The sequence below is a fragment of the Cupriavidus sp. OTU4054 genome (assembly GCF_038440175.1).
GTDB lineage: Bacteria > Pseudomonadota > Gammaproteobacteria > Burkholderiales > Burkholderiaceae > Cupriavidus > Cupriavidus pauculus_D.
In genome coordinates this window covers 1-111,731 of record NZ_JASATF010000001.1, presented here as the reverse complement: position 1 = coordinate 111,731, position 111,731 = coordinate 1, and the positions used below count along the sequence as shown (strand labels likewise).

The following is a 111,731-nucleotide window of genomic DNA, read 5'->3' as shown; positions in this document are numbered from 1 at the left end:
CGCTGGCCGTGATCTCCGCATTGCGAAATATGCGTCCGCGCCCGGTTTCGACATTGGTGGCCGTGACGAACAGGCGAACGGGTGCGTTCGCGAGCGTGTCGAAATCGATCGTATCGCGCAGGATTTCGGCCAGCGGATTGCTGCCGGCCTTGTTGAGGTCGTAGGGCGACCAGATGCGCGCGGCGAGGTCGGCCGCGACGAACAGCGGCGAGTTGTCGAGCGTCCAGCGGCCGAGGATCACATCGAGCGGGCTGCGCCGGAAGGGACTGAAGCGCGCGGCGTCGGCCACGCGGTGCCAGAAGTCGTCGAGCGCCTGGCGCGCGCCTTCGGCGCCGCCGCGCGCATGGCCGTGGACGAGCACGGCCGCGTTCATGGCGCCCGCCGATGTGCCCGAGATGCCGTCGATGCGCAGCCACGGTACTTCGAGCAGGCGGTCCAGCACGCCCCAGGTGAAGGCGCCGTGCGCGCCGCCGCCCTGCAGGGCCAGATCCACCGCCAGTGGCGCCCGCGCGTTGTTGGCGGCATCGGCGGCATCGGCGGCTTCGGCAGCGTCTACGCTTTCAACCTGTCCTTTCTGCACATCTCCTTGCTGGACCATGCGATCCTCCCTTGGGAATGCCCGTGGGGCACGCTCCATTATTTGTTGTGCGGTGCAACTTAAGCAAGGGAGGCAAAGAGGGGGATGGCGGTCAGCGGTCGAGCCGCCCCAGCCGGACCACGGTGACGCCGGGCCGCAGCTGCCGCAGCGAAGGCATGACCAGCACGCAGTGGTCATAGGGCGTGACCACGGGCTGGCCGTCGCGCCAGGCGATGACGGCGCCGGCTTCGGCAAACGTCTCGAGACCGGTGTACGGGCCGGCAAAACGGAAATCCATGGTCGATGCGACCACGGGCTCCGTCACGCGGATCACGCGCTGGGCGGCCGGATCCGGGCGCAGCCAGCCGTCGGGCAGGTCCGCCGCCTCGACGATGCCGGACTGCAGCAGGAAGCGCGCGGTGCTGTCGCGCGCCACGTCCACGGCGCGCGTTTCCCAGTGCTGGCCGCATTCGACGAGTATCGCGTTGCGCGGGCTGGCGGGGTCGCCGAAGTCAGCGTAGTCGCGCATGCGGCGGCCTTCCGGGTGGCCTTCATCGACGATGATGTCGGCCGGCGCGCCGACCGCGCGGGCCAGGGCGATGCCCTTGTCGAGCGGGCCGGAGACGATCAGCGGCCGGCTTTTTTCGTGCATCGAATGCAGGTCCAGCAGCAGATCGACGGTATCGATCACGGGGCGCATGGCGCGCGCGCGGCGCAGTTCGGAGGAGTCGCGCGAGGTGTCGTCGAGCACGGCCGCGGTCCAGACGCGGTTGAAATCCTGATCGACGTAGCGCGACGCATCGGGGCGCGCGGCGTCGAAGCGCGCATAGGCATCGACGTTCGCGAACGAGAGGGTCAGGCGCCCGCGGCGCGGACGCAGGCCATGCGCGAGCAGACCCGCCACGGTAATGGCGCCGCAGACCTCGTTGCCGTGCGTCAGCGCGTTGACCATCACGTGGGGGCCGGGCGTGCCGCTGTCGAACGTGTGTACGTAGGGCACGCCGGTGTTGCCCGTCGCGTAGGGCCGGATGTCGGGGAATTCGACCTCTACGGGGTAGGCATCGAAGGGTTGTTGTTGCGTCATGGGAATCCTGTCTGTTATTCGCGGATATTGGCCGCCTGCACGATCGTGCGATAGCGGCCCGTCTCGCGTCGGACGAACCCGGCGAATTCCGTCGGCGAGCCGGGCTTGACCTCGACGCCGGCTTCCGCGAGCTTGCGGCGGACGTCGGGCATCGCGAGCACGGCCTGCATATCGGTGTTGAGGCGATCGATCACGGGCTTCGGCGTGCTGGCCGGCGCCATCAGGCCGAACCATACGCCCATGTCCACGCCCTTGAGCGCGGGTGTCTCGGCCAGTGCCGGCACGTTCGGGGCCACCGCCGAGCGTTTGGCTTCGGTCAGCCCATAGGCGCGCACGCGGCCGGCCTGGATATGCGGCAGCGCGGACGACAGCACCATCACCGCAAGGTCGATCTGGCCGCCGAGCAGGTCCGTCGACATCGCCGAGGCGCCCTTGTAAGGAACGTGCGTGATATTCACGCCGCCTTGCTGCTTGATCAGTTCGCCGGCCAGATTCAGCGGTGTGCCGATGCCCGACGAGGCGTACGACAGTTGACCGGGCTGCTTCTGCGCCAGCGAAATCAGCTCCGTCGCATCCTTGGCGGGCAGTTGCAGCTTGCCGACGAGCACCATCGGCTGCGTGCCGACGAATGTGATGGGCGCCAGGTCCTTCTCGCCGTCGTACCGCACGGCGGGGTTGGTCAGCCGCGCGATGGAGACTTCGCTGCCGGAGCCGAGCAGCAGGGTGTAACCGTCGGCTTCCGCCTTGACCACCTTCTGTGCGCCGATGGTGCCGCCGGCACCACCGAGGTTTTCGATCACCACGCTCTGGCCGAGGCGCTTGCCGAGCTCGGGTGCAATGGAGCGCGCCACGAGGTCGACGCTGCCGCCGGCGGTGTAGCCGACCACGAGCGTGATGGGCTTGGTGGGATAGGCGCCGGCCGCGCTGGCGGCGAGCGCGGCGCCGCTCAGCGTCGCGAAGAGGGAGGCGTGCAGGGCCTTGCGTAGCAGGGTCTTCATGATTTCTCCGGCAGGGATGTCGTGGTCGATGCACGGCGATGGTAGTGAGCATCGCGGCTTTTGGCGTGCGGCTTTGGCAACGGCACTTGCCGTTTCGGCAATGAGACGGAATGGTGCATGGCGATGCCCGGGACTCTCATGGCGCGATGGCGGCGCGCCAGAAGGTCTCGGCCAGCGGGCGCATGGCCGCGCGCGGGCGATAAAGACGGATATCGAGCGCGAGATCGGCCGAGTTGCCCCCGTGGCTGTCGGCGCGCACGAGGCGTCCCGCGTGGAGGTCGTCGGCGATCAGCCGGGCCGGCAGCCACGCGAGGCCCATGTGCTGGCGCACCATCTCGTGCACCGATTCGGCGAAATCGCTGATGGCCACCGTTTCCAGCTGGGTCGCGAGTTTGCGGCGTGCAATCTCCTGATTGACCATGCGGCCCATGGTCAGCGTTTCCGCATAGGCGATGAACGGCACCGTTGCCGTCCTGGTTTTTCCGCCGCGGATCTGGAATGCCGCGCGCCCATTGGCATCGGCGGCCGCCACGCAGACCAGCCGTTCCACGCCCACCGCGTGGAACATATAGCTCGCGTCGTCGAGCATCACGGGCAGGTCGTGCGGGCTGTAGCACAGCAGGAAATCCGCATGCCCTTCGGTAAAGCGTTCGAGCGCGTCGTGCGTGGCATGGGTGGAAAGGCGCGTACGGAAGCCGTCGCCCACGGGATCGTCGCGCAGGGCATTGCGCAGGCCGGCGAGCCATGCCGGCACCATCGACCGCGCAAGCGTCTTGCCCGTGGCGATGGTCAGCGTGGTGGCGTCCGCGCGGTGCGCGGCGCGCAGGGCCAGACGGGTCTCGTCGAGCGTGCGCAGCGCGGATTCGGCGGCCTCGAGGAACTGCCGGCCCTCCGCGGTCAGCCGCACGGGATACGCGCTGCGGTCGATCAGCGGCGCGCCGGCCCACATTTCGAGCGCCTGGATGCGCCGGCCGAACGCGGGTGGCGTCACATTGCGCAACTCTGCCGCGCGCGCGAGGCTGCCGGCCTGCGCGAGGCAAATAAAGTCTTCCAGCCAGCGGATATGCATCGGAGATCGCGATCGGCATCGATGAGGTCAGATCGCGATCATAGACCGAACGTCGAGCGGGACGGTCAAACTTTTGTCAGATCGGCAATGGCCTTCGAACCCTGCATGGTCGTGTTGGCGAGTTGCTGGGCCTGCTGGATCAGCGTGCTCTGGAGCTGTACGTGGGCGATCGAATGCATGCCTTCCGCGCCGGGGGGCGGCGCCGACGGGGCGGGCGTTACGTCGCTTTGGGCGAGCGTGTCAGGGGACTGGCGGCGCGCCGCCTCGTCCTGCTCGCGACGCGCCGCGATCACGGACACCGGCGCAGCCGCCTCGAAATGGCCGCCCATATCGACGACGATCACGTCGCGCCGATGCGCGTGATCGGGCCCCGTGGTCTCGATATGAATGGCGCCGGCGGCGTCGGAGACCGTGATCATGCGCAGCGGCCGTTCGAGCCCGAGGCTGTTGTTGATCAGCGAGACGATGGCCTTCGCGGTATCGCCATGCGCGGGCAGCTTGTCGCCGGACTTGATGCCCAGCGACGGATCCTGCTCGATGATCTCGCGGAACTGGTTGACGAGCGGGGCGTGGTCGCTGTCGTAGTCGCCCGTGGCATGCTGCATCAGCGAGATCAGCAGGCAATTGTTCGTTGCCCATTTCTCGTCCGCCGGCGGCGCGCCGTCGCGCGGCATCGGCTGGGTCTTGCCGCCATTCGGTATCAGCGTCATGTCGTGGGCGGCCAGCACATTGGCGATGCGATCGGTGCGCGTTGCGCCGGCCGACAGCTCCTCGAGGTACGCCGTCTCGTTATCGTCATAGACCGCGGTGCGGATGTCCGGATCGAGGTCTTGCCATGGCGTGATCTCGGTCTCGAGCGAAGGGATGTCGCGCAGGCCCTTGAGCGCGTACGCGACCGAGCGCTGTTCTTCGTGGACCCGGGCGGGGTCGATGCCGCGCAGGCCCGGCGTGGCGTCCTGCATGCTGAGCGCGATGGCGTGATCGATGGCGCGCTGCTCGCGCGGGTCCAGCGCGTGGGCGGGGCCAGCGGGGTGCGCTTCGGGCTCGTGGCTCGCCGCCTGCATGCTGGCCGCGATCTGGTTGAGCCGCGCGTGCAGCTCCATGCCGATGGGGTCGTCATACGGCGGGGGCTGCAGATGCCACGGGATGTCGGCTTGCGGCGGGGCGGGCCGCTGGAACGTGGACTGGGGCCGGGATGGGTGCGCGAAGCCCGGTGGCGGATGATCGGGCGGCGCGTAGGACGGCGCGTGGGGGGGCGCGTGTGGGGGCGCGTGTGGGGGCGAGTACGGCGGCGGCGGGTCGTACTGTTCGTGGGGCGCCGCATCGGGCCGATAAGGGGGCGGCGGCTCCTCGTACCGCTGGAAGCCCGACATGCCCTGCGCATACGGATTGAAGCCCGCGCCGTGGGCCTGCGGCGGCGGGCCGTGCGGGCGCCGGACCGGCTGCGGCACCTGCGCCTGCACCGCGGTAAATGCGGACAGGCCGGCGTCGGCATACACACGCTTAGCGTAGTGCTTGGCGAGCCCCCGTACCAGTGGCTGGACGATTCTCGGGACCTGGCTCGCGACCTGATCGGCGGCGGCGTCCGCGAGCGTGTACGGTCTGACGCGAAAGGTATTGGGGGGCATGTACGAGCCTCGCTGTCCGGGGACGCCCAAATGGGCAATGGGCGCCACGGCGTCCGCCGCACCATGCCTTGGACGCTCTGCCAGCGTAATGGCGCGGGGCCTCTGGCGCGCGCCCGCGCTTCGTTCATGGCGCGGCGTCTTCGTATTTCTTCGTATGCCGGCCGGACAGGTGCCCGCCGCGGGAAAATCCCGCATACTCCCAGCGAGTTGCGGCGCTCCGTTCAGCGCTCAGTTCTGATCCCCCCGCTTCCCATGAACCCATGAACACCCGCTTTCTCGAAACGCTGCTCTCGCTGGCGCGCTCGGGAAGCATTCGCGCCACCGCGCGCGAACTGCATGCCACGCCCGCCGCCATTTCCTCGCGCATCAAGGCGCTCGAAGCCGAACTCGGCGTCTCGCTCGTCGATCGCGGCAGCAGCCAGTTCCGGCTCAGCGACGATGGCGAGCGGCTGCTCAATCATGCGCGAGAGGTCGTGCACGCCGCGCGTACGCTGCAGCTGGCCGCGCAACGGGGCCAGCAGATCTCGGGGCGGCTGCGGCTCGGCGTCGTCGAGACCGTGGTGCATAGCTGGCTGCCGAACTTCGTGCGCGCGCTGGAAACCGACTATCCGGAGCTCGTCGTGGACCTGACCGTCGACGCCACCGCTGTGCTCGGCCCGCGCCTGCTCGCGGGCGAGCTCGACCTGGTGGCGCAGGTGGAGAGCGCGATCGATCCCTCCATCGTCGCGCAGCCGCTCGCGCGCTACCCGGTGCGCTGGATCGCGCGGCGCGACATGCTCGCCGAGGCGGACGGCACGGACCAGATGGACGATCGCGTGCGGGCGATGCTGCGGCATCCCGTGCTGACATTCGGCCGCGGTACGCTGCCCCAACTCGCCGTCGATGCGATGGTCAGCGGCCTCGCCAGCGAGCACGGCGTGCCGCTCTCGCAAACGCGCGTCACCTGCATGCCGTCGGTGGCCGCGATGATCCATCTGCTGCGCGATGGCTACGGTGTGGCCGCGGTGCCGAGCCTGCTCGTCGCGGAGTACCTGGACACCGGCGAGCTCGTCGAGCTGCCGATGCTGCCGTCGCCGCCACCGATCGTGATCGCACTCTATCGGCGCGACGATGCGCGCGTGGCCGTGCACGCGGCGGCGGCAGTGGCGCGCGAGGTATGCAGCCAGTATTGCGACGCCTTGCCCGCGGCATTGATCGAGGCGTCATGAGGGCGCCTTCGGCGCGGGCGGTATCGTTTCGCATTGCGCCGTCGCGCGGAGACTGCGCTCCCTACCATTGCCGGTAGCACTCAAGGCTAGCGGCATTGGAACGCTGGCCCGTGATGAGTTGCCGGAAATTTGCGGAGCACGCGATGGTCAGGAGCGCAACGGATAACCCAGGACACGTTCAATTGCATCTGGTGGGCAACCAGCCCGACGCGCCGGATATCACGCCGGGAACGCGGCCGCCATTACCGACGCGCAAGGAACCGTCGGCGGTGCTGCGGTGCCTGCAGCCGCGGGTGGGGCCGGTCAACACGGCCAGCGTGCACGCGCGCACGTCGCTCAAGGCGACCACGGCCCAGGCGCGCGCGGCGAGTGCCAACCCTTTCGCCGATGAAAATGCCACCGCGCCCGTGCTCACCGGCCCCTTCCGGCGCGGCACGCTGAAGGCGGCGAACGGTATGCTGACCGAGGGCCAGAGGCCGGCAGCGGAGCACGATGTCACCGCGCTGTTCGATCTGCACGCGTTCTTTCCGGATGCGCAAGCCACCCAGCCCCCGCAACCCTCGCAGGTCGCATCGTCGTCCGCCACCCCGCGTGAGCAACTGCAGCGCACGCTCGGCACATACTGTCCCGGCGATAGCGGCCGCATCGCGGGCATGGCGCTCGCTGCCGTCTGCGATGGCGATGCCCCGCGCGCGCTCAGGGCGCTGAACGTCCTGCGCCACGGCGAGACGAGCACCACCGACGAAGGCGCGCGCGCCGATGCGTTTGCCGCGGCCTGCCATCTCAGTACGACGGGGGCGGGCCTCGATATCCTGCGCGCGCTCTCGGGTACGGGCGGATCTGGCGAACTGTCGGCGCGCGAGCACGCGATTCAGGAGCAGGCCGAAATGACCGCCCATCAGGCGGCGGAGCGATTGCTGGCCGCGTGGCCGCGCGGCGTGTCGCGGCCGAACTCGCTGCGCGAGCTCGCGCATGTATGCAACCTGCTGACGAATGCGGGGTGTGGCGAGCATCTGGAAGGCGATCTGCGGCCCGACTTCGAGCGTCAGTCGGAGACGCACGAGAGCGCTTCCCTGCTCAGCAACACGGACCGGACGGAACTCGTGCCCGAACTGACCGGAAGTCCGCTGGCGCGCGAGGGCAATGCGGCGCGCGCGCTCCTGGCCGCCGTCATGCTGCGCGAGAACCCGGGGCTGGACCTTCATGCACGACATCCGGACCTCGCGCTGCCGTACCTCGCGGGACGCAATCGGATCTATGACCAGGAAGCGATCGACGAGATCGGCGACCGTCTGTTCAAGATGCTAACCTACGCCGACCGCGCGGCGGAGGGGGCGGTGCCGAATCCCGCGCGCGCGCTCCTTGGCAAGGACAAGAACCCGCTGCATGCGCTGCAGAACGGTACCGGCGGCCAGCTGATGCGCGAGCCCGAGGCCGACTTCGCCGACGTGGCGGCTGCCGTGCAGCGCGTCGCCAACGCCCTCGACGGCACGCTCGCCAACGGCAAGGGCGGTCCGAACGTCTCTGACGCGCATTTCAATGCCGCGCTGCGCTCGGCGATCCTCGATCAGTGGGTCGCGCAGATCGGCGAGAACGGATGGCAGGATCGCACGCCCATTCCGCTGACCGCGGACTCGCCCGTCATGGCACGGGTCATGGAGGTCCTGCATCTGGACGCGCGCCAGTTGTCGGCATGCTGCGCGCGGCAGACGATGGGCTGGGTGAACGAAGGCTTTGTCATGACATCCGCGCGACTGCGGCAGTGGGCCGACGACGTGCGGCCCCCCGAGGGAGACCCGGCGCGCGCGGAGATGGATGCGGGCCTCGCGCATGTGGACCACATGAACAACCGCGGCGACATTTTCCCCGCGCATGGCGCAACGTCCGACGACTACCTGATGGCCGTGCGGCGCACGCTGGCGCTGTCGCGCATGACCTACGGCGTGCGCGCGAGCGAGCGCCGGGAGATCGGGGTCAACGCCAACGTCAACATCCTCGCGCGCACCGGGGCACCGGTCGTGGCTGCGGGTCCCGCGGTCAGGCTGGCGGGGCGCTTCGGCGCGGAGGTCTATGCCGGTTCGAATGCACTGGCCGGCGCGCTCGAGGTGACCACGCAGCGTGGGGTCACGGGCTGGGCGGGGCTGTCCGGCGTGGCCTCGTGGACGCCGACGAAGTGGTTCGGCGGTTCGGTGGCGGGCACGTTGCTGCCGGTGGTCGCGGACTATACGAGCTCCGAGGGCGCGGCCATCCGCACGCGGTTCACCCCGGGCGATCTCGAGTCCTGGCGCACGACGCTGCTTGGTGCGTTCGATTCCATGTACGGTGTCACGGCGGCCGCCAATCCGGGCGCGCACGCGACGATCCAACGCCCCGCCAATGCGGCTGCGCTGCTCGACAACCTGGCCGCCACGCATGCCACCGCGCCGGACCTGTCCATCGGGCGCGTGGCGGGCAGTACCGTCAATGTCGGCATGTCGCTGGGCGCGACCGGCGCCGCGCGCTTTCGCGACCCCAGGGCAAAGGACACCACGCGCGGCGGTATCAGCGGCGCGATCACGCAGACGGTCACCGCGTTCTCGCGACGCAGGGCCAAGGATCAGGACGGTGGGCTGGGCACGCTCGTCATGAACAGCAACAGCAATACCAATACGTCGGTAAGCGGCGGGGTGAGCGTGGCACCGCCCGCCTCCGGCACCACGCATGGCAGCGCGGTGTTCACGCCGATCAACCTGCTGAGCGCCTCGGCCGTGATGCTGCCGGTGTCGCGCGGCGGCACGCTGCGGTTCTCGATGGACAACGGCAAGGTCGCGCCGACGACCGTGTACGACCATGAGTTCGCCGACTATGACGACTTCGTGCAGTACGTGGATAGCCGCCGCGACGAGTGGCTGCAGTGGACGCGCGCCGAGGCGGATGACCAGCCGGGCGCCACCAGCAGCGCCGAGGCGCGCCTCGACGACTACCTGGCACGTGTGCGCGGCGGGGTGGACAACGGCAGGCTCCTGCTTGCCGAGCGCGTCGTGATTCAGCCGGCTGCGCGTGCGCGCATGGACCAGTTGCTGGCCGCGTTCTCCTACGCGGAAGCGCTGCCGCCCGCGCAGCGCGACGAGCGACGCGCCGCGTTGCGCGCCGAGCTCGATGCCGTGGCGGTCGCGCCCGATAGCTGGGGGCCGCGCTTCCTGTACGTCAACGAGGTCAATGGCGAACGTACCGAGCTGGGCCTCAACTACTGGATCGATGCGGTGGTCACGCAGGAAGTCTCCACGTCCCGGCAGACCAGCGCGTACCGGGCGCGGGATACCGTGCACGTGCCGAGCTAGGGCCAGGGCTACCCGGCGGCGGCGAGCAGATCGGCCGTATGCACCATCAGTCCGCGGATCTGGCGCAGCAGCGGGTATTGATGGAGCACGGCCGACCATCGCGGTGAGGTCAGCAGTTGCTCCCAGACCGGTTCCAGCATGGACACCGCCGGGTTCTTGCCATCGGTGATGGCGCCTGCGTAGTCGAGGCTGGCCTGGGCCGATAGCAACTGCATGCGGCTGGCCGCGCCGAGTACGCGGGTAGCGGGTTCGGTTTGGGTGTCGCAGCAGTAGAGCACCGTGTTCGCGAGGTCTGGGTCATGGCTTCGCTCGATGTCGCCGAGGGCGTGCAGGGACTCACCGTGCAGCCGCACCGTGCCTTCGTGCGTGTGGAATACGTAGGTCTGCGTGGCATCGGCGTGGCCGAGCAGGCGGAGTCCGCGCAGCAGCCGCGGGAAGTCTGACGTGGCGGCCTCCACGGAGGCCTTGACCTCGAGCAGCAGGCAGATGTCCCAGACGGGCGGGTCCTGTGCGTCCGCGCGGGGTCGCTGCCGCAGCAGCACGACGTCCCATTCGCTCTTGGCGCGCTCGTGGCTGGCGGGAATCGTCGCGGGGACGCGCATCGAGGTGACGACGCGGTAGGACATCCCGGCATCGAGCCGCCGGGCAATGGCATCGAGCGCGCGCGCGGCGGCGGCCTCCGCCGCGGCGCCCCGCTCGCGCGATGCGACGCCGGCCGATGTGGCCATGGGGCTGCCGGCGCTGGGACCATGCCGTGACCAGAGGGCGCGATAGGCTTTCACGGAGGGGTCCGACGTTAGCGCATCGAGCCGCTGCAATCGGGCGAGGGCGGGGTGGGTGAGCAGCTTCTGGAGGCCCGGGGCAATAGAGCCATCGCCGGTAACGCCGACCGCTCCGACTACGCCACCCTCGCCGACCGCGCTGACCGCGCCGACCGTGCCGGCCTCGCCGACCGTGCCGGCCTCGCCGACCGTGCCGGCCTCGCCGACCGCGCCGACTTCGCCGACCTCGCCGACCTCGCCGACCTCGCCGACCTCGCCGACCTCGCCGACCGCGCCGACCTCGCCGACCGCGCCGACCGCGCCGACCTCGCCGACCGTGCCGGCCTCGCCGACCTCGCCGACCTCGCCGACCTCGCCGACCTCGCCGACCTCGCCGACCTCGCCGATCGCGCCGGCCTCGTCGACCTCGCCGACCTCGCCAACCTGGCCGACTGCGCCGACCGTGCCGGCCTCGCCGACCGCGCCGACCGCGCCGACCGCGCCGATTTCGCCGACTGCGCCGACTGCGCCGACCGTGCCGGCCGCGCTGACCGCGCTGACCGCGCCGACTGTGCCGACTGCGCCGACTGCGCCGACCGTGCCGGCCTTGCCGGCCGCGCTGACCGCGCTGACCGCGCCGACCGTGCCGGCCTCGTCGAGCGCGCCGTCTGCGCCGTCTGAGGCGGCCGGCCCGGCTGCGCGATCTGCGGCGGCCGGCTCGGCTGCTCGATCTGCGGCGGCCGGCTCGGCTGCTCGATCTGCGGCGGCTGGCCCGGCTGTGCCGGGCGCACGGTAACCGTTATGCCTGGCAAGCAGCCGCCGCGCCGTCTTCTCCATCGCGTGCCAGTCGCCATGGGCCGCGGCGTCGTGCAGCTGCGCGAGTGCCGTGCGCAGGCTATCGTCGGCCGTGCGTTGCCGCCGCCCCGGATGCGCCACCGCGTTGACGGCGGTCCGTAACTGGCGCCGGTCCTGCTCCGCATGCGTGGAGAGCGATGCATACTCACGGACGCGCGGATTGCGATGCCGCAGCATCATCGCCCGAAACACCGGGTCGCCCGCATCGTCGCACAATGCCTGGCGCACGAGCCCGGCAAGCGCGTCGAGGAACCGCGCCTTCGCGGCATGGAGCGCGTCCATCCCACCCGCGTCGGTGTGAGCGAGCGCCACGCGCGCCTGCTCGATCGCTAGCGCGATCTCCATGGCCGGTGTCCGCGCCGCGGCCGCCAGCGCGGAGAGGCCGGGCAGCCGGTAGCGGCGGGCCACGGTGTGCAGCAGACGGTCGAGGGGCGGCGGAGCGGGCATGGCCGGCGGGATGGCAGCAAGATCCCGCAGCATAGCCGAGCCCGGTGACGCAGGCGCGGCTTTACCTGCGTCGCCGGCCGGTTGTATCATGACTTCTCAGAACATTTGAGAAGTATCAATTTCCGTGAGAAGCCATGAGAAGCCGTGACACGTTGCCCGAGGACCCCTGGCATTTTCCGCGGCCCGACCTCGCCGATGCCTATCTGCAGGCCTTCGAACTCAAGCTCTCCGCCGCGCGCGGCCTGTTTGCGCGCCGCCGCATGGGCAAGACCGAGTTTCTGCGCCAGGACCTGATACCTGCCGCGCTGGCGCGTGGCTATCTCACGGCCTACACCAATCTGTGGGACCGCCGGACCTCGCCCGAGGTGGCGCTCGTTGCCGCGCTCGGCGAGGCATTGGAGCCGAAAGGGGCGGCGGCAGTCCTGTCCCGGCTGCGCGGCCCGGTCAGGAAACTGAAGGCAGGCGCGAAGTTACCGGGCGGACTCGAGGGTACGCTCGAAGCCGAGCTCGGCAAGGCCAGCACCGACAGGACCAGCGCGCTGCACGAGGTGTTGAAGCAGCTGGACGGCGCAAAGAAAACCCTGCTGCTGGTCATCGACGAAGCCCAGGTCCTCGCACGCGCCGACCACAGCGATTTCGCGCATGCCCTGCGCGCCGCGCTCGATATCCGCAAGGACCGCATCAAGGTCATTTTCGCCGGGAGTTCCGAGACGACGCTGCGCGCGATGTTCGCAAGGGCCTCGGAGCCGTTCTACAACTGGGCCCCGCTGGAGCCGTTCCCGCTGCTCGGCGACGAGTTCGTGGCCTACAGCATCAAGCTGCTCAACAGCATGGCGCGGAACAAGCTCACGCTGGAACAGGGGCTGCGCGCGTTCGAAGCCCTGCATCGCACGCCGGAGTTCTTCAAGCGATTCATCGAACGGTACATGCTCTACCAGACGCAGGGCGACGCCGCGGCGCTGGCCCACACCAAGGCGTCCGTGTTCTCGGACGAGCATTCGCTGCAGCAATGGCAGGAGATCCGGGCCGCGGACCGCGCCATCCTGTACCTGATTGCGCGCGGCGAGCCCGACCTCCACTCGGCCGCGACGCTGGAAAAGCTGGGTGCCATGCTCGGCAAGCCGGCCACGCGCAATACGGCGGCGCATGCACTACGGCGACTCATGGCGGACAACGTCGTCACACGCCTGTCGATGGGCGATTACCGCATCGAAGACGAGGCCTTTGCCGAATGGATCCGCAGACGGCCCGAGGCGTAGCCAACGCTCAATGCGGGGCGTCGACGGTATCGTGCACGAGCCGCGCGGCGTCCTGCGCGTGGGAGCGTATCCATCCCACGCCGTTCGTCGCTTCGATGGTGAAGCCGCCTCCGGCGGCGTGGAAGTTGCCGACGGTATAGCGATCCGATAGCGATTGCGAAATGGAGAACCGCGCGGGCGGGTCGGTATCGGCAATCGTGCCTTCCCACCGGGAGAAGCCGTTCTCCGTGGCCACATGCTCGATCGTTCCCGTAACGTCGCCCGCGCCGGGGACGTCGAGCCGGATGGTGTCGCCGGGCAGTCTGGTCTCGAGGACGAACGGGTCGAGTGTGACCCATGTCCGGTCGTCGGAGACACCGCGGGCGGCCGCGGCGATCTCCTGCGCGGACATCGGCGTGGCGAGCAGCGTCTTGCCGATGGCCGCGCGGAGGTCGTCGGCATGCTGGCGGAGCGTCGGGTCGTCACGGTAGTGGAGCACCTGCTCGAGTCTGGCCGAGCGGTCGGCGTCCGTCGGTTCGTCGGGGAGGGTGGGGCCGATTTCGCGTGGGCCATCCACGGTGCGCACCGGCACATCCGATCTGCGAGGGACTGCGGTGTCCGGTGCGCCGGGCCGCATGGCCAGCCACGCGGCGAGGCTTGCCAGCAGGCCCAGGGCGAGGGCGAACGTCGCAAGGCGTGGTGACCTGCTCATCGGAAGGCAGCGATCTCTTGCGACCGCTCGTTGATGACGCGGACGGCGTCGATCTGCTCCGGAATGCCGAGCGGCTCGCCTGTAATCGGGTGGAGGATGTGTGGGGTGCTGTAGTAGGGGATGGCGTTACCGCCCATGACGGTGCCGTGAAGGGTGTTGCCGACAGCGTAGCGGGGATTGGCATAGCGTTCGCCGCCGTGCGATAGCCCAAGGTTGTGCCCGAGCTCGTGGCGCATGACGGTGGTCCCGCAGGCCAGAGAACCCGTCCCGACCATGCTGAAGCTGTTGGGGCCGATATAGGCCAGGCCGCATCCGGCTTCCGTCCCTTCATAGTAGATGGCATCGGCCTTGCGGTCGCGCAGCTCGGCCTGGATATCGGGGTCGAAGCGGATGGCGGACAAGGCCTGGTCAAGCGTGGTGCCGCCATTCCGGACCGTACGGCGTACGACCGCGACAGGGTTGTAGTAAAGGTTCGCCTTCGCGTTCTCGAGCGCCTCGTTCGTCAGGCGCAGGCCTTCATACAAGCGCATCCGCATGCCCTGATCGCCGAGCCGTTGGGCCGCGGCATCGCTGTACACGAGCAGGATATCGACCACATGCGTACCCGTGTCCCATTTGCCCTCGTTGAAGGTGAACCTGACGGTATCCCCCGTCTTGATATGACGCGGCGTCGCGCTCGTCGCGCTACGTACCGCGAACGGCCATGCCGCGGTGCTGCGGACCACAATGGCATCGCCCGGATTCGCGGTTTGCGGGAGGACGAGTTCACGCGCCCAGTTGGCATCCCCCGCGAGCACGTCCGTGATCGGCGTCGTCGGCTGCGGTATCACGCCCTGAGGCAGGTGCTTTACCAGCAGTAGCCTTCTCGGGTGCGATGTCATCTTCCATGCCGATTCGGCTTTGACGTACGTGAAATCGTACCGCTGGCCCGTGGCGATACGCACGGCATGTCGCGGGTTGGCCGCGTCCGGTAGCAATGTGGCGGGCCACGTGGCCTGCGAGGTGAACACGATGCGGTCGCGATCGCTGGCGCTCGCCGGCAGTGCAATGGACGGCGTCCAGTTGCCGTCGGCGAAACGGACCTCCGTGACCGGCGCGGTGGGATGCGGCAGACGCCCGGCGACCGTGCGCGCCTGCACGATCCGCCGCGCGGTCCTCAGCGGCATCCAGCGGCCGCGTGCCTTGCTGAACTGGAACAGGTATGCGTCGCCATGCTGAAGCCTGAGCGAACTCGGAAACAATGCATGCGCCGGGTCGATGGCCGATGGCCACGTCGCTGCCGAACGAATCAGCACGAGCGCGCCGTCGGTGGCGTCGGCAGGCAGCCGGACCTTGCCGGTCCAGTCGCCATCGCGGAGCTCATAGAGCGAGACGAGTGCATCGGCGGCGGACGCGACCATATCGCTGCCACCTCTCGGCGATTGAACCGGTGCCACGACTGTCCAGACATTCCCGTCCTTCCGGTATCGGAACGAAATCTGGTTACCCGCATGAAGCGTGAGCGAGTCGATGCCAAGGTCGGTGTTTCGGGTCAGTAAGGTGGTCGGGTACGCCGCCGACGTGGCGATGTGATACTGGATGCCATCACGGGGATGGTGGTCCGGCAGACGCACCACTGGCGTCCACATGCCATTCGCAAGCGTCAGTCGCGCGTCGGCATCCGACACGGGAATCGTATTTTCCCTCAGGTCGGCGAGCGAGAAGCTGACCGCCATACCCGGTCCAGTCCATGTCAGGCAAGCCCACAACGCCGCGCGCGCCACCAGGGTCCGATGCAACATGCCGTACTCCCTTTGTCATTGACGATGAGCGAGTCTAGGAGCGCGAGGCAGCCGCCTTCGATGAATTGACAATACTTTTGGACGCCACCGCACCGCATTGATGCATCTTTCATGGCATGCAAGTTGCTGCAGGAGTGGCGCCGACTACTCTCATGGTGCGTGGAATGAACCGAACACTCCGACAGCTTGCCGCAGCAGGTGCAGTGCTTGTTTCCCTCTTTTCGCTCGCGTCGTTCGCGCATGCGCAGGAGAAATGGCCGACACGGCCCGTGAAGATCGTCGTGCCGTTTCCCGCGGGCGGAGGTACCGACAGCATCGCGCGCCTTCTGGGCGAGCGGATGGCGCTGGAGCTCAAGACGCCCGTGCTGATCGAGAACCGCCCTGGTGCGGGGGGCATCATTGGTGCGCAGACCGCGGCCAATGCGCCGGCCGATGGTTATACGGTGCTGCTGGGTTCGAACAGCACGCTCGTCAGCAACCGGTTCCTCTACTCGAAGCTGCCCTACAACCCCGACAACTTCGAGCCCATCGGCGAGGTGGGCGTGCAGTCGCTCGTGCTCGTCGTCAATAGCTCGATGCCCGTGAACACGCTGGCCGAGTTCGTGGCGTATGCCAAGGCGCATCCTGGCAAGGTCAACTACGCATCGTTCGGGCAGGGCACCACCTCGCATCTGGCCGGGGAGATGTTCAAGCAGACCGCCGGCATCGATATGGTCCACGTGCCGTTCAAGGGCGCCGCCGAGGCGATTCCGGCCCTGATGGCCGGCAGCGTCGACGCCTATTTCGATACGATCGTCTCCAGCCTGCCGCATATCAAGAGCGGCAAGTTCCGCGCGCTGGGCGTAACGACGCCCAAGCGTTCGTCGGCGATGCCTTCGCTCGCGACCATTGCCGAGCAGGGTTATCCGGGCTTCGAGATGTACCCGTGGTACGGCATGACGGTGCTCAAGGCCACCCCGAAGGATGTCCAGCAAAAGCTCCGTACCGCGCTCGCGACCAGCCTGGCCGATGCCGACCTGCGCCGGCGCCTGACCGAGAGCGGCACCGAGGTGAACTACGCCGACGCGCCCGAATTCGCCGCACTGATCCGCAACGACAGCGTCAATATCGAGAAGCTGGTGAAGACGGTGGGCATCGCCGTGCAGTGAGCGCGGTAATCAGCCGCGCTAGTCCTCGCGTAGCCATCGCCAGAGCGTCGCGCGACTGATGCCGAGCCGGCGCGCGGCTTCCTGCCGGTTGCCGCCGCATGCATCGAGCACCTCGCGCGCGCGATCGCGCCGTGGTGCGGGCGCGGGTGCCGGCGCCCCGGCACGCTGGTGGTGGCCCGGCTGCGGCACCGCGTCTTCATAGAGCTCCGCGCAATCGTGCCGCAGTTCGGTGAAGTCGATCGCGTCCTCGTCGTGCCATTGCGAGAAGAACACCGCCATCCGGTCGCAGATATTCTCGAGCTCGCGCACATTCCCCGGCCACGGAAATGCCGCAAGCCGCGGCAGCACCCGCGGCAGCAGGCGCGTGGCATCGAGCGAGGACCCCAGCCGTCCGAGGCTACGCCGCAACAACGCTTCCGCCAGCGGCGCAATATCTTCGGGCCGCTCGCGCAATGCGGGCAGATGCAGATGCAGCGTGTTGATCCGGTAATAAAGGTCCTGCCGGAACTGACGCGTGGCGACGAGTTCGCGTAACGGCTGGTGCGTGGCCGCAATCACGCGCACGTTCACCGGAATCGGCAGCGCGCCGCCCAGCCGCACGATCTCGCGCTCCTGCAGCACGCGCAACAGCCGCGTCTGCAGTGACACGGGCATATCGCCGATTTCGTCGAGAAACAGCGTGCCCGTATGCGCGGCCTCGAACAGCCCGCGCTTGCCGCCGCGGCGCGAGCCCGTGAAGGCGCCTTCGTCGTAGCCGAACAGTTCGCTCTCCAGCAGGGACTCGGGAAACGCCGCGCAGTTGATGGCGACGAAGGGCCGCGCGGCGCGCGCGCTCGCGTTGTGAATGGCCTGCGCGAACAGTTCCTTGCCCACGCCGCTCTCGCCGGAGAGCAGAATCGTCATGTCGGTGCGCGCGAACCGCTGCGCCGTGGCGGACGCGCGCCGGAACGGCTCGCTGCGGCCGATCAGACTGTCGAAGCTATGGCGCGCGGTGGGCTGCCGATGACGCTGCTGGCTGCGCAGGCTGGCATCGGCATCGTGGATCGTGCGCGCATCGTAGAGCGTGATGGCCGCGCCGACGATCTGCCCGTGCTCGCGAATCGGCGTGCGGTTCACGATCCAGTCGCGCTGCGCGAGGCGCATGACCGCGGCACGGTCCTGCGCGCCGGTCTCCAGCGTATGCGCGAGCGACAGCGCCGGTTCGATCGTCTCCAGCGATTGCCGTAACAGCTGCGCCTGCGGCCGGCCGAGCAGCTTCTCCATCGGCGGATTGAGCGCGACGATACGATGATCGCGATCGACGGCCAGTACCGCCTCCTGGAGGTTGTGCACCACGCCGTTCAGTTGCTCGTATCGGCTGGCTTCCTGCCGTGCCGCGCGCGCGAGTTCGATGGCGTCCTCCACGCCCTGGCGCACGGCCGCCAGCGAATAGGCGAGATGTCCCTGCATCCCGTATTGCTCGGCAAACTCGAGTACCAGGCTCGAACCCACCACGACTTCATAGCGATCGCGCGCAAGCAGCGCGAAGCAATGGCGCGCCTCGTCGGGGGTGCGGTACGCATACTGCGCCACCTCGATATTGAGCAGGTCCCTGATGGCATCGAGCTCGGGAATCGGCGCGCCGTACATCACCACGCCCACGCGGTTGGAAACGCGGCGCGCGTTCATCAGCGCGAGCAGCAGGTCGAAGCCGCTGAGCTTGATGGTGGCCACGGGGGCGCGCAACGCGGTACGCAGGATGGTCGCGTTGGCCCCGGCGCTGATAAAGGCGTCGGCCGTGCCCAGCCGCATGCGCTCGCGCGCGAACGTCAGCGCCGCGTCGAACGAGCCGTTGACGACCTCGATATCGGCGCGGTCCGCATATTCGTCGAGCACGGTCATCGCGAAATGGCTCAGATGACGGTAGCTGATAAAGCAGAGGCGGGGGCGGAACGGGCGGTCTGCGGTCATGGGCGCGGCGTTGCATGGAGGTTGCGCCATTGTTTCATGAAACGTCTCATGCAACGTCGCATCGATCGATACGAAAGAAAAAACGCTTAAAAATCAATGCGATTTGCCATGGCATGCAGGTTGCGATAGGTGTCTCAACCATACATGGAGGAGACGATGCAGGCGCTTGAACACATCACCGTGCTGGACCTGACCCATATGCTGTCCGGCCCATACGGAACCATGCTGCTCGCCGATCTCGGCGCGCGAACCATCAAGGTGGAGCCGCCGGGCGCGGGCGAGGGCACGCGCAAGCTGCTGGCGGACAGCGACGATTACGCGCGTGACGGCATGGGCGCGTACTTCCTGACGCTGAACCGGAACAAGGAAAGCGTCTGCGTGGACCTGAAGAGCGAGGCGGGCCGCGCGGTCTTTCTCGATCTGGTCCGCCGCGCCGACGTGGTGTTCGACAACTTCAGCGCCGGCGTGACCACGCGCCTCGGTATCGACTACGCCACGCTCTCCGAGATCAACCCGCGCATCATCACGTGCTCGGTAACGGGCTTCGGCCAGACGGGCCCGGACACGCAGCATCCCGCGTTCGACCAGGTCGTCCAGGCCATGGGCGGCGGCATGTCCATCACGGGCATGAGCGATGGCTCGCCCGTGCGCAGCGGCATTCCCATCGGCGACCTCGGCGGCGGCATCTTCGGCGCCATCGGCGTGCTCGCGGCATTGAGCGCGCGCGAGCAGACCGGGCGTGGGCAACACGTCGATATCTCGATGCTCGACGCGCAGATCTCGATGCTCAACTACATGGCGACCATGCACCTGATGTCGGGCCATGTGCCGGACCGTATCGGCAATAGCCACTTCGTGCACGTGCCGTACAACACGTATCCGACGCGCGACGGCTATATCGTCATCGCGTGTATCGGCGACGCGTTCTTCGAGCGCTTTCTGAGCGTGATCGAGCATCCGGACCTGCGCCGCCCCGAATACGCGCGGCAGCCGGGCCGCTACGCGGACAAGGCGCATATCGACGGCATCATCGCCGATGAACTGCGTCAGGAATCGTCGGCATACTGGCTGGACAAGCTGCGCCAGGCGCGCATCCCGTGCAGTCCCGTCAACGATTTTGCGCAGGCGCTCAACGACCGCCAGGTCCGCGCGCGCGACATGGTGCGCGAGGTCACGCTCAAGACCGGCGAGACCATCGGCATGCCGGGCAACCCCGTCAAGCTGTCGGCCGTGGCCGAGCCTGCCTATACGTGTCCGCCTTCGCTGGGCGAGCATACCGAGTCCGTGCTGCGCGACTGGCTCGGCTATGACGCGGGCCGCGTGGAGGCGCTGCGCGCCGACGGCGCGATCGGCTGAGGAGACATCATGGCAACCACCGATCGCATCGTCATTACCGACGTCTCGCCGCGAGACGGCCTGCAGAACCAGGCCATCCACGTGTCCACCGACGACAAGCTCGAACTCGTCCGGCGGCTCGCCGCCGCGGGCGTGCCGAGCGTCGAGGTCACAAGCTTCGTCTCGCCGAAGGCCGTGCCGCAGATGGCCGACGCGGCCGACCTCGTCCCGCGGCTGAACAGCGCGCTGCCCGGCTTGCAGACCTCCGCGCTGGTGCCCAACCTCAAGGGCCTCGAACGTGCCCATGCGGCCGGCGCGCGCGAGATCGCCGTGGTGCTGTCGGCCACGCGCACGATGAACGAACGCAATATCAACATGGACCTCGACGCGGCCACCGAGGTCAGCGAGCGCACGTTGATCGAGGCGCGGCGCCTTGGCCTGCGCACGCGTGCCTATGTCGCCGTGGCGTTCGAATGCCCGTTCGAGGGCGACGTGCCGCTGGACGTCGTGCTGCGCCTGTCCGGACGCATGCAGGCGGCCGGTGCCGATCGCATCGTCATCGCGGACACCATCGGTGCCGCCGCTCCGGGCGCGGTCAAGATCCGCATGAACGAACTGGTGGCATCGATCGGTGCCGATCGGCTGGCCGTGCACTTCCACGATACGCGCGGACTCGGTGCCGCCAATGCATGGGCCGCGCTGGAAGCCGGCATTCGGCATTTCGATGCGAGCGTGGGCGGTATCGGCGGCTGTCCGTTCGCGCCCGGCGCGGCCGGCAATCTCGCCACGGAAGACCTCGTGCTGATGGCGGAGCGCAGCGGATTCGCCACGGGCATCGATCTGCGCGGGCTGCTCGATGCCGTGGCGTTTGCCGAATCGGTCCTCGGGCGACCGCTCGGCGGCCGATCGATCGCCTGGCTGCGCAGGCACTACGCGAAGGAAGCGGAACGCAACAGGGAGGCCGCATAACCCTGAACGACCGCCGTACCCCAAACACCGAACACAACGACAACATTCCGGAGACAGACATGCTGCATCGCAGTTGGATTCGTATTGCCCTTTTCGTATTGTCGCTGGGCCTGCCTGGCGCCATGCTGCCCGCGCAGGCCGCCGGCAAATGGCCGGAAAAGCCCGTCACGCTGATCGTTCCCTATGCGCCTGGCGGCGGCACCGATATCGTCAGCCGCCTCGTCGCGCAGAAACTTTCCGAACTATGGGGCCAGTCGGTCGTGGTGGAAAACCGCCCCGGCGCCAACGGCGTCATCGGCACGAGCCACGTCGCGAAGTCCTCGGCCGACGGCTACACGCTGATGATGGTCGTGGGTTCGCATGCGATCAACCCGGTGCTGATGAAGAGCATGCCGTACGACACCGCGGCCGCGTTTACACCGATCACGCGGCTGGCCATCTCGCCGATGGTGCTCGTCGTGTCGAAGAAGAGCCCGTACAAGAATCTGAAAGACCTCGTCGAGGCCGCGCGCAAGCAGCCGCTCGGCGTTGGGTATTCGGAAGGGACGACGCGCCTGACCGGCGAACTGTTCCGCCAGATCGGCCAGCTGCAGACGGTTTCGGTGCCGTACAAGGGCGGCGCGCAGATCATGGTCGATGTCATCGGCGGCCATCTGGACATGGGCTTTACGAGCGTGCTGACCGCGATGCCGCATGTGCAGGGTGGCAATCTGCGCGTGATCGGCGTGGCCGCGGACGAGCGCATGTCGATCTTCCCCGACGCCATGACGTTCAAGGAAGCGGGCCTCACGGGTGTGGAATCGCTGAACTGGTATGGCCTGTTCGGACCGAAGGGCATGCCGCAACAGGTCGTGAACCAGATCAATGCGGACCTGCGCCGCGTGACGTCGGACCCCGCGGTTGCCAAGCAGATGCACGACCAGGGCGCGAACGTCGTGCTCACGCCGCCGGCGCAGTTCAACGAATTCATCGTATCGGAGACGCGAAAGTGGGCGGCCGTCGCGCAACGCGGCGGGATTCAGCCTGAATAAGCTGCAAACAACAATAAGGGGGAGACATGATGCAACGACGTCAGATGATGTTGGCCATAGCCGCCATGGCGGCGGCTATGGGGACAGCCGTGCCCGCGCACGCGCAGAGCTATCCCGCGCGGCCGATACGGCTGATCGTGCCGTTCGCGCCGGGCGGGGTCGCGGACACGAGCGCGCGCGTGGTGGCGGACCGGCTGGGGCAGCGGCTCGGACAATCGGTCGTGGTGGAGAACAAGCCGGGCGCGTCGGGCAATATCGGCACGCAGCAGGTCGCGCTGTCGGAGCCCGATGGCTATACGCTGCTGCTGGGCTTCGACGGCACGATGGTCATCAATCCGCATGTCTATGCGAAGGTGCCGTTCGACACGCTCAAGGATTTCGCGCCGATCAGCAAGATCGGTGACGCGGCGCTGATTCTCGTGGCCAATCCGGGCGTGCCGGCCAGGAACCTGAAAGACCTCGTCGCGTACTCGAAGACGCTGCCCGATGGACTGTCGTACGGCAGCGCGGGCACCGGTAGCACGCCACACCTTGCCGGTGAACTGCTCAAGGCGCGCACGGGCATCAAGATGACGCACGTGCCGTACAAGGGCGGCGGACAGGCGATGGGCGACCTCGTCGGCGGCAATCTGCCGGTGCTGTACACGGCCGTGGCCGGCGCGCATCAGTTCGTGAAGAACGGCAAGGCCACCGCGATCGCGGTCTCGTCGGCCACGCGCGTGCCGTCGCTGCCCGACGTGCCGACGATGATCGAGTCCGGCATCGCCAACATCGAGGTGAACTCGTGGGTGGGACTGTTCGCCCCGGCGAAGACGCCCGCGCCGATCGTCGACAAGCTGCAGAAGACGCTCAACGCCGTGGTCAGCGAACCGGAGACCCGCGATCGGCTGCTGACGCTCGGCATCGTGCCGTCAGGCAACACGCCGGCCGAGTTCCGCAAGCAGGTGGATGCCGATCTGCGCATGTACGGCGATATCGTGAAGCAGGCGAATATTCACGTGGATTGACGCCCAAGCCGGCGCAGCCGGCAGCGGGGCCCGCCTAGGCGGCCGACACCCGTTCGCGAATCTGCGCGATGGCGATGCGCGCGGATTTGCGCACCTCGGGATCGCCATCGCCCAGCGCGGCCTCGAGCACCGCGAGGATGGCCGTGTCACGCGCCTCGGCCAGCTCGCCCAGCGCGAGCGCGGCCTCCTTGCGCACGTTGCTGAGCGGAAACGCGAGCAGACCCGCCACCGCCGTCGCACTGGCCCGCTCGCCGAGCCGGCCCAGCGCCCGCGCGGCCTGCAGCGTGACCTGCCAGTATTCGTCGTCGAGCGCGGCCTCGAGCCCCGCGCGCGCGGCACGCAGCCGCAGCTTGCCAAGGGTCACGGCCGCTTCCTCGCGCACCTGCCAGTGCGCATCGCGCAGCGCGCCGAGCAGCGGTGGCAGCACGCTGTCGTCGTGAGCAAAGCCGAGCGCGCCGATCGCGGCGCGCCGCACATCGGCATCGCTGTCGCCGCCCGCGAGCGCGGACAGCGCGGGCAGGGATGGCTCGTGACGCAGCCAGCCAAGCACGCCCACGGCCTCGCGCCGCACCGCGGATACAGGATCGGCCAACGCGCCCTGCGCGGCCGCAATGCTCTCCGGCAATCGCAACTCGCGCAATGCACGCAGCAGCGCCGCGCGCGCGAACGCATCGGTCCCGGCCAGACGCGCGAGCAACAGATGCCCGAGCGCGGGGTCCTTGAGCGCGGAGAGGCTGTCCGCCGCCGCCTGGCGCGTTGGCGCGTCGGCGTCGCCGAGCGCATCGCACAGGGCGGCAACGGCCGCCGGCGCTTCCCATGCGGCCAGATGTTCGGCGGCCGTGCGCCGCACGCCGGCATCGGCATCGCGCCGCAGCGCGGCGGCGACCTCTGGCAGCAGCGCTTCGTCCTCGCTTTCGGTGGCATCGATAACGGCAAGACGCCGTACGGCGGGATCGGCAGCGGCAAAGCGGGGGTCGGTCATGGTCACGGAGATCAGAAGCTGGAAACGGAAGAAGAGGGGGGCGATGCGCGGCCGTCGCCAAGCGGGCTCAGCCGGGCCGCGGGTAAGGCGGGCTCGCGATGGCGCAGCAGCGCGAGCAGATGCCGCTTGAGCTCGATGAACGCGGGCTCGGTCACGAGGTCACGCGTCTCGCTGCGTTCGCGCGGCCGCGCGAACGGGACGCGCAGATCCTCGATGATGGTGCCGGGGCCCGGGCTCATCACGACGATGCGGTCCGCGAGGAACAGCGCCTCGTCGATATCGTGCGTGACGAACACGACCGTGGGCCGATAGTCGCTCCAGACGTCGAGCAGCAGCGCCTGCATCATGGCGCGCGTCTGCGCGTCCAGCGCGCCGAACGGTTCATCCATCAGCAGGATGCGCGGACCGCCGATCATCACGCGGGCGATTTCCGCGCGCTGCTGCATGCCGCCCGACAACTGCGACGGATAGCGATCGGCGAAATCGGCGAGGCCCACGCGGCCGAGCAAGGCCGCGCTGCGGCGGCGACGTTCCTCGCGGCCCACGCCGCGCATCTTGAGTCCGAATGCCACGTTGTCGATCGTCCGGCGCCACGGGAACAGCGTGTGGTGCTGGAATACCATGCCACGTTCGGGATGCGGGCCGTCGATCGGCGTGCCATCCAGCGTGGCGCGTCCCGCGGCGGGCGCGATATGCCCGGCCAGCACGCCCAGCAGCGTGGACTTGCCGCAGCCGGACGGGCCGAGCACGCAGACGAATTCGCCGGGCGCGATCGACAGGCTGACATCGCGAACCGCCGTGAAGCGTTGCGCGCCGGAGCCCAGCGCGATGGAAAGGCCGTCGAGCGCCACGGCACCCTGGCGCGCGTCATGCGTGGGGCCGCTCATCGCGCGCTCCCGGATACCGCCAGCCAGGGCGTGACGAGCCGGCCCGCCATGCGCACCAGCGCGCTGCTGCCCATGCCGAGCAGGCCGATCAGCAGCATGCCAACGACGATGTCGGGATAGCGCTGCACTGTGTACGACTCCCACGTGTAGTACCCGATGCCGAACTGGCCCGAGATCATTTCCGCGGTGACGAGGCAGAACCACGACGTGCCCATGCCGATGGCGAGTCCAGTCACGATGCCCTGTGCGGCGCCGGGCAGCACGACTTCGCGCAGGACGGACCATTGGCCGGCACCCAGGCTGCGCGCCGAGGCGACGAGGCGCGGGTCCACCGACTCGGCGCCATGAATGGCCCCGAGCAGGATCGGAAAGAATGCGCCCGTGAACGTGATGAAGATCATCGACACCTCGGATGACGGAAACATCAGGATCGCAAGCGGAATCCACGCGACGGCCGGAATGGGCCGCAATACCTCGAGCGGCGGCAACAGGCCGAGCCGTATCCACGTGGAGCGGCCGATCAGCAGGCCGGCGAGCGTGCCGAGCACGGCCGCCGACAGGTATCCCCAGCCGACCCGCGAGAGGCTGCTGCCCAGATGGCGCAGCAGCTTCGGGGACTGCAGCAGCGTCCAGGCGGCCTCGAATGTTTCGGACGGTGTCGGCACGTTCTCGAACGTGACCACGCCGAAGTGCAGCCGGTAGCGGGTCGCGACGTGCCACCCCAGCAGGCACAGCGCGAGCGACGCGATCTGCAGCGCGAGGCGGGCCGGGCGAATGCGCCGCGCGGCAACGGCGGGCGTGGCCGTGGCGGACGGCGCGCCGGAGCTGCCGGAGGTGCCGGGCAGGGCGTGGCTCGTCATCGTGCCCTCCTAGCGTGCGGCGAGTGCGGACGGTTGCCGCGCCGCCGCGTAATCGATGACCTGGCCGCCGTGCTGGCTGGCCCATGCCTGCGCGCGCGCCTTCAGCAGGAACGCGTTGAGGCGGCCCTCGCCATCGCGTGTGAACCATGCCTGGCTGCCGAGCAGCTTGATGCCGGACTCTCTGTCCTGTGCGTAGAACGCGCGGACTTCCTTCCCGTCGCGCTGCAACGCGCCCAGCGCCTGCACCGCGGCTTCGGGCGACGCGTAGCTGCGCACGCGCGCTTCGCCCTTGACCCACACCTGTGCCACGCGGTCGAAGTGGTCGATGCGCTTGCCCGTGGCCGCATCGTTCGCCTTGAGCGGCAGTTGTGCGTAGTCGCGCAGCGCGGCGTCGTAGTCGAGCTTCTCCGCCTTGAACGCGGCGCGCACAAAGCTGTCGTCGATAAATGCGTTGACGTCGAGGTCCCCATCGGCGCGCTTGAGCAGCTTGAGCGTGTCGAACGAGGTCTGCACGGCCTTGCGGTACTCGGGCTTCCACGTCAGGTCCCGCGTCTGCAGGCCGAGCGGACCATGGAACAGGTAGTTGACTTCGGGCTCGACGCCCGTCACTTTCGCGATCAGCTCGCTGTATTTCTCGGGCTCGGCGGCCAGCAGCCGGTTGGCCTCGATGGTCGCGCGCAGGTACGCCACCACGACCTCGGGATACTTCTGCGCAAATTCCTTCTGTACGAGCGTACCGTGAAACGTGGGCGTCTGCGTCTGCGCCCCGTCGAGGATCTTGCGGGCAAAGCCGCGATACGGGAACAGCTCGGCAAACGGCACGAAGTCCGCATGCGCGTCGATCTTGCGTGCCTGCAGCGCTGGGCCCGCCACTTCCGGGGCCTGCGTGATGATGTTGACGTCGCGCTCGGGGTCCCATCCCTGTGCCGCGATGGCGCGCAGCAGCATGCCGTGGGCCGTGGAGGCGAACGGCACGGAGATGGTCTTGCCCTTGAGGTCCGCGAGCGATTGCGCCGGCGAATCGCTGGGCACGACGATGCCGTTGCCGCTACCAAGCGTGCTGCCCGACAGCACGTTGATGAAGATGCTGCCCTTGCCGGCCTTCTGGTTCGCGACGCCATTTAGCACGCCCGGAAACTCGGCCATCGAGCCGAAGTCGAGCTTGCCGGCCAGCATCTCGTTCGTGATCGGCGCCCCGCTCGTGAAGTTCTTCCACTGCACGTCATAGACCGCATCCTTGTACTTGCCGTCACGAGGCAGGTACTTCTCGAGCAGCTTGAGTTCGCGCACGAGCAACCCGCCGCTGGCGGTGTTGATCGTCGTGTCCTGGGTGCCGAGTGCCACGCGAATCGTTTCCGCATGGGCAACCGGCAGCGTCAGCGTGAGGAGCAGCGCGACGCGCAGGGGAAGGGTCAGGGTAAGGGGCAGGGGCAGCGCTTTCATTTTGCGTTCCTTGAAGTCGATGGGTGCGGGGGCATTGGGAAATCGGTACGGTGCACGCAGCGCAATCACCGCAACAGATATGGAATGTCGACGTGCACGGCGCCGGTCGGGCAATCGCGCTCGCAGGGCATGCAATACCAGCACTCGTCGAACTTCATGAACGCCTTGCCGGTTTCCGGATCCACCGCAAGCAGATCCATCGGGCAGACGTCGATGCAGACCGTGCAGCCCTTGTCGGCTATGCACTTGTCTTCGTCGATCGTCACGGGAACGGCGGTGCGCGTCTGCGCGTCGCGGGGTACGAGGGCCATGGTTGGATTCCTTGTGAGCTAGGCCGCGACCCGCAGGCGCGAGTAGGCGGTACGTTCGTTCGCGTCGAGCGGCACGAGGTACGGTTCGACGGGGCGCTTGAACGACGTCATCGCGCCGTCTTCGCCCTTCTTCAGATGCGTATGGCAGAACCATTCCTCGTCATTGCGTACGGGATGGTCGACGCGGTAGTGGTACAGGCCCCAGCGGCTCTCCGTGCGGAACAGCGACGCGCGCGCCGCCATTTCCGCGCAGTCGAGAATCACGGAGACCTCGGCCGCGCGCATCAGCTCGTGCGGATTGGCGGCCGACAGCTGCGCGACGTCCTCCCGGATTTCCGCAAAGCGCTGCAGCCCGATCTCCATGCGCCGCGTGACCTTCGGCGGCTGCAGGTAGTCGTTCACGAAGCGTCGCAGCTTGTACTCGACCTGCGAGGGCGGCAGGCCGTGCGCGCGATGCAACGGCGCATGCACGCGTGTGCGTTCGGCTTCGACCTGCGCGCGATCGATGGCGGGCAGGGCGCCGCCACTGGCACGCTCGGCGGCCTGCTCGCCGGCGAACCAGCCGTAGGTGAACGCACCGAGCATGTAGTTGTGCGGTACCGCGGCCATGTCGCCCGCGGCGTACAGTCCCGGCACGGACGTCGCCGCATGCTCGTTCACCCACACGCCCGAGGCGCTATGGCCGCTGCAGAAGCCGATCTCCGAGATATGCATCTCGATCATGCGCTTGCGGTAATCGTTGCCGCGCAGCGCGTGGAAGCGCCCGCGGCTCGGACGCTCGTTCGTATGCAGGATCGTCTCGATGTTCTGTATGGTTTCTTCCGCGAGGTGATCGAGCTTGAGGAACACTGGCCCATTGCCGCTCTGGAGTTCCTGATAGAACTCCCACATCATCTGGCCGCTCCAGTAATCGCACTCGATGAACCGTTCGCCCTTGCCGTTCGCGGTATAGCCGCCCAACGGACCGGTGACGTACGCGCACGCGGGACCGTTGTAGTCCTTGATCAGCGGATTGATCTGAAAGCATTCGAGGTTGGCCAGTTCGGCCCCCGCGTGATAGGCCATGGCGTACCCGTCGCCGGCATTGGTCGGGTTCTCGTACGTGCCCATCAGGTAGCCCGATGCGGGCAGGCCGAGGCGGCCCGCGGCGCCGCAGCAGAGGATGACCGCCTTTGCGCGTATCACGTGGAAATCCGCGGTACGGCAGTCGAACCCCATCACGCCCGCGGCCTCGCCGGCGGGGCCCGTCAGCAGCCGCGTGGCGACGATCCGGTTGGTGACCTCGACACGTGCGCGCTTCAGTTGCCGATAGAGCACCTTCTTGACGTCGTGGCCTTCCGGCATCGGCAGTACATAGGCGCCCATGTGATGGACCTTGCGGACGGCGTAGTCGCCCGTTTCGTCGCGCTCGAACTTCACGCCCCAGCGGTCGAGTTCCTCGATCGTGCGGAAGCTGTGCCGCGCGTAGGCGAGCACGGTGGCCTGGTTCACGATGCCGTCGTTGGCGACCGTGATCTCCTTCGTGTACTGCTCCGGCGTCGCGTGGCCGGGGATCACGGCGTTGTTCAGGCCGTCCATCCCCATGGAGATGGCGCCGCTGCGCTTGACGTGCGCCTTGTCGAGCAGCAGCACGCGCAGCGCCGGATTGCGCTGCTTGGCCTTGATCGCCGCCATGGGGCCGGCCGTGCCGCCGCCGATGACGACGATGTCGTAGTCGAGTTCGTGTGTCTGCATGGTCCTGTGGGGATCAACTTGTTATAACAAGTAGGACCAGATTGTAGGAGTGCGGCGTCGCGGCACCAATGAATGGTTTCGCGCTTGCTTGTGCGCGGCGCGCATATGCGCCGTGACCGGTGTCGCGTGGGTGTCGCCTGGATGTCGCCCGGCGGTGCCTAGGCGGTGCCCGCGCGGCGCGCGCGCGTGCGCTGGCGGTCGATGCGCAGCCGGTACTGGAACGTATCGCCGCGGAAGTACAGGTACTCGAAGTCGATGGGGCGGCCGGCGCTATCGTGCGTCAGCCGCTCGATGCGCAGCAGCGGCGCGCCCTCGGTGGTTTCCAGCGCGCGCGCCAGCGCCTTGTCGGCCAGGACTGCGTCGATCGCGAGGTCTGCGGCGCCCAGCGGCAGCGCGCAGTCGTTCTCGAGAATCAGGAAGATATCGCGCGTGACGAGGTCCGCGCGCTGAAGCTGGCGGCCGATCGGCTCGGGCAGATACGTGACCTCGTAGGACACGGGCGCGCGGTTCAGCAGCCGGACCCGATGAATCTCCGTTACCGGCTCGCCTTCGCCGATCTCCAGCCGGTGCGCGACGGCGGCCGTCGCGGGAACGATATCGAACGACACGACGCGATTGACGATCTCGTGCCCCATGCGCGACATCGCTTCCGCGAAGCCTTCCAGCGACGTCACGTTCTGGAACGCCTTGGGCTGCGAAACGAACGAGCCCTTGCCATGCTTCTTGAAGATCAGGCCTTCGCGCTCGAGGTGCCCGAGTGCCTGGCGCACGGTGATGCGGCTGACGCCGAAGCGTTCCTGGAGTTCGCTCTCCGATGGCATCTGGCTGCGCGGCGGATGGCTGCCGTCGAGAATGCGCGCGCGCAGTTCGTCGCGAATGCGGATATAGAGCGGCGTGGAATCGTCGTCGGTCGGGGGGGCGGTGCGGGTCGCGGGCATGAGTGGAGGACGGAGCGCGCCGTATTATAGGGCAGGGTGTACGTCATAGGCGTGTACGCGTACAGGCGCCTGCCGTCACGCAAGGTCATCGAGGCACGTACAGGCCGTCCTTCTCCGACCAGCGATAGGTCTTCCGCCAGGATCCCTTGCGCTCGCGCAGTTGCAGCTCCCTGTAGCCCGCGGTGGCGCGATCCGAGACGACGAGCACATTGCTGCCGTCGGTCACGTCGTGATTGCGTGTGCCGTCCTTGTTCCAGTCTCCGGCAATCATCTTCATGAAGGACATCGGCGCGGCAAATACGGCGCGCAGCGTCTTGCCGTCCTGCATGAACAGGTAGAGCGCCTCGAACGAGGCGCCGCCACCGGCGTAGCCTTCGCTCCAGCCCGCGCGCACGCCGAATGCGGGGTGGCCTTCGCCGAGCTTGTAGGCGGCGAGGTCGAAGCGCAGCCACGATTCGGGCGGGCCGCCGCCGTCGTCAACGGCTTGCGGGGCGTCGAGGTTCGATCCGTTCCAGTCGGTCGGCGTCCGGACCGGTGCCGTCGTGCGCGCGATCAGCGTCGGTTCCTCGCCCGCCGCGCGCGCGAAGATCGCGAACCATGTTTCGGTCGAATCGGTACGGCACTGGTCTTTCCAGTACTTGCGTTCGTTCGTGGCGCGCTCCGGTGTTTCGGCGAGGCATGCCACGGCGACATACCGGTCGGGCTGTCCAGGCCATGGCTTGACGCCGGCGAGCACCAGCGCGGCGGGGTTCGCGCCGGGCACCGTCTGGCGCACCAGCTGCGCCGCCGTGAAGCCTTCCGGCAATTGCGTGCCGAAGCCGTCCGCCTGCGGTGTACCGCGAATCTCCCGATCGAACACGGCGCGCCCTTCGGGCGTGGTCAGCTTGCCGGGGACCTTGTCGATCGACGTTGCCGTGCCTGCGGCGAACGCAGGCGTGGATAGCACGATCAGGGACGCGGCGGCCAGCGCAAGCCGCGCGGGACCGGATGGGGACGATGACATGGGCTTCGGCTCGGAATCGGGACACCCGCGATGCTAGCCCAAAACGGGTGTTCCGCCACGGATCGGCCGAAGCTCAGGGCGCGCGGTCCCAGACAAACGCGAGCGGCGGCTGGCCGGGTACGGCATTGCCGTGCAGTATCCGTGCGCCGTGCACGCGAAGCACGGCGCCGAGCACGGCCAGCTCGGCCGGCGCTATCATCGCGGCGCAGGTTCCCAGACCGGCGCGTGGTCTGGCCGCACGGTCCAACGAGACGATGGCGTGCGCATTCGTGGCCTCCAGCCGGAGATGCAAGGCATCGCCCGCATCCGGACCTGCCAGCAGGGAAGCGGCGGCATGAAGGCTGCGGACCAGCACCTGCCGCAGTTGCCAGGCATTGCCGAGAATCTCCACCGGTTCCGGCGGCAATGCGAGCCGCAGCGGTGTGCAGGACCGCGCGAGCAAGGGTCGCCATTCGGCGGCCGTCTCTTCCAGCAGCGCGCGCAGATCGAATGCCGCCGGTGGCATGGCGACGGGCGCCAGATGGACCAGTGCGTGGAGCAGTTCCGTAAGCAGTCGCGTGTGCGCGGCGATGTCGGTCAGACACTGCCGCGCCTCGTCGATGGCGGGGCGGTCGCCATCGAGCCAACGCTGACCTGCCGCGGCCAGCAGCGTGAGCGAGGTCAGGGGAGGGGTCGTATCGTGCAGAAGCGACAGCCCCAGTTCGTGTAGCGATGCGGTCATGGGTAATAACCTCGGGCATGTCGAGCACCCATGATCGGTGAAATGCAGGATTTACACGCGACATTTATAATCCGCTTCTCGGACATGTAGCGCGCGGTGGAAAGATGCATCGGATTGGGTATTTGCTGACGGAAGGCTTTCAGGTGATGGCCCTGGGCACGCAGTCGGTGTTCGAGTTCGCCAACGTCGTCGCGCGCGAGCCCGTCTATCAGGTTACCAATTACTCGATGGCTGGCGGCGAGGTGCGCTCGTCGGTCGGCGCATCGGTCGGCACGCTGCCGGCGAATATCGACGATGCCGACACCTGGATGATCAGCGGGATCGTCGATCCGACCGGACGCCCCACGCATCCGGACGAAGCGGCATTTATCCACGAAGCGTCGGTTCGCGCGCGCCGCGTGGTCGGCATGTGCACGGGCGCCTTCGCGCTCGGCGATGCGGGCGTGCTCGACAACCGGCGCGCCACCACGCACTGGGCTTTCGCGGAGGCATTGAAGCAGCGCTGCCCGCTGGCGAAAGTGGACGCCGACCGCATCTTTATCGTCGATGGCGCGATCTGGACCTCGGCCGGCCTGACGGCCGCGATGGACCTCGCGCTCGGCATCGTCGAGAAGGACCTCGGTCACGAGGTCGCGAACCGGGTGGCCCACGTGCTGGTCATGCACCACCGCCGCGCGGGCGGGCAAACGCAGCATTCGGAGATGCTCAAGCTTGCACCGAAGTCGGACAAGGTGCAGGTCGCGCTCGAGTTCGTGCGCCAGAACCTCGGCAAGCCGCTACGGGTTGCCGATCTCGCGCATGCCGCGCACCTGAGCACGCGGCAGTTCCAGCGCGTGTTCCAGGCGGAGACCGGCGAGTCGCCGGCGCGGGCGATCGAGCGCATCCGTATCGAGACGGCCCGCAATCTCGTGGAACGGGGCCGCCATTCGCTCGAAGTGATTGCCCGCGAGACGGGGTTCCGGGACCGAGGCCATCTGCGCGAGGCCTTCCAGCGCGCCTTTGGCGAGTCTCCGCAAACGCTACGCCGCGACGCGCGCGCGGCGGCGGCGGGCTGACGGCGCCACGGCGCGCGTGATGGCGCGCGTCACGCCGGTCGGATTCCACGCGGGCGACAATACCGCGAGCGCGTGCTCGTGGAAGGTCTGCCGCAGATGCAGATCGACGAATTCGCCCACCGAGTCATAGGAAAACTTGCGCGCGGTGCGGATAAGCTTGTCCGGCTGGAACGACGCCTGCTGCCAGTCGCGATCGTGGATCAGCAGGTAGGGCGGGATATCGCGGCGGGTCTCGCGCAGCGACTGGATGCCCGTATCGATGCGGGCGAGGCACGCCCAGTCCTGCGGCAGCGCGCGAATCAGATGCACTTCCTGCACGCTATCGGATCCGGCCGAGCCGATGAGAAAGCGGTGGAACATCATGAAGAGTCTCCGGCTGGATGCGTTACCCCGATGATTTCCCGGTTCGAGGTCCATGCATATCCGTCGCCGTCCTACGGCGCTGCCGGACGTTATTACCGCGCTAGCTCCGGTCGAATCATGAGCGTACGTACGTGGCGCATATCGATAGCCGAACTTATTCATTCCCTGATGGCGTGGGCGTCCTTACCATCCGTGACGCCCTCGTGCCACCCGCGCGGGGGCGAGCCAATACAACGCCCTACAGGAGCCATCATGCATCGCCGCCGTTTGTTCCAACTGTTCACCGCCGCCGCTGTTTCCGCGCTGGCGGCGCTGACCGCCACGCAGGCCCTCGCCGCCGACCAGGTCGTCCGCCTCGGCACGATGAGCGGGCCGGACGCGCAGATCTGGGAGGTCGTGCGTACGGTGGCCAAGCGCAATGGGTTGGACATCCGCATCGTCGAGTTCAACGACTATGCGCAGCCGAACGCCGCGCTCGATGCCGGCGATCTCGACGCCAACGGCTTTCAGCACCAGCCGTTCCTCGACAGCCAGATCGAGGCGCGCCGCTACAAGATCGTCAATGTGGGCCTGACCTACGTAGCGCCGATGGGTTTCTACTCGAGCAAGTACAAGTCGCTGTCGGACCTGCCGGAAGGCGCGAAGGTCGGTATCCAGAACGATCCGTCGAACGGTAATCGCGCGCTGCGGCTGCTGCAGGCCAAGGGCGTGATCACGCTGAAAACCGCCGCGGGCAAGAACGCCACGCCGCTCGATATCGCCTCGAATCCGAAGAAGCTCAAGTTCGTCGAACTGGACTCGGCGATCCTGCCGCGTTCGCTGAGCGACCTCGCCGCGGCATCGATCAATACCGATTACGCGGTCAAGGCCAACCTGTCGCCGACGCGCGATGCCATCGCGATCGAGGACCTGCGCGGCCCGTATGCGAACCTGATCGCGGTGCGCGCGCAGGACAAGGACAAGCCATGGGTCAAGCCGCTGGTTGCGGCGTATCAGTCGCAGGAAGTGAAGGATTTCCTCGACAGGCAGTTCAAGGGCGCGATTCTGCCGGCGTTCTGATCCCGATCCGCATAAGCTCTCGCGGAATCGATCGTTCCCGCGATGTCCGCGAGCGCCTAGACTGAAGGCACACCCTCATGGAGCCGGCATCATGAAGGATCTGCTCGACTGGATCACCGCCGCGGGCGTCGTCGTCCTGATCTATGCGGCGCTGCGCTATCCGCTCTATCCGCCGCGCGAGTCGCGCGACGGCTGTGCCGACGGCAGTTGCCGCGAGGATTAAGCGTCCTGCCAGCGGCCCGCGCGCATCTGCGCCAGCAGCGCGCGAAGCTCGGATTCGAGGGCCCGGTCCCGCGTCAGCAGCGGAATCGCGGCCTCGAGCCGCGAGAAGAACGGCTGCAGCGGCTGCGGCAGCGCACCACCCATCTTCAGGCGTAGCCCGATGCCCTGACGCACGGCCACAAGCATCGCGGCCGCCACCTGTTCCGTCAGCTCCAGCACCCGCAGGCAATCGCGGCTCGCGATCGTGCCCATGCTGACCTTGTCCTGGTTGTGGCACTCGGTCGAGCGCGAGAACGCGGTCGCCGGCATGGTCAGCTTCAACGCCTCCGCCGTCCACGCGGACGCGCCGATCTGCACGGCCTTCAGCCCATGGTTCAGCGGCGCCTCGTCGCCGGTGGCGCCCGACAGGTTCGCGGGCAGGCCATTGTTGTAGCGCGTATCGACGAGCGTCGCCAACTGGCGGTCCATCAGATCCGCCACGCTGGCCACCGCCGTCTTGAGCGCATCCATGGCCAGCGCGACATGGCCGCCGTAGAAATGGCCGCCATGCAGCACGCGCTGCTCGTCCGGATCCACTAGCGGATTGTCGTTCGCGCTGTTCAGCTCGGTTTCGATCCATCGGCGCGACCAGTCGAGCGCGTCTTCGAGCACGCCGATGACATGCGGCGCGCACCGCAGCGAATAGCGGTCCTGCAGACGGCTCGCATGGCGCGGCGCGCGCGAATCGCCGAGCAGCGTGCGGATACGCGCGGCGGCGCGCAACTGCCCGGGATGCGGCTTGGCACGGAACAGCGTCTCGTCATAGTGATAGGGATTGCCATCGACCGCCGCGACCGCACCGGCGGTCAGCGTGGCGGAGAGCGCGGCAAGATGCGCGGCGCGCGACCATGCGAGGCAGGCCAGGCCCGTCATCACGGCGGTGCCGTTCATGATCGCCAGCGCTTCCTTGGGCCGCAGCCGCAGCGGCGCGCGGCCGATTGCCGCAAGCGCCTCGGCCGCCGGCTGGCGCCGTCCCGCGTAGACGACCTCGCGCTCGCCGCACAACGCGGCCGCGACGTACGACAGCGGCGTGAGGTCGCCGCTTGCGCCCACCGAGCCTTCGGCCGGAATGCAGGGCAGCACGTCATGCGCGAGGAACGCGGCGAGTTGTTCGAGCAGCGCCGGGCTGACCGCCGAATAACCCTGACACAGCGACGCCAGCCGTGCCGCGAGCACGGCGCGCGTCTCGTCCGCTTCCAGCAGCCGCCCGAGCCCGCAGCCGTGGAACGTGTACAGATGCACGGGTAGTTCCCATGCGCGGTCCACGGGCACCGCGGTTTCGCACGAGTCCCCGTAGCCCGTCGTCACGCCATAGATGCGGCCATCTTCCTCGAGCAGCTGATCGAGAAACGCCATACCGCGCGTGATGCGCGCGCGGAAGTCCGGCGCATCGGACAGCACGGCCGTGGCCTCGCGGCGCGCGAGCGCGACGATCGCCTCGATCGCGAGCGGTGTACCGTCGAAGACGACCTGCGAAGGCGTGACGGTGTTGTCGGGAAGGTCGGGTACGGTGATTTCAGACATGATTCAGCGGGAAGACGTGTGCCGCGCGAGCTTCCAGTAGCGCGGCGGGGGAAAGCCGGGGAGGGTGCAGGTGCCCAGCGCCTCGGCGCTGAGGGCGAGTACGTGACCGTCCAGTTGCCACGTGCAGGCATTGGCCCGCGGGGGATCGGTGGCCGCCTCGAGCTGCAGGGCGTGGCCCAGCATGGTGGCGAAGAGGCCGTCGCCTTCGCGCTTGAGACCGGCCTCCTTGAGCGTCCATGCGTGGAGGAAGCATTGCAGCGTGTCGGTGCCCAGATGCGCGGCCAGGGCCCGCCGCTCGTCTGCGGTCGTGACGGCATCGTAGAGCGCATCGAGCCCCTTGCGCGGCGTGCAGGCCTCCACGTCGATACCGAGCGGCGCGGTGCCGAGCGCGCACGCGACGAGGTCGCCGCTGTGCGACAGCGACAGCGTGGCGGAGGGAAAGGCGGAAGCGGTGGCGGGACCCGACACGCGCGGCGGCGCATCGTCTTCGGCCGTCAGCGTCCAGTCGTGCCATGATCCGCCCATGGCCTCCGACAGCAGCACGCGCGCCAGCCATCGCCCCGCGATGAACTGCGCGCGGCGCGTTGCGGCATGGGTCGACCGCACCCGCGCGCATTCGCTCTCGGACATCCATGTGGAAGGCGACGGCGCCTGCTCGGCAAGCGCCGCCACGCTCCCATGGCGGATCCGGATGGTCATTACTGTCCCAGTTTCGCGTACGTGCCCTTGAGCGCGACGCCGACCACGACCGCGCCGGCATGGCATTCGTACTCCGCGGGATTCGTCACCTCGTTCTTCTTGTAGTAGCTGACGATATCGATCACTGCGTTGGCGCCCTTGGACTTGGCGGTGTCCTGCAGCGCGACCAGCGCGGACAGCGCGGCCCAGCGGCAGCCATCCTCGTCGCTCTTGCCCACGCCGTTGGTCTTGCGGTTCGTCACGCCGGAGTCGAAGCGCTCGAGCACGGGCGGCGTGGTCTGACCCGCCAGGAAGAAGCGGAACGACGGGTCCAGCTTGTCTTTTGCCTCGGGCATCGACAGTACGTCCTTGAGCGGCAGCATGTACCTGGTGTCGCGCGCGTGAGCGGGCGAGGCCAGCAGTGCGGCGGCACAGGTTGCGGCGGTGAGCAGGGAAGCCGTGAGTTTCATCGATGGACCTTGTTATTGGTTGATATGGGATTTCACTCGGTATCTTCGTTCCAGCGGCGGAAGATCAGCGACGTGTTGATGCCGCCGAATGCGAAGTTGTTGCTCATCACGTACTCGGTGTCGAGTTCGCGCGGCGCATGCATGATGTAGTCGAGTTCCGCGCAGCGCGGGTCGGGCGTGCGCAGGTTGAGGTTCGGCGCGAACCATCCGTCGCGCATCATCTCGATGGTCATCCACGCTTCCAGCGCGCCGCAGGCGCCGAGCGTATGGCCGATATAGCTCTTGAGCGTGCTCACGGGCACGCCCGCGCCGAACACCGCGTGGGTGGCGTGCGACTCGGCAATGTCTCCATGGTCGGTGGCGGTGCCATGCGCGTTGATATACCCGATGCGACCCGCGTCGAGCGCGGCGTCTTCCAGCGCCAGGCGCATCGCCACGGCCATCGTGTCGGCCTTGGGCTGGGTCACATGGGCACCGTCGCTATTGGTGCCGAAGCCGACGATCTCGGCCAGGATGCGCGCGCCGCGTGCGCGTGCATGCTCGAGTTCCTCGAGCACCAGCGTGGCGGCGCCTTCGCCTAGCACGAGCCCGTCGCGTTCGCTATCGAACGGGCGCGGCGTGGTCTCGGGCGCATCGTTGCGCGTGCTCGTGGCGAAGAGCGTGTCGAAGACCGCGGCTTCCGTGGCATCGAGTTCCTCGGCGCCGCCGGCCAGCATGGCGATCTGCCGCCCGCTGCGAATCGCCTCGTATGCGTAGCCGATGCCCTGGCTGCCCGACGTGCATGCGCTCGACGTGGTGACGATGCGTCCGGTAATGCCGAAGAACACGCCGATGTTCACGGCCGTGGTATGCGGCATCATGCGGATATACGTCGTCGCGCTGATGTCCTCGGTCGTGCGCTCCGTGCGCATGCGGCCGAAATCGGCAACGGCCTCGGGCGTGCCCGTGGACGAGCCGTAGGCGATGCCAAGCTTGCCGCCCGATACCAGCGGATGGCCGAGCAGCCCCGCTTCCCGCAGCGCGGTTTCGCTCGCCAGCACGGACATCAAGGCCACCTTGCCCATCGAGCGCGTGGCCTTGCGCGTGTAGTGGGGCGGCAGCGTGAGTTCCGGTACCGGCGCGCCCAGCCGCGTGTTGAGGCCCTTGATGTCATCCCAGTCGGCCATGCGCACCACGGTGTTGCGGCCGGAGGCGAGCGACTGGCGCACCGCGGCCCAGTCATTGCCGAGCGCCGAGATGGCGCCCGCACCTGTCACGACGACGCGCTTCATCCGAACATCCCCCCGTTGACCGAGATCACCTGGCGCGTGATGTAGCCCGCGTCGCGCGACATCAGGAAGGCGACCGTCGCCGCCACCTCGTCGGGCGAGCCGAGCCGGCGCGCCGGGATCATGCGCAACGCTTCCTCGCGCACGTGCGGCTCCACCATATCGGTGTCGATCAGGCCCGGCGCCACGCAGTTCACCGTGATGTCGCGCTTGGCCAGTTCGATCGCGAGTGCCTTGGTGGCGCCGATGATGCCGGCCTTGGCCGCGCTGTAGTTGGTCTGGCCGCGATTGCCCACGAGGCCCGACACCGAGGACAGCGTGACGATGCGGCCAGGCTGGCGGCGCTGGACCATCGGCATGACCAGCGGGTTCAGCACGTTGTAGAACGCGTCGAGGTTGGTGTGGACCACATCGTCCCATTCCTCGCCCGTCATCGCCGGAAACGCCGCGTCGCGCGCGATGCCCGCATTGCAGACCACGCCGTAGTACATGCCGTGCGCCTCGATGTCGGCCAGCAGCACGCGCGAGGTTTCCTCGCGCTGCGAAACATCGAAGCTCAGCACGCGAGCCTTGCGGCCGCACGCGCGCGCCGCGTCGGCCACCGATTCCGCTTCATCGCGGCGCGAACGGCAGTGGATGGCCACGTCGTAGCCTTCGCGGGCCAGGCGCAGCGCGATGGCGCGGCCGATGCCGCGCGACGATCCCGTGACCAGAACCGTGGGATTGCTCATACCTCTTGTCCTTGCAGAAACGCCCGCGCATCCGCAGGCTGGAAAACGGAAACGTTCGCGCGCGCCACTTCGCGGCCGTCCATGTCGATGCGGCACGCAAACTGGCCAAGACCGTTGTCGCCGATCAGTTCGGGCCGTACGCTGACGGTCAGCGTGCAGCCCACGGGAAAGTGCGACAGGTCGCATTCATAGCGGCGGGAACCGAGCAGGAAGCCCATGCCGGGCGGCTTGCCGTCGCGCCGGTCCCGCATGCCGGACCATGCGGCGATAGTTTGCGCCATGTACTCGATGCCGACCCATGCCGGCATGCCGCCGGCGTCGGCGAACAGCTGCGTGGCGCGGACTTCGGCGCGCGCGATGCATTGCGCGTCATCGGCGAACACCAGCGCGTCGAGCAGCAGCATGGCCCCGCCGTGCGGGACGACCTCGCGCACCGGGGGTAGCGCGTTGGGCGGTGGAAGGTTCGACGTCATCATGCGGCACCCATGACCAGCGTGCAATTGCTGCCGCCGAACGCGAACGAGTTGCTCAGCACGTAGCGCGGCGCGCGGCCGAGCGTGCCACCGGGTTCCGCGACGTGCAGCGCCGGCAGCGCGCCGTCGGCGGCGCCATCCCACCAGTGCGGGGGCAACTGCCCGCGCGGATTTCCCGCTATCGTCAGCCACATCAGGGCCGCCTCGACGGCGCCGGCCGCCGCCAGCGTATGGCCGGTCAGCGGTTTGGTCGAGCTGACGGGCACATCGGTGCCGAGCAGGTCGGCGACCGCATGCGCTTCCATGACGTCGTTGGCGGGCGTCGCGGTGCCGTGCAGATTCACGTAGTCGATGGCGTTCGGCTCGATGCCGGCGGTGGCGATCGCCTGCCGCATCGCGAGGCGCGCGCCTTCGCCTTGCGGGTCGGGCGCGGAGACATGGTGGGCGTCCGACGATTCGCCCCATCCGGCCAGCCGTACCGGGCCTGCCTCGCGCGACATGAGGAACAGGGCCGCGCCTTCGCCGAGGTTGATGCCGTTGCGGTTCGCGGACAGCGGGTTGCAGCGTGCGGCGCTGACCGATTCCAGCGCCGAGAAGCCGGCCACCGTGAACGCGCACAGCGTGTCGACGCCGCCGGCCAGCACGATGTCGGCCAGGCCGTGGCGCAGCAGCCGCGCGCCGGCGGCCATGGCCTTGGCGCCGGAGGAGCACGCGGTGGAGATCGCATAGGCGGGGCCGCGCGTGCCGAGGACCTTTGCCAGCAGCAGGGCCGGCGAGCCAAGTTCCTGCTGTCCATAGTGATAGGAAGCGGGCAGCGTGCCGTGCCGGGACAGATGCTGGATCGCGCGTTCCCCTTCGTGGATGCCGGAGGTGCTGGTGCCGATGATCACGGCGACGCGCGCGGGGCCGACACGCGCGATGGCGGCGTCCACGGTTTCGCGGATCTGCGACAGCGCGTCGAGCAGCATCATGTTGTTGCGGCTGCGATACGCATCGGGCAGCGCGCTCGCAAGCGAAGCGTCGTCAGAGAGGTCTGGCACCGTGCCAAGCAGCAGTGGCCGCCCCGTGCTGTAGCGGTCGGTGACTTCGCCGATGCCGGCGAGGTCGGTCTTCCACATCGCATCGCGCACGGCGTCGCGGCCGCGGCCCAGTGCGCAGGTCACGCCGACGGTATCGAGAAAAGCGGTCATTGGTCGGCTCCGGAAATGGCAGCGGGCAACGTGCGGATGGTCAGCCGATAGCCATCGCGGCGCTGCTCGATCAACGTGGTGGCGGGGTCGGGATAGCGAATGTCCACCACGACCTCGTCGCCCTGGCGCAGACGCCGCTGCGCGGGCGCGTCGTCGAGGGTCCAGCCCTGCGGCAGCGCGCCACGAATCGCCTCGGCGGGCCATACGGATAGCTGGAGGTCGCTGAGGATGCGCTCGGGTTGCACGGTATCGGGCGTCCACGGGGAGCGCGTGATGCGCAGATCCGCGCCATCCCAGTCGAGGCGCGCGAGCACCTGCCCACCGCCTATCGCGGCAAGCCGCGTGTGCCGGGCGTTGGCTTCGAGCAGAACCTGCAGCTCGCGATGCTCGCGCCGGCCTGCGTGCATGAAGTCCGCGGAGATCGATTGCTGCAGCGTCAGCGCACGGCCCAGCGAGGCGGGCGGCAACCGCAGCAGCGGCACGGGCATGGGAGCCCCAGGGGGTGCGCCAGGTGTCGAGGCCATGGGCGCGGCCGAGCCCGGTCCGGCCGGGCCCGCGCAAGCGGCCAGCCATGCCGGGACGAGGAGGGCAAGCAGCGTCGCCCGCCTCATGGCCGGAACCACGGTGACAACGCCCACACCGCCCCCACCCCCGCAAGCATGGTCACGCCGAACGCGTGCAGCGCGGGCGTCGAGGACAGCGCAAGCAGCCCGAAAGCCAGCAGCGTGCTCGCCGCGCCAAGCACGATCGCCGTCCACGACACCCCATCCCCCGGATGCTCCAGCAGGAAGATGCCATAGTCCACCCCCACGCCAAGCAGCAACGCAAGCGCCAGTACAGGAAACAGCTGAAGCGGCACCTGCAGCCACCCGAGCAACGCCACACTGCACAGGCCCGCCAGCAACGTCGGCACAAGCGCGCGCCACGAGGCCCGGCCATAACGCCACGCAAGCAGCACCGACACCGCGACCGCCCCGGCCAGCAGCAGCCACGTCATCAGCACCCGATAGTGATGGAGCAGACCGGTGAGATCGGCAATGCGATCGGCATACTCGACCCCGGGCGACCCCGACACCGCCGCCTCCACCGCGCTCGCGGCAGCCGGGTCCGCCAGACCGCGCAGCAGCACCACGCTGGCATAGGGCCCTGTCGAATGACCTTCACGGCCCAGCCACAGATGCCGCAGCGCCGCCGACACCGGGCTCGCCAGCCAGGCCGACAGCGTCAGGACATCGTTCGGCTGCGCATCGTCCGACGGCATGGCCACGCGCGTCGTGCGCAAGGCCTTGGCCACCCGCTCGCGCACCGCTTCCTCGAGCGGCCCCGTCAGCGCGGCATCGGCACGCTGCGTGGCAGCCGAGGGCACCCAGTCGGACAAGGCGATGACACCATCGAGACGACCCTGCGCAACCAGCCCGCGCAGCCGCGATTTCACGGCTTCTTCGCGCTCGAGCACCTGATCGGGCGAAGCACCGCGCACCAGCAGAAACTGCGTCGGACTCGGGCTGCCGAGCAGACGGCCGACCGTGCGCTGCGCATCGACCAGATGCGCGGGCGAGTTCTGCAACTGCCGCACATCGTCCACCACGCGCACCTGCAGCAGGCCGCTCACGATAAAGACCGCAAGCGCCGCCCCGGCGACAAGCGTGGGCCGGTCCATGCGCGCGCGCGGCCAGCGCGCAAGCCCGCGCGTCAGCCATTCGGACATCCGCGTCGGGCGCAGGCGGCCGCGGTCGAGGAGCGGAAACCAGAGCACCACGGTCAGGAACGCGGCAACGAGACCGACCGCCGAGAACAGCGCCATCTGCCGCAGGCCGGGGAACGGCGCCACGCCGAGCGCCAGATAGGCTACGACGCTCGTCGAAAGCGCGAGCGCCATGCCCGGCAGCAGCAGCCGCATCGTGCTGGCCGGCGAGCGGTTGCCATTGGCCTGCCGCGTCACGAAGTAATGAATGCCATAGTCTTCCGCCACCCCGACCAGGCTGGCACCGAACACGAGCGTGATCAGATGCACGCGATCGAACACGATGGCCGTCACCGAAATCGCGGCCGCGGTGCCGATGGCGAGCGACAGCGCCACCAGCACGATCGGGCGCATCGAACGAAATGCCAGCCAGACCAGCAGCAGCACCGCGGCCAGCGAACCGAAACCGATCACGTTGATCTCGAAGCTCGCGCGCGCCGCCGCCGCTTCCGCATGCAGCGGAATGCCGGCCGATACCACGCGAACGCCCGCGTTGTCCCGCCGCGCGCGGGCTTCCGCCGCGGCAAGGAGGTCGCCATAGTCGGTGTCGCCCCCGACCGAAAACGCGGGCTTGCCAATGCGGTACGTGAGCAGAATCCACTGCATGCCGTCGGCGGTGAACGAAGGCAGCCCGTCGCGCTCGCGCACGCGCGTCACGTCCGCGCGCGCAAGCCACCAGTCCTGCCAGAGGCCGAGCGGATCCGCAGCCCAGCCCGTGAGCGCGGAGCCCGAAGAAATCTGATAGAGGCGGGCCAGTGCCTGCTGCGACAACGCATCGGCATCGGCGTGGGTCAGTTGCGCGCGTTGCGCGTCGGTCAGCAGCCGGCCGCGCCATGGCCGATAGAACGCCAGCGCCGCATCGAGGTCGAACGTGCCGAGCTTGTCGATGGGCTTGAGCAGTTCGGGATGCGCGCCCGTGACCGCGCGAATGCCGTCCGCCGCGTGGCGTGCCGCCTGCCAGTCCGGGGCCCCGACGAGCACCACGACCTCGCGCGAGACATCCTCGGCGAGCTGCCGCAGCACGCGGTCCGCCGTGGCCGTGCGCTCGCTCGACGGCAGCAGGGCCATGATGTCGGTATCGACGCGCCCGTCGCGCCAGAAATTCGCCTGATGCCAGCCGAGCGCGAGCACGGCCAGCAGCCAGAGGACCGCGAGCACCCGCGCGAACGGGGACATCGGCACCAGGGCACTTGCCCCGGTATCGGCAACACCGGCGGAGGCGTGGTGAATCGGCTTACTCAAAACGCTGTGCCTCCGCCGCGGAAAGTTGCGGTGACGCGGTGGGATCGATCAGCCGGATCTGCGTGGTATCGCCGCCGGCCTCATCCATGCGGATGCTGCGCACGAAGCGGTCGCCGGACAGGTCGATGCGCGTGAACGCGCGGCGGATTCCCGCATCCGTCGGCGTGAGCGTCAAGGCCCAGCCGTCCTTGCCCGTCTTGCGCGCGTCCACACTGAAGCGCGGCAGCAGCGACGAAAAGTCGCCGCGCAGCAGCGCGACCATCGATTCGCCCAGAATCCGCATTGCGGGCTGATTGTCGGCCGCCATGCGCTGCTGCACCTGTCCATCGGCACCGCGCACGACGAGCTGCGTCGGGGTGACGACGAGGCTCGACGCCACCGGTTCGCGCGTGGTCCACGCGAGCCCGTGCTCGCGCGCGAGCACGAAGTCGCCCTTCGATACGAGGGGCGTGGCGAATCCCGCCAACTGCCGCCGTTGCTCGAAGCGGCCGCGAATGACCGGTGCATCCGAGAGCCGCGCGGTGATGTCGTGCAGCGTGTCGGGGCCTTTTCCGGACGTCTTCTCCGCTGCCACGGCGAGCGTGCCCGTCCCCGCGAAAGCAACGCACGCGGTCATCGCCAGCACGATCGCGCGGCGGTCGACGATCCGGCTCATGGCTTCACTCCCAGCCGCTCCCACAGCACCGGCGGGCACTCGTAGCACATCTCGCCGGTCTGCATATCGACGGCGACCTGCACCGAGTAGCCCTTGGTCAGGCGCTCGCCCGTGGCGGCATCGCGCAGCAGGTAATCGATCTTGAGCCGATGCTCCCATTCGACGATCGTCGCGCGAACCGTGACGCTCTGGCCATAGACGATCGGCCGCACATAGCGCAGACGCAGGTCGACCACGGGCCATGCATAGCCCGAGTCGCGCATGGCGGGGTAGTCATACCCGAACTTCTGGAGCAGGGCGGTACGCGCCAGCTCGACGTAGCGGGCATAGTTGCCGTGCCACACCACGTTCATCGGATCGAGGTCGTGGAACGCGGGGCTCAGCGTAATGTCGTGACTCAGTACTGGGTTCATGGGTTCGGGCTTGCCCAGAAGTCGTAGAAGTTGAACCAGTCGTATGGCGACTGCACCAGCAGCCCCTCCAGCCATGCGGCATAGGCGCTCGCATGATGGGCCAGGGCTTCGGTGCGCCGCGCGCGGGGCAGGGCCACTTCGCGCGCCAGTTCGGTAAAGCGGAGCAGATGGCCGTCGCCCTGCCGGATGCATCCCATCGCGAACAACGGGCAGTCGAGCAGCGCGGCCAGCACGTATGGACCGATCGGAAACTGCGCGGGCGCGCCGAGAAACGGCACGGTGACCGTGCGTCCACCGTGGACGGGAATACGATCGCCCGCGATGGCCACAAACTCGCCCGCGTTCACACGATCGGCCAGTTGCTGCGCGGTCGCCGGCGTGATGTCGTCGATCTGCAGCAACTGCAGCGTGCTGTCGGCATCGAGCCGCGACAGCATGCGGTTGAACCGCTGCGCATGCGCGGTGTGCACGAGCACGGTCAGCCGCAGTCCCGCGCGCTTCTGCGCGAGCGCGCGGCAGAGTTCGAGGCACCCCATATGCGCGGTGACGATGATGCCGCCACGCCCGGTGTCCAGCTGGCGCTCGAGCACCTCGACCCCTTCGCGCGCGACGTTCTCGAACGGATAGCGGCCGCTGATGGCCAGCAGCTTGTCGAGCAGCGTCTCGGCGAACGCGTACAGGTGCCGCAACGTATGCCGCGCCCCGGGTACGACGTGGTCGCCCGCAGTCCGATGCAGCCGGCGCAGATAGTCCAGCGACGCGCGTCGCGCCACCGGCCGTGCCAGCCAGTAGTACATCACCACCGGATAGAGGGCCACGCGGAAGACCGAGCGGCCCAGCACGCGATGCACGGCATAGAGCCACCAGATACCCCATACGCACGTCGCTTCCCCAATGCGGCTCCAATGGCGCGCGCCATCCCGCGAGGCAGCGAGGTTGTCGGGGGCAAGGGATCGCATGGCCGTCGTCTCCGTGTGCTCAGGCGAGCTTGCGCGCGAGCAGCATCGGCAGCCTGCCGAGCATGCCGAAGAACAGTCGCGTATGCATCCACGAGATGCGCACGTTGTCGCGCCACATGCGGAAGTGCGAAACGCCATCGCTCGGATAGGTCACGGGCGTGGCGATATTCAGCACGGAGATGCCGCGCCACACCAGATGCACGAGCACCTCGGTGTCGAACTCCATGCGCGGGCCGATGCGCGTCGTGCGCGTGAGCGGCACCACCGCGGCAAGCGGATAGACACGCAGCCCGCACATCGAATCGCGGATGGCGAAAGAGAGCGTATGCACCCAGACCCAGACGTGCGTGACATACCGGCCGATCAGCCGTCCGCGCGGCACCGATGCGTCGTAGAGCGGCGTGCCGCATACGATCGCCTCGGGGTGGCGCCGCGCGAGGTCGAAGAACGCCGGAATGCAGTCGGCATCGTGCTGGCCATCGGCGTCGATCTGCAGGGCGTGCGTATAGCCCGCCTGCCATGCGGCATCGAAGCCTGCCATCACGGCCGCGCCCTTGCCCTGGTTGCGCGGGAGGCGAATCAGCGTCACACGGCCGTCGGCGCGTGCCGCGAGGTCGCGCAGCACCGCCGCGCAGGATGCGCTGCTGCCATCGTCGATCAGCAGGCACGGCACGGGATGCGCGAGGATGGCATCGACCATCGCACCGATCGCGCGTTCGTGGTTGTACACGGGCACCAGCACCACGGGGCGGAAGTCGGCTGCGGCGGTCATGCGGGGCTCCGGAATGCGACGCGCCCGCTCGCGTGCGGGCCCGCGTCGGAGGTCAGGCGGAAGGCCAGCGCGTGCTTGTCCGCATGCCATTCGAGGTCCATCCGTACCTGCATGCCCGGGCGAATGATGCCCTGGAACTTCAGCACGTCGAGCCGCATGAACGCGGTGCGCGACGGCACGGGCAGCGCCTGCGGGGCCAGCGTCATGACCCAGTCGACCTGGGCGACACCGGGCACGATCGGCGCGCCGGGAAAGTGCCCGTCGAACACGGCCAGATGCGCATGCACGTCGAGCATCGCCGCGGCCTTGCCGGGTTCGCGTTCGATCCAGGTCACGGACGGCAGCGTCTGCCGGAACAGGTCCCGCAACGCGGCGTCGGTCGTCTTGCCCTGCGTATTGGCGGGCAGGTCGTCGCGCGTGGCATGCCAGCGGCGCGGCACGGCGAGCGGGTCGACGCTGCCGGCCAGCGATGCCTTGAGCGCGGCAATCCATGCCGCGCGGCCGCGTTCCGCCAGCGCGGCATCGCCTTCGTCGGTCAATGCAAGTGCCGCGGCCACGCGCGTGCCGACGGGCAGGTCCATCAGCAGCACGCGCGCCTCGCGTACCCATGGAGATGCCACGAGCGCCTGCTCGATGGCGGTCAGCGAGATACGCTTTTCCTCGATCTTCGCGACGCGATCGGCGCGGCCCTGCAGCACGAAGCTGTCGTCCGCGTCGGCGTAGGCGAGGTCCGGGCAGACGTACCAGCCCTCGTCGGGCAGATGCGGAGAACGTACCGCGAGGAAGCGGTCCTCGATGCGCCATGCGACGCCCGGCAGCGGCGTCCAGCGGTCGCCATGCGCGGCGCGCTGGCGCCACGCGATGCCGCCGGTCTCGGAACTGCCGAAGACTTCGATCGGCGACTGGCCCAGTTGCCGCAGCGCGTCGTCGGCCGCGGCGGGCGGCAGCGGCCCGCCGGAAGAGAACACCGCGCCGACGCGCTCGCGCACGGGTCCCCAGTCGAGCCCTTCGGGCAACCGGCGCAGATGGGCGGGGCTCGTGACAAGCACGGCCGTCCGCGGCATCGCACCGCAGCGCGTCACGAGTTCCTCGTTGAACGCCAATCGGTCATCGGGCAGCGGCCTGCCCGCGGCAAGCGGCCACAGCACGCAGAACAGCAGCCCATAGATATGCTGATGCGAAACGGTGGTGAGCACGTGCGCGCCGGCGGCGAGGCGCGCGCCGAATGCAGCTTGCAGCGTGGCCGTCTCGGCGTCCAGCTGTGCAAGCCGCTTCTCGATCGCGGTCGGCGTGCCGGTCGAGCCCGACGTAAACAGCGTGATGCCCGCGTCCTCGGGCAGCGGGAGCCAGTCCAGCGGGGGGGAGCCATATGCCGGCGACGCCGTCGAGGGGGAGGGCACAAGGCCGCCCGGCATCTCGCCGGCCCAGCCATCGGTATGCGCGCGCAGCGCATCGAGCGTATCGGCGCGGAGGTCGCCCGGCAGCACGACGTGCTTGCCCGCGTGCCATGCGCCGAACAGGGCCGCGGCAAATTCTTGCGGCGACTCGATGTACAGGGCCCACCGGCGGCCCGGCGCCGCGGCGAATGCCGCGCGCCACGCGGCCGTGCTCGCGAGGAGCGAGGCGGATTGCGTCGGGTCTTGCGTCTGGTCTTGCGTCGGCTCTTGCGCGTGGCCGTGCGCGGTCCGCCGTGCGAGCGCGCCCATCGCGCCGCGCACACCGTGCCACGCGCCGTCCGTCGTTCGCACCTCAGGCATGTCCATTCCTTTGCCCGCTCCCCGCCATGACGCGGCGCCGCACGAGCCACTCGCCACCGAACATGGTGCCGATCAGCACATAGGCGATCGCGCCGTTATAGAGCGCCCACGTGGCGTCATCGGCAAACAGCGCGGTCAGCAGCGCCATGGCGCCGTTGCAGCAGAAGAACACGCACCACGCAATCGTGACCTTGCGCGTGTAGGCCACGCCGGCCGGCGGCAAATCCGGTTCCCGCAAACGTGCGATACGTTCGACCACGGTCGGCGGATGCCACAGGCTCCAGCCGAAGAGCGCGAGCATCAGCGCATTGATAAAGACGGGATAGAGCTTGAGCGGCATCGCGTCGCCCGAGGCGAACACCACGAGCGCCACGGCGCCGGCGGCCAGCGCCATGGCGCGCGCGCCGGCCTGCCTGCCGGTGGCGAGGCGCAGCACCAGCATGGCGATCAGGAAGAGCGCCACGATGCGGGGCGGCCAGTACTGGAGCCCCACATAGACGACAACCGGGTAGCAGAGCGTCATCGCTACCAGGCCGATCTTGCGCCACGACATCAGGCCGTCGCGGAAGTATCGGAGTCGATCAGCAGCGCAAGCGCTTCCACCACGTCCTGAATGGTACGGACGGACTTGAAGTGCTCGGGCTTCAGGGGCTTGTCGAGCATCGGTTTCAGTTTCACCAGAAGGTCCACCGCGTCGATGCTGTCGATGTCGAGGTCTTCATACAGGCGCGCGTCGGGTCGGATGCGGTCCGCATCGATCTCGAAGGAGTCCTGGAGCACCGCGGAGATCCGCGCGAAGATTTCGTCGTGAGTCATGGCCATGCCTGCCAGCTGGATAGTGTCGGGGGTGCCGGGCGGTTCAGGCCGCCTGGCTCTCGGAGCGTTCGTTGCGATGGGCGCTCACAAAGGCGGCAAGGGCCGCCACGCTCGCGAAGCGCGCGCGGACCTCGTCCTTGTCGCCGCTCATCGTCACGCCGAAACGCTTCTGCAGCGCCAGTCCCAGTTCCAGCGCATCGATCGAATCGAGCCCGAGCCCTTCAATGAACAATGGTGCATGCGTATCGATGTCCGCCGGGGCGACTTCCTCAAGCGCCAGCGACGTCACGATCAGTTCCTTGATTTCTTGTTCAAGCGCCTCCACGGCGTACCTCCCTGGAAAAATATTCTGTCAGTGCGTGCGTCACGGCGCGCACCGCCATTGCATCATCGGCTCCGGCGGCGAAAAACTGAGTGGGATCGAGATCCTCCTGCACGTCGACCACGAACCGCGGCCGGCGCACCGGGACGCGATACCACTTGTCGCCCTTGCGAAGCAGCGGTGGCGCGCAACGGATCACCACCGGTGTCAGATCGAACCCGCCGCGCACGGCGATGTTCGCCACGCCGCGCTGCAGCCGGATCTGGCCGTCGGCGGGCGTGCGTGTGCCCTCGGGGAAGATGAGCAGGTTGTTGCCCGCGCGCAGCGAGTCGATGCAACCCTGCACCATCGTCACGCCCGAATCGTTGAGCACGTAGCCCGTCGCCCTGACCGGTCCGCGCGTGAACGGGTTGTCCGCCAGCGCTGCCTTGACCACGCAATCGGTGCGGCGCGTCAGCGCGATCAGCAGCACCACATCCACGAGCGATGGATGGTTGGCCACAATCAGCAGGCCCTGTCGACGCAGGCGCTCGGCATTGCGCACTTCGCAGCGGATGACGCCGGACGTGCACATCAGCCAGACGAACAGCCGGAATGCGTAATGCACCACATCCTTGCAGATGCGCTTGCGGCGCGTGGCGCTCCAAGGTAGCAGCGCGAGCACCGGAAACACGAGCACGCGCAGCAGCAGTCCACCGAGCCCGAAGCTGGAGAAGCACAGGCCCGTGGCACAGGTACGCCACGCACGTTCTAGCGGCATCAGATGCTCAGTCATGAAATTTCCACTTCCACATCGTGTTTTCGCCGCGATGGGTCAGCGAATCGTCACCGGCCAGCACGAACCGCAGCACGTCGAGCCCATGCGGCAGGCCTGAGGCCGTTTCGACCGGCGCCTCGTCCGTCGGCGCCAGCGTGTAGTGCGGCTCGCCTTCGGCGGGCAGGGCAAGGCGCCAGCACCACGCGTACAACGCCTCCGGTTCGTCCACGAACGGCGCGTAGGGCGCGGCCAGCGGCGCTTCGTAATACGCCAGCAGCACCTCGGCGGCGCCATCCGCCAGCAGGCTGCAGCACTCGAACACCGCCGTCTCCACCGTATCGCGTCCCGCGGAAAGCGCGAGCAGGTTGGTGCGGTCCGCCAGGTCGATCGAGCGGATCGCGCCAATCGCGTTGTGGACGGACAGGCCGAACGCGGTCGGCGACAGCGGCGCTGCCGCCGCCAGTTCGTTCAGCATCGGCACCAGCCGTTGCGTATCGCCGTGCCGCGAACAGAAGACGGCCGGCACGGGGCCTGCTTCGCCCACCTCGCGTGCTTCATCCACGGCATAAACGGGCGCGAGCGCCACGCGCCCAAGCGGCGGCACGCGCCGCCGCAGCATCGGCGCGACTTCCGCGAGCGCCGGCACCTGCGGGGCCGCCGGCGGCAGGACCGGCGCCTGGCTCCACGCGCGCCATGCCTCGGGGGTATCCAGCCCGCCGGCCCATGCCGACCAGCCGCGAATGGCGAACTGCGGCGTCATTGTGGGTGGCACCCCTGGAACGGACGGTTTCCGCAGCGAATCATGATGCGAATCAACGGCAAATAACGGTGGAACAAGGGGTTATGGCGGAAGCGTGGGGCGCCATTTTACTCAATCGACACCGTGCCAAAGTCGAAAATGTTGTTACTGTGGCAAAAATGCTTGTCTAAATATGACGAAAACCGCCAGCCCTCGATGCACCAACGTTCACAGGGCACCGACGATTCGGAAGATAAGCGACGTTCGATGAATATGAACGGGGGTTGAAGTGGCGCACCCGCAACGTAGACTGGCGTTACAACTCGCGTGGGGTGGACAACAATTAGGGTTTTTGCGACTTCATTGCGACTGGATTTGTGGTCGCAATTTATTCCATTCGGGTTAATTCCGATCGCCCGCGCAAATGTCAGCGATTGACCCGCCGCCATGCCGCGGGCGCCGCGCCCACGACCCGTCCGAACGTCCGCGTGAAATGGCTCTGGTCGGCGAAACCGCACATCTGGGCGATCTCCCCAAGCGGCATCGTCCCTCTGGCGAGGTAGTGCTTTGCCAGCTCGACCCGCTGCAGCACCATCCAGCGATGGGGCGGCATGCCCATGGAGGCGCGGAAGGCCTTGGCGAAGTGCGCCCGGGACAACCGGCAGGCGCGCGCGAGCGTGTCGAGCGAGATCTCGCCGTGGAGGTTGGCCAGGATCAGCTCTTTCGCCGTCCGCTCCTGCCACGGCGACAGGCCCGGGTAGACGCGGCGTGACGGCACGTGCACGCCGCCGTACGACTGGACCAGATGGGCCCGCAGCGCGAGCGCCATATGATCGACGAACAGCGTCGAGGCCTGCTCCGGATGCGCGAGCGCGGGCAGCAATGCCCGGCTCAGGTGGTGGACGACGGGATCGGGCGTCGCCAGATGAGGCGGGCAGTGCAGGCGCTGAACGGGACGGGTGCCGAGATCGTTCGCGGTTTCGTCGAGCGCGGACTGCGGGATATAGAACTGCATGCAGTCGTACTCGCCGATGAGGTCCGCCACCCAGTTGCGCTCGAGATCGTAGATGGCCAGCGACCCGGCGTCGAACGGCACGTGCGGCGCGGCCCGGCCGGCGAGCCACAGGTTCTGCTCGCCGAACGGACGCAGTTGCAGGACGACGAGGTACGAGGGTTCGCGCTCGTACGGGTCCGTCAGGCCGGAGTTGCGCCGCGTGCTACGGACCCGCGAGATGCCGATGGGCGCGTAAGGCAGCGCGTGGCTGACGATCGTCTGCGTGACCTCCGCGTGCATGTGCGCGGAGAACTCCCAACTCGAACCCTGTTCTTCCATCTGCCGTCCGGCCAATACTCTCTGCTGTTCAGGCAGAGAGTATCGCCGAAAGCGACGCAGGCAGCGAGGCAGGCAGCGAGGCAGGTCGCGTCAGAACGGCGCGGTGAACGTCAGGCGCACGCCTTGCTGCAGCCCGCTCATGCCGAACAGCACGTTGTAGTCGAGGCCGAACGTCAGCGTCTTGGTCCGCAGCTTGGCCCCGAGCCCGACCTGGATGCGATCGCGGCCGAACGGTGTGCCGTAGACCGTGTACGCGGGTCCCGCGCTGGCCAGGTCGGCATACGCGAGGTTGGCCGCGCTCTGGCCTTCGAAGTCGTGCTGGTACTCGACGCGCGCGAACGGCAGGAAGATGCCGTAGCGCGTTTCCTTCGCGAACTCCGTGCGCAGGCCCAGCGCGCCGGACACGGTGGTCACGGTCTGCCCGAAGTACGTGAGGGCGCCGAGGCCCGCGCCCGACTCCGAGAACGGATCGAGCTTGCTCTCCGCAACCAGCATCCGCGCGTACGGCGAGAACAGCCACGTGTCGGTCCGGTACTCGTAACCCGTGGACAGCGAGGCGAACAGCTGATGGCCGTCGCGCTGGCCATTCGCGAACGCGGCCTCGTCGGTCACCCAGCGGCGCGAGTCGAAGCGCAACAGGCCCGCGCCCGCCACACCGTCAACGAAGTACGACGGCGTGGGACGATAGCTGCCGTAGAGCGCGATGCTGTACGAATCGCCGCTGCTATGCGTGCCGAACGAACCGATATCGGTGCCGTCACGTCCGTAGCCAAAGCCCGCGCCGACCGTCAGCTGGTCGGACACGCGGTAATCCGCGCCCACCGTCACGCCGCCCGTGGTGAAGCGGAAGCCCGAGCGCTGCGTGCCGATATTGGCGAAGCCGAAGTCCACACTGCCCGCGGTCCAGAACGCGAGCCGCGCGTCGTCGGGGTTCGGTCCCGTGGCGTCCGCGCCGGGAAGATCGGGCGCACCGGAGAGGCCAGCGAGTCCATCGGGCGAGCCCGGCAGCGCGGCCAGCAGCGTGCCCGCGGCCAGCCTGCCGAGGCCGCCTTCCGCCGTGCCGCTGCCCGCATTGCCCGCCGCGGCGCTGTCCGCCGATCCCGAGGTATCCGATGCGCTCGTCGTACCCGCCGCAAGACCGCTCGTGCCGAACGCGCTGCCGCCCGATCCGCGGTTGTTGCGGCTCGTGGTCTGCGTGGACACGCCACGCTGGCAGGCATCGCGCGCGGACAGGCTCTGCAGGTCCTGGCATTGCTGCTGTGAATTGCCCTGTGCGGAAGGCATCACGATGGTGAGGTTGTTCGTGAAGGCCGCGCGCCCATTGGCATGCAGACGTTCCAGACGCTGGTTGTAGTTCGCGATCTGCGCCGTCGCGAAACGCCGCGCGGCCTGGATCTGCGCGTTGATCAGGCCCGAGACATCGGGATCCGTCGAGGGGTCACGACGCGGCGCCACCGAGATCTGCAGCGCGGCCGGCGAGGAGGTCGCCGAGGCGTTGCTGATCGTGTAGGTGATGACCGCCGTGCCCGCGAACGCGGCCGCCGGCGTGTACGTGACGGTATAGGTCTGGCCCGCCGACAACTGCCTGGCCGAGCCTTCCGCGGAGGCCGATGCGGTCTGCTTGGGCGCGGCCGCGGCGAGCACGGCCGTGCCGGCATTGGACGGCGACACCGAGATGATCGCCGCGCCGGTGAACGGACCGCCCGCCGCGCCCTCCGTGAGGTCGATGACCACTTCCTTGCCCGACGCCGTGATGGCCTGGCGTTGCGCGATCGGAATCGGCACCGGCGTCACCGTGATGCTGACCAGCACCGGTGCCGATGCCCCCGCGGCGTTGAGCAGGGCGTAGCTGAAGGTCACTACGCCCGCGCTCGAGGCCGCCGGCGTGTAGACGATATTGAGTCCCTCGACCCGCGCCGTGCCCGTGGCCGGCGGCGAGACGATGGACACGCCCGTGAACGGCCCGTTGGTCGCGTTGGCGGCGGCCGCGATCGTGACCGGCGCGTTGGAACCCGTCGTGGCCGAAACCGGCGGGGCGGTAGGCACGGTCTGCGTCGTGTTCAGCGTGAAGTTGCGCGTCGCGCTGAACGGTGCGCCCGTGCCGGTGCTGCTGTCGGTCGCCTTGATCGCGAATGTGCTCGTACCCATTGCCGTCGGCGTGCCGGTGATCGCCCCGGTGCTCGCATTGAGCGACAACCCGGCCGGCAGCGTGCCGGACGATACCGAGTACGTGTAGGGCCCGATGCCGCCGCTGGCCGTCATCGTCTGGTTGTAGGCGATGCCCACGGCCGGGTCGGGCAGCGTGGCCGGATTCAGGGCGATGGTCGGCGCGCCGATCGTGAACGTGTACGCCTGCGTATTGGCGTAAGGACCCGATCCGGTCGCGCTATCCGCCGCGCGGACCGTGAAGTTGTACGTCCCCGCGGCACTGGTGTTGCCGGAGATCACGCCGCCCGGACTCAGCACGAGCCCCACCGGCAGCGTGCCGCTGCTGATGGAGAAGTGATAGGGCGCCACGCCACCGCTCGCGGTAACGGTCTGCGAATAGGCCGTACCGATCGTCGGAGCCGGCAGCGTCGCGGGCGCGATGGCGATCGTCGGCGCGCCGACGGTGAGCGTGTAGGCCTGTGTGCCGACGGCGGGTCCGCCACCCGTGGTGCTGTCCGTCGCCTGCACCGTGAAGTTGAACGTGCCGCCCGCGGTGGGCGTGCCGGACAACACCCCGCCGGTGCTCAGCGACAGGCCAGCGGGCAGCGCGCCCGCGGAGATCGCATACGTGTACGGGGCAATGCCGCCAGCCGCCGTGACGGTCTGGCTATAGCCGACGCCCACGGACGGATTCGTCAGAGAGCCCGGGCTGATGGTCACGCCGCCCGCCACGACGACCAGCGTGTAGTTGCGGGTCACTGCGTATGGCGCGCCGGTACCGGTGGTGGAATCCGTTGCGGAGACCGAGATCGGGTACGACCCCGTGGCCGTCGGCGTGCCCGACAACACCCCGGCGGTGTTCATCGACATGCCTGCCGGCAGCGTGCCCGTCATCGCGAACGTGTACGGCGCGGTGCCGCCGGATCCGGTGAAGGTCTGGCTGTATGCGGTGCCCGCGACGCCGTTGCCGAGGGAGCCCGGTGCGAGGCCCAGCGCGGGCGCGGTGACCGTAAGCGAGTAGGACTGATCGCCGGTGAACCCGTTGTTGTCGGCCGCGCGGATCGAGAAGTTGAACGTGCCGACCGCCGTCGGCGTGCCGGACAACTGGCCGCTGCCATTCAGCGTCATGCCCGGTGGCAGCGCGCCGCTGGAGACGACGAAGGAGTAAGGCGCCGTGCCGCCGCTTGCGGTCACCGTCTGGGTGTTCGACACGCCCGCCTGCGGATTCGTCAGCGAGGGCGGCGAGACGATGACCGTGGGCGCCGTGACCGTCAGCGCGTAGCTGTTCGTGATGCTGAAGCTGCCGCCGCCGGTGCTGTCGGTGGCCCTGATATTGAACGACACGGTGCCTGCCGAGGTCGGCGTACCGGACAGGACGCCCGTGGCCGTATTGAAGGTCATGCCTGACGGCATCGTGCCGCCCGTCACGCTCAGCGAAAACGAATAGGGCGATGTGCCGCCCGACGGCGAGAACGTCTGCGAGAAGGCGACGCCGACGGACCCCGCCATCGGGCCGGGGGCAGGCGACATCGACAGCGTCGGCGCCGCGACGTTCAGCGTCAGCGTACCGCTCGTCACGGAGAACGGACCGACCCCGGTGCTGCTGTCGGTGACCGTGACCTGGAACGTAAAGCTGCCGATGGCCCGCGGCGTGCCCGTGATGGACCCGTTCGTGTTCAGCACGAGCCCGCTCGGCAAGGCGCCCGAGGCGATCGTGTACCTGTAGGGTGTCGCGCCGCCACTGGCACCGGCGACACTGCCGCTGTAGGCGACACCGGCCGTGGCCATCGTCGGACTGGACGGTGCGTACGTGATCGTCGCCGTGCCCACGGTGATCGACACGGTGGCGGGACTCGATATGCCCGCCCCGTTGCTGGCCGTATAGATAAAGCTGTCCGGGCCCGCGTAACCGGTGTTCGGTTGATAGGTGACGTTGGTACCCGAGACGATGAGCGTGCCATGGCTCGCGGGACTGATCAGATTGATCTGCGTCGCGGCACCGCCCGACAGCGCGAGCGTGATCGGGTTGGCGACGCTGTTGTACGCCACGCTGGCGGACGACGAAGAAGCAATCGGGGGATTGGGGGCGATGTAGGTGAACTTCGCGCCCGCATTGATGGCACTGGTACCGCTCGGCGTGGTGACGCGCACGTCGACCGTGCCGGCCGCGCCGGAAGGCGTGGTGGCCGTGATGGTGCTGGCATTGACGACGGACAGCGCCGATGCATTGACACCACCGACAGTCACGCTCGTGGCCCCGGTGAAGTTCGTGCCCGTCACCGTGATCGCCGTGCCGCCGGCCGACGCGCCGGAGTTCGGCGAGACGTTGGTTACGGTTGGCGCGCTCGCGCTGGCCGGCACGATGAAGTTGACCACGCCGTTGGGGATCCAGGGTCCACCGGCCGTGTTCTGCGTGTAAAAGGTGCCGCTGTCGGTGCCGACGAAGCCGGCCGGCGGGTAGTAGACGAAGCCCGACTGGATCTTGCCGGGGTTCGAGCTGCCCGGAATCGTGCCACTGAAGATGTAGAGCCTGCCGTTATTGGTCGTCGTCACGTACGTGTCTTCGGAACCATTGTTGGCAAATCCCGCCGAGCTGTCCGCGATGCCCCAGTACGCGCCGTCGCCGAGCCCGTTGTCGCACGTCGAGTTATCGGTGGCGTTGAACTCGTAGACCGTCTTTGTCGGCGAGGACTGCGCGCTGACGTTGATCGTGCAGGGCTTGGCGTAAGCCTGCGGTGCCAGCAGGACCAGAAACAGCGCGAGCGCGCCCAGTAGAAAGCGACGGACGGCAAGCGTCCTGTCCGCAAATTTGACTAGCGTAACCAACCCGATTCTCCCTAATGCCCGCTCGCAGGCAGGCTGCCCGTCTTTTTTCTTCGGTGAGCCCCCGTATGGCCCACGCGGTCGAAGAAATTACATTTTTGATATTTATCTTTTTGTGCGCTTCTGCTTACAGAGCGGAAACATAGACGAAAACACGCGTGCGCGCACGTAAAACAGCAGCGGAACCCTACCGAAGGATGGCGACCGTGCGATTTAGCCGACAGTGAATTTGCCGGAAATGACAGTCACCGGTCCGGGCCAGCCGCTCTATGCGAATGCGCCGCAGGGCTCCGCGTTCGCGCTGCACGCGATGGAATGCGGCAATGCGGGCGGCGGCCGCTGCGCGGTGTCGGGTCCTGTCGCGAGCCAGCTGAACGACCCGCGCGGCACGAACAGCGTGACGCTGCTGCCTGACGAGATGCCCGTGCACACGCACCCGGCCAACGTAGACAACGTGCGCCCGTCCACGCCGGAGCCGGCGGGGCGCCTGCCCGCGCGCTTCCCGGTGCGCAACAACCAGGCGTTATCTGTCGGTGACGGATTCGCCGGCACCGGTCATGACGACGCTCGCCCGTTCCTCGCGCGGCTATATGCCTCGACGCGCGAGGCGGAGATGCGCATGACGGGCTGGAGCGCGGCGCAGCAATCGATCTTCCTGCAATCGCAGTTCGCCGCGCAGCAACGTGCCTACCTCGCGTACCCCGATGCGCGGTTCCTGCTGGCCCTGCACGATGGCGAGCCGGCCGGGCGTCTCTATCTGCAATTGCTGCCGGACCGGCTGCATGTGATCGACATCAGCCTGATGCCGACGCGTGCGGCAAGGCGGTCAGCACGTCGAATCCACCAACCGTGCGCTGGCAGCCCACGCGACTGGAACGGACATTGCTTCCCTGAAGGCTATCGGCACCGATGCCGGCTGAAGGGAGAGGTCTTGGACTGGCTAAACATCATGCAGTGGCCGGCAATGGCCGTGACCGTGGCGGCGACGTGGCTTGTCGGCTCGCGCGGGGCGGGGCGGCGCAGGATCGGCTTCTGGGTATTCCTGGCCAGTAACCTGATGTGGGTCGTGTGGGGATTGCATACGTCCGCCTATGCGCTGGTCACGTTGCAATTTGCGCTCGCTGCATTGAACATCCGTGGCATGATGGAGGCCCGCAAGGCCAAGGCGCACCCATCACCGAGCCCGCAGCCATGACCCGCCCCCTTCCTTCCAGAACGGCCATCGCGGCAGGCGCCGCGGGCATGGTGCGCGTGCGCGGCGCGCGCGAGCACAATCTGAAGAACGTGGATGTGGATATTCCACGCGACGCGCTCGTCGTATTCACCGGCGTGTCCGGCTCGGGCAAGTCGTCGCTGGCCTTCGGCACGCTGTACGCCGAGGCGCAGCGGCGCTACTTCGAATCGGTCGCGCCGTATGCGCGCCGGCTGATCGACCAGGTTGGCGTGCCCGATGTCGATGCGATCGAAGGACTGCCGCCCGCCGTCGCCCTGCAGCAGCAGCGCGGCACGCCGAACGCGCGCTCCACCGTGGGCAGCATCACCACGCTGTCCAGCCACATCCGCATGCTGTACTCGCGCGTCGGCAAGTATCCCGCGAAGCAGCCGATGCTGTACGCCGAGGATTTCTCGCCGAACACGCCACAGGGCGCGTGTCCGCAATGCCATGGTCTGGGCCGCGTCTACGACGTGACCGAGCAATCGATGGTGCCCGACGATTCGCTGTCGATCCGCGACCGCGCCATTGCCGCATGGCCGCCCGCATGGCACGGCCAGAACCTGCGCGATATTCTCGTCACGCTTGGCTATGACATCGACAAGCCCTGGCGGGATTTGCCGAAGAAGGATCGCGACTGGATCCTCTTCACCGACGAGCAGCCCACGGTTCCCGTCTACGCCGGCTTTACCCCGAAAGAGGTGCGCGCGGCGCTGAAGCAGAAGATGGAGCCGAGCTATCAGGGCACGTTCACGGGCGCGCGGCGCTATGTGCTGCAGACCTTCGCGAATACCCAGAGCGCGCTGATGAAGAAGCGCGTGGCGCAATACATGGTGGGTAGCGACTGTCCGCTCTGCCATGGCAAGCGGCTCAAGCCGGCCGCGCTGACCGTCACGTTCGCCGGACTCGATATCGCCGCGTTCTCGCATCTGCCGCTCGCGCGCGTGGCCGAAATCATGGAGGGAGTCGCCACGGGCACGCATGCCGCGACGGGCACCGAAGAGAAGCGTCTCGCGGCGCAGCGCATTGCGGAGGAACTGCTCGAACGCCTGTCCGCGCTGACCGATCTCGGCCTGGGCTACCTGTCGCTCGACCGTAGCACGCCGACGCTATCGTCGGGCGAACTGCAGCGCCTGCGGCTGGCCACGCAGCTATCGTCGCAACTCTTCGGCGTGGTGTATGTGCTCGACGAACCGTCGGCGGGGCTGCATCCGGCCGATGGCGAGGCGTTGCTGCGCGCGCTGCAGCGCCTGAAGGCCAGCGGCAACTCGCTGTTCGTGGTCGAGCACGATATGCAGACCGTGCGCAGCGCGGACTGGATCGTCGATGTCGGACCGGCCGCGGGCGAGGGCGGCGGTTGCGTACTCTACAGCGGCACGCCCGACGGTCTGGCCAACATTGCCGCCTCGCACACGGCCCGCTATCTGTTCGACGAGCAAGCACCCGTTGCGCGCGAGCCGCGGGCCGCCAGTGCGTGGCTCAAGCTGGCGCGCGTCTCGCGCAACAACCTGCACAACGTCGATGCGGCCATCCCGCTCGGCTGCTTCACCGTGGTGACGGGCCTGTCGGGCTCGGGCAAATCGAGCCTCATCAGTCAGGCATTGCCCGAACTTGTCGGCCGATACCTCGGCAAGATTGTCGATCCCGCGGAGGACGAGGAACAGGCGGGCGAGGGCGGCCTGCTGCCCGCGGCCGAGGTGCCGACGCACGGCCATATCGCCGAGGGCATGGAAAATATCCGGCGCCTCGTGCGCGTCGACCAGAAGCCAATCGGCCGTACGCCGCGATCGAATCTGGCCACGTACACCGGCCTGTTCGACGTCGTGCGCAAGCTGTTCGCCGAGACGCCCGCGGCACGCAAGCGACGCTACACGCCCGGTCGCTTCTCGTTCAACGTCGCGCAGGGACGCTGCCCGACCTGCGAGGGCGAGGGCTTCGTCAGCGTGGAGTTGCTGTTTCTGCCGAGTGTCTATGCGCCATGCTCGACGTGCCACGGAACGCGCTACAAGCCGCAGACGCTCGAGATCGAATGGCAGGGGCGCAATATCGCGCAGGTCCTCGACCTGACCGTCGATGCGGCCTGCGAGGTCTTCGCGAACGAGGCGCAGGCGATGAAGTCGCTGGCCGTGCTGCGCGATATCGGGCTTGGCTATCTGCGGCTGGGCCAGCCGGCCACCGAGCTCTCGGGCGGCGAAGCCCAGCGGATCAAGCTCGCCACCGAACTGCAGCGCGCGCATCGCGGCGACACGCTGTACGTGCTCGACGAGCCGACGAACGGGCTCCACCCGGCCGACGTGGACCGGCTGCTCGTGCAGTTGCAGGGTCTCGTGGACAACGGCAATACCGTGGTCGTCGTGGAGCACGACATGCGTGTGGCCGCCCAGGCCGACTGGGTACTCGACATCGGCCCCGGCGCGGGCGATGCGGGCGGCAGGATCGTGGTGTGCGGACCGCCAGCGAAAATTGCGAAAAGCGCGGACAGCCAGACCGCGCGTTTTCTCGCCGATCAGCTGGCGCGGACCCACTGACGGTTCAGTTGATCCGATAGCGACGAATCATGTCCCAGTCGAGCCGCACATCGAACCCCGGCCCCTGCGGAATCGACAGAATGCCTTCGTGGATCTTCGGCGGATTGACCCACATGCCGGGGAAGATCGGGTCGCGGTCGGGATCGGGGAAGCACTCCACGCAGATGCCGTGCGGCACCGCGCCGATCATATGGGAGGCGATCTGCGGCTCCTCGTGATGGGCCATGCGTACGCCCTGTAGCGCGCACGCCGCGGCCACGCGGCGCCACTCGGTAATGCCGCCCCCCTCGGATGCGTCGAAGTTCACGATATCGACCGCGCTCGCGTCGAGCAGGCGGCGAATGCCCGCGCCGCTGACCTCGCTCTGCCCGGCGTTGATCGGAATCGACGTGGCCCGCCGTACCTGCGCCATGCCACGCGCGTCGTCATGCCAGTGGCACGGTTCCTCGAACCACGCGATGTCGTACGGTTCGACCAGCCGCGCGAAGCGGCTCGCCTCTTCGACGCTCCAGCCCCGATTGGCGTCCACCGCGATCAGAAAGTCCGCGCCGCCGCCTTCGCGGGCATAACGCACGCGCTCGGCATCGACCTCGGGCGTGGCGCCACCGACCTTGACCTTGCAGCCGGCCATGCCGACCGAGCGCAGCCATTCCATCTCCGGCGCGAGATCGCGCGGTGTCTTGCCGGGCAGGTAGTAGCCGGCGATGGCAATGATGGGCACCTCTTCGCGATAGCCGCCAAGCAGGCGGCAGACGTTGACGCCGAGCGCCTTGCCCATCAGGTCCCAGATCGCCGCGTCCACACAGGCAATCGCCTGCATCACGAGCGGCCGGTGGGCCGCGCGGATGGTCAGGCGGAACAGTTTCTCCCAGCTGCGTTCCCACGCGAAGATGGAGTCGCCGACGAGCAGCGGCGCCATCTCCTCCTCGATAATGCGGGCGATCTCCGCGCCGTGCTCGCGCTCGTCGCCGTTGTAGATTTCGCTGACCAGGCCGCTCTCCGTATGGATGCGCGTGACCACCGTGGCGCGATGGGTCACCTGATAGGAACTCCCGGAGAACGTCTTGTTGAGCGGAATGCTGATCGCGATGGCTTCGATGCGTTCGATCTTCATGGTGTCGTGGGTCGTGGGTCGTGAGTCGTGTAAGGGGAACGGATCAGTCGATATGGGTACCCGAGCGCTTGACGATCTCCGCCCACTTCACGCTTTCGGATTGGATATACGCAGCGAGATCGGCTGGCGAAGAACCGATGGGCACGATGCCGTCGCTCTGCAGCCGCTTGCGGAAATCGGCGCTATTGCCAGAGTTGGACAACTCGGTCGCCAGGCGGTCGACAATCGGCTGCGGCGTGCCGCGCGGCGCGAGCAGCGCATACCAGACGCCCGACGCATAGCCGGGCAGCCCGGCCTCGGCGATCGTCGGCACCTCGGGCATCGATGCCGCGCGCTTGTCCGTGGAGACCGCCAGCACGCGCAGCTTGCCCGCCTTGATCTGCTGCGCGCCCACGCCATAGCTCACGAACATCACGCTGACCTGTCCGGACAGCAATGCCGGCAACGCCGGGCCAGTGCCACGGAACGGCACGTGCATGAGGTCGATGCCGGCCATCGACTTCAGCAGTTCCATCGACAGATGCGGGCCGCTGCCGTTGCCGGAGGAACCGTATGTGTACTTGCCCGGATTCGCCTTGGCCAGCGCGATGAACTCCTTGAGAGTCTTCGCCGGCACCGAAGGATGGACGACGAGGAAGTACGGCGCCGACGCCACCAGCGAGATCGGCGCGAAATCCTTGATCGGGTCGTAGGGCAGTTGCCGATACAGGCTCTGGTTCACGGCCAGTTGCGACGTGAGCGCGAGTTCCAGCGTGTAGCCGTCGCTGGGGGCCTTGGCCACCATGTCCATGCCGATATTGCCGTTGGCGCCGCCGCGGTTGTCGACGACCACCTGCTGGCCGAGGCGCTGCGACAGATACAGGGCCAGCGGCCGCGCAAGCGTGTCGCCGCCGCCGCCCACGGGGTAAGGCACGACGAGGCGGATGGGCTTGTCGGGATAGGTCTCCGAGTGCGCCGCCAGCGGCAGCGCGCCTAGCAGCGTGGCGGCCAATGTGCCGGCAAACAGCGCGGTGATGCGTTTCATGGTGGGGTCTCCTTTGTCGTTATGTCGCGGCCGTGCCGCGTTCATTCCAGCCAGCGGCGCTCGTCTGTCTTGGCGAGCAGGGCATCGACGATGTCCGGCGCATGGCCGACATACGTCGTGGGGTCGAGCAACGCCGCCAGGCGTGCGGGCGTCAGCGCATCGCGAATGACGGGGTCGTCGTTGAGGGCCTGCTCGAACGTGCGGCCGCCTTCCACGCCCGCCATCGCGGCCGCATACACGCGCTCGTGCGCGGTCTGCTTGCCGACGGCTTCGGCGAGCGCGAACATCACGCGTTCGGACATCAGAAAGCCGCCGAGCAGGTCGAGGTTGCCGCGCATGCGTTCGCGGTCCACGCCGAGGCCGGACAGCGCCTCGCGCATCATCTCGAGCATCGCATGGGCCATCATGCAGGCCTCGGGCACGGCCTTCCATTCGAGCCGCACGGCGGAGACATCGCGCTCGTGCTCGCCCATCTGCGCATCGAGCATCATGGCCACGCTGCAGCGGATCGCGCGGCTCAGTGTCACCACGGTCTCCACCACGGCGGGATTGCGCTTGTGCGGCATCGTCGAGGAGCCCACCTTGCCGTCGTGGAACGGCTCCGCGAGTTCGCCCACTTCATCGCCCGAGAGGTTCATGATCTCGTTGGCGATCTTGCCGAGCGTGCCGCCGATCATGCCGAGCACGCTCACGTATTCGCAGAGCCGGTCGCGCGCGGGCTGCCAGCTGATGTCCGCGACGCCGAGGCCGAGCCGTGCCATCACCCTGCGCTGCAGGACGGCCGCGTGCGGGCCGAACGATGCCTGCGTGCCCACCGCACCCACGAGCTGGCCCACGAACGTGCGGGCTTCCAGCGCGCGCATCCGGTCGTGATGCCGCTCCACCTCAGACAGCCAGATCGCGCATTTGTGGCCGAACGTGATGGGCAGCGCCTGCACGGAGTGCGTCCGGCCCGCCATCGCGGTATCGCGATGGGCACGCGCCAGCCGATACAGCTCGCGGCCCACGGCGATCAGATCGCGCATCAGCAGGTCGTGTGCCTGCCGGACCTGCAACACCATGCCGGTGTCGTACACGTCCTGCGACGTGGGGCCGAAATGCACGAACTCGCCATGGCCCTCGGCGCAGCATTGCTGCAAGGCGCGCACCGCGGGGACGACCGGATGCCGCGTCCGGCGCATCTCGCCGGCCAGTGCACGCAGGTCGATATGGGCCACGTCGGCCTGGCGCGCGATTTCGCGCGCGGCGGATTCGGGAATGATGCCGAGCGCGGCCTGCTCGATTGCGAGCGCGGCCTCGAGGTCGAGCCACTTCTGGATGCGGTTCGTTTCAGCGAACACCGCATGCATCGCATCGGTGGTCCACATGTGTTGCTGGAGCGGCTGGTCGAACACGCTGGAGGTCATGGCGGGGAGGGGCGGAGATCGTTATCGATGCGAGCCATTCTGGCCATCCCCGATCATTCTGTAAAATGACATGTTTGTAGACAATCATTACCAAAAAGGCATGGTATGACGTTGCAGCAATTGCGCTGCCTGCAGGCGGTGCTGAACCATCAGCTCAGCGTGTCGCGCGCGGCGGAGGCCCTGCATACGACGCAGCCGGCCGTGAGCAAGCTCATTCGCTCGCTCGAGATGGAACTGGGGATCGATCTGTTCGTGCGGCGCGGCAACCGGCTCGTGGGGCTGACCGATGGGGGCAGGGAGGCGGCGGTGCTGTCCCGCCGCGTGCTCAACGACACGCAGGCCATGACCACGCTGGCGCAGGCCGATCGCGAGGCCAACAGCGGCACGCTGCGCGTGGGCACCACGCATATCCACGCACGCTATGCGCTGCTCGATGTCGTGCGGCGCTTCACGGCCGAGTACCCGGCCGTGAACCTCGAGGTCATGCAGGGGCCGCCGGGCGAGATCGTGCGATGGGTCATCGAGGGCGCCGTCGATCTGGGACTCTCGACGCTGCCGCGCGCGACGCCGGAGGGGCTGGTTACCGCCGAGGCCTATGCGTTCTCACGCTGCCTGATCGTGCCGCTCGGCCATCCGCTGCTGCGCAGGCGACGCGTGAAGATCGAGGACATCGCGCAGTATCCGCTCGTGACGTACGACGAATCGTTCAACTCGGGATGGGTCGTGCAGCGCGCGTTCCAGCGGCAGGGGCTGGAACCGCGCGTGGTGGTGCGCGCGACCGACGTCAATGTCATCAAGGCCTATGTGGCGGCGGGGCTCGGCGTGGCGATCGTGCAGCGCGTGGCCGTGGATCCCGCGCGCGATACGGATCTGGCGATCATCGACATGGGCGATGTGTTTCCGCCGTCGCAGGCGCATTTCAGCCTGCGCGGCGACCATTTCATCCGTGGGTATATGCGCGCCTTTATCGAGATGGTCACGCCTGGCGCGGTCGATGTGTTGACGCATTAGCCTTTGACGCACTAGCCTTCGACGCACTAGCCGTCGAAGCGTTAGCCGGGGCCGGCCATTGCACCGTGGCCAGCAACGAGGCGAGCACCATCAGCCCGCCGCCGCACCATGCCCAGCCCGACAACTGCTCGCCGAGCCAGAGGTAGGCGAACAACGCGCCGAACGCCGGTTCGCCGCCCATCAGCAGCGCCACGCGCGTCGGGCTGCTGCGCTTGACCGCATAGTTCTGCGCGAAGAACGCGAACAGCGTGCAGGCAATGACCAGATAGGCGATGGCGAGCCAGAACGCGCCATGGCCAGCAAACGCGGGTAGCGGCGGCAACGGTTGCCGGACGATCGCCAGTGCGACGACGAGACTGCCGAGGGCCACCGTGCCGGCCTGGATCGCGGTGACCGTCAAAGGCGCGAGCGTCGAATCGCGCATCACGCGCTTGGTCACGCAGACCACGATGGCGCGGAGCATGGCCGCGAGCAGGATCAGCGCATCGCCGCCGGTCGGCACGAGCACGCCGCCGGTGACCATCGCGGCCCCGGCGAGCGACAGCGCCACGGCAATCCAGTCCATCGCGGTGGGCCGCCGGCGCAGCATTGCCCATTCGACGAGCGGCGTCAGCACGACGCACAGGCTGATCAGGAACGCGGCATTCGAGGCGTGCGTGTTGGCCACGCCATAGGTCTCCGCCAGGAAGATGCCCAGCAGCAGGACGCCGCACAGGATCGCGCCCGCGATCGTGGAAGGGGTCACGCCCCGCAGCGCGCGCAACGCCGGCGACAGCACGATAAACGTGATGCCGAACCGCAGCGCCAGCAATCCCAGCACGGGATAGAACGCGAGCGCGATTTTGGCGACGCCATAGCTGGTACCCCAGACCACGGCGACGGCGAGCAGCATCAGGTCGGAAATCCAGAGCAGACGGTTGGGGGCGGACATGGCGGGCCTCGGCTTGACGATCGAACACCCGGATTGTGGGGTATTGCGCGGAAAACTATAATCGGGTCATTCGGAACAGCATCTATGCTACCGATGCACAAATAAAGCGCCCCATCATGCATCCCAGCGAGTTTTTTGCGTTGCTCCCCGATATGGCCACGTTCGCCCGCGTCGTCGAAGCCGGTAACTTTTCCGAGGCCGCCAGGCAGCTCGGCAGCACGCCCTCGACGATCAGCCGGCAAATCAAGCGGCTGGAGCAAGCGCTTGGCATGCGATTACTCGAGCGCTCCACGCGCAGCGTGCGGCTGACGGACGCGGGCGCGCAGGTGTATCGCCATTGCCGCGACATGCTCGGCGCGGCGTCCGGCGCGGTGGATGTCGCGGGCAATCTCGTGAGCGCGCCGCAGGGCAGGGTGAGCCTCAGCGCGCCGATCTCGTATGCAAGGTCGGTCATTCATCCGCTGCTGCCCGGGTTTCTTCGCCGCTGGCCGGAGATCGACGTGCAACTGATGTTCGTGGACCGCGAGATCGATCCGTTACGGGAGGACGTGGACCTCGTGATCCGATTGACGGACACGCCGCCGCTGGGTCTGGCCGCGCGCCAACTCGGCGTCGCGCGCTGGCTGCTATGCGCATCGCCGGCCTATCTCGCGGCGCGGGGCACACCGTCCGCGCCGCAGGACCTCCGGCATCACGAATGCCTGTTCCTCGGCGAAACCGTGGACGACAATCGATGGACCTTCCGGCGCGGAACCGAGACGCAGTCGGTGGAGGTAAGCGGGCGCTATATCGCCAATGACGTCAGCGCGCGACTCGATGCGGCGCTGCACGATATCGGCGTTGCCGCCCTGCCGGATTTTGCGATGGCCGATGCGTTGCGCGATGGCCAGCTCGTGCAGGTGCTCGACGACTGGACGTTCGAGGCACGCGCGTACATGGGCCCGGTGTGGCTGCTCTATCCGCCCAACCGTTTTTTGCCTTCGAAGGTACGGGCGCTGATCGATTATCTGGCGAGTCATCTGGGCCCATGATGGGGCTGTACCGTGCCTCTTTGGTATACTCCCTCACCTTCGGGGCTGCCTTGTGCAGCTCTTTTGCATTCTCGCGGCACCCTTGCTGCGGGACGAAGTTCCTGTTCACGCCCAGCGCGCCACTGAGCCGTCAACGGCGTGAACCCCCGCGCAAACCGCGCGGATAGTGGGCTTCGGTCAAGCGGCGCGCAATGCCGGCATCCCGCGCGGAAACGTGGCGGCGGTGACCCGCGTGCCGCGCTTCATCCCGGTGCCATCGGCCGCATTGTCGGCCGCGCTGCCGCACTGACATCGACACGTTCGAGCCAGACGACCTAGCAGTCCGCGCCGGGGCCATGTACCCCGATCAGGAAGTTCCCATGATTACCGAGAGAGACACACGCACACGATGGCTGTGCATGGCAGCGCTTTTCACTGCCACGACGTCTGCCTCGGCGCAGAGTGGTGTCACGCTCTATGGCGTGATCGATGAAGGCATCAACTACACCAGCAACGTCGGCGGCCACAGCCAGGTGGCCATGGCCAGCGGGTTCCCGCATGGCAGCCGCTGGGGCCTCAAGGGCACCGAGGATCTGGGCGGCGGCACGCAGGCGCTGTTCCAGCTCGAGAATGGCTTCGACGTCGACAACGGCCGCGCGTACCAGGGCGGCGCATTGTTCGGCCGTCAGGCATTCGTCGGCGTGAACGACGCGCGCTGGGGCGCGGTCACGCTCGGGCGGCAGTACGACTCGGTGGTGGACTATCTCGCGCAAACGACGGCCGGCGGTACGTGGGGTGGCTACATGTTCGCGCACCCGTACGACAACGACAACCTCATCAACACGTTCCGCGTCAACAACGCGGTGAAGTACACAAGCCCGGCGCTGGGCGGCCTCAAGTTCGGCGGCATGGTCGGGCTCAGCGAGGACGCGAAGTTCTCGAACAATCGCGTGTTCAGCGGCGGCGCGCAGTATGCGACCGGTGGCCTGACGCTGGCCGCCGCGTACCTGCAGGCGGACAGCCCATCGGCGACATCCTATGGCGCGCTCGACAACGGCGCGGACCAGAATCTCGCGGGCAGCAAGCTCAGGATCTGGGGCGCGGGTGGGGCCTACGAGATCGGCAAGTTCCAGTTCGGCGTCTCGTACGCGCAAACCGATGTGGCCGACCCGCGCGGTTCCGCATATGTCGGCGATATCGCGCCGGCCGCGGGCACGCTCGCGGCACTGCGCTTCCAGAACGTCGAGGCCAACATCAAGTACCAGCCGACCCGTTCATACTGGTTCGGCGCCATGTACGCCTACACGCGCGCGACGTTCGATGCCACGTCGGGCGAGAAGCATCCGGTCTATCACTCGGTCGGCCTGATGGCGGACTATGTCTTCTCCAGGCGCACGGACGTGTATCTGCAGACCGTGTATCAGCACGTGAGCGGCGACAAGACGGACAGCGTGCTCGACGCCGCGTATGTGGCCGGCGCGGCGAACGTCGCATCGGGCCCCGACCAGGTGGTGGTGCGCGTCGGGGTACGGCACTTCTTCTGAGGCGCCGACGGGCAATCAGGCCCCCGCGAGTTCCTGGAACGCACGCTCCTGCTCCGATACGGTCCCGGTCCGGAAGACCATCCACATCGCGGACTTCGCTTCCTTGTTGCGCAGCCGGCGATAGGACACGCCCGTCACCGCGACGCGCCTGAACGACGCAGGCACCAATGCGATGCCGAGGCCCGCCGCGACGAGGCCCACGATGGTGACGGCGGTCAGCGCTTCCTGCACCACGCGGGGCGCAAAGCCCGACAGGCGGCAGAGCCAGACGATCTGCTCGAACACGCCAGTGCCGCTCTCGGGGGGGAATATCACGAATTCCTCGTTGGCCAGCGCGCTCACGGACAGCGGGCCGCTGCCGGCCGCAAGCGGATGCTTCGGCGGCAGCGCCACGACCAGCGCGTCCTCGAACAGGCGCATGGCACCGAGCGTCGGCGGCAGGTCGGGCGCCTGCGCGCTCCGGATAAATGCGATATCGATCCGCCGCTCGAGCATCGCCACCAGCTGCGCCTGCGTGGTCATCTCCTCGATGCGCACGCGCACGCCGGGGCGCCGCTGCCGGAAGGCAAGGATGAGGCGCGGAATGACGTCCGTGAGCGCCGCACCGCTGGTAAAGCCCACACGCAATTCGCCGAGCTCGCCACGCTGCACGCTGGCCGCGATGCCGCTAGCGCGGTCGGCTTGCGCAAGCAGCGCGAGCGCTTCGGGCAGCAGCGCCTTGCCGGCGGGCGTCAGCTCGACGCGCCGGTTGCTGCGCTCGAACAGCTTCGCATCCAGCTCTTCCTCGAGCACCTTGATCTGGTGGCTCAGCGGCGGCTGGGCGATATTGAGCCGCGCCGCGGCGCGGCTGAAGTGAAGCGTCTCGGCCAGAACGACGAAATAGCGGAGTCGGCGCAGATCCATCATACCTGCGATGTATCAATCATTGTCAAAACAATATTGGACGTAGATATTACTCCGGCGGGATGATCGACGCATCATGACGCCACAAGACCCCCCGATTCCCGCCCGCGCACGACGTATCGCCATGGCCGCGCTGATGTGCGCATCGATCCTGGCCTCGCTGGATACGACCGTCGCCAATACCGCGCTTCCGCAGATCGCCGAAAGCCTCCGCGCCAGCGATGCCACGATCATCTGGGTCGCCAACGCCTACCAGATCGCGATGATCGCGATGCTGCTGCCGTTTGCCTCGCTGGGCGAACGCGTCGGGTACAAGACCGTGTTTGCGGGCGGTGTCGCGCTGTTCGCCATCGCGTCCGCCATTTGCGGTGGCGCACCGGCGTTGTGGGTGCTGATACTCGGGCGCGCGTTGCAAGGCGTGGGTGCCGCAGCCATGTCGAGCGTGGCGGCGGCGGTGGTCCGGCACATCTATCCGCCGCATATGCTGGGCCGGGGGCTGGGCGCGCATGCGCTGGTCGTCGCCATCGGCTTTACGCTTGGGCCTGTGGTCGCATCGGCGGTGCTGTCCGTCGCCAGCTGGCACTGGCTGTTCCTGATCAACGTGCCGCTCGCGATCCCGACCATTGCGCTGGCATGGCGTTACCTGCCGGGCGGCGTGCAGGCGGGGCACCGGTTCGAGCCCGCGCCGGCCATGCTCTGCACGGCGTTCCTGGGGCTGCTGACGCTCGGGCTTTGCCTCGTGGAGAATGGCGGCGCGCCGGTCCTCGCATGGCTGTTCGTTGCGGCGGCAGGTGTGTTGCTGCTTTCGCTGCTGCGCCTGCAACGCGGGCATCCCGCGCCGATTCTGGCCGTGGATCTGCTGGCGATGCGGTCGATCGGCTTCTCGTCGCTGACGTCGGTCTGCGCCTTCGCCACGCAATCGCTCGCGCTGGTGTCGCTGCCGTTCTTCCTGCAGGGCACGCTCGGCATCACCGTGGTTCGCACGGGGTTCGTCCTCGCCGCATGGCCGCTCGTCGTGGCGATCATGGCGGCGCTCGTCGCGCCGCTGAGCGACGGCGGGCGCTTCTCGCCGGGGGTACTCTGCAGCGCGGGCCTCGCCGTACTCGCGGCCGGCATGTGGTCGCTGGCGCTGGCGCCCGTTCACGCGTCGGAAGCGGATATCGCGCTGCGGCTGGCCATCTGCGGCATGGGGTTCGGGCTGTTTCAGGCGCCCAATATGCGCGCGATCATGGGCAATGCGCCGCCGGGCCGCAGCGGCGGCGCGAGCGGTATCGTGGCCATCTCGCGGTTGATGGGACAAACCATCGGCGCCGCGCTCGTGGCGCAGTGCTTTCACACATGGGCGGCGGGCGGCCCGGTCATGGCACTGTGGATCGGCGGGGGCACCGCGCTGCTGGGCTGCGGTTTCAGTGCCATGCGGCTGCAGCGCCGGCAGCAGGTGTCGCGGGCCTGATCAGTACGCGAGCCGCGCCTGCACGTAGAACATCCGCGGCGCGCCGACCATCCGGCCGCCGTTGGTATCGACGTTACGCGTGTAGTAGCGGTGATCGAACAGGTTGTTCACGCCAAACGCGAGGTCGCTGTTCTTGCGGCCCGGAATCTTGTAGCTCACCTGCGCGTTCCACACACTGAACCCCGGCACGCGGCCATTGAGCGCGTCCGCCGATTCCTGCACGGTGTTGGCGGTGTCCGAGTACTGGCTGCTCTGCACCGTGGCAAACACGTTGAGTGCCCAGCTCTGGCGCGTATAGCGTCCCCCCCACGTCGCCGTCTGCCGCGAGTAGAAGGGCACGTCGTTGCCATCGAACTCCCCGGACTTCTGGATCGCGCGCACATACGTGTAGTTGGCGTAGAGATTCAGGCCCGCCAGAAAGCCCGACCGGTCGAAGTCGTAGTCGACGGCGAACTCCACGCCATTGTGGTTCGTCGCGCCGAGGTTGCGGAACACGGCCGGATTCGTGCCGGGAATCGACAGAATCTGGTTGTCGAAGCGCAGATCGAACAGCGTCAGTTCGGAATGCAGCTGATCGCCGTTGTAGCGGCCCCCGATCTCGACGGTCTTGGCCACTTCGGGCTTCAGCGGATTCGTCGCGGACATCGAGTTCAGCTGCGTGTACTGGACCGCGCCAAACGACGTGCTGTACGAGGTATAGAGCGTGAACTTGTCGCTGACGAGGTACGAGACGTTCAGCGAGGGCAGCGCGCGGCTGTTGCCGACGTGGAACGGCGTGTCGTCGGTGGTGCCGCTCGGCTGCCGGTCGCTGTTGATCTTCTCGTAGCGGATACCGGGCGTGATGCGCCAGCGGTCATACGCGATGCGGTCATCGAGGTAGATGGAGTGCGCGTTCGTGCCGTTGTCGAAGATCTGCGAGACGCCGATCTGATTGCCCGTGGTCAGCGACGTGGCATAGCGCGTGTCGGTACCCGACTCGTGGATATACCGATAGCCGATCGTCACGTCGTGCGTGGTCGGGCCCCATTGCAGGCGCTGCGTATAGCGCGGCTCCACGCCCACCACCTGATTGTCGCGCGGCTGAAAATCGTTGCGGCCCTGCGCCGGATTGATCAGCGAACTCTTGCGCGAACTCTCGTAATAGTAGCTGCGGATCTCGAACTCCTGCGTGTCCGAGATTGAATTCACATAGCCGATATCGACCTGATTGCGGTCGCCGCGCCACGAGTCCGTCGGATGCGTGTTCTGGAACGGGTTCTGCCGATACTGGGCCACGGTCAGGCCGCCCGGCGTCATCGACTTGACGTCGTAGTGCGAGAACTTGCCGTAGACCTCGGACGTCGGGCTGATCTCATAGCGCCACTTCACGGCGAGGTCGTTGTAGTTGTCGTGGCTGCCATCGCGCCATTGCTGGCCATCGAGACCCGAATACAGCACCGCGACGCCCAGGCCGTAGTCCGTCTGCGTGCCGGCAAACGCGCTGTACTGCCGGTTCGTGCCGCCATGGCCATAGGCGTTGTAGCGCAGCGAACCGTCCGCGGTCAGGCCCGGTGTGGTCGGCACCGCGCGCGTCTTGAAGTTGATGATGCCGCCGACGTTCTGCGGGCCGTAGCGCACCGCGCCGCCGCCGCGCACCACGTCGATGGAATCCAGATTGCCCGAACTGACGGGCGACATCACGAGGTTAGGCTGGCCATATGGCGCCATGGCCAGCGGAATGCCGTCGATCAGCATCGTCGAGCGGAACGAATTGCGCGGATTCAGGCCGCGAATGCCCACGTGCAGGCCCACCGAGGCGCCGGTGGCGCTCGTGCTGCCGCTGATCTGGACGCCCGGAATGCGCCGCAGGACGTCGCCGATATTCGTGGCGCCGCTGTTCTGGATCTCGTCCCGCTTGACCAGCGTCCGCGCGCCGCCGAAGGTCTGGACGCTGTTCTCCAGCCCGGTGCCGAGCCAGTCGCCGCTGACGGTGATCGCTTCGAGCGTGGGCGCGTTCTGCAGCGGATCGTTGTCGATGTCGACCTGCGCGCGCGTGGCTGCCGCTGACGGTGCGGATGAGGGGCTTCCCTGAATCACAAACCCTTCGCGCGCCTGCGGCACCGCGCGCAGGCGCGTACCCGCCAGCAACGCGGTCAGGCCTTCCGTCGCCGTGTACCGGCCCTGCAGCCCCCCGGTCGTCAGGCCGGCCGTATCTTCGGGGCGAAACGCGACCGTGACGCCGGTGTCGCGGGCGAAGGCGGAGAGGGCGGAGGCGAGGGGGCCGGCGGGAATCCGGTAGTCGCGCGCTTCCTGTACCGCGGCTTGCGCGTGGGCACGCGGCGCGTGCGTGGCGGCGCCGGCGGTGATGCAGGCCGCGATGGCGGTCAGGGCAAAACGGCGGGCAGTGTTGCGACAGGCGGTTTTGCGCCCGGCAGTGTTCTCGATGACTTCAAATTCCGACGGCACCACTTCGTTTCCTCTTCATGTCCTTCGTCAATGCCCCATATGCCGAACGACGACAGCAAAAGGGGACACGGCGTCAAACAAAAAAGGAAAAAAATCCTCAGGAAGCAGCTGTCACGGTCACCCAGTAACCGGTCCGCCGGACCACGCGCACCGGCAGTGTCTGCCCGATGATGTCGAGGATATGGTCGGTGTCCCCGAGCATGAAGACGCCAGACACCTTGATCCCGGCCACTTCCGGATCGCAGCGCACGATGCCGCTGCGATAGCGCGACAGTTCGGCGACGAACGCGTCCAGCCGCATGTCGTCCGCCTGCAGCATGCCCCGCGTCCAGCCGGGCGCGTCGGCAGACACCGGCGCCGTCGGGCCGGCATCGGGGCTTGTCCGTTCCACCGACTCGAACGCGCGGTCGGAGAAGCGGGCCGTCTCGCCCGCCCCGACGATCCGGCGTTCGCCCGTGGCCTTGAGCGAGATCTCGACACGATGCTCGAGGACGGTCAGCGCGGTCACCGGTTGGCCGCCGGTCGCCAGTGCCCTGACCGTAAAGCGCGTCCCCAGCGCCCGCAGGCGCCCTTGCCGCGTATCGACGAGGAACGGGCGTGCGGGGCTGCGGAAGTCCGGAGCCGTCTCGATATAGATCTCGCCCTGCCGCAAATGCAGGACCCGAGCGTCGTCGGCGTAGTGCACGGCGAGGTGGGTCGCGGTGTTCAGCTGGACGACGCTGCGATCGGCAAGCGCGATGCGCCGATGCTCGCCCACGGCGGCGTGATAGACGTCGCCTGCTTCGTCTGCCCACAGGCGGGCGCCAAGCCAGCCGGCCGGTGCCAGCACGCCGAGCACGGCCAGCGTTTTCAGGACCGCGCGGCGGTTGGATGCGCGGTGGGTGGCATCGCGACGCGTCAGCACGGGCACGCCCAGCGCGGGCGACACCGCGCCGAACTTGGCGCTGAGCCGCTCGGCGCGCTCCCAGGCCCGTTCGTGATCGGGCCCGGTCCGGCGCCAGCGCTCGAACGCTTCGAGCTCCGCGGGGCCTGCCTCGCCGGAATGCAGCCGCACGAGCCAGTTCGCCGCTTCGCGAATGATGGCGGGATCCAGCGCGGGAGAGGAATCGGAGGGGGACACGGCAGGTCGGTACCGCGGCAATCAGTGGAGGAGCGTCAGGCAGAGCTCGAAGCCCTGCGCCATGTACCGCTTGACGGTCCGGTCGCTGAGCCGGGTGCGCTCGGCAATCTGCACGTAGGTCAGGCCTTCCAGCTGCGACAGCACGAAGACTTCGCGTGCCTGCGGCGCGAGCGTGGCAAGCATGGCGTCCAGCTGCTGCAACTCCTGCTGCATCGACACGAGATTCTCGGGGGAGATGGCGACTTCGACGGGCAAGGCCGCAAGGGCCTCCAGCCACGCCTGTTCGAGCGAACGCCGCCGCCAGTGGTCGTTGAGCAGCCCACGCGCCACGGTCGTCAGGAACGCGCGCGGCTCCTTGATCCCGGGCACGTCATCGGGCTTGCGCAGCAGGCGCAGAAAGGTGTCCTGGGCCAGGTCGAGCGCCTCTTCGCTGCAATCGAGCCGACGACGCAACCACTGGCAGAGCCAGTCATGGTTGTCCTCGTACAGAACGCGAATGGTGGTCGACATGGCCGTGAACCCGGGGCGGTGCTGAGCGACGGATGATATCGAGAATTGTTCTTATTTGCAAACATGACTGGTGTCACGACGGCTTACGTCGATTACCCCAGCGCGCCCCAATGGTTGGTGACGCGCATCAACGACGCGTGGGGGCCGATTTCGCCGAGCTCCGTCGAGAGTTGCTCCGCGGCTTCGCGCACCGGCGTCGTCAGGTCCCGCAACCGTGCCATGCGCAGCCGCGTATCGGGCCCCGAGATACCGATGGCGGCGATGACGGCGCCGGTGCCGTCGAAGATGGGGGCCGCCAGGCCGTTCACGCCAGGGCGCCATTCCCCGCGGTTGATCGCATAGCCCGCGCGGCGCACGCGCTGCATTTCCTGCTGGAATCCGTCGGGGTCGGTAATCGTGCGCGGCGTGGCGGCGGTGAGGTCATGCGCGATCTCGGCGAGCCACTGCGGATTGCGAAACGCCAGCATGGCCTTGCCCGTCGCCACGCAATGCGCCTGCGCGCGCCCGCCGATCTGGCTATACGCGCGAATCGGGTTCGGGCATTCCACCTTGTGGACGTACACGACCTCGCGTCCGTCCAGTACGGAGAGGTGCACCGACTCGCCCGTGGATTGCATCAGCGCTTCCATCAGCGCGTCGGCATGCCGTCGCAGGTCGAAGCTCCAGAGAGCCGCCGATCCCAGTTCCCACAGCTTGATGGACACGGTGTAGCTGGCCGGCGGCACCCGCACGACATAACGCTCGTCCACCAGCGCCTGCAGCAGCCGGTGCGCGAGCGAGCGCGCGTCGCAGGGTTATCGTCATTGTCGTCTCCTTGTCATGGACCGCCAGACAGCGATCGCCAGACCGTCATTGCGGCCTGAAACGATTCTGGGCGACGCGCGCGGATTCGCATGGATGTTCCGCGAACTGGAACGGGGGAGGGGAAGGCGCCAGTGGCCAGGTCGAGCAAAACGTACCGGCAAATCCCGATCGGCCGATGTAAATGCTGCGTGTGCGCGCGGCGGACATCGCTGCGGCAGGTAACGCGCGCCGCTGGAATGAAGATTGCGTTCCCGTGACGATCCGATTCCGCCTGGAGCCTCCATGTCCGCCCCGTTTCCCATCCGTCCGCTTCCCTTCGACCCCAGCTTCGAACAGGTGCCGGAGGACGAGGCTACGACGGTGATCAAGCTGATGGAGGTGCTGCACGAGATCCAGCAGACGACCGCGCGTGACTACGGGTACGCCGTGCGCAGCGTGCATGCGAAATGCCATGGCGTGCTCGATGGCGAGATCGAGGTCCTCGAGGGCCTGCCGCCCGAACTCGCGCAAGGCCTGTTTGCAAAGCCCGGCCTGTATCCGGTGGTCATGCGGCTCTCCACGAATCCCGGCGATATTCTCGACGACAGCGTCTCGACCCCGCGCGGACTGGCCATCAAGGTCAGCGAGGTGTCCGGTGAGCGGTTGCCGGGCAGCGAGGGCAGGGCGACGCAGAACTTCGTCATGGTGAACGCACCGGCTTTTTCCGCCGCGACCCCGGCGAAGCTGCTCGCGAACCTGAGTCTGCTGGCCAAGACGACGGACCGCGCACCGCGCGCGAAAAAGGCGCTCTCGGCAATGCTGCGCGGCGTCGAGCATGCGATCGAAGCGGTCGGCGGCGAAAGCGCGACGCTGAAAAGCCTGGGCGGCCATCCGCCCACGCATATCCTCGGCGAAACGTTCTATACCTGCGTACCGGTGCTGTACGGCCCGTATTACGCAAAGCTCAGCCTGACACCGGTGTCTCCGGAGATTGCGGCGCTGGCCGATGCGCGCATCGCGTTGCGCGATCATCCCGACGCCTTGCGCGAGGCCGTTCACGCATTCTTCGCGCGGCAGGGCGCGGAATGGGAAGTCCGCGTGCAGCTGGCCACCAGCGCGGAGGCGATGCCCATCGAGGATGCGTCGGTCGAGTGGGATGAGGACACCAGTCCGTACCTTACCGTGGCACGCATTCGCGCGCAGCCGCAGGATACGTGGGCCGAGTCGCGCGTCACGGCGATCGACGACTGCATGTCGTTCAATCCGTGGCATGGCCTGGCCGCGCACCGCCCGCTCGGCGGTATCATGCGCGTGCGCAGACACGTGTACGAGGCCTCCGCCGACTTCCGTGAGCGCTTCAACCAGTGCCCGATGCGTGGCTGAGGGCCGCGCGAGCAGGAGGCGTCATGCTCAGACATATCCAAACCGATCTGCTGGATATCGCTTATGACGAACAGGGCGATGCGGGCGGATGGCCGGTCGTCTTGCTACATGGGTTCCCGTACGACATCCACACGTACGACGATGTGGTGCCGCGCCTCACGCGTCAGGGCGCGAGAGTCATCCGGCCCTACCTGCGCGGATACGGCCCTACGCGCTTTCTCTCGGCGGACACCCCACGTTCCGGCCAACAGGCGGCGCTGGGCGCCGACCTGCTTGCGCTGCTCGATGGATTGCGGATCGATCGGGCCTGTCTGGGCGGATACGACTGGGGCGGCCGCGCGGCGTGCATCGTGGCGGCGCTCTATCCTTCGCGCGTGCAGGGGCTGGTCTCGGTCAACGGCTACAACATCCAGCATCTGGCCACCGCCATGCAGCCGCTGAAGCCGGAGCAGGAGTACCGGCTCTGGTATCAGTACTACCTCCACGGCGAACGGGGCCGTGCCGGACTCGGCGAGAACCGGCGCGAGTTCTGCCGTCTGCTCTGGTCCCTGTGGTCGCCCACGTGGCATTTCGCGGAAGACACCTTCGCGCGCTCGGCCGCGTCGTTCAACAATCCCGATTTCGTCGACGTCGTCGTGCATTCCTACCGTCACCGCTTCGGCCTCGTGGAGGGCGACCCGCGCTACGATGACATCGAGCGCCGCCTCGCGGCCAGCCCATCGATCACGGTACCCGCGATCACGATGGACGGTGGCGCCGACGGCGTCATGCCACCCGCGGGCAATCAGGCCAACGATCAGGCCAACAATCAGGCCAACCTGAGTCGCTTCACGGGGCGCCATCAGCGCCGCCTGGTCGAGAACGCGGGTCACAACCTGCCGCAGGAGGCGCCGGAAGCGTTTGCCGATGCGGTGCTCGAGGTGCACGGCTGGGCCGCCACATAGGCCCCGCCCCACGCACGCGTCTACACGACGCGGCGGAAGCGCAGGCCGGACATGGCATGCATTTCGCACCGATGTCCGGCATCCGGTTGGTGAGCCGCCGCGACGCTTCCCCTGCCGGGCCGCCGGCGGCGGAGACGGGCAATCTTTACCCCCTGCGTGTAAAGAGCGCCCGCGCACGCTACCAATCTCCGCCTCGCTGACGGCTTTTCTGAGGGGTTCCACATGGCCACCGTGGCAGATTTCATTCTCGAGCGGCTGCGTGCCTGGGGCATCGGACGCATCTATGGCTATCCCGGCGATGGGATCAACGGCATGCTCGGCGCGCTCGACCGGGCGCGGAAAGACGGGCCGAGGCTGATTCAGGTGCGTCACGAGGAAAGCGCGGCCATGATGGCTTGCGCGCACGCCAAATTTTCCGGGGAGGTCGGCGTCTGCATGGCCACGTCGGGGCCCGGCGCGATCCACCTGCTCAATGGACTCTACGACGCCAAGGCCGATCACCAGCCCGTGGTCTGCCTGATCGGGCAACAGCGCCTTGCCGCGCTGGGCGGCGATTATCAGCAGGAAGTCGACCTGCTGTCGCTGTTCAAGGATGTCGCGCACGAATATGTGCAGATGGCCGTGACGCCGGGGCAGGTCCGGCATCTCGTCGATCGGGCGCTACGTATTGCACTCGACCAGCGTACCGTCACCTGTGTGATCCTGCCGAACGATGTGCAGGAGATGGACGCCGTACCCACGCCGCCGGCGGAGCATGGCACCGTGCATAGCGGCGTCGGCTACGTCAAGCCGCGCGTGGTGCCCGATGCCGAGACGCTCGCGCGCGCCGCGGCCGTGCTCAACGGCGGCAAGAAGGTCGCGATGCTCGTCGGGGCGGGCGCGCTCGGCGCCACCGACGAAGTGATCGCCGTGGCGGAGCGGCTTGGCGCGGGCGTGGCCAAGGCGCTGCTCGGCAAGGCGGTCTTGCCCGATGACCTGCCTTATGTCACGGGCAGTATCGGCCTGCTCGGGACACGCGCCAGCTGGCAGCTGATGAGCGAGTGCGATACGTTGCTGATGGTCGGCTCTTCGTTCCCGTACTCGGAATTCCTGCCTCAGGAGGGCCAGGCGCGCGGTGTGCAGATCGACCTCGATGGCCGCAAGCTGAGCATGCGGTATCCGATGGAAGTGCCGATGGTCGGCGATGCAAAAGAGACGCTCGCCGCGCTGTTGCCGCTGCTGGACACCCGTACCGACTTCGCCTGGCGCGAGGAAGTCGAAGCCAATACCGAGCGTTGGTGGCGCGTGCTGGAGAAGCGTGCGCTCGACGATGCGGTACCGATCAACCCGCAACGGGTGTTCTGGGAACTGTCGTCGCGTCTGCCCGCGAATGCCATCCTCTGCGCGGACTCGGGCACGGCCGCCACCTGGTATGCGCGCGATATCCGCATGCAGCGAGGGATGAAGGGTTCGTTGTCCGGTGGCCTCGCGACCATGGCACCGGCGTTGCCTTACGCGATAGCCGCGAAGTTCTGCTTCCCCGATCGTCCGGCGCTCGCGCTGGAAGGGGACGGCGCCATGCAGATGAACGGCATCAACGAACTCATCACGGTCGCGGCCTACTGGCGCGAGTGGTCCGACCCGAGGCTGATCGTGCTCGTGCTCAACAACGGCGATCTGAACATGGTCACGTGGGAGGAGCGCTCCCTCGCCGGCGACCGGCGCTTCGACACGTCGCAAACGGTGCCGCCATTCGATTACGCGGCCTACGCGCGAATGCTGGGACTCGAAGGCATCCGCGTGGAAACGCCGGATGCGCTGGGCCCCGTGTGGGAGCATGCGCTGGCGGCCAAACGGCCCGTCGTGCTCGATGTGCTCACCGATCCGGCTGTGCCGCCGGTTCCGCCGCATATGCCGGCGGAGGCGGTCCGCAACTATCTGAAGGCGATGGTCAGCGGAGACTCGCAGAGCCGGGCCGTGCTGCGCGCCACGGCCCGCGAGATGTGGGCGGAAGTCGTGCCGGCCGCGCGTGCCAGAGACGACGGATAACGCAGCGAAGGAGCACCCATGGTCGACGCCGTCCGCACGATCCTGATGTACGGACTCGTGCCGTTGTGGATACTGGCCGGCCTCGGCGACTGGTGGTGCCATCGGCGGACCGCGATCGAACGCAATGCCGGGCTGCGCGAGTCGGCCATGCATAGCGCAATGATGATCGAGGTCGGCATTCCGGTGCTGATGGCGCTCTTTCTGGAGATCAACGCCATGGTCTTCGCCGCGATGCTCGCCGGCGCAGCCGTTCACGCCATCACGGCCTGGATCGATGTGGCCTACGCCACGGATCACCGCACCATCCGGCCGATCGAGCAGCACATGCACAGCCTGCTCGAAGTCCTGCCGCTGGCCGCGGTGGCGCTGATTGCCAGCGTGCATTGGGAGCAGTTCCTCGCACTGTTCGGAGCCGGACCCGCAACGCCCGATTACTCGCTCGCACTGAAAGCGGTACCGTTACCCGCCGCGGAGATCGCCGGTTTGCTTGTCGCCATCCTGGTGCTGGTCGTCGCGCCTTACGCGGAGGAGCTTGTCCGCTGCGCCCGATATGCCCGGCTCGCCCGAGACCCGCGAGTTCAACGTTCTTGACTAATCAGTCTACAACGTATAGTCTTGCCTCCATGGTGAGACCAAGAGAATTCGATCGCGATGCCGCGCTGACCAGCGCCATGACCCTGTTCCGGCAGAAAGGCTTTGCCGCGACGTCCACGGACGATCTGCTCAAGGCCATGGGTATCGGCCGGCAGAGCATGTACAACGCGTTCGGCGACAAGTGGAAGCTGTATCTGGAGGTCTTGCAGACCTACCAGCAGAACATGCTGGGCGCGCATCTCACGCGCCTGAACGGTCCGGCGTCGCCGCTCGATGGCATTCGGGAACTGCTGCGGGGACTGGCACCCGCGGACGATGCGCTGCGCGGGCTCGGCTGCCTGGGCGTCAGCGCGGTGGGCGAATTCGGCACGAGCGAGGCGGTGCTGCGCCAGCTGGCGCAGAAGATTTCCCAGACGCTTGGCACGCATATCGCGGAACGGATTCGAGAGGGGCAACGCAGCGGCGAGATCGATCCAGACGTCGATCCCGTCGAAGGCGCGGCCTTCGTGCAGACGACGATGACCGGCTTTCAGGTCGCGGCGCGCGCAGGGGCCAGCGTTGGGGATCTCCACAAGCTTGCCGACTTCGTGGTCGGCCGGCTGGCGGCGGCATAGAACGCATCGGCACGCATCGGCAAGCATCGGCACGCACCCCGCGATGTGGCCGTTTTTTTTGGTTTATTTTGGACTGAATAGTCAATAAAGGAGCAAACAATGCAACAGACAACTTCCGCGGCACGCAAGGCCGCTCTCGTGTTTGGCGGTTCGCGCGGCATCGGTGCGGCGACTGTCGCCCGCCTCGCGAAGGATGGATACGTGGTGGCGTTCACCTACATGTCGAGCGCGGACAAGGCGCAGGCCCTGGTGGATCGCGTTTCCGCGGACGGTGGCGAAGCGTTTGCCATCCGCGCCGACAGTGCCGACCCGACCGAGATTCGCGATGCGGTCGCGCAAGCGGTGGCGCAGGTCGGCACACTGAGCGTCGTGGTGGTCAATGCCGGACTGCTCCGCGTCGGTGCGATCGATGCGGTCAAGCTGGAAGAGCTCGACCAGATGCTCGACGTGAACGTGCGCGGGGTATTCCTCTCGATTCAGGCAACGGTGCCGCACCTCGCCGATGGCGCGCGCGTCATTACCATCGGCAGCAATGTCGCGATTCACACCCGTGGTTTCGCCGGCTCGAGCGTCTACCAGATGACCAAGACCGCCGTGGCCGGCATGGTCAAAGGTATTGCGCTCGACCTCGCGCCGCGTGGGATCACCGTCAACAATGTCCAGCCGGGCCCGACGGATACCGATATGAATGCCGGTGCCATCGACGCCCTGCAGGGCATCAGCCCGATGAAGCGCGTCGGCCAGCCCTCGGAAATCGCGGGACTGGTGTCGTATCTGGCGGGCGACGACGCGCGCTATGTCACAGGTACGAGCGTGACCATCGATGGGGGCTGGACGCTGTAATCAAGCAGGGACGGCCGTGGCGTTCCATCCGACGGTATTGATCAGCATGCCGCTTCGGTTTGCGGCGTCCCACCAGACCACGCGCAAAAGAGGTTCCTCTTTTGCAATCAGCAGCGCCTGCACCGGATCGCTTTCAATAAAGTGCGTCACGCCGCAGCGGCGCGCGGCGGCGGCCTTGTACGCGGCGGTGCTGGCGGGGCTGTCGTCCTGATCGCGGGGCCGCATGACGAGGTCCAGATGGTCGAAACCGTGCCGGCGCAGCCATGCTTCGGTGCGGTCCCGGTCGATGTCGGGACGCCCCGTGATCACGGCCCGCACGTTCTTCAGGCGGCGGGTGGGCAGCACCTCGAAGGGGAGCAGGGCGTCGCGCTCGCGCAATGCCGAAGCGAGGTCGTCGTCGTAGCGCGATAGCGGCACGTCGGGGAGCAGAATGCCGTCGAGGTCGATGGCATAGGCCGCGTATTCGTGGTCTTCCGCCATCCTGTCCGCCGCGCCTGATGCCATGCGTTCCCAGTCCGCGCGATATCCCGCAGTATAAGCCTGTCGCTCCCACGGGAAGATCGTAAAGTAGCCCCGTGCGTCGTTGGCATAGTCCGGCCGGAGGCGGCTGATGTCATCGAACGCGCCCGTCAATGTTCTGACGACAAGACCGTGCCTCTCGAGAAACGCCTTGCTGTCGGCCAGCGTAAAGCCCCGGCCAGCGATATCCTCGCAGAGCAGGACCTTCGAGCCCGGCGGTGGCATCGGTGTGGCCGACTGCCACGAGACCTTGCGTGCCTGACGCTCATAGCCGACGAACGCCACCGGCACACCAATGGCGTGCGACACCATCAGCGCCAGCGGCGCACCACCGCGAAGAATGCCAATGCTTGCTGTAAACGATTCCGCAAGCAATGCGGGTTGTAACGACTCGATCCATTGATCGAGCTGGTCGTAAGTCAACGTCAGAAGCGGCTTGTCCATTGTCCCGAGAAAGCGGCGATACGCTCCGATTCGGCCGGAGCGGAACAACGGTAAGCGATTTCGCGGCCCATGTGGCCAGAGCAGGGCGGCGGGATACGTTGCGATACGAACCCGGCGTGCGAATGCCATCCGGATCGTGCCAAGTTTGCAATCTAGGCCGGCTGCACGGGATCGACGAGCGCTTGATGAAGGACGCCGAGCGCTTTCGCGAGATTGCCGAGCGTTCTCGCATGCGCCAGCCACAGGTCGAAAACGAGCGAGATGTCGATGGCATCCACGACGGACAACGCCGGCAAATGGCTGCTGGCCGAGAGCAGGCTGCGCGGTGCCAGTCCCAGGCCCATGCCGGCCGCGACCAGATGCAGCTGTGTCTCGGTCCCATGGACGTCGACGCCAAGGCGCAGCTGTTTGCCCACGCCCTCCATCGCGCCTTGCAGCAATGCACGATAGCCACACCCCTGCGGGTTCAGGATCCACTCGTGGTCGGCGAGCTCGGCGATGCGCGCGGGGCTGGTCACGAGCGGCGTGGCCTTGCTCTGCACGACCAATACGTCGAACCTCGCGATGTGCTCGGCCTCCATGCCGTCTAACGGCATGGTCCCGATCGGCAGCATCAGTATCGCGGCATCGAGATCGCCGGCGGCGATTGCCTGCTGCAGCGTTGCGCTCCATTCGGTGCGGCACCGCAGTTCGAGCCGGGGGAAGCTCGTCTTCAGGCGCCTTGCGATCTCGAACAATGCAACGTCCGCAATGACCTGCGGCAGGCCGATTCGGAACGTGCCGCTGGGCTCCTCGTCATCCCTGGTAATGCGCATCAGACGGTCGAGGTCCCGCAGGATCGCGGCCCCGGACTGATAGACGCGCTGTCCCACGGCGGTGACGCTCGGTGGCCGGCTCGACCGGTCGAGCAGCGTCGTCCCCAGCAAGTCTTCCAGCTGCTGGACACGGCGCGAGACGGCAGACTGCGTGAGGTAGAGCTTCTCCGCCGCCCTGGTGAGCGAGGTGTGATCGACGACGGCGATAAAGGCCTTCAGTTCTTCAAGCATATGGCATCGATTTTAGTCATGCGCCATCAGCATACTAAAGATGAAAAACATTCGCTTGAGGAATCGTATGGCCCGGCCTACTGTTTCACCTCCACCTGTACGGTGACTTTCATCATCCCGGAGCCATCATGCCTCTCGCCCGCATCAACATCGCCAAAACCGCATCCGCCGACACCGTGCGCGCCATCGGCAACGTGATCTACGACGCCATGACGTCCGTCGCCAACGTTCCCGTCCACGACAAGTTTCAGATCGTGACGCGCCATGCGGAGGATGAACTGATCTACCCGCAGGAAGGCTATCTCGGTGTCAGCTACACGCCGAATATCGTGTTTATCCAGATCACGTGGAATGCGGGCCGGAGCACCGACGTAAAAAAGGCCTTCTACAAGGCCGTGGCCGAGGGCATCGCCGCGAAGACGGGCATGCGTATCGACGACGTCTGGATCAACCTCATCGACGTTGCCCGCGAGGACTGGTCGTTCGGCAGGGGCGAGATGCAATACGCGCCCAAGGATGGCCAATAAAGGGGAACACCGTATATCGGCGTCGGTGAGCGCGCGCGGGGTAAGGCTCATGCCTCGCCAGGCTGCCAGTCGGGGCTATAGCCGCCCAGCGTCGGGTGGTACATCTCGTCCCCGGAATGCTGGGTGAACTCGACATTGAGTCGGTCCTCACGCAGGCCCAGAATCTCGATGCAGTGCGCACACAGCGCCTTGGCGACTTCCATACGAAGTTCGGGCGGACGGCCTTTCCGGATGTCGAGCATCATGAGCGCGACGGGCGTCGGCTCCTGCCCGACTTCGGGAATGCGCCATACGCCCCCTTCGCCAAGCTCGCGAATGGCCACCGAGATGCGGCGGATATCCACCGACATCATGGCCGCATAGGTCTCGCTCATGCGTGCCGCGAGTCGTTTTTTCTGTTCGGTCGAGTAATGGTCGTTGACGTCCAGCTGCAGGTAGGGCATGTCATCCTCCGATGATTCGAATCCATGGCGATAAGGCGTCAAGCTGCCCCATGACGTTGCCATGCCAGCTTGCCACCGTATCGTCTTCCGCGCCAGCTTGCGCCAGCGCGTTGGCCGGGTTCAGGCTTTGGCTGCCGCAACGGCGTAGCGGGGCGCGGGCCTGGCGTTGGCGAACTTCGGCGCCAGCCCACGACGATAGACTTCCCACGACGTCCAGTCCGCGTCGTCCTGCAGCGTCGGGATGGTCACGAGTTCGCCCAGATCGAGGCCGCTCAGCGCCGCATCCACGAGGTCGTCGGCGGTCATCGTGCTGGCAGCCTCTTTCTGTTTCGCGTAGCCGGCGACATCCCAGAATTCGGTAGCCGTGGCTGCCGGCAGTACGGTCTGGATGCGCACGCCCTTGTCGGCAAGATCGCGCTGCAGCGTGTGGCCAAAGCTCAGGACGTAGGACTTGGAAGCGCTGTAGACGCCGTTGAGCATTTCCACGGCAATGCCGACCACGGAGCTGATATTGACGATCGTGCCGGCGCCCTTTGCCGCGAAGACCGGCGCGATGGCATAGGTCAGGCGGGTGAGGGCGGTGATGTTCAGGCCGATCATCGCTTCCATATCGTCCACGTCGTTGGCGAGCACGGAGGCGACGGAGCCGACGCCGGCGTTGTTCACGAGCATGGTGATGCTCGGATCCTGACGCAGGACGGCCTCGATGCTGGCCAGATCTTCCTTGCGGTTGAGATCGGCCGCGATGGTGCTGACCGAGCGTCCGGTCTCGGTGGTGAGTCGATTGGCCAGCGCGCTGAGGCGGGCGGCGTTGCGGGCGACGAGGATGAGGTCGTAGCCGCGTTTGGCCAGGCGGTCGGCGTACACGGCGCCGATGCCGGCGGATGCCCCCGTGATCAGGGCGGTGCCTTTGGAGGAGGGGGTGTCCGGGGTGATGGCGGTCGAAGTCATGGTCATTGTCTCGATAAGGGATAACCGATTTGGGTCACCCGGCGGCGTGCCGGGCCTGGAACCCATTCTGGTATCCCGGCGCGATATCCTCAATGACGTAGATGCAATGATTTAGGTCATGGCCTCTGCTATATTCCGTGAACCCTGTCATTGCGTTCGGAGTGGCCATGCATACCGTCGGACTCGTCGTGTTCCCGAATTTTCAGGTCATGGGACTGGCTGTGGGCAGCGTGTTCGAATACGCCAATCGCATGCGCGGAGAGGTGGCCTATCAGTTCCGGCTCGTGTCGGAAGACGGTGGTCCGGTAATGACGTCCCAGGGTTTCTCGGTCAACACCGATCGGGTCCGGGACGCCACGTACGACACGCTGATCGTGGCGGGCGACAACGATTGCCGGCTGCCGGCGGAGAGCCTGCTCGACTACATCCGGACCGCGCCGAGCCGGCGCGTCGCCTCCATCTGCACGGGGGCATTCGTGCTGGCGGCGGCGGGCCTGCTCGACGGCAAACGCGCGACCACGCACTGGCTGCATGCGCAGGCGTTCCGGAAGCAATTCCCCAATGTGCAGGTCGATGAAGACCGCATCTTCGTGGTCGATGGCGACATCTGGACTTCGGCGGGCATGACCGCGGGCGTGGATCTCGCGCTTGCCATCGTCGAGAAAGACTTTGGCGTGGAGGCGGCGCGCATGGTCGCGCGCAAGCTCGTGGTGTATCAGCGGCGCGGTGGCGGCCAATCGCAATTTTCTGCGCTGCTGGAACTCGATGCCAAGTCCGATCGCGTGCAGATGGCGGTGACCTACGCGAAGGAGAATCTGGGCACCGACCTCTCGGTGGAATCGCTGGCGGAGGTGGCACGGCTGAGCCCGCGGCAGTTCAGCCGCGTCTTTCGCGAAGAGACCGGCCAGTCGCCGGCCAAGGCCATCGAACGCCTCCGCGTCGAGGCCGCGCGGCTGATGATGGAGACGACGCGGCACCCGATCGAAGTCATCGCGCGCGAGACGGGATTCGGCGATCGCGAACGCATGCGACAGGCGTTTCTGCGTGCGTTCGGCCAATCGCCGCAGGCCATTCAGCGCACGTCTGCCGGCGGCACGCTGGTGCTGTAGTCATCTACGTTTTCCAGTCCCCTGCAACGTGATAAACCTTCGGTTCTTCCGAGAAATATGGCTCCAGTTCCAGCATGAATCGCCGATGATCGTCGCTCGATTCGAATCCCGGCGAATGATCGGCGAGCGATTGCCATTGCACGATCAGGTTGAATAGGAGGGGACTTTCGACCCCTTGCGCGAGCATGTGACCGCGGTATCCTTTTGCGCGCTCGAGCAGCGGGGCGACCCTGGCAAATGCGTCTCTGAACGTGTCGACGCGGTCGTGGCGCAGGGGGAGCAGGGCGATCTCATAGATCATGACGTCCCTCCGACACGGTAATCGCAATCTTTCCCTTGATGCCGTTATTGGGCGTCTCCAGCCGCGCATGCGCGAGCGGAATCTCGGCCAGCGAATAGACGGCGCCAACGTGGGGCCGCAACAGGCCGCGATCGACCAATGCACTCAGCTCGTCGAGCTTGCCGCGGTTTTGTCGCGTGAAGACAAAGTGGTAGCTCGCGTTCTTGCCCCAGGCCTGCACGACGTTCTGCGGCTGGGCAATGTCCACGATCGACACGACGCGGCCGAGCTGCGCAAGGGCGTCGGGGCTGCGTGACAGCGTGTCGCCGCCGATGGTGTCGAACACGACATCGACGCCGCGGCCTTCCGATTCCCGCATGACGGCGTCCACATAGTCTTCTTTCGTATAGTCGATGAGCACGTCGGCACCCAGCGTTCGGGCGAACTCGAAGTTGGCCTCGCGCACGGTCGTAAAGACTCTGGCGCCCATCGCCTTGGCGACCTGGATCGCCACATGCCCGACACCGCCCGCGCCGCCGTGAATCAGGATGCTTTCGCCGACGCGCAGGCCCGCGCGCACGACCAGTGCTTCCCACACGGTTCCGCCGACCAGGGACAGGCTCGCCGCCTCGAGATGACTCAGCGAGCGAGGCTTTCTGCCGACGATGCCTTCGGCGGCCACGTGATACTCGGCATAGCTGCCGGGTCCGTCAAAGATCTGCGGGGTGTACCAGACCTCGTCGCCCGGCGCGAAGGCGGTAACACCGGGGCCAACGGCCTCGATCACGCCGGACACGTCATGGCCGGTGATGGCCGGCAGCGGCACCAGATCGGGATAGTCGCCACGACGGACCTGATAGTCCAGCGGGTTGATGGACGTCGCATGGACCCGGACGAGAACCTGGCCAGCGTGCGGGACGGGCTTCGGGACGTCGCGAAGCTCGAACGACGCCGGGCCGCCAAATGATGTGAGTACGAGGGCTTTCATAGCATTCCTTTGTTTCGAAAAAACGGGATATCGAGAAATATCGATATAAACCGTCAAAAAAACAGGGCAACCCCTCAGAGGTCAGCCCCGATATGCTCGGCCAGCGCACGGATGGCGGCTTCGTCCCGCTTGTAATAGGTCCATTGACCGATGCGCCGGACTTCCACCAGACCCGCACGTTGCAGCGTCGCGAGGTAGTCGGACACGGTCGATTGCGACAGTCCGACGCCTTCCTGGATGCTGCTGACACACACGCCGACCGTGTGGACGTCACCTTCGTCCTGGGGAGGGAAATGCTTCTCGGGATCCTTCAAACCTTTGAGGATCTCGAGACGCGTGCGATTCGAGAGGGCTTTGAATACTTCGAGCAAGTCCATGGCCGGGAGTATATCGGAATATTCCGATATGCGAAGGGGGGTCGTCGGTTCCTATCCTTCTACGTCATTTAACATAATACGTGGCGTACCCCAAGCAAAACGGCGTCAATGCTGGCTTGCAGGGGAGGGGATGTCACAAATTTTGTGACACTAGCGGCCACGACGACGAGGCTGGCCGGGGCCGCTGCGTGGGCCATCCTCTTCGAAAAAACCTCCCACAGCGAGCGCTGGCCAGCGCGGTCAGCGCGGTCCATGTCAGCAGCCATGATGATCGGCATGGGGTCGGCCATATCGAGGGCCTGCGCCAAGCTTAGGCACGCCTCGTTGTCTGGGATCCGTTTTCCTGTGCGGTATTGGCTCACGGTGTTTTGGCTCACCCCGAGCATCCGCGCCAGGGCGGTATCGCTCGTCAGGTTGTGGCGTTCAATTGCCGCGTCCATATATTTTTCGATTCGCATGTCTACCCCTCGGAAGCAGTACTTGTGACAATCTCGATGGAGATTACTATCTCGATCGAGATGGAATCTCCATCGAGATGACGTCACAAGCATAACGACAAAACGGGAAGGGGTAAACGATGTTCTTCGTGGTCACCACTTTGGCGGCGCTCGCTGCCGCACGCCTCGGCTGGCATGCCGCCGGCTGGCTCGCTTCCCAAATCCTCGGCTCGGTGTGGGGTTCGTGATGTTGGAATTCCTGCTTGGCTATCTCATCGGCGCGTCCGCGTCGTCCTCTACCCCTGCATCTGACAGCACGCAAGTCGTGGCCGCTGTGCTGTTGATCGTCGGCATCGTGCTTGCAGCCATCTGGTTGGTGCGCGGCTTTAAGCGGAGCCTGTGATGGCGAGCAAACGCGTAGTGCAGGTCAACCCCCACACCGGCGAGCTTCTCGGCGTGAGCCCGTTCTCTCGCTCCCTCGGTGACGTTGTGCTCGATGTTTTGGAGCCTTCGCGCCGCGATGGTTCTACCCCCCGTCCTGTAACACGGGGGGAATTGGAACTTGCCGATGGTCTCGACGGTGTTCGAACGAAAATCGACTGGCTGCATGCGTCGTGGCAGGTGAAGGGCACGGATGGGGACCCAGTGTGGGTGCGCGATATGCTGTTCACCGAGGGCTTTTCGTTCATCCGCCGCGAGGGCAAGGGGCTGTTCGGGTTCGCTGAGTCGGAAGACATCATGTATCGCGTCGGCGGCGAGCTACAACGCGTTGCGGTGATCGCGTGGGGAGGGCAGGGCAAGCAGGCTGACATGGCTTTCTTGCAGGTCACCGGCACGGGTTGCAATGCCCTCCACCTGAACGACGATCGTATCGATCGTCTCAACCTGCGCACCGTGCTCGAATCGGTGAACGCCACTATCACGCGCCTCGATATCTGCTTCGACACGGAAGCGCTCGGCGTGCTCGATTGTTGGGCCGCATATCAGGCGGGCCGGTTCAATGCGTACGGTGGTCGTGGCACGCAGCCTTCGTACGATCAGGCCGGAGACTGGCTTGAGCATCAGGGCAGGGGGCGCACGCTCTATATCGGCAAGGCCAAAAACGGCAAGCTGATCCGGTGCTATGAGAAGGGCAAGCAGTTGGGTGATCCTGACTCGCCGTGGCTGCGCCTTGAAGTGCAATGGGGCAATCGTGATCGCGTGATCCCCTATGACGCCTTGGTCGATACCGATGCCTATTTCGTGGGTGCTGCGGATTTTTTCTCCACTGTCTTGGCTTCCGTCCCGCGCATGGTCAAGACGATTTCTAAGGGCGCGGCCATCGTGGCGGAGAAGCTTGTCACCCACGGGCGCGATGCATACGGCAGGCTGATTCACCAGCTTGTGCGCGCCAAATTTTCAGCAGAACAAATCGTTTCAATGCTTCGGCGCGAGGGCGCTCCGAAGCGCATGGTGCCGTTCGTCCTGAAGGAAACGGACACCTTCTTTCCCAGTGGTTTTTTCCCGGAGATAGCTCATGGCTGAAGCAGTCGCACAACCCAAAATCGGCGCGAATCAGGCGCTCATCGTTGGTCGTATCGAAGACGTGACGTCGCTCGATAACGGCGGTTTCGATACCTCGCTGGCGATGCCTGCGCCCGATTCGTTCACGTCGCCTTCGTTCGTGCACGTCTACTCCGACAAGCGCATCGGCCAGAAGGGCGAAACGGTCAACGTGCTGGTGGATGTGCGCGGCTTCCGTCAGCGCATCAACGGCAAGCAGGGCCAGTGGGTCAAGTACACCAACGTTCTGCGCGCGGTGCAGTAGGCGTGTGCCGTGTAGGTGACGGCGGGATGCGACAGCGTAGCGGGCGCGCCCGGCGTAACCGAAGCGGGCGGGGGTCGTAGAGGGGTCAATCAGATTTTTCCTGTGTGGTGGGCTTGAACAATCCACCACGCTTTTTCCAACCCTAACCATACGGGGGTCAACATGTTCAACAAGCTCAACGGTTCCAAGGCTCTGATCGCCGCAGCTATCGCTGCTCTGGCTGCTGCTGCCACCTCGGTGCAGGCTGCGGTTCCGACCGAAGTCACGACCGCTCTGACCGATGCGAAGACCGACGTTGCGTCGATTGCCGCCGCCGCTCTGATCGTGATCATCGTGGCGGTCGGTTTCAAGATGATGCGTCGGGGTATCTGACGCATGGACGGGGCTCTGGTGGGCGGGCGCTGCTTCGTCAGCCAGGACGCTGCCGCCGATGCGTATTTCAGCGGCGCGGCCCCGTCGCAAACACCGGGAGGTACCACGTACCTCTCGGCGTTTGTGAAGGATTCTGGTGTGTGGAAGCTGCGGCGGTATCAGGTTGACTCGAGCGGAGGTATCGCGATGCTTTCTGACGCGACGATGCCTGTGATGTCTTTCGCGCCGTGCGATCCCTCAGGGGATTTCAAGGACGGCATGACGATGGGGTGGGGCGTAGTCGCCGCGATGGCTATCGCGTGGGCTGTGACCGTGATGAAAAGGGGGCTGTGATGCTCGCTACTGACTTCTGGCTTTGGGCCGGATTCCTACTGCCGGTGCTTCCGGCAGTTGTCATTTTTAAGGGGCTGTGATGCCTTGGCTCGCGGTGTTGGCGATGGTACTCGCGGCGGTCGCCGTCCGCCCCGTGGATGCCGCCACGATACCCATGCAGCTACCTGCAAACGTGGTGGCGCAGGGCGGCGCCTACGCAGGCGGCGGGGCTGCTTCCTATGCTGGCGGTGTCATGTCATCGGGCGTTGCTGCGACGGTCGGGGGAAGGGCCGTCACGGTGCCTGTGAATTGGCGCATTGGCATCGGTGCGGGCCGTATTGCTGCCAACGCTGTCCGTCTTAATCCTATTGGGCTTGGCGTCGGCGTGGTAGCCAATTGGCTGCTGGATTACGGCATTCAGAAATGCAACGACGGTACGTGGTGTACGAAGCCGACAAGTGAGCAGGCACCGAACGGAAAGCCGTTTCCGGTCGCTGATGGTGCGTTGCGTGCTTCGCCGGTCAAGGCTCCTGTGAGGTATTTTGAACTCAGTGATGGCATTGGCGCCTGCACCTACATTTCCAGCAATTACGACAGCAGGGCGTTCTCTGGCTTTCGGGCTGTGCCCGTTTCTGGCGGCAATTTTCAGTGCTTTGCGACACCTGCTGGCGGTAGCGAGTTTTCACAGGGCAGTACTACGAAGTACGTCGGCCCATGTCCCTCGGGTTATGCAACGTCGAATGGCATGTGTGTTCCGCCCGGTTATGTGCCCGGAAACTCGTCGGTGCCGGCGACCGATGCTGATTGGGCCAAGGTGCCAGCAAACACGTTGCCTGACGGAGTCGCGAACGTGCTTACTCAGGAGCGCGGGCTTATCCCTCTGTCTCCTGAGCCTTCGACGTTGCCAGTCAAGGTAGAGCTCTCGCAGCGCTATACCGACCCTGTGACGGGCAAACAGTACGTGGACATGGGGTATGTCACTGTGACCGGTCCTGACGTGACCAAGGGCGATTTACAGGTGGTTCGGCAGGAGGTGGATTCGACCGGCAAGCCTGTCACGGATCCCACTACGGGTCAGGACAAACCGCCTGAGGCGACGAAGAACGATTGTGCGGGCTCGACGAAGCTCGGTTGCATGGAAGCGGGCGATATCCCGGAGGGTCCGAACCTGAACGAGAAGGAGATCAACGTCAGCATCACGCCGGACACGGGGTGGGGCGCGGATAACGCCGGTTGTCCTGCGGATGTCGTTGTGTCGATGCGCACGCCCGGGGCTCAGCCTGCGGTGTTTTCCTATCAGCCTGTTTGCAAGGCGGCCGACATGTTCAGGCCCATCGTACTTGGTCTCGCGTGGGTAGCTGCTGTGCTCATTGCGTTGGGCGTCAACCGGAGGGGTGAGTGATGGGTGGTCTCGCTGGCTTCTTGATGGGGCTGATAGGCCCGCTTGCGCGTCAGGCGCTGGTGGCGCTCGGCATTGGGTTGATCACCTATGTTGGCGTGGATACGGCTGTCACGGGCGCGCTTACGGCGGCTAAGGGTTACATGGGACAGGTCCCGGCGGATATCGCCACACTGTGTGCACGTGGTGGGCTTTTCACGGCGATGTCGGTCATTGCTGGTGGTATCACCGCGCGTGTTTCGATGATGATTCTCAAACGGATGGGACGGGTCGTATGAGCGCTGGCACGCAACCAATTACGCTGATTACTGCTACGCCGGGTGGTGGCAAAACTGCTTTGGCGGTCAAGATCATGAAGGAGGCTGCGGACAAGGGCCGACCGATTTTCCAGCTAGGCATTCCGGATCTCAAGCTGCCGTATATCCCCACGCCCGCGGTGAAGGACTGGACAGAGCTTCGGGTTGATCCCGATGATCCGGATCAGAACGAACTGCCGTACTTCACGTTTCCTGAAAACTCCCTCATTGTTTTGGACGAGGCGCAGCGAATTTTCCGGGTCAGGCCTAATGGTGCGAAGGTTCCGGATCATGTTGCTGCGTTTGAGACGGTACGTCACACCGGCGTGACGTTCTTGCTCATGACGCAGAATCCGTCGTTCCTCGATTCGCATATCCGCAAGCTCGTGGGCCAGCATATCCACCTGCGCGATGTGGGCTTGATGGGTCGTTGGTACTACGAGTGGCCGGAGTGTGCGAATCCTGAGAGTTTTAGCACGGCGCCGATCAAGAAAAAGTGGGCGCTGCCGAAGGAAAGCTTTCCGCTGTACAAGTCGTCGAGCTTGCATATCAAGCGCAAGTATTCGATCCCGCCAGTGATGGTCATGATCGCGGCTTGTGCGGTCCTGCTGTTGGTTCTGGGGTGGCGGATGTTCTCTAGCTTCTCTGAGAAAGTGGCACCGGCGACGGCAACGACGGCGACGGTGCATGAGGCCTCTAAGGGTGCATCGGGTGTGGAGGGGGTGCCGGTCGTGAAAGCGGCGCAGCCAGCGCCGCCAAGCGTCCGGACAAACGATGGTGGCGAGTACCTTGCTGCCTTCATGCCGGTCGCGCCGGGTCGGCCTGAGTCGGCACCGGCCTATACGGAGCTTCGCCAGGTCAAGGCTATGCCGATCGTTTCTGGTGGTGCATGCATGAAAGGGCACTGCAAGTGCTACAACCAGCAGGGTACTGACGCAGGGCTCGATGACATGCAATGCAAGGACTGGCTCAAGAGTCCGCCGTTCGATCCGTACCGTGACCCCGTGGGGTCGCCTATCCCCGATGCGAAAGACGCTCCTGCGGCTTCGCGCGCAGCGCCAGATGTATCCGTGGCAGGCGTCTAGCGTCAGGAGTGTCAGCGCGCTTGTCCGCACGATAGAGCGCGACTGCATATCCCTGTGCTCGTATCGGTTCCGCCCTCTAAGGGCACTCCGCTGACCGAGTAGCGGGCCTCGCGATGGCGGTCGTCGTTAGGCGCAGGTCCGTTTCAAGAGCAACCCCTCCCTAAAAGCCAGCCCACGGCGTCAATCCCACTGAGGGCGCATGCAATCGAGCGTGCACGCGCCGTTCTCTTTCTGCATGACACAAGACGAAACGCGCCTTGTCGCCCGCGAGATCAGGCGGCTCTACTGGTTCATCCGGGTGTACCCGCGCGGGCGCTTCGATGCGTTGCGGCGACGCTACTACCGCAGGATTGCGGCAGAAAAAAAACGCCTGCTGGATGCAGGCGTATCGAAGCGAGAGGTGCTGAATTTGGTGGCGTGCTGCCGCTCACGGCGCTGTCGTCGGCTTCGCTGCCGCGACTGCCCGCATTTGACATAATACGTGTTGTACATCATTTCGATTGTCAGGGCCAAATCAGAGTGTCCGCTTCCCGGACCTATACGGGTAGCGCCTGAGCTGGAACCGGGACGGCCCGATGGCCTGGTGTCGCATCAGCGCGGCCAGCCCGGGCACCGCCAGCTGCCGCGGTTGCAAAACGAGCCAGGCCAAGGGCCGTGTCGAACGGATGAATGGCACGCTGCAGGACCGGCTGGTGAAGGAGCTGCGCCTACGCGGCATCAGCTCGATGGCCGACGCCAACGCCTATGCGCCCGCCTTCATCGCCGACTTCAACGCCCGGTTCGCCAAGGGTTCCACGCAGCGATTTCAACGCGCACCGGCCGATACACAACCATGAGGACTTACGGCGCGTCTTTTGCTGGCGCGAATGGTGCAAGGTCACTCACAGCCTGAGCCTCCAGTACGACAAGACGTTGTACCTGCTCGAGGATCTTCCGGCCGGCAGCTGATCCATCGCTACATCGAGGTGGCCGAATATCCCGACGGCGCAATCGAGCTATGGGCGGACGACACCTCCCTGCCCTACACCACCCACTATCGCTATCCAGACGTCGACCAGGCCGCGATCGTCGAGAACAAGCGGCTGGGCCATGTACTGGGGATTGCGCAGAAGGTGCAGGCGCTACGCGACAACCGGCACTACGCGGGGCCCTCGCGCACTATGTCAGGCGTGCCGCCATGCCCTCAGCCTGTCACACCGGGCGCGCGACGCCAGCGACAAATCAACCGCCTCGATCTGGAGCGCGCGATGCGGCAAAGTCCTTTGGCCACGGTGTCGGACGATGACCCGACTCAGGTCGTACCGCATGTCGAATGACCGGCGGCTTCCGACCCATAGCGGTCCTTCAGTGTCTTTCCATAGCGGACGTTCATCAGCTATCCAGAGAAGGTCAACAGTCGACCATGCGCCATAGCAAACATGATCATGCGTGGGCGCCTATTGCTTAAAGATGCTGTCCTGAAAGGCATGAAGAAGATGGGCGCCACTCACTTCGTTTCCCGTCTTATAGGCTATGAGCGAGGCGTCCAATAGTCTGAATAGTGTCTCTTCCTGATCTGAGTCTCGCGGGCAAACAAACGCTATTCCCCGACGAAGTTCAACGAAAGCCCTATCTAGATCCATTTGCACGTCCGGGGCCAAATAGTCCTCGATAGGAAAGCGATTGGGAGCGCGAAGCACCACGTATCCGATGAAGTTATAGAGCGAATCAATATCTCTAACCCATACCATCTTCGTCTCCCCGCAACGGAGTAAATTCGAGTCGCCGTATGAAGTTGAAACTGGCTTCCTCATCTTCAATCATGAGAGGTCCTTAGAACGCCAGATGTGAAATTGTCGACGATCCGGACTTTTCCGTCGACAGTCCGCTCCTGGCCGATCTGAGACGTCCACGGACGGGCTATGCTCACAGTTTTCCGCCGCTAGCCCGCCGCGAGGCGTCCGTCATCGGCGCCAGAAGTGGTCATTCATATGCAAGCCTGCTAAAGGGGCGCGAAAATAAATTGGCTACGACGTGCGCCACCACTAAAGAGCAAACGAAGTACGTCGCGAGAAGCCCCATCTTTAGGGCGGATGAGGCAGTGTTCGCCGGAATGGCGGTGCGCATCAGTCCCAAGACGATCAAGTGAAACAAGTAGATCTCGTAGCTGAGCCGACCACAAAAGGTCAGGCATTGGCGACCGGCACTACCCGTCGATGTAGTTTGCCTCGAGGCGCCAGCTAGCAGGAAACTCGTCCCCAGCGCCATTCCCGTCACGCCCAGCACATTGCTCCGCGCAATGGGCCAGCACAGGTATAGCAGCGCCATTGCCAGCATCACCATGCCCTGCAGCCAGCCCTTCGAGATCCATCGATACGTGCCTCGTTGAGTCAGGATCGCCGTACAGCAGCCGATGGCGATTCCGTCGAAGCACGCCATGTAAGAATAGAGAAAGCCGCCTTCATCCCCCTGATGCGCGAGGCGGTACAAGGGGCCCGTCACGACGAACAGCAACCAGAAGGCGAAGATGCGGCGTGTGCTGCGGAACATCAGGCAAACAAGAGGAAACACCAGGTAGAACACCCCCTCGACGGACAGTGACCAAAGCACCCCCAGCGGATAATTCACCCAGCCATGCTGCGCAATCAGTACGTTCATCCAGAACGTGATGCTCGCCAGGCAGATCATCCACATCGGTAACGGTGGCTCGCCAAATCCCCGGTTCTGAAAGAGTGTCCCGCCGAGCGCTGCCAAGCTAGTAACGATCGCCAGCAGCAAGAGGACACACGGCAAAATGCGCGCCATCCGCAGCGCGTAGAAGCGGATTGCATCGATGGCTTCGAGCCGCCCCCATCGACGCAAGGTGTTGGCCGTCATCAGATAGCCGGAAATCACGAAGAAGATGGTCACGCCGTAGTTGCCGTTGCGGGCAATCGCGTGCACGACGGGCCAACCGAGGACTGTCGCCAGCAGCGTTTCTTTGAGCGGATAAGCGATGTTGAAATGATGGAACAGCACCAACAGAATGGACACGCCGCGCAGCGCGTCGATATGTGCATTGCGCTGGCCGACGCTCATCGCTGGCGACTCGCGCGATTGTCGTCCATTGCCTCCACCAGTACGGGAAAGTCCGCCAGCAGGCTATCGCGGGCTCGCAGTCCGGCGTTGGGCTGAGTAGGCTTGTCATCCTGGATGAGGCGTGCGAACAGGCGTTTCTGGCCTCCCTTGATGGCCCAACCCACAAACCAACCATAGGCATGTGCCGGATCGTAGCGACCATCCGAACCCGGTGAACCCGTACCGGTCTTGCCGTGGATTTCCCACCCGTCCAGTGCAGCCGCAATCAGTGTGATCCTGCCGGTCATTTCATACGCTTGCGCGCTGACGGGCAGTTGCCGGTTCACCAGCCTGCGCAGGAAGACAATCTGCTCCGACGGCGATATGCGCAGCGATGAATTGATCCAGGCCCCCTCCATTCCATTGCGCTTGCCCGGTTCCCCCGACACATCGTGGTTGCCATAGCCGAAGTCGCGCGCATAGCGTTGGAATTTTGCCTCTCCCAGCTGGTGCGCCACGCGCTGTGAGAACCAGACTACCGAATACTGCATCCATCGGCTGGCGTCGGTGGATTGGCGCCAGGCATCGCCGCCCCAATCTGGATATCCCGGCTGATATGGCCACGCCGGCGTGTGCTCGTCCTGCAAGACACCTGCATCGAAACCCATCAGGCTGATGGCGATCTTGAAGGTGGAGGCCGGCGTGACCCGGCTGGTGCAGTCTCCACTCTGAAGGACGGCACCGCTCTTCGACGCATCGGCGACGATCGTGCATATCGTCCGCGCCGACGCCGCGGTCGAAAGAAGTCCACTTACGATCAGGAGCGCAAAAATCGATGTCTTACGCATTTCTACTTCTCCAGGAGTCGGGTTTCCAGATCCGTGAGACTGTCAAGAAACCAAACGGCGCTGCCACGATTGGATTCCCGCAAATAGTCTGCAAGTGCCCGACTCCTATGCAGGTGGGGACCGATATCGCCGAGGATGGCGAGCGGTATGCGATAGTTCACGAAGCGTTGGACAATGCGGCCCGCCAGTCCGGACGACAAATCGAAGAAGGCATCGTCCAGGCGGCTTGTATCGATGGCCACCAGATGCGCGCGATGCTCCCACGCTGCGCCGAGGACGGCGTCCGTATCGCCTTCGCTGGCAATACGCTCTTCCTCGGCGGGGCAATGCAATACCCGGGTCGAGCCGAACTGGACGATCACGCTTCTCATGATGCTCTGCGCGTCTGAGGCGCGAGGAGGAATGAATGGATGGTTGCCGCTTCACGGGGAATGAAGTGAAAAGCGTCCTGCCTCCAGTGGATACGGGCGTGCGGCACACACTGTTGAAGCCGAGCCTGGGTGTGGCCGGAGTCAAGCAGCACGTCTTTTCCCGCCAGCACGGCCACGACCGGCATGCCCAGCGAACGCAGCGCGGCATCGCTGAATCTTGGTAGCACGAAGGGCCGGATGCGCACATGCAAGCCGATGTACTCCATGAGCGCTGCAACCTTGGCATGGAAAGGCGACAGCTTGCCGGCAACAGGACCGATGACCATGGTGCGGATCCTGCGCAGCCCCCACTGTCCGAGCATTAGATAAGGCCAGGCCTTGAGCAGGAATGGACGCTGCCGCCCTATGCCCGCAGGCGAGATGAGGGCCAACTGCGCGACCCGCGCAGGACGCGATATCGCGAAGTTCAACGCTATCCACGCGCCAAGTGAAATGCCAACGAAGGAGGCCTTCGCCAGTCCCAGCGCGTCCATCACTTCGTCGAGCCAGGGCACGGCCGCGCCATCGATCGGGACAAGACGGGAAGCCGTACTCAGGCCGGGTTCACCTGGAATGTCGAGGATATGGACACGGAACTGCTGCGACCATGTGGCCGCATCCGCCAGCCAGCTAGCCGAGTTGGCCTGGGCACCGTGCAGCAGCACCAGCGGCGGCCCGTCGACAGGGCCGCATGAGAGCACGAAGGTTTCTCCGGTACCACTCGGCACCATGCGCTGGGTATGAGTGATGTCCCATTCGTCCAGCAGCTCGCGATAGCGCGTCAAGGCCACGCGTTCGGCATGGTTCGTCTTGAACATCGCCATCATCGCGCCGCGTCCAGGAAAGACGCGAGCGCCTCCAGCACGGTTGCGGCGTCCTTGGGTGACCCAACCACGATGATTTTCAGATCGCCCTCAAGCGGGTTGTGAACCGTATCAACGTGCATCGGCCCGTCGCGTTCCTGCCGGCTGATCAGTAAAGCCTGAAGGCTGATTGCAATGCGGTCGGCAAATGTCGCCGAAATCTTCGGCACATCGATGATGCTCGTCGTGCGTACTACGACTCTGCCCTGCTCGGACGTCGGTGCCGCCAAACCAGCAAAGCCATCCAAGTCTTTACCGGAGATCCGATAGGACTTACCGATCTTAGAGGCGCGCAGGCGCCCTTCCTTGATATGGCGCAGCACTGTCTTGACGTGCAACTTCAGTTGTCTGGCTACTTCCTCAACCGTGTATGTGTTTCCATGCATAGCGCACATTCTACGACCAAATACTCCTTATTGCTACTAAAATAGGTAGCAATAAGGATCAGTCCTCGACCAAGACGCGATCGTCGCGAACATACGGCTCGGCCACGTACTGGAGATCGCGCAGAAGGTACGGGCGCTACGCGACAACCGCCATCACGAGGGGCCGTCACGAACCATGTCAGGCGTGCCGCCAGGCGCCCCACCTGTTCCGCCGAATGCGCGTCGTCAGCGACAGATCAACCGCCTCGATCTCGAGCGCGCGATGCGCCAAAGTCCGCTGGCCAAGGTGTCGGACGATGACCCGACTCAGGTCGGACCTCATGTCGAATGACCGGCGGCTTCCGACTGTGGATTCAACCGGTCGATGCAACAGCATGATGGAATCGTTCTGCCGGTGTATCGAAGTTTAGTGTTTTGAACTCCTAGTCAGCGCAGCTCGAAGCTGATGGGCTGGATGGCCGTGACCGAAATTGCCTTGCCCTCGTGGATGAACGGTGCGCATCGCATCGCTTGCACCGCTCTCTCTGCAGCGTCGTCCAGCGATTGAAAGTTCGAGGACTTGACGACCAAGGTCATGAACACGATGCCTTGCGGGTTGATCCAGACGCGGACGTTGGCTTTGCCGGTCTGGTTGTCTCGGATGGCCTCTCTGGGGTACGAGGGGGTCGGTCTTGTGCAGGCGATCTCGCCTATCGCTCGCTCCAGGATACGAGGGTCGGTGATCGGCTCGAAGCTTGGCCCGGGTGCCGACGCATGCCGCGTCTTGCAAGCCTCCAAGGTAGCCTCTGACGCCGATGCGAGTTCGTGGACCATCTGGCTGACAGTGGCGGGGTTCATGAGCTTGCGCCCAGCGTCCGATTCGGCGAACACGCGCAAGTCGACGGACTGCTCGGGCGTCAAGGCCGCGCGCGGGGCCCGGTACACGGCCTGCTCCGCATAGAGTTGGCCGGTGGGTGTCGCGAGAAACCGCCGTGCCTGATGCAGTTCGTCCTCCGTCAGCTCGCGACGAAGGGCGGGAACGAGCCGTTGGCCCATGTCCGCGGCGCTCCATCCGCCCACACAGCTCACTGCCCACTTCATCCGCTCCTGCCGCCAGTAGTCGCGAGCCAGACTCGAGCGCGCCTTTTCGGCGAAAAATACGGTGGCGATATTGCCTGCCTCTGCGTCGGTTAGCGGCTCGACCCGCGGCGTCGCGCAGCCGGCGACAGCAGTTATTACCGCGAGAAGGGACAACCGTGGATCGAGTCTCGGCATGTTTTATCAGGGGCGACGCGGCCTTGGCAGGTTCTATCGGCGGAGAGCCTAGCAGAACGCATCTCGGCGCAGCAGTGTCGTGAAGTGGGGTGTTGGAGACAAGAGACGGCTCAACCCACGTATATGGCCGGCTGCGAGATGCCCCCTGCCGTTGCACCTTCTCTCTCGTCAGCGGAAACCCAGCTGCGGTGGCATGGCTCAACGCAGCAAAAGCACCATGATCACGCCAAGTGCGAGCACGATCAGAATTAGCCCGGAGATGCGTTCCAGCCAAGGCAGCATCCGTGCAAAGCGCCGCAGCACGCGCTGGTGGCCAATCAGGACGGCTATCGCCAGGTCGTAAAGCAGCACCACACTGAACATCCAAGTCCCGTAGAGCGCCTTCCACCCCTCACTGGCGTGCGGACCTGTCAGCATCGCGGCCAGACTGGCATAGAACAGCGCGTTCTTCGGGTTGAGGATGCCAGAGACGAACCCCATGCCGGCGGCACGTCGCCAGGCGACGAGTGGATGCGTGAGCGGCGCGTCCCGGCCAACGGATGCCGCCCCCCTGAGGTCATTGCTGCCGGCGCACCGCACGAACAGCGCGCCGATATAGAGCAAATAGGCGCAGCCGGCCAACTGCAGAACCACGAACACGGTCGTGTCCGGCCGCAGCACGGCGGTGCCGGCGAATGCCGCAACGATGAACACCCCGTTGGCGATGGCGATGCCAAGACAGGCGCCGCTGGCGATGCGCCAGCCAGCCGACAGGGATGTTCGGGCGATCAGGAAGAAGTCAGGGCCGGGAGACAGCAGCGCCAGGAAATGGGCTGCGGCGATCATCAAGAACTGCTGCATTCAATTTACACCTGCGAACATTTCTCGCAGTGTGCCGAGCGCGGCGCGCTCTGTATTGAAGGAAATTGCAGTCGTACCGTTTCCGCTGCTACGCGCGGAAGCGGCCTGGCGTGATGCCCGCATGCGCCTTGAAAACCCGCTGAAAATGCGCCTGATCGGCAAAGCCGAGGTCCTGCGCCACGTCCGCGATGCGGTCTCCGGCCCGAATCCGCTCCCTTGCCAGATTGATGCGTTGGCTCAGTTGCCACGCATGCGGCGTCAGGCCGGTGACTGCGCGGAAAGCGCGGATCAGCTGGTAGCGACTCATCTCCGCCAGTTGCGCCAGTTCGTCCAAAGGCATGTTGGAAGCGGGCGCGGTGCGAAGGCAATCGAGGGCTGGCCGGATTTGCGCGAGCAGGTTCGACGGCGCGTCTGGCGCTTCGATGCGCAGGCCCTGCCCCGTGTCGCAGTCGCCGATGAACATGATCAACGCGGCTTCTTTCTCGCACGGGCGCGCCTCGGAGAACAGCAACGCGTTGAGTTCGCAGAAGCGTGCGTAGGCCGACGGGTCGGCCACGATCCTTATTGGCTCGGCAGCTAGCGGGTGGGCCTGCGCATACTCCATCCGGACGGCCTGGAGCCAGGCCGCGTCCAGGTGCAGCATCTGGTAGCACCAAGCCGCTTCCGGTGCCGGGTTGCAGGCATGCACGCGTGTCGCGGGCACGAATACGAGCGTGCCGGGGTGCAGCGCGACCGGACCGTCGGTGCCGCCGTCGAAGACACTGTGGCCGTCGTCGACGGCACCAATGGAAAAGGTGGGATGGTGGTGCGGCTTGTAGCAGGCTCGGCTATGGCAGGCACGGCGGCTCTCGACGAAAGGCATACTCGGGTCGTGCCAGAACAGTTGCGTCGACTTGTTGCGCGGTGCTGCACGAGAAGGCGAATGGGCTGACATCCAGTGCTTTCGGTATCGGTGGGAAGATGGGTGTGAGTCAGCGAACCGTCACTGTCCACATCGCTATGTCGCAGCCGGCCACAGCGGTGAAGGCATCAGGAAATTCGCTTCGGCGCGGACGATCTCGCGGAGGACGCGGACCACCGCTCGCGGGTCGTCGGTACGCCAGTGGAAGCAATAGTTCAGGTTGTACGGCGGCGGATCGCTGACTAACGCGACCAGTCTGCCCGATGCCAGGAATGGCGCCACGTAGGCCGTGGGAAACGTACTGATGCCCACGCCCGCCATCACCAGCGTGATCAACGCCGCAAGGCTGTTGCAGACGAGTGCGTGCGGAATGGCCACGCCGACGTGCGCGCGCCAGCGTTCCACTTCGCGCGAGAGTCTGGCGTCGGCGCTGAGCGTGATCATGGGATGCTCGCTGAAATGCGCGGGCGTCAGCACCGTGCCGGCAGGCAGCCGTTCGGGCGATGCCATCCACCGGTATTCCAGCTCGCCGACCTTCTCGTGCGAGAGGTTGGGCGACGCCGAGGGGCCCGGCACGATCGCGAAATCGAGTTCGCCCCGCTCCAGCATCCGCTCGAGCTTGCTGGTCAACTCCACATGCGGCTCCAGCACCAGATCCGGATGCTCGCGCCGCACGCGGGCGACGAACGCCGGGAACCACGTCGATGCCACCAGCTCACTGATGCCGAACCGGCACGATCCACGCAACGTGCCCTGCGTGTCGAGGTCCGAGCGGATCAGGCTTTCGAGTTCGAGCATGCGGCCCGCGTGCTCGAGCAGCCGAACGCCGGCGTCGGTGATCACTGCCCGCTGGCCCGCACGGTCGAACAGCGGCTTGCCCAGATCGGCTTCCAGCTCAGCAATACGCTTGGACAGCGACGACTGGGTGACACACAGCCGCGCGGCGGCCAGCGAGAAGCTGCCGAGTTTGGCGGCCCAGAAGAAGGCTTCGAGCTGCTTGATGGTCAATTCCGGGTTCCTTTCGTCCGCACATTCGCTTTATGCATGGGGAGGGGTGAAGATTCTTCGCTTTTTCTCCGGACGTCCACTCCGTAATCTCCATGCATCGGGCAGGTTCGATGCCCCAAGGAGATTGCATGCGCTTCCCGCACCTTGCCTCGGCAGCCTCGCTGTTCTGCGCCGCCCTCGCCCTTCCCTCGATCGCGCTGGCGGAATGGCCCGACGACCGCCCCATCCAGGTGCTGGTCGGCTTTGCCGCCGGCGGCGCCACGGACACGATGGCCCGTGCCATGGCACCCGTCATCGCGCGCCACCTTGGGCCGCGCGCCAACCTGATCGTCGTCAACAAGCCCGGTGCCGCCAGCGAGATTTCCAACCTGAGCCTGATGAACGCCCGCAAGGACGGCTACACGATCGGCGTGGTGAATCTGCCTGCGATGGCATTCTCGCCGCTGTACCGCAAGACCAGCTTCGACCCAGCCGCGCTGACGCTCGTGGCCCGCGTGATGAGCGACCCGACGATTCTCGTGGCGAAGCAGGACAGCCCCTACGCGACGCTCAAGGACGTCGTGAGCGCCCTCAAGGCCCATCCGTCGTCGCTGTCGTTTGGGCATAACGGCGTCGGTACCAATGGCCATCTGGCGCTGATGCAGCTGGCCAGCAGCGCAGGCGTGAAGATGAACGAGATTCCGTTCAACGGCACCACGCAATCGAAGACGGCGCTGTTCGGCGGTCATATCGATTTCGCCGCGATCACGGTAAGCGAATTGCGCGAAGCGGGCAAAGAGGCCGTGCCGCTCAAGGTGCTCGCCCAGATGGCGGACCAGCGCTCGCCAGCGCTCCCGAAAATCCCCACGGCCAACGAGCAAGGCTTCAACGACGTCATGCCGGCCGAACGCGGCTTTGCCGTGCCCCGCGGAACGCCGCCGGATATCGGCGAACGCCTGCAGGCAGCGATCGCGGCCACCATGCAAGACCCCGAGTACCTGAAGCGTGCCGGCGAGGATGCGCCCGCGCTGGCATATCTGCCCGGTGCGGCATGGACCCAGGCCATCGCCGGCCGCGCGGAGATGATGCGCAAGCTTGCCGCCGCGATGCCAAAGGAATAGGCGGTACCTCGAGTCCGCGCGCACGCTTTCCGTCGTTTCATTCTTCCCTGCCATGCCCTATCCCATCGCCCTGTTCCGCCGTGCTGTCGCGATCGGCCTGCCCTGCCTCGCCGCGCTCGCGCCCGTTACGCCCGCCTCCGCCGCCGAGTTTCCCGACAAGCCGATTCGGCTGATCGTACCGTATCCTGCCGGCGGCACCACCGACATCGTCGGTCGCGCACTCGCCCGCGAACTGTCGGCCAGATTGGGCCAGCCGGTCGTGGTGGACAACCGGGCCGGTGCCGGCGGCATGCTGGGCGCGGCCGCAGTGGCGCGGGCCGAGGCCGATGGCTATACGCTGGGCGTTGCCACCGTCAGCACGCTGGCCACCGCGCCGCTCACCACGCGCCAGCCGGCCTACAATCCGCTTACCGATTTCACACCGATCGGTCTGGTCGCCTTCGTGCCGAATGTGCTGACCGTCAATCCGCAGGTCCCCGCAAAGAACCTCGCCGAATTCATCGCGCTGCTCAAGGCCAATCCCGGCAAATACTCGTATGCGAGTTCCGGCGTGGGCGGCATCGCGCATCTGGACGGCGAGTTGTTCAAGAGCCTGACCCATACCCAGATGGATCACATCCCGTATCGCGGCTCGGGCCCGGCGCTCAACGATACCGTTGCCGGCCAGGTGACCGCGCAGTTCGATAACGTCTCGTCGTCGCTGACCTTTATCAAGGCCGGCAAGCTGCGCGCGCTCGCCGTCGCGTCGAGCAGCCGCATTCCGGAGCTGCCGGACGTACCCACCTACGCCGAGGCCGGTTTCCCGAAGCTGAACAATATGGCGTGGTTCGGACTGGTGGGACCAAAGAACCTGCCCCCGGCCGTCGCCAAACGGCTTGCGGATGCCAATTTGCAGGCCGTGCAGAGTCCGGAGCTGATCGCCGTGCTCCGTCGCAATGGCGCCAACGCAGCAGCGAAGCCGCCCGCGGCGTTCGTCGAGGTGATCCAGCACGAGTACGCGCTGCGCAAGACGATCGTTACCGAACAGCACATCACGGCGGACTGAGCATGGCAGAGATCCGGCAGTTCCCGTGGCAGTCGATGCTTTACGTGCCCGCGCACGACGCGGAACGGTTGCGCGCCGCCCTCGGCAGTGACGCGCATGCCGTCGTTCTCGATCTCGAGGATTTCGTTCCGGACGCGTCCAAGCCCGCTGCGCGCGATGCGCTGACGAACAGCGCAGCGACGCTGCGCGAGCACGGTATGGGCGTCGTGGTCCGCATCAATCGGTCGCTCGAGCAGGCCGTTGCGGACCTGCGCTGCGCTGTGCTGGAAGCGGTGGACGCCATCATGGTCACCAAGGTCATGGGGGCCGATCATCTGACGCTGCTGGACGAACTGGTCGGCGAACTCGAAGACGCGCGCGGGTTGCCGCACGGGCGTATCAAGCTGATCGCACTGATCGAGACGGCTGCCGCCACGCAGCGCATGGCCGAAATCTGCCAGGCTGGCGGGCGGCTGCGCGCAGTGGGACTGGGCGGCGAGGATATTGCCCGGGAGTGCGGCTTCCGCGCGAGCGCGGAGACGCTGCTGCCGCTCAAGCAGCAACTGATCTATGCGGCGTTTGCCGGCGGCGTGACACCGATAGGCTTTCTGGCGAGCGTGGCCGACAAGTCCGGACCGGACGCATTTGCCGCGATGGTGGCGCGCTCGCGCGAGTTCGGCTTCCGCGTCGCCACGTGCCTCACGGCTGCGCAGGTGGCGACCGTCAATGCGGTCTATGGGCCCGCGGAACGCTGATTCATTCACGGATACTTCTATGGCAATCGATATCGCGCCCTCTATGCGGCAATCCATGCGCCCATCCATGCGGCAATCCACGCGGCAACAGAAGAACGCTGCCCTGCGGCGCCTGCTGACGGACACCCCGTTCGTCGTCGCGCCGGCCGTGCACGACATGTTCAGCCTGCGGCTGGCCGAACAGGCGGGCTTCGACAGCGCTTGCATCAGCGGGGCCATGCTCTCCTACAGTTTGCTCGGCGTTCCGGACATCGGCCTGCTGACGCTGACCGAATGCGTGGAGCATTGCCGGCGCCTGACGCGACATGCCCGCATCCCCATCACGGCCGACGGCGATGCCGGCTATGGGAATCCACGCGGTGTGCACCACGCGGTGGAGTTGTTCGAGGATGCGGGCGCCGCCGGACTCAATATCGAAGATCAGGTCGTGCCGCGCCGGTGGGGCAGCACGCGCCGCAAGGAGGTCGTGCCCGTCGGCGAGATGGTCGCCAAACTGGCGGCGGCCGTGCGGGCGCGCGTCGACGACAACTTCATGATCATTGCCCGCACCGACGCGTTCGGCGTGGAGCCGATCGGGCAGATCATGGCGCGGGCCCGTGCGTATCAGGATGCGGGCGCCGACATGCTGTTGCCGATCGGACCGGTGAGCGCGACATGCGAGGCCGATGTCGAGGCACTCGTGCGCGCGCTCCGGATTCCGGTGACGCTGAGCGCCGGTACCGGCCTGCAGCCCGCGGCATCGGCCGGCCATCTCACGCTCGAACGCATGCGCGAGATTGGCGTGCGGCGCGCCAGCCTCACTACCCTGCTTCCACTGGCCGCCATGCGCGGCATGGGGCAGTCGCTTGGCACGCTGCAGGAGGCATTGCAGCCAGCTTCCGCGTCGACGGCGGAGAGCCCCGCCATGTCGCCGACGATCGATGCGCTATTCGATACCGCCGGCCAGATGGCATTCGAGGAAGCGCTTCTGGAATCCTGGGCGCGCTGAATGATGAATCCGGCCGGTCCGTCTCACCGGCGGACCAGCCGGTCGAGCCGCAGCCGATGCCGCTCGTCGGTCAGCCGCGCCACCGCAAGGAGCGCCGCCACGGTAACGCCGAGCATGCTGCCGCCGGCCAGCAGGAACATCAGCAGGATCTGATACTGGGCGGCCGCGATGGGATCCATGCCCGCCAGGATCTGACCGGTCATGATGCCGGGCATCGTGATGATGCCGGCCGCGGCCATCGTGTTCAGCGTCGGCATCAGTCCCGTCCTCACACCCTGCTTCACCACGCCCCGCAGGGCCGTGAACCGGTCGTCGCCGAGCGCCAGCCTTGCCTCGATGGCCGCGCGCTGATGCCAGACCGCGTTGAACGTGGCGCCAAGCGTCAGGCTCGCGGCGTTCATGACATTGCCCAGCACGATGCCGGCCAGCGGAATCGCGTGACGCGGGTCGTACCACGGCGTGGGCTGCAGCGCGGTCGTCAGGGCCAGCACCGTGACCACGACCGTGGGCAGGAACACCGAGGCCGCGCCGATGGCGATATGGATCGGCCCGGACAACCGACGCTCCTGCCGCGCGCCGACTTCGCGCGCGGCCGCCGCGATCATCGCGGCCACGGTCAGCGCAGTGACCCACGGCGATGCCAGCCCGAACACGATCCGCAGCAAAAAACCTACGACCAGCAACTGCGCGACCATGCGGATGGCCGACCACATCAGCGTGCGATGGACGCCAAGGGACAGCAGCAGCGACGCTCCGGCGCTGGCCAGCACGAACCCGCTGGCGAGAACCAGGTCCATCGCGGAGAGCGGGTCGGGCGCGATGGTGCCGGTCATCGTCCGTTCTCCAGTCCGTGCGGGCCCATCCGATAGTGCGCGGTGCCCATTCTGGCGGCCTGCTCGTCGTGGTGCGACACCATGAGGATGCCCACGCCCTCTTCCAGCCGCTCCCGCAGCACGGTTTCGACGGCCCGCGTGGACGCCTGATCCAGACCCGAGGTCGGCTCGTCGAGCAACAGGATGTCCGGCCGGCGCACCAGCGCGCGGATCAGTGCGAGCCGCTGCTTCTCGCCGGTGGAGACGCGGCTGACCGGCGATGACAGGATCGCGGGCGGCAGGCAAAGGGGTGCAAGCAAGGCGCTGGCAGCCGCGATATCCGACATATGCGCGCCCACCTCGTCCTCCCACCAGCCGGACTCGGCGGGCACATAAATGACGCGCCGCCGCCATTCCGGCGCACTGACCGCCGATCGCTGCGTGTCGTCGAGCGCGACGTCGCCCTCGTTCGGATCGAGATCGGCAATCATTCTCAGCAGCAGACTCTTGCCCGATCCGGACGGCCCGCTCAACACGACGCACTGCCCGCGCGCCACGCTCAATGAAAACGGCCCGCGCCCGACGCCAGCCATCCCGGAGACCCGCAACCCCATATCCTCCTCCGCCATTGCATATGGCTTGAGCATATGCGCAATGGGATGCCGGACGCTACCCCGGCGGCCGGCGAGGTCGCGCCCATGCGACGCGGCGCGCTCTCCGGCATCGCTTGCGTGGCGCAATTAACGCTGCCGTAAGGTTCGTGCGCTAGGCTGGTTCGCAGGTCAGGCTCGCGAGGTCGACAATGTCAGGCTCAGCACCACGAGCGCGCTCTCGACCCGCAGTGCCAGGTCCCGATCGCCGAGCAGCGATGCCTCGGCAATCGCCGCACGGATCCATGTCTCGAGTTCCGGCGGGACGGGCGCGGCATCGCCCGTTTGGGACTGCGCGCGAAAATGGCGCGCGACAATGCTGAGCACGCGCCGCACCGACCGGCGCAGCGGGCCCGTCAGCGAAGGCATCGCACGCTGCAGGGCCACGGTGCAATAGCCGATCTGCAGTTCGGCGAACCCATCCGATGCGATCCGTCCGCGGGTCGCGCCAAGACGCGGCATCAATTGCCCCAGCCGGTCGAGCATGCGCGCGCCCAGCCGGGAGCGCTCATCGGGAAGCCCTCTGTCGGCGGCATGCCATGTGGCCGCGCGCGCGAGATCGCGCCAGCTGGCGCCGATCAGCCGGCGCGCCACGACCTGCGCGCCGAACGGGCGCACGAGGATGGCCCACAGCGGCGCAAACAGCAGGGCCGCCGCGTTCGCGAGATATGTGTTGAACAGGCCAAGAAAGTTGGCGTCATGGACGCTCTGCACGTTGGTGAACGATGCCGTCGTGATGGCCAGGAGCATCGCCACCACGTTGTAGCCCGGACGTGCGATCAGGGCGCCCAGGGCCACGTAAGGCATGGCCAGCATGCCGGCCAGCGTCTCGAACGTTTCGGCGCAAGGCAGCACCACGAACAGATAGAACAGGGAGATGGCCGCGCAGACCGCGCCCCAGCGAACGAACAGACGGGCCACGGGTCGCGGCTCGTGGACGGTCGCGAAGAAGCAGCAGGCGATGGACGACAGCGCCACCGGTCCCCCACCCTCTTCCCAGCCGGAAAGTATCCACAGCATTCCGGCGCAGAAAACGGCCAGCCCGGCCGACATGGCGTTGAACAGCAGCATGGCGTGATCGTGGTGCAGGTCCGCGGCGGCGTCCCGCCCGCCGGCCGCAAGCGGACGGACGGGCGTCTCTGCACCCCGGACGCCGCGGTCACCGATCCCCTGCTGCAACGCCGTGCAACTGGCCATCAGGGCGTCCAGCCGTGCCCGCAGGCCCGCCGCGGCCGTCTCGAGCGCGGCGCGTGGCAGCCGGGCCGGTGCATCGTCGCGCATGGCATGCAGCACGCTCTCCAGCCCGGACAGGATGGGCATGACGCTGGACATGCGCGCGCGCAGCGTACGTGCGCGGGCCACCGTCTCCCGGCTCTCCGTATCGAACGACAGCTGTTCGATCAGGTGGTCGAGTGCGAGCATGTCCGTGGGCCCCCCGGGGGCGGGGGGGGGCCCCCCTGGGCCCGGCCGCGCCACACCCACGGCCGCCTTGATCGCGAATGCGCTCTCGCAGA

General features: G+C 66.6%; 108 protein-coding genes and 1 pseudogene (1 of these 109 running past the window's edge). 40 read left to right on the top strand and 69 right to left on the bottom strand.

Going from position 1 to position 111,731, the window contains the following annotated elements; genetic code table 11:
* From AAHB16_RS00545 to AAHB16_RS00525, 5 genes are all read right to left on the bottom strand, one after another.
* A protein-coding gene (locus tag AAHB16_RS00545) for a patatin-like phospholipase family protein (protein ID WP_223851488.1) crosses the window boundary here: on the bottom strand, positions 1-481 show its start. Its footprint begins 506 nt before the window's first position; the window shows 481 of its 987 coding nt (coding positions 1-481); its start codon is at positions 479-481; its stop codon lies off the left edge, out of view.
* Positions 482-689: 208 nt separating this feature from the next.
* A complete protein-coding gene (locus tag AAHB16_RS00540) occupies positions 690-1,661 on the bottom strand; it encodes a M14 family metallopeptidase (protein ID WP_150371896.1) in 972 nt (323 codons plus the stop codon).
* A 14-nt stretch (positions 1,662-1,675) separates the two neighbouring features.
* Positions 1,676-2,659 (bottom strand): Bug family tripartite tricarboxylate transporter substrate binding protein, encoded by a 984-nt coding sequence (locus tag AAHB16_RS00535; protein ID WP_150371895.1) that lies wholly within the window; start codon positions 2,657-2,659, stop codon positions 1,676-1,678.
* Between the two features lie 136 nt (positions 2,660-2,795).
* Positions 2,796-3,728, bottom strand: a complete 933-nt coding sequence (locus AAHB16_RS00530) for a LysR family transcriptional regulator (protein WP_342049774.1) — start codon at positions 3,726-3,728, stop codon at positions 2,796-2,798.
* A gap of 65 nt (positions 3,729-3,793) precedes the next feature.
* Entirely contained in the window at positions 3,794-5,356 is a 1,563-nt protein-coding gene (locus tag AAHB16_RS00525; protein ID WP_342049773.1) for a hypothetical protein, read from the bottom strand.
* 260 nt (positions 5,357-5,616) lie between these two features.
* Between AAHB16_RS00525 and AAHB16_RS00520 the strand changes: the two genes are divergently transcribed.
* Complete coding sequence (locus tag AAHB16_RS00520; protein ID WP_150371892.1) at positions 5,617-6,564, top strand: LysR family transcriptional regulator; 948 nt, start codon at positions 5,617-5,619, stop codon at positions 6,562-6,564.
* A 182-nt stretch (positions 6,565-6,746) separates the two neighbouring features.
* Positions 6,747-9,884, top strand: a complete 3,138-nt coding sequence (locus tag AAHB16_RS00515) for a hypothetical protein (RefSeq protein WP_342049772.1) — start codon at positions 6,747-6,749, stop codon at positions 9,882-9,884.
* An 8-nt stretch (positions 9,885-9,892) separates the two neighbouring features.
* Here AAHB16_RS00515 and AAHB16_RS32720 read toward each other — a convergent pair whose 3' ends face one another.
* Complete coding sequence (locus AAHB16_RS32720; RefSeq protein WP_446718047.1) at positions 9,893-12,037, bottom strand: hypothetical protein; 2,145 nt, start codon at positions 12,035-12,037, stop codon at positions 9,893-9,895.
* Positions 12,038-12,081: 44 nt separating this feature from the next.
* Between AAHB16_RS32720 and AAHB16_RS00505 the strand changes: the two genes are divergently transcribed.
* On the top strand, positions 12,082-13,206 hold the full coding sequence (locus AAHB16_RS00505; protein WP_342049771.1) for a hypothetical protein: 1,125 nt from the start codon (positions 12,082-12,084) through the stop codon (positions 13,204-13,206).
* 7 nt (positions 13,207-13,213) lie between these two features.
* On the opposite strand, the gene AAHB16_RS00500 is transcribed toward AAHB16_RS00505, so the two are convergent.
* Together AAHB16_RS00500 and AAHB16_RS00495 are read right to left on the bottom strand one after the other, a co-directional pair.
* A complete protein-coding gene (locus AAHB16_RS00500) occupies positions 13,214-13,897 on the bottom strand; it encodes a hypothetical protein (RefSeq protein WP_342049770.1) in 684 nt (227 codons plus the stop codon).
* A complete protein-coding gene (locus tag AAHB16_RS00495) occupies positions 13,894-15,678 on the bottom strand; it encodes a zinc-dependent metalloprotease family protein (RefSeq protein ID WP_342049769.1) in 1,785 nt (594 codons plus the stop codon). Before AAHB16_RS00495 ends, AAHB16_RS00500 begins: the two co-directional genes overlap by 4 nt.
* Before the next feature lie 203 nt (positions 15,679-15,881).
* Between AAHB16_RS00495 and AAHB16_RS00490 the strand changes: the two genes are divergently transcribed.
* A complete protein-coding gene (locus AAHB16_RS00490) occupies positions 15,882-16,826 on the top strand; it encodes a Bug family tripartite tricarboxylate transporter substrate binding protein (protein WP_223851451.1) in 945 nt (314 codons plus the stop codon).
* A gap of 18 nt (positions 16,827-16,844) precedes the next feature.
* Here AAHB16_RS00490 and prpR read toward each other — a convergent pair whose 3' ends face one another.
* A complete protein-coding gene (gene prpR, locus AAHB16_RS00485; RefSeq protein ID WP_342049768.1) occupies positions 16,845-18,776 on the bottom strand; it encodes a propionate catabolism operon regulatory protein PrpR in 1,932 nt (643 codons plus the stop codon).
* A 156-nt stretch (positions 18,777-18,932) separates the two neighbouring features.
* Here prpR and AAHB16_RS00480 point away from each other — a divergent pair, with 156 nt between their 5' ends.
* From AAHB16_RS00480 to AAHB16_RS00465, 4 genes are read left to right on the top strand one after another with little or no spacing between them, the layout of a single operon-like run.
* Positions 18,933-20,132: a CaiB/BaiF CoA transferase family protein gene (locus AAHB16_RS00480; protein WP_150371885.1), complete on the top strand. Its 1,200-nt coding sequence runs from the start codon at positions 18,933-18,935 to the stop codon at positions 20,130-20,132.
* Between the two features lie 9 nt (positions 20,133-20,141).
* Entirely contained in the window at positions 20,142-21,080 is a 939-nt protein-coding gene (locus tag AAHB16_RS00475; RefSeq protein ID WP_150371884.1) for a hydroxymethylglutaryl-CoA lyase, read from the top strand.
* A 59-nt stretch (positions 21,081-21,139) separates the two neighbouring features.
* Entirely contained in the window at positions 21,140-22,111 is a 972-nt protein-coding gene (locus AAHB16_RS00470; RefSeq protein ID WP_150371883.1) for a Bug family tripartite tricarboxylate transporter substrate binding protein, read from the top strand.
* Positions 22,112-22,137: 26 nt separating this feature from the next.
* Entirely contained in the window at positions 22,138-23,118 is a 981-nt protein-coding gene (locus AAHB16_RS00465) for a Bug family tripartite tricarboxylate transporter substrate binding protein (RefSeq protein ID WP_342049767.1), read from the top strand.
* A 34-nt stretch (positions 23,119-23,152) separates the two neighbouring features.
* On the opposite strand, the gene AAHB16_RS00460 is transcribed toward AAHB16_RS00465, so the two are convergent.
* The 9 genes from AAHB16_RS00460 to AAHB16_RS00420 all read right to left on the bottom strand — a co-directional run bounded on the left by AAHB16_RS00460 (position 23,153) and on the right by AAHB16_RS00420 (position 31,997).
* A complete protein-coding gene (locus tag AAHB16_RS00460; protein WP_342049766.1) occupies positions 23,153-24,100 on the bottom strand; it encodes a HEAT repeat domain-containing protein in 948 nt (315 codons plus the stop codon).
* 11 nt (positions 24,101-24,111) lie between these two features.
* Positions 24,112-24,987, bottom strand: coding sequence for an ABC transporter ATP-binding protein (locus AAHB16_RS00455; RefSeq protein WP_342049765.1), 876 nt, complete (start codon positions 24,985-24,987; stop codon positions 24,112-24,114).
* Positions 24,984-25,847 carry an ABC transporter permease gene (locus AAHB16_RS00450; RefSeq protein WP_342049764.1) on the bottom strand — a complete coding sequence of 288 codons (864 nt, stop codon included), beginning with the start codon at positions 25,845-25,847 and terminating at the stop codon, positions 24,984-24,986. Before AAHB16_RS00450 ends, AAHB16_RS00455 begins: the two co-directional genes overlap by 4 nt.
* A 9-nt stretch (positions 25,848-25,856) precedes the next feature.
* On the bottom strand, positions 25,857-27,290 hold the full coding sequence (locus tag AAHB16_RS00445; protein ID WP_342049763.1) for an ABC transporter substrate-binding protein: 1,434 nt from the start codon (positions 27,288-27,290) through the stop codon (positions 25,857-25,859).
* A 65-nt stretch (positions 27,291-27,355) separates the two neighbouring features.
* Positions 27,356-27,601: a 4Fe-4S dicluster domain-containing protein gene (locus tag AAHB16_RS00440; RefSeq protein ID WP_342049762.1), complete on the bottom strand. Its 246-nt coding sequence runs from the start codon at positions 27,599-27,601 to the stop codon at positions 27,356-27,358.
* A gap of 18 nt (positions 27,602-27,619) precedes the next feature.
* The gene (locus tag AAHB16_RS00435; protein ID WP_342049761.1) at positions 27,620-29,335 is read right to left on the bottom strand and encodes a fumarate reductase/succinate dehydrogenase flavoprotein subunit; all 1,716 of its coding nucleotides are present in this window, start codon (positions 29,333-29,335) and stop codon (positions 27,620-27,622) included.
* A 158-nt stretch (positions 29,336-29,493) separates the two neighbouring features.
* Positions 29,494-30,273 carry a GntR family transcriptional regulator gene (locus AAHB16_RS00430; protein WP_150371875.1) on the bottom strand — a complete coding sequence of 260 codons (780 nt, stop codon included), beginning with the start codon at positions 30,271-30,273 and terminating at the stop codon, positions 29,494-29,496.
* Between the two features lie 85 nt (positions 30,274-30,358).
* Positions 30,359-31,276 carry a hypothetical protein gene (locus tag AAHB16_RS00425; RefSeq protein WP_342049760.1) on the bottom strand — a complete coding sequence of 306 codons (918 nt, stop codon included), beginning with the start codon at positions 31,274-31,276 and terminating at the stop codon, positions 30,359-30,361.
* A 73-nt stretch (positions 31,277-31,349) separates the two neighbouring features.
* Entirely contained in the window at positions 31,350-31,997 is a 648-nt protein-coding gene (locus AAHB16_RS00420; RefSeq protein ID WP_342049759.1) for a hypothetical protein, read from the bottom strand.
* A gap of 104 nt (positions 31,998-32,101) precedes the next feature.
* On the opposite strand from AAHB16_RS00420, the gene AAHB16_RS00415 reads away from it, so the two are divergent.
* Positions 32,102-33,052, top strand: a complete 951-nt coding sequence (locus tag AAHB16_RS00415) for a GlxA family transcriptional regulator (RefSeq protein WP_150371872.1) — start codon at positions 32,102-32,104, stop codon at positions 33,050-33,052.
* Here the strand turns inward: AAHB16_RS00415 and AAHB16_RS00410 are convergent.
* Positions 33,017-33,415, bottom strand: a complete 399-nt coding sequence (locus AAHB16_RS00410; protein ID WP_342049758.1) for a hypothetical protein — start codon at positions 33,413-33,415, stop codon at positions 33,017-33,019. The genes AAHB16_RS00415 and AAHB16_RS00410 overlap by 36 nt on opposite strands.
* 252 nt (positions 33,416-33,667) lie before the next feature.
* Between AAHB16_RS00410 and AAHB16_RS00405 the strand changes: the two genes are divergently transcribed.
* Positions 33,668-34,474, top strand: a complete 807-nt coding sequence (locus AAHB16_RS00405; RefSeq protein ID WP_150371863.1) for a MetQ/NlpA family ABC transporter substrate-binding protein — start codon at positions 33,668-33,670, stop codon at positions 34,472-34,474.
* A gap of 91 nt (positions 34,475-34,565) precedes the next feature.
* Positions 34,566-34,697 carry a hypothetical protein gene (locus AAHB16_RS00400; protein WP_263364759.1) on the top strand — a complete coding sequence of 44 codons (132 nt, stop codon included), beginning with the start codon at positions 34,566-34,568 and terminating at the stop codon, positions 34,695-34,697.
* On the opposite strand, the gene AAHB16_RS00395 is transcribed toward AAHB16_RS00400, so the two are convergent.
* From AAHB16_RS00395 to AAHB16_RS00295, 21 genes are all read right to left on the bottom strand, one after another.
* The gene (locus tag AAHB16_RS00395; RefSeq protein ID WP_150371862.1) at positions 34,694-36,259 is read right to left on the bottom strand and encodes an HAL/PAL/TAL family ammonia-lyase; all 1,566 of its coding nucleotides are present in this window, start codon (positions 36,257-36,259) and stop codon (positions 34,694-34,696) included. The two genes, AAHB16_RS00400 and AAHB16_RS00395, sit on opposite strands and share 4 nt — an antisense overlap.
* 3 nt (positions 36,260-36,262) lie before the next feature.
* Entirely contained in the window at positions 36,263-36,958 is a 696-nt protein-coding gene (locus tag AAHB16_RS00390) for a 4'-phosphopantetheinyl transferase family protein (protein WP_191002215.1), read from the bottom strand.
* Complete coding sequence (locus AAHB16_RS00385) at positions 36,958-37,407, bottom strand: excinuclease ATPase subunit (RefSeq protein WP_150371860.1); 450 nt, start codon at positions 37,405-37,407, stop codon at positions 36,958-36,960. Before AAHB16_RS00385 ends, AAHB16_RS00390 begins: the two co-directional genes overlap by 1 nt.
* A 32-nt stretch (positions 37,408-37,439) precedes the next feature.
* A complete protein-coding gene (locus tag AAHB16_RS00380; RefSeq protein ID WP_150371859.1) occupies positions 37,440-38,678 on the bottom strand; it encodes a beta-ketoacyl-ACP synthase in 1,239 nt (412 codons plus the stop codon).
* Positions 38,675-39,406, bottom strand: coding sequence for a 3-oxoacyl-ACP reductase FabG (fabG, locus tag AAHB16_RS00375; RefSeq protein WP_150371858.1), 732 nt, complete (start codon positions 39,404-39,406; stop codon positions 38,675-38,677). The genes AAHB16_RS00380 and fabG overlap by 4 nt, the downstream gene beginning before the upstream one ends.
* Complete coding sequence (locus tag AAHB16_RS00370) at positions 39,403-39,882, bottom strand: ApeP family dehydratase (RefSeq protein WP_223851450.1); 480 nt, start codon at positions 39,880-39,882, stop codon at positions 39,403-39,405. Before AAHB16_RS00370 ends, fabG begins: the two co-directional genes overlap by 4 nt.
* Positions 39,879-41,069 carry a beta-ketoacyl-ACP synthase gene (locus tag AAHB16_RS00365; protein ID WP_150371857.1) on the bottom strand — a complete coding sequence of 397 codons (1,191 nt, stop codon included), beginning with the start codon at positions 41,067-41,069 and terminating at the stop codon, positions 39,879-39,881. Before AAHB16_RS00365 ends, AAHB16_RS00370 begins: the two co-directional genes overlap by 4 nt.
* Positions 41,066-41,557: a DUF3261 domain-containing protein gene (locus AAHB16_RS00360; protein ID WP_223851449.1), complete on the bottom strand. Its 492-nt coding sequence runs from the start codon at positions 41,555-41,557 to the stop codon at positions 41,066-41,068. Before AAHB16_RS00360 ends, AAHB16_RS00365 begins: the two co-directional genes overlap by 4 nt.
* A 119-nt stretch (positions 41,558-41,676) precedes the next feature.
* Positions 41,677-44,055 carry an MMPL family transporter gene (locus tag AAHB16_RS00355; protein WP_342049757.1) on the bottom strand — a complete coding sequence of 793 codons (2,379 nt, stop codon included), beginning with the start codon at positions 44,053-44,055 and terminating at the stop codon, positions 41,677-41,679.
* The gene (locus AAHB16_RS00350; RefSeq protein ID WP_223851447.1) at positions 44,048-44,710 is read right to left on the bottom strand and encodes an outer membrane lipoprotein carrier protein LolA; all 663 of its coding nucleotides are present in this window, start codon (positions 44,708-44,710) and stop codon (positions 44,048-44,050) included. The genes AAHB16_RS00355 and AAHB16_RS00350 overlap by 8 nt, the downstream gene beginning before the upstream one ends.
* The gene (locus AAHB16_RS00345) at positions 44,707-45,123 is read right to left on the bottom strand and encodes an acyl-CoA thioesterase (RefSeq protein ID WP_150371855.1); all 417 of its coding nucleotides are present in this window, start codon (positions 45,121-45,123) and stop codon (positions 44,707-44,709) included. The genes AAHB16_RS00350 and AAHB16_RS00345 overlap by 4 nt, the downstream gene beginning before the upstream one ends.
* The gene (locus AAHB16_RS00340) at positions 45,120-46,082 is read right to left on the bottom strand and encodes an LpxL/LpxP family acyltransferase (protein ID WP_150371854.1); all 963 of its coding nucleotides are present in this window, start codon (positions 46,080-46,082) and stop codon (positions 45,120-45,122) included. Before AAHB16_RS00340 ends, AAHB16_RS00345 begins: the two co-directional genes overlap by 4 nt.
* Before the next feature lie 19 nt (positions 46,083-46,101).
* Positions 46,102-46,854, bottom strand: coding sequence for a glycosyltransferase family 2 protein (locus AAHB16_RS00335; RefSeq protein WP_150371853.1), 753 nt, complete (start codon positions 46,852-46,854; stop codon positions 46,102-46,104).
* Complete coding sequence (locus tag AAHB16_RS00330) at positions 46,851-48,611, bottom strand: AMP-binding protein (RefSeq protein WP_342049756.1); 1,761 nt, start codon at positions 48,609-48,611, stop codon at positions 46,851-46,853. The genes AAHB16_RS00335 and AAHB16_RS00330 overlap by 4 nt, the downstream gene beginning before the upstream one ends.
* A complete protein-coding gene (locus AAHB16_RS00325) occupies positions 48,604-49,164 on the bottom strand; it encodes a COG4648 family protein (RefSeq protein WP_342049755.1) in 561 nt (186 codons plus the stop codon). The genes AAHB16_RS00330 and AAHB16_RS00325 overlap by 8 nt, the downstream gene beginning before the upstream one ends.
* Positions 49,164-49,427 carry an acyl carrier protein gene (locus AAHB16_RS00320; RefSeq protein ID WP_109582665.1) on the bottom strand — a complete coding sequence of 88 codons (264 nt, stop codon included), beginning with the start codon at positions 49,425-49,427 and terminating at the stop codon, positions 49,164-49,166. The genes AAHB16_RS00325 and AAHB16_RS00320 overlap by 1 nt, the downstream gene beginning before the upstream one ends.
* A 43-nt stretch (positions 49,428-49,470) precedes the next feature.
* Positions 49,471-49,752 (bottom strand): phosphopantetheine-binding protein, encoded by a 282-nt coding sequence (locus AAHB16_RS00315; RefSeq protein WP_150371851.1) that lies wholly within the window; start codon positions 49,750-49,752, stop codon positions 49,471-49,473.
* The gene (locus AAHB16_RS00310; RefSeq protein WP_150371850.1) at positions 49,739-50,524 is read right to left on the bottom strand and encodes a lysophospholipid acyltransferase family protein; all 786 of its coding nucleotides are present in this window, start codon (positions 50,522-50,524) and stop codon (positions 49,739-49,741) included. Before AAHB16_RS00310 ends, AAHB16_RS00315 begins: the two co-directional genes overlap by 14 nt.
* On the bottom strand, positions 50,517-51,266 hold the full coding sequence (locus AAHB16_RS00305) for a beta-ketoacyl synthase chain length factor (RefSeq protein ID WP_150371849.1): 750 nt from the start codon (positions 51,264-51,266) through the stop codon (positions 50,517-50,519). The genes AAHB16_RS00310 and AAHB16_RS00305 overlap by 8 nt, the downstream gene beginning before the upstream one ends.
* Positions 51,267-51,672: 406 nt before the next feature.
* Positions 51,673-52,578, bottom strand: coding sequence for an AraC family transcriptional regulator (locus AAHB16_RS00300; protein ID WP_150371848.1), 906 nt, complete (start codon positions 52,576-52,578; stop codon positions 51,673-51,675).
* A 90-nt stretch (positions 52,579-52,668) separates the two neighbouring features.
* Complete coding sequence (locus AAHB16_RS00295) at positions 52,669-57,552, bottom strand: putative Ig domain-containing protein (protein ID WP_342049754.1); 4,884 nt, start codon at positions 57,550-57,552, stop codon at positions 52,669-52,671.
* A gap of 235 nt (positions 57,553-57,787) precedes the next feature.
* On the opposite strand from AAHB16_RS00295, the gene AAHB16_RS00290 reads away from it, so the two are divergent.
* Positions 57,788-58,744, top strand: a complete 957-nt coding sequence (locus AAHB16_RS00290; RefSeq protein ID WP_342049753.1) for a hypothetical protein — start codon at positions 57,788-57,790, stop codon at positions 58,742-58,744.
* Complete coding sequence (locus AAHB16_RS00285) at positions 58,741-61,290, top strand: excinuclease ABC subunit UvrA (RefSeq protein WP_342049752.1); 2,550 nt, start codon at positions 58,741-58,743, stop codon at positions 61,288-61,290. The genes AAHB16_RS00290 and AAHB16_RS00285 overlap by 4 nt, the downstream gene beginning before the upstream one ends.
* Positions 61,291-61,294: 4 nt before the next feature.
* Here AAHB16_RS00285 and AAHB16_RS00280 read toward each other — a convergent pair whose 3' ends face one another.
* From AAHB16_RS00280 to purB, 3 genes are read right to left on the bottom strand one after another with little or no spacing between them, the layout of a single operon-like run.
* On the bottom strand, positions 61,295-62,404 hold the full coding sequence (locus AAHB16_RS00280) for a mandelate racemase/muconate lactonizing enzyme family protein (protein ID WP_342049751.1): 1,110 nt from the start codon (positions 62,402-62,404) through the stop codon (positions 61,295-61,297).
* A gap of 43 nt (positions 62,405-62,447) precedes the next feature.
* Positions 62,448-63,428 (bottom strand): Bug family tripartite tricarboxylate transporter substrate binding protein, encoded by a 981-nt coding sequence (locus AAHB16_RS00275; protein WP_342049750.1) that lies wholly within the window; start codon positions 63,426-63,428, stop codon positions 62,448-62,450.
* 41 nt (positions 63,429-63,469) lie between these two features.
* Positions 63,470-64,834 carry an adenylosuccinate lyase gene (gene purB, locus AAHB16_RS00270; protein WP_342049749.1) on the bottom strand — a complete coding sequence of 455 codons (1,365 nt, stop codon included), beginning with the start codon at positions 64,832-64,834 and terminating at the stop codon, positions 63,470-63,472.
* Between the two features lie 105 nt (positions 64,835-64,939).
* Between purB and AAHB16_RS00265 the strand changes: the two genes are divergently transcribed.
* Positions 64,940-65,845, top strand: coding sequence for a LysR substrate-binding domain-containing protein (locus tag AAHB16_RS00265; RefSeq protein ID WP_342049748.1), 906 nt, complete (start codon positions 64,940-64,942; stop codon positions 65,843-65,845).
* Here the strand turns inward: AAHB16_RS00265 and AAHB16_RS00260 are convergent.
* Positions 65,811-66,776 (bottom strand): DMT family transporter, encoded by a 966-nt coding sequence (locus AAHB16_RS00260; protein ID WP_150371841.1) that lies wholly within the window; start codon positions 66,774-66,776, stop codon positions 65,811-65,813. The genes AAHB16_RS00265 and AAHB16_RS00260 overlap by 35 nt on opposite strands.
* Before the next feature lie 116 nt (positions 66,777-66,892).
* On the opposite strand from AAHB16_RS00260, the gene AAHB16_RS00255 reads away from it, so the two are divergent.
* The gene (locus tag AAHB16_RS00255; protein WP_342049747.1) at positions 66,893-67,807 is read left to right on the top strand and encodes a LysR family transcriptional regulator; all 915 of its coding nucleotides are present in this window, start codon (positions 66,893-66,895) and stop codon (positions 67,805-67,807) included.
* 398 nt (positions 67,808-68,205) lie between these two features.
* Entirely contained in the window at positions 68,206-69,330 is a 1,125-nt protein-coding gene (locus AAHB16_RS00250) for a porin (RefSeq protein ID WP_342049746.1), read from the top strand.
* A gap of 15 nt (positions 69,331-69,345) precedes the next feature.
* Here AAHB16_RS00250 and AAHB16_RS00245 read toward each other — a convergent pair whose 3' ends face one another.
* A complete protein-coding gene (locus tag AAHB16_RS00245; protein WP_342049745.1) occupies positions 69,346-70,233 on the bottom strand; it encodes a LysR family transcriptional regulator in 888 nt (295 codons plus the stop codon).
* Positions 70,234-70,309: 76 nt separating this feature from the next.
* On the opposite strand from AAHB16_RS00245, the gene AAHB16_RS00240 reads away from it, so the two are divergent.
* Positions 70,310-71,686: an MFS transporter gene (locus AAHB16_RS00240; RefSeq protein WP_342049744.1), complete on the top strand. Its 1,377-nt coding sequence runs from the start codon at positions 70,310-70,312 to the stop codon at positions 71,684-71,686.
* On the opposite strand, the gene AAHB16_RS00235 is transcribed toward AAHB16_RS00240, so the two are convergent.
* The 4 genes from AAHB16_RS00235 to AAHB16_RS00220 all read right to left on the bottom strand — a co-directional run bounded on the left by AAHB16_RS00235 (position 71,687) and on the right by AAHB16_RS00220 (position 76,510).
* On the bottom strand, positions 71,687-74,053 hold the full coding sequence (locus AAHB16_RS00235; protein ID WP_446718054.1) for a TonB-dependent siderophore receptor: 2,367 nt from the start codon (positions 74,051-74,053) through the stop codon (positions 71,687-71,689).
* 175 nt (positions 74,054-74,228) lie between these two features.
* Positions 74,229-75,251: a DUF4880 domain-containing protein gene (locus AAHB16_RS00230; protein ID WP_150371836.1), complete on the bottom strand. Its 1,023-nt coding sequence runs from the start codon at positions 75,249-75,251 to the stop codon at positions 74,229-74,231.
* 21 nt (positions 75,252-75,272) lie between these two features.
* Positions 75,273-75,761 carry a sigma-70 family RNA polymerase sigma factor gene (locus AAHB16_RS00225; protein WP_150371835.1) on the bottom strand — a complete coding sequence of 163 codons (489 nt, stop codon included), beginning with the start codon at positions 75,759-75,761 and terminating at the stop codon, positions 75,273-75,275.
* 92 nt (positions 75,762-75,853) lie between these two features.
* A complete protein-coding gene (locus tag AAHB16_RS00220; protein WP_342049742.1) occupies positions 75,854-76,510 on the bottom strand; it encodes an IclR family transcriptional regulator in 657 nt (218 codons plus the stop codon).
* Between the two features lie 337 nt (positions 76,511-76,847).
* Between AAHB16_RS00220 and AAHB16_RS00215 the strand changes: the two genes are divergently transcribed.
* The 6 genes from AAHB16_RS00215 (at position 76,848) to AAHB16_RS00190 (ending at position 82,950) form a co-directional block, all read left to right on the top strand.
* Entirely contained in the window at positions 76,848-77,927 is a 1,080-nt protein-coding gene (locus tag AAHB16_RS00215) for a catalase family protein (protein WP_342049741.1), read from the top strand.
* Between the two features lie 23 nt (positions 77,928-77,950).
* The gene (locus AAHB16_RS00210) at positions 77,951-78,871 is read left to right on the top strand and encodes an alpha/beta fold hydrolase (protein ID WP_150371832.1); all 921 of its coding nucleotides are present in this window, start codon (positions 77,951-77,953) and stop codon (positions 78,869-78,871) included.
* Between the two features lie 222 nt (positions 78,872-79,093).
* On the top strand, positions 79,094-80,899 hold the full coding sequence (locus tag AAHB16_RS00205) for a thiamine pyrophosphate-requiring protein (RefSeq protein ID WP_342049740.1): 1,806 nt from the start codon (positions 79,094-79,096) through the stop codon (positions 80,897-80,899).
* Positions 80,900-80,917: 18 nt separating this feature from the next.
* On the top strand, positions 80,918-81,490 hold the full coding sequence (locus AAHB16_RS00200) for a diguanylate cyclase (RefSeq protein ID WP_342049739.1): 573 nt from the start codon (positions 80,918-80,920) through the stop codon (positions 81,488-81,490).
* A gap of 32 nt (positions 81,491-81,522) precedes the next feature.
* On the top strand, positions 81,523-82,107 hold the full coding sequence (locus AAHB16_RS00195; RefSeq protein ID WP_342049738.1) for a TetR/AcrR family transcriptional regulator: 585 nt from the start codon (positions 81,523-81,525) through the stop codon (positions 82,105-82,107).
* Positions 82,108-82,206: 99 nt separating this feature from the next.
* On the top strand, positions 82,207-82,950 hold the full coding sequence (locus AAHB16_RS00190; protein ID WP_342049737.1) for an SDR family oxidoreductase: 744 nt from the start codon (positions 82,207-82,209) through the stop codon (positions 82,948-82,950).
* On the opposite strand, the gene AAHB16_RS00185 is transcribed toward AAHB16_RS00190, so the two are convergent.
* Both AAHB16_RS00185 and AAHB16_RS00180 read right to left on the bottom strand, forming a co-directional pair.
* Positions 82,951-83,913: a phosphoribosyltransferase gene (locus AAHB16_RS00185; protein WP_342050010.1), complete on the bottom strand. Its 963-nt coding sequence runs from the start codon at positions 83,911-83,913 to the stop codon at positions 82,951-82,953.
* A gap of 152 nt (positions 83,914-84,065) precedes the next feature.
* The gene (locus AAHB16_RS00180) at positions 84,066-84,959 is read right to left on the bottom strand and encodes a LysR family transcriptional regulator (RefSeq protein WP_342049736.1); all 894 of its coding nucleotides are present in this window, start codon (positions 84,957-84,959) and stop codon (positions 84,066-84,068) included.
* A 128-nt stretch (positions 84,960-85,087) separates the two neighbouring features.
* Here AAHB16_RS00180 and AAHB16_RS00175 point away from each other — a divergent pair, with 128 nt between their 5' ends.
* Positions 85,088-85,486 (top strand): tautomerase family protein, encoded by a 399-nt coding sequence (locus AAHB16_RS00175; protein ID WP_342049735.1) that lies wholly within the window; start codon positions 85,088-85,090, stop codon positions 85,484-85,486.
* Between the two features lie 47 nt (positions 85,487-85,533).
* Here AAHB16_RS00175 and AAHB16_RS00170 read toward each other — a convergent pair whose 3' ends face one another.
* Together AAHB16_RS00170 and AAHB16_RS00165 are read right to left on the bottom strand one after the other, a co-directional pair.
* On the bottom strand, positions 85,534-85,929 hold the full coding sequence (locus AAHB16_RS00170; RefSeq protein ID WP_150371824.1) for a tautomerase family protein: 396 nt from the start codon (positions 85,927-85,929) through the stop codon (positions 85,534-85,536).
* A 120-nt stretch (positions 85,930-86,049) separates the two neighbouring features.
* A complete protein-coding gene (locus tag AAHB16_RS00165; RefSeq protein WP_342049734.1) occupies positions 86,050-86,880 on the bottom strand; it encodes an SDR family NAD(P)-dependent oxidoreductase in 831 nt (276 codons plus the stop codon).
* Positions 86,881-87,047: 167 nt separating this feature from the next.
* Between AAHB16_RS00165 and AAHB16_RS00160 the strand changes: the two genes are divergently transcribed.
* Positions 87,048-87,989, top strand: a complete 942-nt coding sequence (locus tag AAHB16_RS00160) for a GlxA family transcriptional regulator (protein WP_342049733.1) — start codon at positions 87,048-87,050, stop codon at positions 87,987-87,989.
* 4 nt (positions 87,990-87,993) lie between these two features.
* Here the strand turns inward: AAHB16_RS00160 and AAHB16_RS00155 are convergent, their stop codons facing one another.
* From AAHB16_RS00155 to AAHB16_RS00140, 4 genes are all read right to left on the bottom strand, one after another.
* Positions 87,994-88,290, bottom strand: a complete 297-nt coding sequence (locus AAHB16_RS00155) for an antibiotic biosynthesis monooxygenase family protein (protein ID WP_342049732.1) — start codon at positions 88,288-88,290, stop codon at positions 87,994-87,996.
* Positions 88,280-89,257 (bottom strand): zinc-dependent alcohol dehydrogenase family protein, encoded by a 978-nt coding sequence (locus AAHB16_RS00150; protein ID WP_342049731.1) that lies wholly within the window; start codon positions 89,255-89,257, stop codon positions 88,280-88,282. Before AAHB16_RS00150 ends, AAHB16_RS00155 begins: the two co-directional genes overlap by 11 nt.
* Positions 89,258-89,331: 74 nt before the next feature.
* Positions 89,332-89,634, bottom strand: a complete 303-nt coding sequence (locus tag AAHB16_RS00145; protein ID WP_150371820.1) for an ArsR/SmtB family transcription factor — start codon at positions 89,632-89,634, stop codon at positions 89,332-89,334.
* A 68-nt stretch (positions 89,635-89,702) separates the two neighbouring features.
* Positions 89,703-90,092: a helix-turn-helix domain-containing protein gene (locus AAHB16_RS00140; RefSeq protein WP_342049730.1), complete on the bottom strand. Its 390-nt coding sequence runs from the start codon at positions 90,090-90,092 to the stop codon at positions 89,703-89,705.
* Between the two features lie 223 nt (positions 90,093-90,315).
* Between AAHB16_RS00140 and AAHB16_RS00135 the strand changes: the two genes are divergently transcribed.
* The 11 genes and pseudogenes from AAHB16_RS00135 to AAHB16_RS00085 all read left to right on the top strand — a co-directional run bounded on the left by AAHB16_RS00135 (position 90,316) and on the right by AAHB16_RS00085 (position 96,658).
* Entirely contained in the window at positions 90,316-90,474 is a 159-nt protein-coding gene (locus AAHB16_RS00135; RefSeq protein WP_342049729.1) for a hypothetical protein, read from the top strand.
* Complete coding sequence (locus AAHB16_RS00130; protein ID WP_342049728.1) at positions 90,474-91,595, top strand: replication initiation factor domain-containing protein; 1,122 nt, start codon at positions 90,474-90,476, stop codon at positions 91,593-91,595. Before AAHB16_RS00135 ends, AAHB16_RS00130 begins: the two co-directional genes overlap by 1 nt.
* Positions 91,588-91,878 carry a hypothetical protein gene (locus AAHB16_RS00125; protein ID WP_342049727.1) on the top strand — a complete coding sequence of 97 codons (291 nt, stop codon included), beginning with the start codon at positions 91,588-91,590 and terminating at the stop codon, positions 91,876-91,878. The genes AAHB16_RS00130 and AAHB16_RS00125 overlap by 8 nt, the downstream gene beginning before the upstream one ends.
* Positions 91,879-92,040: 162 nt before the next feature.
* Positions 92,041-92,250 (top strand): major capsid protein, encoded by a 210-nt coding sequence (locus AAHB16_RS00120; RefSeq protein WP_342049726.1) that lies wholly within the window; start codon positions 92,041-92,043, stop codon positions 92,248-92,250.
* Between the two features lie 3 nt (positions 92,251-92,253).
* Complete coding sequence (locus tag AAHB16_RS00115; RefSeq protein WP_342049725.1) at positions 92,254-92,583, top strand: hypothetical protein; 330 nt, start codon at positions 92,254-92,256, stop codon at positions 92,581-92,583.
* Between the two features lie 154 nt (positions 92,584-92,737).
* A complete protein-coding gene (locus tag AAHB16_RS00110; protein WP_342049724.1) occupies positions 92,738-93,964 on the top strand; it encodes a virulence factor TspB C-terminal domain-related protein in 1,227 nt (408 codons plus the stop codon).
* Positions 93,964-94,239, top strand: coding sequence for a DUF2523 family protein (locus AAHB16_RS00105; RefSeq protein ID WP_342050009.1), 276 nt, complete (start codon positions 93,964-93,966; stop codon positions 94,237-94,239). The genes AAHB16_RS00110 and AAHB16_RS00105 overlap by 1 nt, the downstream gene beginning before the upstream one ends.
* The gene (locus AAHB16_RS00100) at positions 94,236-95,342 is read left to right on the top strand and encodes a zonular occludens toxin domain-containing protein (protein WP_342049723.1); all 1,107 of its coding nucleotides are present in this window, start codon (positions 94,236-94,238) and stop codon (positions 95,340-95,342) included. Before AAHB16_RS00105 ends, AAHB16_RS00100 begins: the two co-directional genes overlap by 4 nt.
* Positions 95,343-95,541: 199 nt before the next feature.
* On the top strand, positions 95,542-95,820 hold the full coding sequence (locus tag AAHB16_RS00095; RefSeq protein ID WP_342049722.1) for a hypothetical protein: 279 nt from the start codon (positions 95,542-95,544) through the stop codon (positions 95,818-95,820).
* Between the two features lie 163 nt (positions 95,821-95,983).
* Positions 95,984-96,165 (top strand): annotated as a pseudogene (locus AAHB16_RS00090) (ISNCY family transposase); the annotation flags it as partial.
* 142 nt (positions 96,166-96,307) lie between these two features.
* Positions 96,308-96,658, top strand: coding sequence for a hypothetical protein (locus AAHB16_RS00085; RefSeq protein WP_342049721.1), 351 nt, complete (start codon positions 96,308-96,310; stop codon positions 96,656-96,658).
* Between the two features lie 646 nt (positions 96,659-97,304).
* On the opposite strand, the gene AAHB16_RS00080 is transcribed toward AAHB16_RS00085, so the two are convergent.
* From AAHB16_RS00080 to AAHB16_RS00040, 9 genes are all read right to left on the bottom strand, one after another.
* The gene (locus AAHB16_RS00080) at positions 97,305-98,399 is read right to left on the bottom strand and encodes an acyltransferase family protein (RefSeq protein WP_342049720.1); all 1,095 of its coding nucleotides are present in this window, start codon (positions 98,397-98,399) and stop codon (positions 97,305-97,307) included.
* Positions 98,396-99,226: a class D beta-lactamase gene (gene blaOXA / locus AAHB16_RS00075; protein WP_342049719.1), complete on the bottom strand. Its 831-nt coding sequence runs from the start codon at positions 99,224-99,226 to the stop codon at positions 98,396-98,398. The genes AAHB16_RS00080 and blaOXA overlap by 4 nt, the downstream gene beginning before the upstream one ends.
* Before the next feature lie 2 nt (positions 99,227-99,228).
* Complete coding sequence (locus tag AAHB16_RS00070) at positions 99,229-99,597, bottom strand: DUF4180 domain-containing protein (RefSeq protein WP_150371811.1); 369 nt, start codon at positions 99,595-99,597, stop codon at positions 99,229-99,231.
* Positions 99,594-100,463, bottom strand: a complete 870-nt coding sequence (locus AAHB16_RS00065) for an alpha/beta fold hydrolase (protein WP_150371810.1) — start codon at positions 100,461-100,463, stop codon at positions 99,594-99,596. Before AAHB16_RS00065 ends, AAHB16_RS00070 begins: the two co-directional genes overlap by 4 nt.
* Positions 100,460-100,885, bottom strand: coding sequence for a helix-turn-helix domain-containing protein (locus AAHB16_RS00060; RefSeq protein ID WP_342049718.1), 426 nt, complete (start codon positions 100,883-100,885; stop codon positions 100,460-100,462). The genes AAHB16_RS00065 and AAHB16_RS00060 overlap by 4 nt, the downstream gene beginning before the upstream one ends.
* Positions 100,886-101,311: 426 nt before the next feature.
* Positions 101,312-102,139, bottom strand: coding sequence for a TonB family protein (locus tag AAHB16_RS00055; RefSeq protein ID WP_342049717.1), 828 nt, complete (start codon positions 102,137-102,139; stop codon positions 101,312-101,314).
* 198 nt (positions 102,140-102,337) lie between these two features.
* Positions 102,338-102,979 carry a LysE family translocator gene (locus AAHB16_RS00050; protein ID WP_342049716.1) on the bottom strand — a complete coding sequence of 214 codons (642 nt, stop codon included), beginning with the start codon at positions 102,977-102,979 and terminating at the stop codon, positions 102,338-102,340.
* 88 nt (positions 102,980-103,067) lie between these two features.
* Positions 103,068-103,913 (bottom strand): helix-turn-helix transcriptional regulator, encoded by an 846-nt coding sequence (locus AAHB16_RS00045; protein ID WP_342049715.1) that lies wholly within the window; start codon positions 103,911-103,913, stop codon positions 103,068-103,070.
* 63 nt (positions 103,914-103,976) lie between these two features.
* The gene (locus tag AAHB16_RS00040) at positions 103,977-104,888 is read right to left on the bottom strand and encodes a LysR family transcriptional regulator (RefSeq protein ID WP_150371805.1); all 912 of its coding nucleotides are present in this window, start codon (positions 104,886-104,888) and stop codon (positions 103,977-103,979) included.
* A gap of 128 nt (positions 104,889-105,016) precedes the next feature.
* On the opposite strand from AAHB16_RS00040, the gene AAHB16_RS00035 reads away from it, so the two are divergent.
* The 4 genes from AAHB16_RS00035 to AAHB16_RS00020 all read left to right on the top strand — a co-directional run bounded on the left by AAHB16_RS00035 (position 105,017) and on the right by AAHB16_RS00020 (position 108,755).
* Positions 105,017-105,988 (top strand): tripartite tricarboxylate transporter substrate binding protein, encoded by a 972-nt coding sequence (locus AAHB16_RS00035; protein ID WP_191002212.1) that lies wholly within the window; start codon positions 105,017-105,019, stop codon positions 105,986-105,988.
* Positions 105,989-106,040: 52 nt separating this feature from the next.
* The gene (locus AAHB16_RS00030) at positions 106,041-107,033 is read left to right on the top strand and encodes a Bug family tripartite tricarboxylate transporter substrate binding protein (protein WP_342049714.1); all 993 of its coding nucleotides are present in this window, start codon (positions 106,041-106,043) and stop codon (positions 107,031-107,033) included.
* A 2-nt stretch (positions 107,034-107,035) separates the two neighbouring features.
* The gene (locus tag AAHB16_RS00025) at positions 107,036-107,767 is read left to right on the top strand and encodes an HpcH/HpaI aldolase/citrate lyase family protein (protein WP_150371802.1); all 732 of its coding nucleotides are present in this window, start codon (positions 107,036-107,038) and stop codon (positions 107,765-107,767) included.
* A gap of 67 nt (positions 107,768-107,834) precedes the next feature.
* Positions 107,835-108,755 carry an isocitrate lyase/PEP mutase family protein gene (locus AAHB16_RS00020; RefSeq protein WP_342049713.1) on the top strand — a complete coding sequence of 307 codons (921 nt, stop codon included), beginning with the start codon at positions 107,835-107,837 and terminating at the stop codon, positions 108,753-108,755.
* A 23-nt stretch (positions 108,756-108,778) separates the two neighbouring features.
* On the opposite strand, the gene AAHB16_RS00015 is transcribed toward AAHB16_RS00020, so the two are convergent.
* From AAHB16_RS00015 to AAHB16_RS00005, 3 genes are all read right to left on the bottom strand, one after another.
* A complete protein-coding gene (locus AAHB16_RS00015) occupies positions 108,779-109,588 on the bottom strand; it encodes an ABC transporter permease (RefSeq protein WP_223851441.1) in 810 nt (269 codons plus the stop codon).
* Positions 109,585-110,214: an ABC transporter ATP-binding protein gene (locus tag AAHB16_RS00010; protein ID WP_342049712.1), complete on the bottom strand. Its 630-nt coding sequence runs from the start codon at positions 110,212-110,214 to the stop codon at positions 109,585-109,587. Before AAHB16_RS00010 ends, AAHB16_RS00015 begins: the two co-directional genes overlap by 4 nt.
* Before the next feature lie 135 nt (positions 110,215-110,349).
* A partial coding sequence (locus AAHB16_RS00005) for an FUSC family protein (RefSeq protein WP_342049711.1) occupies positions 110,350-111,731 on the bottom strand: 1,382 nt, incomplete at its 5' end.

What these genes read in the sequence shown, in the direction of transcription:
- AAHB16_RS00390 (WP_191002215.1), bottom strand. Translation starts at nt 36,958, where the DNA reads ATGACCATCCGGATCCGCCATGGGAGCGTGGCGGCGCTTGCCGAGCAG.
- AAHB16_RS00145 (WP_150371820.1), bottom strand. Translation starts at nt 89,634, where the DNA reads ATGGACTTGCTCGAAGTATTCAAAGCCCTCTCGAATCGCACGCGTCTC.
- AAHB16_RS00525 (WP_342049773.1), bottom strand. Translation starts at nt 5,356, where the DNA reads ATGCCCCCCAATACCTTTCGCGTCAGACCGTACACGCTCGCGGACGCC.
- AAHB16_RS00360 (WP_223851449.1), bottom strand. Translation starts at nt 41,557, where the DNA reads ATGCCCGTGCCGCTGCTGCGGTTGCCGCCCGCCTCGCTGGGCCGTGCG.
- AAHB16_RS00380 (WP_150371859.1), bottom strand. Translation starts at nt 38,678, where the DNA reads ATGAAGCGCGTCGTCGTGACAGGTGCGGGCGCCATCTCGGCGCTCGGC.
- AAHB16_RS00420 (WP_342049759.1), bottom strand. Translation starts at nt 31,997, where the DNA reads ATGACCGCATCGCTACACGAACTGGGGCTGTCGCTTCTGCACGATACG.
- AAHB16_RS00205 (WP_342049740.1), top strand. Translation starts at nt 79,094, where the DNA reads ATGGCCACCGTGGCAGATTTCATTCTCGAGCGGCTGCGTGCCTGGGGC.
- AAHB16_RS00070 (WP_150371811.1), bottom strand. Translation starts at nt 99,597, where the DNA reads ATGAGAAGCGTGATCGTCCAGTTCGGCTCGACCCGGGTATTGCATTGC.
- AAHB16_RS00185 (WP_342050010.1), bottom strand. Translation starts at nt 83,913, where the DNA reads ATGGACAAGCCGCTTCTGACGTTGACTTACGACCAGCTCGATCAATGG.
- fabG (WP_150371858.1), bottom strand. Translation starts at nt 39,406, where the DNA reads ATGAGCAATCCCACGGTTCTGGTCACGGGATCGTCGCGCGGCATCGGC.
- AAHB16_RS00280 (WP_342049751.1), bottom strand. Translation starts at nt 62,404, where the DNA reads ATGAAGATCGAACGCATCGAAGCCATCGCGATCAGCATTCCGCTCAAC.
- AAHB16_RS00350 (WP_223851447.1), bottom strand. Translation starts at nt 44,710, where the DNA reads ATGAGCCGGATCGTCGACCGCCGCGCGATCGTGCTGGCGATGACCGCG.
- AAHB16_RS00020 (WP_342049713.1), top strand. Translation starts at nt 107,835, where the DNA reads ATGCGGCAATCCACGCGGCAACAGAAGAACGCTGCCCTGCGGCGCCTG.
- AAHB16_RS00115 (WP_342049725.1), top strand. Translation starts at nt 92,254, where the DNA reads ATGGACGGGGCTCTGGTGGGCGGGCGCTGCTTCGTCAGCCAGGACGCT.
- AAHB16_RS00540 (WP_150371896.1), bottom strand. Translation starts at nt 1,661, where the DNA reads ATGACGCAACAACAACCCTTCGATGCCTACCCCGTAGAGGTCGAATTC.
- AAHB16_RS00530 (WP_342049774.1), bottom strand. Translation starts at nt 3,728, where the DNA reads ATGCATATCCGCTGGCTGGAAGACTTTATTTGCCTCGCGCAGGCCGGC.
- AAHB16_RS00140 (WP_342049730.1), bottom strand. Translation starts at nt 90,092, where the DNA reads ATGCGAATCGAAAAATATATGGACGCGGCAATTGAACGCCACAACCTG.
- AAHB16_RS00410 (WP_342049758.1), bottom strand. Translation starts at nt 33,415, where the DNA reads ATGATGTTCCACCGCTTTCTCATCGGCTCGGCCGGATCCGATAGCGTG.
- AAHB16_RS00200 (WP_342049739.1), top strand. Translation starts at nt 80,918, where the DNA reads ATGGTCGACGCCGTCCGCACGATCCTGATGTACGGACTCGTGCCGTTG.
- AAHB16_RS00300 (WP_150371848.1), bottom strand. Translation starts at nt 52,578, where the DNA reads ATGGAAGAACAGGGTTCGAGTTGGGAGTTCTCCGCGCACATGCACGCG.
- AAHB16_RS00045 (WP_342049715.1), bottom strand. Translation starts at nt 103,913, where the DNA reads ATGTCAGCCCATTCGCCTTCTCGTGCAGCACCGCGCAACAAGTCGACG.
- AAHB16_RS00370 (WP_223851450.1), bottom strand. Translation starts at nt 39,882, where the DNA reads ATGATGACGTCGAACCTTCCACCGCCCAACGCGCTACCCCCGGTGCGC.
- AAHB16_RS00275 (WP_342049750.1), bottom strand. Translation starts at nt 63,428, where the DNA reads ATGAAACGCATCACCGCGCTGTTTGCCGGCACATTGGCCGCCACGCTG.
- AAHB16_RS00035 (WP_191002212.1), top strand. Translation starts at nt 105,017, where the DNA reads ATGCGCTTCCCGCACCTTGCCTCGGCAGCCTCGCTGTTCTGCGCCGCC.
- AAHB16_RS00465 (WP_342049767.1), top strand. Translation starts at nt 22,138, where the DNA reads ATGATGCAACGACGTCAGATGATGTTGGCCATAGCCGCCATGGCGGCG.
- AAHB16_RS00365 (WP_150371857.1), bottom strand. Translation starts at nt 41,069, where the DNA reads ATGACCGCTTTTCTCGATACCGTCGGCGTGACCTGCGCACTGGGCCGC.
- AAHB16_RS00150 (WP_342049731.1), bottom strand. Translation starts at nt 89,257, where the DNA reads ATGAAAGCCCTCGTACTCACATCATTTGGCGGCCCGGCGTCGTTCGAG.
- AAHB16_RS00055 (WP_342049717.1), bottom strand. Translation starts at nt 102,139, where the DNA reads ATGCCGAGACTCGATCCACGGTTGTCCCTTCTCGCGGTAATAACTGCT.
- AAHB16_RS00450 (WP_342049764.1), bottom strand. Translation starts at nt 25,847, where the DNA reads ATGACGAGCCACGCCCTGCCCGGCACCTCCGGCAGCTCCGGCGCGCCG.
- AAHB16_RS00400 (WP_263364759.1), top strand. Translation starts at nt 34,566, where the DNA reads ATGAAGGATCTGCTCGACTGGATCACCGCCGCGGGCGTCGTCGTCCTG.
- AAHB16_RS00320 (WP_109582665.1), bottom strand. Translation starts at nt 49,427, where the DNA reads ATGACTCACGACGAAATCTTCGCGCGGATCTCCGCGGTGCTCCAGGAC.
- AAHB16_RS00345 (WP_150371855.1), bottom strand. Translation starts at nt 45,123, where the DNA reads ATGAACCCAGTACTGAGTCACGACATTACGCTGAGCCCCGCGTTCCAC.
- AAHB16_RS00255 (WP_342049747.1), top strand. Translation starts at nt 66,893, where the DNA reads ATGCATCCCAGCGAGTTTTTTGCGTTGCTCCCCGATATGGCCACGTTC.
- AAHB16_RS00260 (WP_150371841.1), bottom strand. Translation starts at nt 66,776, where the DNA reads ATGTCCGCCCCCAACCGTCTGCTCTGGATTTCCGACCTGATGCTGCTC.
- AAHB16_RS00310 (WP_150371850.1), bottom strand. Translation starts at nt 50,524, where the DNA reads ATGACTGAGCATCTGATGCCGCTAGAACGTGCGTGGCGTACCTGTGCC.
- AAHB16_RS00505 (WP_342049771.1), top strand. Translation starts at nt 12,082, where the DNA reads ATGAGAAGCCGTGACACGTTGCCCGAGGACCCCTGGCATTTTCCGCGG.
- AAHB16_RS00225 (WP_150371835.1), bottom strand. Translation starts at nt 75,761, where the DNA reads ATGTCGACCACCATTCGCGTTCTGTACGAGGACAACCATGACTGGCTC.
- AAHB16_RS00125 (WP_342049727.1), top strand. Translation starts at nt 91,588, where the DNA reads ATGGCTGAAGCAGTCGCACAACCCAAAATCGGCGCGAATCAGGCGCTC.
- AAHB16_RS00215 (WP_342049741.1), top strand. Translation starts at nt 76,848, where the DNA reads ATGTCCGCCCCGTTTCCCATCCGTCCGCTTCCCTTCGACCCCAGCTTC.
- AAHB16_RS00095 (WP_342049722.1), top strand. Translation starts at nt 95,542, where the DNA reads ATGCAATCGAGCGTGCACGCGCCGTTCTCTTTCTGCATGACACAAGAC.
- AAHB16_RS00060 (WP_342049718.1), bottom strand. Translation starts at nt 100,885, where the DNA reads ATGCATGGAAACACATACACGGTTGAGGAAGTAGCCAGACAACTGAAG.
- AAHB16_RS00335 (WP_150371853.1), bottom strand. Translation starts at nt 46,854, where the DNA reads ATGACCGCCGCAGCCGACTTCCGCCCCGTGGTGCTGGTGCCCGTGTAC.
- AAHB16_RS00210 (WP_150371832.1), top strand. Translation starts at nt 77,951, where the DNA reads ATGCTCAGACATATCCAAACCGATCTGCTGGATATCGCTTATGACGAA.
- AAHB16_RS00105 (WP_342050009.1), top strand. Translation starts at nt 93,964, where the DNA reads ATGGGTGGTCTCGCTGGCTTCTTGATGGGGCTGATAGGCCCGCTTGCG.
- AAHB16_RS00405 (WP_150371863.1), top strand. Translation starts at nt 33,668, where the DNA reads ATGCATCGCCGCCGTTTGTTCCAACTGTTCACCGCCGCCGCTGTTTCC.
- AAHB16_RS00130 (WP_342049728.1), top strand. Translation starts at nt 90,474, where the DNA reads ATGGCGAGCAAACGCGTAGTGCAGGTCAACCCCCACACCGGCGAGCTT.
- AAHB16_RS00065 (WP_150371810.1), bottom strand. Translation starts at nt 100,463, where the DNA reads ATGATGGCGATGTTCAAGACGAACCATGCCGAACGCGTGGCCTTGACG.
- AAHB16_RS00385 (WP_150371860.1), bottom strand. Translation starts at nt 37,407, where the DNA reads ATGAAACTCACGGCTTCCCTGCTCACCGCCGCAACCTGTGCCGCCGCA.
- AAHB16_RS00470 (WP_150371883.1), top strand. Translation starts at nt 21,140, where the DNA reads ATGCTGCATCGCAGTTGGATTCGTATTGCCCTTTTCGTATTGTCGCTG.
- AAHB16_RS00480 (WP_150371885.1), top strand. Translation starts at nt 18,933, where the DNA reads ATGCAGGCGCTTGAACACATCACCGTGCTGGACCTGACCCATATGCTG.
- AAHB16_RS00290 (WP_342049753.1), top strand. Translation starts at nt 57,788, where the DNA reads ATGACAGTCACCGGTCCGGGCCAGCCGCTCTATGCGAATGCGCCGCAG.
- AAHB16_RS00495 (WP_342049769.1), bottom strand. Translation starts at nt 15,678, where the DNA reads ATGTTGCATCGGACCCTGGTGGCGCGCGCGGCGTTGTGGGCTTGCCTG.
- AAHB16_RS00170 (WP_150371824.1), bottom strand. Translation starts at nt 85,929, where the DNA reads ATGCCCTACCTGCAGCTGGACGTCAACGACCATTACTCGACCGAACAG.
- AAHB16_RS00190 (WP_342049737.1), top strand. Translation starts at nt 82,207, where the DNA reads ATGCAACAGACAACTTCCGCGGCACGCAAGGCCGCTCTCGTGTTTGGC.
- AAHB16_RS00430 (WP_150371875.1), bottom strand. Translation starts at nt 30,273, where the DNA reads ATGCCCGCGACCCGCACCGCCCCCCCGACCGACGACGATTCCACGCCG.
- AAHB16_RS00245 (WP_342049745.1), bottom strand. Translation starts at nt 70,233, where the DNA reads ATGGATCTGCGCCGACTCCGCTATTTCGTCGTTCTGGCCGAGACGCTT.
- AAHB16_RS00195 (WP_342049738.1), top strand. Translation starts at nt 81,523, where the DNA reads ATGGTGAGACCAAGAGAATTCGATCGCGATGCCGCGCTGACCAGCGCC.
- AAHB16_RS00010 (WP_342049712.1), bottom strand. Translation starts at nt 110,214, where the DNA reads ATGCTCAAGCCATATGCAATGGCGGAGGAGGATATGGGGTTGCGGGTC.
- prpR (WP_342049768.1), bottom strand. Translation starts at nt 18,776, where the DNA reads ATGACCGCAGACCGCCCGTTCCGCCCCCGCCTCTGCTTTATCAGCTAC.
- AAHB16_RS00305 (WP_150371849.1), bottom strand. Translation starts at nt 51,266, where the DNA reads ATGACGCCGCAGTTCGCCATTCGCGGCTGGTCGGCATGGGCCGGCGGG.
- AAHB16_RS00165 (WP_342049734.1), bottom strand. Translation starts at nt 86,880, where the DNA reads ATGACTTCGACCGCCATCACCCCGGACACCCCCTCCTCCAAAGGCACC.
- AAHB16_RS00340 (WP_150371854.1), bottom strand. Translation starts at nt 46,082, where the DNA reads ATGCGATCCCTTGCCCCCGACAACCTCGCTGCCTCGCGGGATGGCGCG.
- AAHB16_RS00500 (WP_342049770.1), bottom strand. Translation starts at nt 13,897, where the DNA reads ATGAGCAGGTCACCACGCCTTGCGACGTTCGCCCTCGCCCTGGGCCTG.
- AAHB16_RS00100 (WP_342049723.1), top strand. Translation starts at nt 94,236, where the DNA reads ATGAGCGCTGGCACGCAACCAATTACGCTGATTACTGCTACGCCGGGT.
- AAHB16_RS00460 (WP_342049766.1), bottom strand. Translation starts at nt 24,100, where the DNA reads ATGACCGACCCCCGCTTTGCCGCTGCCGATCCCGCCGTACGGCGTCTT.
- AAHB16_RS00025 (WP_150371802.1), top strand. Translation starts at nt 107,036, where the DNA reads ATGGCAGAGATCCGGCAGTTCCCGTGGCAGTCGATGCTTTACGTGCCC.
- AAHB16_RS00240 (WP_342049744.1), top strand. Translation starts at nt 70,310, where the DNA reads ATGACGCCACAAGACCCCCCGATTCCCGCCCGCGCACGACGTATCGCC.
- AAHB16_RS00325 (WP_342049755.1), bottom strand. Translation starts at nt 49,164, where the DNA reads ATGTCGTGGCGCAAGATCGGCCTGGTAGCGATGACGCTCTGCTACCCG.
- AAHB16_RS00110 (WP_342049724.1), top strand. Translation starts at nt 92,738, where the DNA reads ATGCAGCTACCTGCAAACGTGGTGGCGCAGGGCGGCGCCTACGCAGGC.
- AAHB16_RS00015 (WP_223851441.1), bottom strand. Translation starts at nt 109,588, where the DNA reads ATGACCGGCACCATCGCGCCCGACCCGCTCTCCGCGATGGACCTGGTT.
- AAHB16_RS00440 (WP_342049762.1), bottom strand. Translation starts at nt 27,601, where the DNA reads ATGGCCCTCGTACCCCGCGACGCGCAGACGCGCACCGCCGTTCCCGTG.
- AAHB16_RS00265 (WP_342049748.1), top strand. Translation starts at nt 64,940, where the DNA reads ATGACGTTGCAGCAATTGCGCTGCCTGCAGGCGGTGCTGAACCATCAG.
- AAHB16_RS00030 (WP_342049714.1), top strand. Translation starts at nt 106,041, where the DNA reads ATGCCCTATCCCATCGCCCTGTTCCGCCGTGCTGTCGCGATCGGCCTG.
- AAHB16_RS00180 (WP_342049736.1), bottom strand. Translation starts at nt 84,959, where the DNA reads ATGCTTGAAGAACTGAAGGCCTTTATCGCCGTCGTCGATCACACCTCG.
- AAHB16_RS00520 (WP_150371892.1), top strand. Translation starts at nt 5,617, where the DNA reads ATGAACACCCGCTTTCTCGAAACGCTGCTCTCGCTGGCGCGCTCGGGA.
- AAHB16_RS00455 (WP_342049765.1), bottom strand. Translation starts at nt 24,987, where the DNA reads ATGAGCGGCCCCACGCATGACGCGCGCCAGGGTGCCGTGGCGCTCGAC.
- AAHB16_RS00160 (WP_342049733.1), top strand. Translation starts at nt 87,048, where the DNA reads ATGCATACCGTCGGACTCGTCGTGTTCCCGAATTTTCAGGTCATGGGA.
- AAHB16_RS00285 (WP_342049752.1), top strand. Translation starts at nt 58,741, where the DNA reads ATGACCCGCCCCCTTCCTTCCAGAACGGCCATCGCGGCAGGCGCCGCG.
- AAHB16_RS00425 (WP_342049760.1), bottom strand. Translation starts at nt 31,276, where the DNA reads ATGTCATCGTCCCCATCCGGTCCCGCGCGGCTTGCGCTGGCCGCCGCG.
- AAHB16_RS00155 (WP_342049732.1), bottom strand. Translation starts at nt 88,290, where the DNA reads ATGATCTATGAGATCGCCCTGCTCCCCCTGCGCCACGACCGCGTCGAC.
- AAHB16_RS00175 (WP_342049735.1), top strand. Translation starts at nt 85,088, where the DNA reads ATGCCTCTCGCCCGCATCAACATCGCCAAAACCGCATCCGCCGACACC.
- AAHB16_RS00395 (WP_150371862.1), bottom strand. Translation starts at nt 36,259, where the DNA reads ATGTCTGAAATCACCGTACCCGACCTTCCCGACAACACCGTCACGCCT.
- purB (WP_342049749.1), bottom strand. Translation starts at nt 64,834, where the DNA reads ATGACCTCCAGCGTGTTCGACCAGCCGCTCCAGCAACACATGTGGACC.
- AAHB16_RS32720 (WP_446718047.1), bottom strand. Translation starts at nt 12,037, where the DNA reads ATGATACAACCGGCCGGCGACGCAGGTAAAGCCGCGCCTGCGTCACCG.
- AAHB16_RS00435 (WP_342049761.1), bottom strand. Translation starts at nt 29,335, where the DNA reads ATGCAGACACACGAACTCGACTACGACATCGTCGTCATCGGCGGCGGC.
- AAHB16_RS00080 (WP_342049720.1), bottom strand. Translation starts at nt 98,399, where the DNA reads ATGAGCGTCGGCCAGCGCAATGCACATATCGACGCGCTGCGCGGCGTG.
- AAHB16_RS00475 (WP_150371884.1), top strand. Translation starts at nt 20,142, where the DNA reads ATGGCAACCACCGATCGCATCGTCATTACCGACGTCTCGCCGCGAGAC.
- blaOXA (WP_342049719.1), bottom strand. Translation starts at nt 99,226, where the DNA reads ATGCGTAAGACATCGATTTTTGCGCTCCTGATCGTAAGTGGACTTCTT.
- AAHB16_RS00120 (WP_342049726.1), top strand. Translation starts at nt 92,041, where the DNA reads ATGTTCAACAAGCTCAACGGTTCCAAGGCTCTGATCGCCGCAGCTATC.
- AAHB16_RS00415 (WP_150371872.1), top strand. Translation starts at nt 32,102, where the DNA reads ATGCATCGGATTGGGTATTTGCTGACGGAAGGCTTTCAGGTGATGGCC.
- AAHB16_RS00050 (WP_342049716.1), bottom strand. Translation starts at nt 102,979, where the DNA reads ATGCAGCAGTTCTTGATGATCGCCGCAGCCCATTTCCTGGCGCTGCTG.
- AAHB16_RS00250 (WP_342049746.1), top strand. Translation starts at nt 68,206, where the DNA reads ATGGCAGCGCTTTTCACTGCCACGACGTCTGCCTCGGCGCAGAGTGGT.
- AAHB16_RS00330 (WP_342049756.1), bottom strand. Translation starts at nt 48,611, where the DNA reads ATGCCTGAGGTGCGAACGACGGACGGCGCGTGGCACGGTGTGCGCGGC.
- AAHB16_RS00535 (WP_150371895.1), bottom strand. Translation starts at nt 2,659, where the DNA reads ATGAAGACCCTGCTACGCAAGGCCCTGCACGCCTCCCTCTTCGCGACG.
- AAHB16_RS00445 (WP_342049763.1), bottom strand. Translation starts at nt 27,290, where the DNA reads ATGAAAGCGCTGCCCCTGCCCCTTACCCTGACCCTTCCCCTGCGCGTC.